Annotated in this window: 108 protein-coding genes, 1 tRNA gene and 3 pseudogenes (1 of these 112 cut by a window edge); 24 read left to right on the forward strand and 88 right to left on the reverse strand. The window is 70.3% G+C overall.

Features of this window, described 5'->3' with window-relative positions; genetic code table 11:
• Together AC0ZLC_RS20360 and AC0ZLC_RS20365 are read left to right on the forward strand one after the other, a co-directional pair.
• Positions 1–1,367 (forward strand): PspC domain-containing protein (locus AC0ZLC_RS20360; RefSeq protein ID WP_476753405.1); only part of this gene is annotated, 1,367 nt, incomplete at its 5' end.
• Entirely contained in the window at positions 1,354–1,593 is a 240-nt protein-coding gene (locus tag AC0ZLC_RS20365; protein ID WP_476753406.1) for a hypothetical protein, read from the forward strand. The genes AC0ZLC_RS20360 and AC0ZLC_RS20365, both read left to right, overlap by 14 nt.
• A gap of 6 nt (positions 1,594–1,599) precedes the next feature.
• Here AC0ZLC_RS20365 and AC0ZLC_RS20370 read toward each other — a convergent pair whose 3' ends face one another.
• The 3 genes from AC0ZLC_RS20370 to AC0ZLC_RS20380 all read right to left on the reverse strand — a co-directional run bounded on the left by AC0ZLC_RS20370 (position 1,600) and on the right by AC0ZLC_RS20380 (position 5,347).
• Positions 1,600–2,121, reverse strand: coding sequence for a DoxX family membrane protein (locus AC0ZLC_RS20370; RefSeq protein WP_476753407.1), 522 nt, complete (start codon positions 2,119–2,121; stop codon positions 1,600–1,602).
• 672 nt (positions 2,122–2,793) lie between these two features.
• Entirely contained in the window at positions 2,794–4,173 is a 1,380-nt protein-coding gene (locus AC0ZLC_RS20375) for a hypothetical protein (protein ID WP_476753408.1), read from the reverse strand.
• Between the two features lie 379 nt (positions 4,174–4,552).
• Positions 4,553–5,347 carry a class II aldolase/adducin family protein gene (locus AC0ZLC_RS20380; RefSeq protein WP_476753409.1) on the reverse strand — a complete coding sequence of 265 codons (795 nt, stop codon included), beginning with the start codon at positions 5,345–5,347 and terminating at the stop codon, positions 4,553–4,555.
• A 183-nt stretch (positions 5,348–5,530) separates the two neighbouring features.
• Between AC0ZLC_RS20380 and AC0ZLC_RS20385 the strand changes: the two genes are divergently transcribed.
• Complete coding sequence (locus AC0ZLC_RS20385) at positions 5,531–6,019, forward strand: pyridoxamine 5'-phosphate oxidase family protein (protein ID WP_476753410.1); 489 nt, start codon at positions 5,531–5,533, stop codon at positions 6,017–6,019.
• 163 nt (positions 6,020–6,182) lie between these two features.
• On the opposite strand, the gene guaA is transcribed toward AC0ZLC_RS20385, so the two are convergent.
• Positions 6,183–7,769, reverse strand: coding sequence for a glutamine-hydrolyzing GMP synthase (gene guaA, locus AC0ZLC_RS20390; protein WP_476753411.1), 1,587 nt, complete (start codon positions 7,767–7,769; stop codon positions 6,183–6,185).
• Between the two features lie 477 nt (positions 7,770–8,246).
• On the opposite strand from guaA, the gene AC0ZLC_RS20395 reads away from it, so the two are divergent.
• A complete protein-coding gene (locus AC0ZLC_RS20395; RefSeq protein ID WP_476753412.1) occupies positions 8,247–8,531 on the forward strand; it encodes a chorismate mutase in 285 nt (94 codons plus the stop codon).
• 438 nt (positions 8,532–8,969) lie between these two features.
• Here AC0ZLC_RS20395 and AC0ZLC_RS20400 read toward each other — a convergent pair whose 3' ends face one another.
• Positions 8,970–9,764, reverse strand: a complete 795-nt coding sequence (locus AC0ZLC_RS20400) for a hypothetical protein (RefSeq protein WP_476753413.1) — start codon at positions 9,762–9,764, stop codon at positions 8,970–8,972.
• 293 nt (positions 9,765–10,057) lie between these two features.
• Here AC0ZLC_RS20400 and AC0ZLC_RS20405 point away from each other — a divergent pair, with 293 nt between their 5' ends.
• Complete coding sequence (locus tag AC0ZLC_RS20405; protein ID WP_476753414.1) at positions 10,058–11,056, forward strand: LAETG motif-containing sortase-dependent surface protein; 999 nt, start codon at positions 10,058–10,060, stop codon at positions 11,054–11,056.
• A 98-nt stretch (positions 11,057–11,154) separates the two neighbouring features.
• Here the strand turns inward: AC0ZLC_RS20405 and AC0ZLC_RS20410 are convergent, their stop codons facing one another.
• From AC0ZLC_RS20410 to AC0ZLC_RS20440, 7 genes are all read right to left on the reverse strand, one after another.
• Positions 11,155–13,020: a GMC oxidoreductase gene (locus tag AC0ZLC_RS20410; RefSeq protein WP_476753415.1), complete on the reverse strand. Its 1,866-nt coding sequence runs from the start codon at positions 13,018–13,020 to the stop codon at positions 11,155–11,157.
• A gap of 52 nt (positions 13,021–13,072) precedes the next feature.
• The gene (locus AC0ZLC_RS20415; RefSeq protein WP_476753416.1) at positions 13,073–14,734 is read right to left on the reverse strand and encodes a succinic semialdehyde dehydrogenase; all 1,662 of its coding nucleotides are present in this window, start codon (positions 14,732–14,734) and stop codon (positions 13,073–13,075) included.
• 152 nt (positions 14,735–14,886) lie between these two features.
• Positions 14,887–16,605, reverse strand: coding sequence for a serine/threonine-protein kinase (locus tag AC0ZLC_RS20420; protein ID WP_476753417.1), 1,719 nt, complete (start codon positions 16,603–16,605; stop codon positions 14,887–14,889).
• Between the two features lie 197 nt (positions 16,606–16,802).
• A complete protein-coding gene (locus tag AC0ZLC_RS20425) occupies positions 16,803–18,479 on the reverse strand; it encodes a serine/threonine-protein kinase (protein ID WP_476753418.1) in 1,677 nt (558 codons plus the stop codon).
• 49 nt (positions 18,480–18,528) lie between these two features.
• Complete coding sequence (locus tag AC0ZLC_RS20430) at positions 18,529–20,235, reverse strand: serine/threonine-protein kinase (RefSeq protein ID WP_476753597.1); 1,707 nt, start codon at positions 20,233–20,235, stop codon at positions 18,529–18,531.
• Positions 20,236–20,478: 243 nt separating this feature from the next.
• Positions 20,479–23,751, reverse strand: a complete 3,273-nt coding sequence (locus tag AC0ZLC_RS20435) for a protein kinase (RefSeq protein ID WP_476753419.1) — start codon at positions 23,749–23,751, stop codon at positions 20,479–20,481.
• A gap of 206 nt (positions 23,752–23,957) precedes the next feature.
• On the reverse strand, positions 23,958–26,210 hold the full coding sequence (locus tag AC0ZLC_RS20440) for a serine/threonine-protein kinase (RefSeq protein ID WP_476753420.1): 2,253 nt from the start codon (positions 26,208–26,210) through the stop codon (positions 23,958–23,960).
• Between the two features lie 343 nt (positions 26,211–26,553).
• Here AC0ZLC_RS20440 and AC0ZLC_RS20445 point away from each other — a divergent pair.
• Positions 26,554–27,600, forward strand: a pseudogene (locus AC0ZLC_RS20445) (serine hydrolase domain-containing protein).
• 112 nt (positions 27,601–27,712) lie between these two features.
• Here AC0ZLC_RS20445 and AC0ZLC_RS20450 read toward each other — a convergent pair.
• On the reverse strand, positions 27,713–29,419 hold the full coding sequence (locus AC0ZLC_RS20450) for a glycerol-3-phosphate dehydrogenase/oxidase (RefSeq protein WP_476753421.1): 1,707 nt from the start codon (positions 29,417–29,419) through the stop codon (positions 27,713–27,715).
• A gap of 270 nt (positions 29,420–29,689) precedes the next feature.
• On the opposite strand from AC0ZLC_RS20450, the gene AC0ZLC_RS20455 reads away from it, so the two are divergent.
• Both AC0ZLC_RS20455 and AC0ZLC_RS20460 read left to right on the forward strand, forming a co-directional pair.
• The gene (locus AC0ZLC_RS20455; protein WP_358852838.1) at positions 29,690–30,898 is read left to right on the forward strand and encodes a nucleotide sugar dehydrogenase; all 1,209 of its coding nucleotides are present in this window, start codon (positions 29,690–29,692) and stop codon (positions 30,896–30,898) included.
• Between the two features lie 120 nt (positions 30,899–31,018).
• Positions 31,019–31,654 (forward strand): hypothetical protein, encoded by a 636-nt coding sequence (locus tag AC0ZLC_RS20460; RefSeq protein WP_476753422.1) that lies wholly within the window; start codon positions 31,019–31,021, stop codon positions 31,652–31,654.
• A gap of 62 nt (positions 31,655–31,716) precedes the next feature.
• On the opposite strand, the gene AC0ZLC_RS20465 is transcribed toward AC0ZLC_RS20460, so the two are convergent.
• The 4 genes from AC0ZLC_RS20465 to AC0ZLC_RS20480 all read right to left on the reverse strand — a co-directional run bounded on the left by AC0ZLC_RS20465 (position 31,717) and on the right by AC0ZLC_RS20480 (position 36,150).
• Positions 31,717–32,841: a GuaB3 family IMP dehydrogenase-related protein gene (locus tag AC0ZLC_RS20465; protein ID WP_358855243.1), complete on the reverse strand. Its 1,125-nt coding sequence runs from the start codon at positions 32,839–32,841 to the stop codon at positions 31,717–31,719.
• Positions 32,842–32,968: 127 nt separating this feature from the next.
• On the reverse strand, positions 32,969–34,471 hold the full coding sequence (guaB, locus tag AC0ZLC_RS20470; RefSeq protein WP_476753423.1) for an IMP dehydrogenase: 1,503 nt from the start codon (positions 34,469–34,471) through the stop codon (positions 32,969–32,971).
• Positions 34,472–34,682: 211 nt separating this feature from the next.
• Positions 34,683–35,258 carry a sigma-70 family RNA polymerase sigma factor gene (locus tag AC0ZLC_RS20475; RefSeq protein ID WP_355314556.1) on the reverse strand — a complete coding sequence of 192 codons (576 nt, stop codon included), beginning with the start codon at positions 35,256–35,258 and terminating at the stop codon, positions 34,683–34,685.
• A 280-nt stretch (positions 35,259–35,538) separates the two neighbouring features.
• Positions 35,539–36,150, reverse strand: coding sequence for a response regulator transcription factor (locus AC0ZLC_RS20480; RefSeq protein ID WP_003948568.1), 612 nt, complete (start codon positions 36,148–36,150; stop codon positions 35,539–35,541).
• 389 nt (positions 36,151–36,539) lie between these two features.
• Here AC0ZLC_RS20480 and AC0ZLC_RS20485 point away from each other — a divergent pair, with 389 nt between their 5' ends.
• Complete coding sequence (locus AC0ZLC_RS20485; protein ID WP_476753424.1) at positions 36,540–36,872, forward strand: WhiB family transcriptional regulator; 333 nt, start codon at positions 36,540–36,542, stop codon at positions 36,870–36,872.
• 127 nt (positions 36,873–36,999) lie between these two features.
• Here AC0ZLC_RS20485 and AC0ZLC_RS20490 read toward each other — a convergent pair whose 3' ends face one another.
• Complete coding sequence (locus AC0ZLC_RS20490) at positions 37,000–37,956, reverse strand: LysR family transcriptional regulator (protein WP_476753425.1); 957 nt, start codon at positions 37,954–37,956, stop codon at positions 37,000–37,002.
• 80 nt (positions 37,957–38,036) lie between these two features.
• Between AC0ZLC_RS20490 and AC0ZLC_RS20495 the strand changes: the two are divergent.
• The 3 genes and pseudogenes from AC0ZLC_RS20495 to AC0ZLC_RS20505 form a co-directional block, all read left to right on the forward strand.
• Positions 38,037–38,706 (forward strand): annotated as a pseudogene (locus AC0ZLC_RS20495) (MOSC domain-containing protein).
• A 215-nt stretch (positions 38,707–38,921) separates the two neighbouring features.
• Entirely contained in the window at positions 38,922–39,695 is a 774-nt protein-coding gene (locus tag AC0ZLC_RS20500) for an SDR family NAD(P)-dependent oxidoreductase (RefSeq protein ID WP_476753426.1), read from the forward strand.
• Positions 39,696–39,816: 121 nt separating this feature from the next.
• Positions 39,817–40,110, forward strand: a pseudogene (locus tag AC0ZLC_RS20505) (ester cyclase); the annotation flags it as partial.
• A gap of 134 nt (positions 40,111–40,244) precedes the next feature.
• Here AC0ZLC_RS20505 and groL read toward each other — a convergent pair.
• The 4 genes from groL to AC0ZLC_RS20525 all read right to left on the reverse strand — a co-directional run bounded on the left by groL (position 40,245) and on the right by AC0ZLC_RS20525 (position 44,372).
• On the reverse strand, positions 40,245–41,873 hold the full coding sequence (groL, locus tag AC0ZLC_RS20510; protein WP_476753427.1) for a chaperonin GroEL: 1,629 nt from the start codon (positions 41,871–41,873) through the stop codon (positions 40,245–40,247).
• Positions 41,874–41,985: 112 nt separating this feature from the next.
• Positions 41,986–42,294, reverse strand: a complete 309-nt coding sequence (groES, locus tag AC0ZLC_RS20515; protein WP_019066754.1) for a co-chaperone GroES — start codon at positions 42,292–42,294, stop codon at positions 41,986–41,988.
• A 223-nt stretch (positions 42,295–42,517) separates the two neighbouring features.
• Positions 42,518–43,381 (reverse strand): polysaccharide deacetylase family protein, encoded by an 864-nt coding sequence (locus tag AC0ZLC_RS20520; RefSeq protein ID WP_476753428.1) that lies wholly within the window; start codon positions 43,379–43,381, stop codon positions 42,518–42,520.
• Positions 43,382–43,403: 22 nt separating this feature from the next.
• Positions 43,404–44,372, reverse strand: a complete 969-nt coding sequence (locus tag AC0ZLC_RS20525; protein WP_476753429.1) for a polysaccharide deacetylase family protein — start codon at positions 44,370–44,372, stop codon at positions 43,404–43,406.
• Positions 44,373–44,462: 90 nt separating this feature from the next.
• Here AC0ZLC_RS20525 and AC0ZLC_RS20530 point away from each other — a divergent pair, with 90 nt between their 5' ends.
• The gene (locus AC0ZLC_RS20530) at positions 44,463–45,641 is read left to right on the forward strand and encodes a class I SAM-dependent methyltransferase (RefSeq protein WP_476753430.1); all 1,179 of its coding nucleotides are present in this window, start codon (positions 44,463–44,465) and stop codon (positions 45,639–45,641) included.
• Here AC0ZLC_RS20530 and AC0ZLC_RS20535 read toward each other — a convergent pair.
• The 7 genes from AC0ZLC_RS20535 to tsaB all read right to left on the reverse strand — a co-directional run bounded on the left by AC0ZLC_RS20535 (position 45,592) and on the right by tsaB (position 51,412).
• Entirely contained in the window at positions 45,592–46,902 is a 1,311-nt protein-coding gene (locus AC0ZLC_RS20535; RefSeq protein ID WP_476753598.1) for an RNA polymerase sigma factor, read from the reverse strand. The two genes, AC0ZLC_RS20530 and AC0ZLC_RS20535, sit on opposite strands and share 50 nt — an antisense overlap.
• A gap of 195 nt (positions 46,903–47,097) precedes the next feature.
• A complete protein-coding gene (locus AC0ZLC_RS20540) occupies positions 47,098–47,454 on the reverse strand; it encodes a YciI family protein (protein WP_476753431.1) in 357 nt (118 codons plus the stop codon).
• A gap of 169 nt (positions 47,455–47,623) precedes the next feature.
• Positions 47,624–48,721 (reverse strand): LacI family DNA-binding transcriptional regulator, encoded by a 1,098-nt coding sequence (locus tag AC0ZLC_RS20545; RefSeq protein ID WP_476753432.1) that lies wholly within the window; start codon positions 48,719–48,721, stop codon positions 47,624–47,626.
• Positions 48,722–48,881: 160 nt separating this feature from the next.
• Positions 48,882–49,133 carry a hypothetical protein gene (locus AC0ZLC_RS20550; RefSeq protein WP_476753433.1) on the reverse strand — a complete coding sequence of 84 codons (252 nt, stop codon included), beginning with the start codon at positions 49,131–49,133 and terminating at the stop codon, positions 48,882–48,884.
• Positions 49,130–50,242: a tRNA (adenosine(37)-N6)-threonylcarbamoyltransferase complex transferase subunit TsaD gene (gene tsaD / locus AC0ZLC_RS20555; protein WP_476753434.1), complete on the reverse strand. Its 1,113-nt coding sequence runs from the start codon at positions 50,240–50,242 to the stop codon at positions 49,130–49,132. The genes AC0ZLC_RS20550 and tsaD overlap by 4 nt, the downstream gene beginning before the upstream one ends.
• A complete protein-coding gene (gene rimI / locus AC0ZLC_RS20560; protein WP_476753599.1) occupies positions 50,235–50,741 on the reverse strand; it encodes a ribosomal protein S18-alanine N-acetyltransferase in 507 nt (168 codons plus the stop codon). Before rimI ends, tsaD begins: the two co-directional genes overlap by 8 nt.
• A 17-nt stretch (positions 50,742–50,758) precedes the next feature.
• The gene (gene tsaB / locus AC0ZLC_RS20565; protein ID WP_476753435.1) at positions 50,759–51,412 is read right to left on the reverse strand and encodes a tRNA (adenosine(37)-N6)-threonylcarbamoyltransferase complex dimerization subunit type 1 TsaB; all 654 of its coding nucleotides are present in this window, start codon (positions 51,410–51,412) and stop codon (positions 50,759–50,761) included.
• A 122-nt stretch (positions 51,413–51,534) separates the two neighbouring features.
• On the opposite strand from tsaB, the gene AC0ZLC_RS20570 reads away from it, so the two are divergent.
• Positions 51,535–52,089, forward strand: coding sequence for a hypothetical protein (locus AC0ZLC_RS20570; RefSeq protein ID WP_476753436.1), 555 nt, complete (start codon positions 51,535–51,537; stop codon positions 52,087–52,089).
• 89 nt (positions 52,090–52,178) lie between these two features.
• Here the strand turns inward: AC0ZLC_RS20570 and AC0ZLC_RS20575 are convergent, their stop codons facing one another.
• The 8 genes from AC0ZLC_RS20575 to AC0ZLC_RS20610 form a co-directional block, all read right to left on the reverse strand.
• Positions 52,179–52,346: a hypothetical protein gene (locus tag AC0ZLC_RS20575; protein WP_476753437.1), complete on the reverse strand. Its 168-nt coding sequence runs from the start codon at positions 52,344–52,346 to the stop codon at positions 52,179–52,181.
• A gap of 159 nt (positions 52,347–52,505) precedes the next feature.
• Positions 52,506–53,039 carry a tRNA (adenosine(37)-N6)-threonylcarbamoyltransferase complex ATPase subunit type 1 TsaE gene (gene tsaE, locus AC0ZLC_RS20580; protein ID WP_476753438.1) on the reverse strand — a complete coding sequence of 178 codons (534 nt, stop codon included), beginning with the start codon at positions 53,037–53,039 and terminating at the stop codon, positions 52,506–52,508.
• Positions 53,005–54,249 carry an alpha/beta fold hydrolase gene (locus AC0ZLC_RS20585; protein WP_476753439.1) on the reverse strand — a complete coding sequence of 415 codons (1,245 nt, stop codon included), beginning with the start codon at positions 54,247–54,249 and terminating at the stop codon, positions 53,005–53,007. The genes tsaE and AC0ZLC_RS20585 overlap by 35 nt, the downstream gene beginning before the upstream one ends.
• A 222-nt stretch (positions 54,250–54,471) precedes the next feature.
• On the reverse strand, positions 54,472–55,623 hold the full coding sequence (gene alr / locus AC0ZLC_RS20590; RefSeq protein ID WP_476753440.1) for an alanine racemase: 1,152 nt from the start codon (positions 55,621–55,623) through the stop codon (positions 54,472–54,474).
• 337 nt (positions 55,624–55,960) lie between these two features.
• Positions 55,961–57,391: an NAD(P)H-hydrate dehydratase gene (locus AC0ZLC_RS20595; RefSeq protein WP_476753441.1), complete on the reverse strand. Its 1,431-nt coding sequence runs from the start codon at positions 57,389–57,391 to the stop codon at positions 55,961–55,963.
• 213 nt (positions 57,392–57,604) lie between these two features.
• Complete coding sequence (locus tag AC0ZLC_RS20600; protein WP_476753442.1) at positions 57,605–57,976, reverse strand: holo-ACP synthase; 372 nt, start codon at positions 57,974–57,976, stop codon at positions 57,605–57,607.
• 38 nt (positions 57,977–58,014) lie between these two features.
• On the reverse strand, positions 58,015–59,862 hold the full coding sequence (gene glmS, locus AC0ZLC_RS20605; protein WP_476753443.1) for a glutamine--fructose-6-phosphate transaminase (isomerizing): 1,848 nt from the start codon (positions 59,860–59,862) through the stop codon (positions 58,015–58,017).
• A 77-nt stretch (positions 59,863–59,939) separates the two neighbouring features.
• On the reverse strand, positions 59,940–60,176 hold the full coding sequence (locus AC0ZLC_RS20610) for a hypothetical protein (RefSeq protein ID WP_476753444.1): 237 nt from the start codon (positions 60,174–60,176) through the stop codon (positions 59,940–59,942).
• 171 nt (positions 60,177–60,347) lie between these two features.
• Between AC0ZLC_RS20610 and coaA the strand changes: the two genes are divergently transcribed.
• Both coaA and AC0ZLC_RS20620 read left to right on the forward strand, forming a co-directional pair.
• Entirely contained in the window at positions 60,348–61,337 is a 990-nt protein-coding gene (coaA, locus tag AC0ZLC_RS20615) for a type I pantothenate kinase (protein ID WP_476753445.1), read from the forward strand.
• A gap of 21 nt (positions 61,338–61,358) precedes the next feature.
• Complete coding sequence (locus AC0ZLC_RS20620) at positions 61,359–62,303, forward strand: DUF389 domain-containing protein (RefSeq protein WP_476753446.1); 945 nt, start codon at positions 61,359–61,361, stop codon at positions 62,301–62,303.
• Between the two features lie 75 nt (positions 62,304–62,378).
• Here the strand turns inward: AC0ZLC_RS20620 and glmM are convergent, their stop codons facing one another.
• The 4 genes from glmM to AC0ZLC_RS20640 all read right to left on the reverse strand — a co-directional run bounded on the left by glmM (position 62,379) and on the right by AC0ZLC_RS20640 (position 66,416).
• A complete protein-coding gene (glmM, locus tag AC0ZLC_RS20625) occupies positions 62,379–63,737 on the reverse strand; it encodes a phosphoglucosamine mutase (RefSeq protein ID WP_476753447.1) in 1,359 nt (452 codons plus the stop codon).
• Positions 63,738–63,963: 226 nt separating this feature from the next.
• Positions 63,964–64,485, reverse strand: coding sequence for a 30S ribosomal protein S9 (gene rpsI / locus AC0ZLC_RS20630; RefSeq protein WP_476753448.1), 522 nt, complete (start codon positions 64,483–64,485; stop codon positions 63,964–63,966).
• Positions 64,486–64,527: 42 nt separating this feature from the next.
• A complete protein-coding gene (gene rplM, locus AC0ZLC_RS20635) occupies positions 64,528–64,971 on the reverse strand; it encodes a 50S ribosomal protein L13 (protein WP_010986363.1) in 444 nt (147 codons plus the stop codon).
• A gap of 269 nt (positions 64,972–65,240) precedes the next feature.
• Complete coding sequence (locus tag AC0ZLC_RS20640; RefSeq protein ID WP_476753600.1) at positions 65,241–66,416, reverse strand: glycosyltransferase family 87 protein; 1,176 nt, start codon at positions 66,414–66,416, stop codon at positions 65,241–65,243.
• A gap of 110 nt (positions 66,417–66,526) precedes the next feature.
• Between AC0ZLC_RS20640 and AC0ZLC_RS20645 the strand changes: the two genes are divergently transcribed.
• Positions 66,527–67,393 (forward strand): hypothetical protein, encoded by an 867-nt coding sequence (locus AC0ZLC_RS20645; RefSeq protein WP_388787909.1) that lies wholly within the window; start codon positions 66,527–66,529, stop codon positions 67,391–67,393.
• 15 nt (positions 67,394–67,408) lie between these two features.
• Here AC0ZLC_RS20645 and truA read toward each other — a convergent pair whose 3' ends face one another.
• From truA to rpsJ, 31 genes are all read right to left on the reverse strand, one after another.
• Entirely contained in the window at positions 67,409–68,272 is an 864-nt protein-coding gene (truA, locus tag AC0ZLC_RS20650; protein ID WP_476753449.1) for a tRNA pseudouridine(38-40) synthase TruA, read from the reverse strand.
• Positions 68,273–68,363: 91 nt separating this feature from the next.
• On the reverse strand, positions 68,364–68,897 hold the full coding sequence (gene rplQ / locus AC0ZLC_RS20655) for a 50S ribosomal protein L17 (protein WP_476753450.1): 534 nt from the start codon (positions 68,895–68,897) through the stop codon (positions 68,364–68,366).
• A 173-nt stretch (positions 68,898–69,070) separates the two neighbouring features.
• Positions 69,071–70,093 carry a DNA-directed RNA polymerase subunit alpha gene (locus tag AC0ZLC_RS20660; RefSeq protein WP_003966937.1) on the reverse strand — a complete coding sequence of 341 codons (1,023 nt, stop codon included), beginning with the start codon at positions 70,091–70,093 and terminating at the stop codon, positions 69,071–69,073.
• A gap of 140 nt (positions 70,094–70,233) precedes the next feature.
• Positions 70,234–70,638, reverse strand: coding sequence for a 30S ribosomal protein S11 (gene rpsK, locus AC0ZLC_RS20665; RefSeq protein WP_003948617.1), 405 nt, complete (start codon positions 70,636–70,638; stop codon positions 70,234–70,236).
• A gap of 99 nt (positions 70,639–70,737) precedes the next feature.
• Positions 70,738–71,118, reverse strand: a complete 381-nt coding sequence (rpsM, locus tag AC0ZLC_RS20670; protein ID WP_476753451.1) for a 30S ribosomal protein S13 — start codon at positions 71,116–71,118, stop codon at positions 70,738–70,740.
• Positions 71,119–71,328: 210 nt separating this feature from the next.
• Positions 71,329–71,442 (reverse strand): 50S ribosomal protein L36, encoded by a 114-nt coding sequence (gene rpmJ / locus AC0ZLC_RS20675; RefSeq protein ID WP_003998809.1) that lies wholly within the window; start codon positions 71,440–71,442, stop codon positions 71,329–71,331.
• 57 nt (positions 71,443–71,499) lie between these two features.
• Positions 71,500–71,721: a translation initiation factor IF-1 gene (infA, locus tag AC0ZLC_RS20680; RefSeq protein WP_003948620.1), complete on the reverse strand. Its 222-nt coding sequence runs from the start codon at positions 71,719–71,721 to the stop codon at positions 71,500–71,502.
• Positions 71,722–71,862: 141 nt separating this feature from the next.
• Positions 71,863–72,699 carry a type I methionyl aminopeptidase gene (gene map / locus AC0ZLC_RS20685; protein ID WP_476753452.1) on the reverse strand — a complete coding sequence of 279 codons (837 nt, stop codon included), beginning with the start codon at positions 72,697–72,699 and terminating at the stop codon, positions 71,863–71,865.
• Positions 72,700–72,801: 102 nt separating this feature from the next.
• Positions 72,802–73,452, reverse strand: coding sequence for an adenylate kinase (locus AC0ZLC_RS20690; protein WP_476753453.1), 651 nt, complete (start codon positions 73,450–73,452; stop codon positions 72,802–72,804).
• Positions 73,452–74,771, reverse strand: coding sequence for a preprotein translocase subunit SecY (secY, locus tag AC0ZLC_RS20695; RefSeq protein ID WP_476753454.1), 1,320 nt, complete (start codon positions 74,769–74,771; stop codon positions 73,452–73,454). Before secY ends, AC0ZLC_RS20690 begins: the two co-directional genes overlap by 1 nt.
• A gap of 252 nt (positions 74,772–75,023) precedes the next feature.
• Positions 75,024–75,479, reverse strand: coding sequence for a 50S ribosomal protein L15 (gene rplO, locus AC0ZLC_RS20700; RefSeq protein WP_356167236.1), 456 nt, complete (start codon positions 75,477–75,479; stop codon positions 75,024–75,026).
• A gap of 2 nt (positions 75,480–75,481) precedes the next feature.
• Positions 75,482–75,664 carry a 50S ribosomal protein L30 gene (gene rpmD / locus AC0ZLC_RS20705; protein WP_033319647.1) on the reverse strand — a complete coding sequence of 61 codons (183 nt, stop codon included), beginning with the start codon at positions 75,662–75,664 and terminating at the stop codon, positions 75,482–75,484.
• Between the two features lie 2 nt (positions 75,665–75,666).
• Positions 75,667–76,272 carry a 30S ribosomal protein S5 gene (gene rpsE, locus AC0ZLC_RS20710; RefSeq protein WP_006376045.1) on the reverse strand — a complete coding sequence of 202 codons (606 nt, stop codon included), beginning with the start codon at positions 76,270–76,272 and terminating at the stop codon, positions 75,667–75,669.
• 68 nt (positions 76,273–76,340) lie between these two features.
• Positions 76,341–76,721 (reverse strand): 50S ribosomal protein L18, encoded by a 381-nt coding sequence (gene rplR / locus AC0ZLC_RS20715; RefSeq protein WP_121405505.1) that lies wholly within the window; start codon positions 76,719–76,721, stop codon positions 76,341–76,343.
• Between the two features lie 3 nt (positions 76,722–76,724).
• Positions 76,725–77,264, reverse strand: coding sequence for a 50S ribosomal protein L6 (rplF, locus tag AC0ZLC_RS20720; RefSeq protein ID WP_121405504.1), 540 nt, complete (start codon positions 77,262–77,264; stop codon positions 76,725–76,727).
• A gap of 24 nt (positions 77,265–77,288) precedes the next feature.
• Entirely contained in the window at positions 77,289–77,687 is a 399-nt protein-coding gene (rpsH, locus tag AC0ZLC_RS20725; RefSeq protein ID WP_010986352.1) for a 30S ribosomal protein S8, read from the reverse strand.
• A gap of 209 nt (positions 77,688–77,896) precedes the next feature.
• On the reverse strand, positions 77,897–78,082 hold the full coding sequence (locus AC0ZLC_RS20730; protein ID WP_003948630.1) for a type Z 30S ribosomal protein S14: 186 nt from the start codon (positions 78,080–78,082) through the stop codon (positions 77,897–77,899).
• Between the two features lie 5 nt (positions 78,083–78,087).
• Positions 78,088–78,645: a 50S ribosomal protein L5 gene (gene rplE / locus AC0ZLC_RS20735; RefSeq protein WP_358852952.1), complete on the reverse strand. Its 558-nt coding sequence runs from the start codon at positions 78,643–78,645 to the stop codon at positions 78,088–78,090.
• On the reverse strand, positions 78,645–78,968 hold the full coding sequence (gene rplX / locus AC0ZLC_RS20740; RefSeq protein ID WP_107904101.1) for a 50S ribosomal protein L24: 324 nt from the start codon (positions 78,966–78,968) through the stop codon (positions 78,645–78,647). Before rplX ends, rplE begins: the two co-directional genes overlap by 1 nt.
• A gap of 2 nt (positions 78,969–78,970) precedes the next feature.
• The gene (gene rplN / locus AC0ZLC_RS20745; RefSeq protein ID WP_003998823.1) at positions 78,971–79,339 is read right to left on the reverse strand and encodes a 50S ribosomal protein L14; all 369 of its coding nucleotides are present in this window, start codon (positions 79,337–79,339) and stop codon (positions 78,971–78,973) included.
• A gap of 149 nt (positions 79,340–79,488) precedes the next feature.
• Positions 79,489–79,773, reverse strand: coding sequence for a 30S ribosomal protein S17 (gene rpsQ, locus AC0ZLC_RS20750; RefSeq protein ID WP_358852953.1), 285 nt, complete (start codon positions 79,771–79,773; stop codon positions 79,489–79,491).
• Positions 79,773–79,997, reverse strand: coding sequence for a 50S ribosomal protein L29 (gene rpmC, locus AC0ZLC_RS20755; RefSeq protein ID WP_003998824.1), 225 nt, complete (start codon positions 79,995–79,997; stop codon positions 79,773–79,775). Before rpmC ends, rpsQ begins: the two co-directional genes overlap by 1 nt.
• Positions 79,997–80,416 carry a 50S ribosomal protein L16 gene (gene rplP, locus AC0ZLC_RS20760; protein WP_099500627.1) on the reverse strand — a complete coding sequence of 140 codons (420 nt, stop codon included), beginning with the start codon at positions 80,414–80,416 and terminating at the stop codon, positions 79,997–79,999. Before rplP ends, rpmC begins: the two co-directional genes overlap by 1 nt.
• A 5-nt stretch (positions 80,417–80,421) precedes the next feature.
• On the reverse strand, positions 80,422–81,264 hold the full coding sequence (rpsC, locus tag AC0ZLC_RS20765; protein WP_476753455.1) for a 30S ribosomal protein S3: 843 nt from the start codon (positions 81,262–81,264) through the stop codon (positions 80,422–80,424).
• Entirely contained in the window at positions 81,264–81,611 is a 348-nt protein-coding gene (rplV, locus tag AC0ZLC_RS20770) for a 50S ribosomal protein L22 (RefSeq protein WP_003974262.1), read from the reverse strand. The genes rpsC and rplV overlap by 1 nt, the downstream gene beginning before the upstream one ends.
• 41 nt (positions 81,612–81,652) lie before the next feature.
• The gene (gene rpsS / locus AC0ZLC_RS20775) at positions 81,653–81,934 is read right to left on the reverse strand and encodes a 30S ribosomal protein S19 (RefSeq protein WP_015035577.1); all 282 of its coding nucleotides are present in this window, start codon (positions 81,932–81,934) and stop codon (positions 81,653–81,655) included.
• A gap of 12 nt (positions 81,935–81,946) precedes the next feature.
• Positions 81,947–82,783 (reverse strand): 50S ribosomal protein L2, encoded by an 837-nt coding sequence (rplB, locus tag AC0ZLC_RS20780; protein ID WP_059192905.1) that lies wholly within the window; start codon positions 82,781–82,783, stop codon positions 81,947–81,949.
• A 39-nt stretch (positions 82,784–82,822) separates the two neighbouring features.
• Positions 82,823–83,239: a 50S ribosomal protein L23 gene (rplW, locus tag AC0ZLC_RS20785; RefSeq protein ID WP_388787922.1), complete on the reverse strand. Its 417-nt coding sequence runs from the start codon at positions 83,237–83,239 to the stop codon at positions 82,823–82,825.
• Complete coding sequence (gene rplD / locus AC0ZLC_RS20790; RefSeq protein ID WP_358852955.1) at positions 83,239–83,904, reverse strand: 50S ribosomal protein L4; 666 nt, start codon at positions 83,902–83,904, stop codon at positions 83,239–83,241. Before rplD ends, rplW begins: the two co-directional genes overlap by 1 nt.
• 5 nt (positions 83,905–83,909) lie before the next feature.
• Entirely contained in the window at positions 83,910–84,554 is a 645-nt protein-coding gene (rplC, locus tag AC0ZLC_RS20795) for a 50S ribosomal protein L3 (RefSeq protein ID WP_355782961.1), read from the reverse strand.
• 17 nt (positions 84,555–84,571) lie between these two features.
• A complete protein-coding gene (rpsJ, locus tag AC0ZLC_RS20800; RefSeq protein WP_003948644.1) occupies positions 84,572–84,880 on the reverse strand; it encodes a 30S ribosomal protein S10 in 309 nt (102 codons plus the stop codon).
• Between the two features lie 903 nt (positions 84,881–85,783).
• Here rpsJ and AC0ZLC_RS20805 point away from each other — a divergent pair.
• From AC0ZLC_RS20805 to AC0ZLC_RS20825, 5 genes are read left to right on the forward strand one after another with little or no spacing between them, the layout of a single operon-like run.
• Positions 85,784–86,143: an SseB family protein gene (locus tag AC0ZLC_RS20805; RefSeq protein ID WP_476753456.1), complete on the forward strand. Its 360-nt coding sequence runs from the start codon at positions 85,784–85,786 to the stop codon at positions 86,141–86,143.
• On the forward strand, positions 86,140–86,799 hold the full coding sequence (locus tag AC0ZLC_RS20810; RefSeq protein ID WP_476753457.1) for a hypothetical protein: 660 nt from the start codon (positions 86,140–86,142) through the stop codon (positions 86,797–86,799). The genes AC0ZLC_RS20805 and AC0ZLC_RS20810 overlap by 4 nt, the downstream gene beginning before the upstream one ends.
• A complete protein-coding gene (locus AC0ZLC_RS20815; protein ID WP_476753458.1) occupies positions 86,799–88,541 on the forward strand; it encodes a putative T7SS-secreted protein in 1,743 nt (580 codons plus the stop codon). The genes AC0ZLC_RS20810 and AC0ZLC_RS20815 overlap by 1 nt, the downstream gene beginning before the upstream one ends.
• Positions 88,542–88,847: a YrhB domain-containing protein gene (locus AC0ZLC_RS20820; protein WP_476753459.1), complete on the forward strand. Its 306-nt coding sequence runs from the start codon at positions 88,542–88,544 to the stop codon at positions 88,845–88,847.
• Position 88,848: 1 nt separating this feature from the next.
• Positions 88,849–90,150, forward strand: a complete 1,302-nt coding sequence (locus tag AC0ZLC_RS20825) for a YrhB domain-containing protein (RefSeq protein WP_476753460.1) — start codon at positions 88,849–88,851, stop codon at positions 90,148–90,150.
• Positions 90,151–90,587: 437 nt separating this feature from the next.
• Here the strand turns inward: AC0ZLC_RS20825 and AC0ZLC_RS20830 are convergent, their stop codons facing one another.
• The 16 genes from AC0ZLC_RS20830 to AC0ZLC_RS20905 form a co-directional block, all read right to left on the reverse strand.
• On the reverse strand, positions 90,588–90,971 hold the full coding sequence (locus AC0ZLC_RS20830) for a DUF4333 domain-containing protein (RefSeq protein WP_476753461.1): 384 nt from the start codon (positions 90,969–90,971) through the stop codon (positions 90,588–90,590).
• Positions 90,972–91,793: 822 nt separating this feature from the next.
• Entirely contained in the window at positions 91,794–92,987 is a 1,194-nt protein-coding gene (gene tuf / locus AC0ZLC_RS20835) for an elongation factor Tu (protein ID WP_358852968.1), read from the reverse strand.
• 144 nt (positions 92,988–93,131) lie between these two features.
• A complete protein-coding gene (gene fusA / locus AC0ZLC_RS20840; RefSeq protein ID WP_358852969.1) occupies positions 93,132–95,258 on the reverse strand; it encodes an elongation factor G in 2,127 nt (708 codons plus the stop codon).
• 39 nt (positions 95,259–95,297) lie between these two features.
• A complete protein-coding gene (gene rpsG, locus AC0ZLC_RS20845) occupies positions 95,298–95,768 on the reverse strand; it encodes a 30S ribosomal protein S7 (RefSeq protein WP_476753462.1) in 471 nt (156 codons plus the stop codon).
• A gap of 2 nt (positions 95,769–95,770) precedes the next feature.
• Entirely contained in the window at positions 95,771–96,142 is a 372-nt protein-coding gene (gene rpsL, locus AC0ZLC_RS20850) for a 30S ribosomal protein S12 (RefSeq protein WP_003948652.1), read from the reverse strand.
• Between the two features lie 552 nt (positions 96,143–96,694).
• Positions 96,695–100,594: a DNA-directed RNA polymerase subunit beta' gene (locus AC0ZLC_RS20855; protein ID WP_476753463.1), complete on the reverse strand. Its 3,900-nt coding sequence runs from the start codon at positions 100,592–100,594 to the stop codon at positions 96,695–96,697.
• A 99-nt stretch (positions 100,595–100,693) separates the two neighbouring features.
• A complete protein-coding gene (gene rpoB / locus AC0ZLC_RS20860) occupies positions 100,694–104,179 on the reverse strand; it encodes a DNA-directed RNA polymerase subunit beta (protein WP_476753464.1) in 3,486 nt (1,161 codons plus the stop codon).
• A gap of 612 nt (positions 104,180–104,791) precedes the next feature.
• Positions 104,792–105,175: a 50S ribosomal protein L7/L12 gene (rplL, locus tag AC0ZLC_RS20865; RefSeq protein ID WP_358852972.1), complete on the reverse strand. Its 384-nt coding sequence runs from the start codon at positions 105,173–105,175 to the stop codon at positions 104,792–104,794.
• A 110-nt stretch (positions 105,176–105,285) separates the two neighbouring features.
• Complete coding sequence (gene rplJ / locus AC0ZLC_RS20870) at positions 105,286–105,816, reverse strand: 50S ribosomal protein L10 (protein WP_358852973.1); 531 nt, start codon at positions 105,814–105,816, stop codon at positions 105,286–105,288.
• A 356-nt stretch (positions 105,817–106,172) separates the two neighbouring features.
• Entirely contained in the window at positions 106,173–107,042 is an 870-nt protein-coding gene (locus AC0ZLC_RS20875) for an SCO4651 family lipoprotein (protein ID WP_476753465.1), read from the reverse strand.
• An 80-nt stretch (positions 107,043–107,122) separates the two neighbouring features.
• On the reverse strand, positions 107,123–107,983 hold the full coding sequence (locus tag AC0ZLC_RS20880; RefSeq protein WP_476753466.1) for an SCO4651 family lipoprotein: 861 nt from the start codon (positions 107,981–107,983) through the stop codon (positions 107,123–107,125).
• 185 nt (positions 107,984–108,168) lie between these two features.
• The gene (gene rplA / locus AC0ZLC_RS20885; RefSeq protein ID WP_476753467.1) at positions 108,169–108,894 is read right to left on the reverse strand and encodes a 50S ribosomal protein L1; all 726 of its coding nucleotides are present in this window, start codon (positions 108,892–108,894) and stop codon (positions 108,169–108,171) included.
• A 79-nt stretch (positions 108,895–108,973) separates the two neighbouring features.
• Positions 108,974–109,408, reverse strand: a complete 435-nt coding sequence (gene rplK / locus AC0ZLC_RS20890; RefSeq protein WP_030359033.1) for a 50S ribosomal protein L11 — start codon at positions 109,406–109,408, stop codon at positions 108,974–108,976.
• Positions 109,409–109,599: 191 nt separating this feature from the next.
• Positions 109,600–110,529: a transcription termination/antitermination protein NusG gene (gene nusG / locus AC0ZLC_RS20895; protein WP_476753468.1), complete on the reverse strand. Its 930-nt coding sequence runs from the start codon at positions 110,527–110,529 to the stop codon at positions 109,600–109,602.
• 77 nt (positions 110,530–110,606) lie between these two features.
• Positions 110,607–110,894, reverse strand: coding sequence for a preprotein translocase subunit SecE (secE, locus tag AC0ZLC_RS20900; protein ID WP_358852978.1), 288 nt, complete (start codon positions 110,892–110,894; stop codon positions 110,607–110,609).
• Between the two features lie 107 nt (positions 110,895–111,001).
• Positions 111,002–111,074: transfer RNA gene (locus AC0ZLC_RS20905), tRNA-Trp, on the reverse strand.
• A 213-nt stretch (positions 111,075–111,287) separates the two neighbouring features.
• Between AC0ZLC_RS20905 and AC0ZLC_RS20910 the strand changes: the two genes are divergently transcribed.
• Positions 111,288–112,514, forward strand: coding sequence for a pyridoxal phosphate-dependent aminotransferase (locus tag AC0ZLC_RS20910; protein WP_476753469.1), 1,227 nt, complete (start codon positions 111,288–111,290; stop codon positions 112,512–112,514).
• A 160-nt stretch (positions 112,515–112,674) separates the two neighbouring features.
• Positions 112,675–112,825, forward strand: partial view of an adenosine deaminase gene (locus AC0ZLC_RS20915; protein ID WP_476753470.1) — the start only. The gene runs 869 nt beyond the window's last position; only the first 151 of its 1,020 coding nucleotides appear in the window; its start codon is at positions 112,675–112,677; the stop codon falls past the right edge of the window.

Consider the following 112,825-nt stretch of genomic DNA (forward strand, 5'->3'; position numbering starts at 1 on the left):
CCCGGCCGGCCGGTTCCGGTCCGCGGGCCGCCGCGGCGGGCCCGCCGGCCGGCGGCGAGCCGCGCGCGCACGGAGCCGGCGAGGGCGCCGCCGAGCCCGCCGCCTCCGGCTCTCCGCACAAGTTCCGGCGCGACCCGCGGCACAAGATGCTGGGCGGGGTCTGCGCCGGGCTGGGCCGGCAGTGCGAGATGGACCCGGTGATCTTCCGGATCGTGCTCGCGGTGCTCGCCGCGACCGGCGGCCTCGGCCTCATCTTCTACGGCTTCGTCTGGCTGTTCGTCCCACCCGACGACGACGAGGAGAACGAGGTACACAAGCTGCTGACGGGCCGCGTCGACGGCCAGGCGCTGGCGGCGGTCCTCTTCGCCCTGGTCGGCTGCGGGGTCTTCCTCTCCATGCTGAACAACGGCGGAGTGCTCGCCTTCGCCGTCATACTCGCCATCCTCCTGGCGGGCGCCGGGTACTGGTCGCAGCAGCGCGGCGCCCCCGACCCCGACCCGCTCGCCGCGCAGGCCGCGGCCGACGCCCCTCCCGAGGCCAAGGCGCCGCCCGTGCCCTACTCCTCCCCGTCCTGGTGGCGCGACCCGATAGTCAAGGACGGCACCCACGTCGGCGGCACGGGCTACCTCTGGGGTCCCCCGACCTCCCGGGACCGGGATGTCGCGGCAGCGGTGAACATCGCCCGCGGCACGGCACGCAGCCACCCGCGCGCCACCAGCGAGCCCCAGCCCCGCGGTCCTCGCTGGATCGGCGGCTGGGTCCTCCTGGCCGCCCTGCTCGCGGGCGCCCTGGGCACGGGCCTGACCTGGGACGACCATGCGCTCGGCACCAGCGTGCAGACCGGACTCGCCTGCGCGCTCGTCGTCTTCGGCACCGGCATCGCGATCAGCTCCTTCCTCGGGCGTACGGGCGCCGGCACGGTCCTGCTGGCGGTCCTCACCGCCGGGCTGCTCGCCTGCGCCGCGGCCCTGCCCGGCGACATCAGCACCCACTGGGTCCGCACCGAATGGACCCCCGCGGCCGTCTCCGACGTGGAGCGGACCTACGACCTCGGTACAGGTGTCGGCACCCTGGACCTGAGCCGCCTGGACCTCGCGAAGGGGCAGACGGTGAGCACGCACGCGGAGGTCGGTGCGGGCCGGCTCAGGGTGGTGGTCCCCAAGGACGTGACCGTGCGCCTGGACGTCGAAGTGGGCGTCGGGGACATCCAGTTGCCGGGCGACGACAGCAAGGACGTGGACGTGCAGCCAGGAAGGACCAAGCATCTGACTCTTCCGCCGACAACCGGCGGCAGGAGCGGGGGCACGCTCGACCTCCAGCTGGAAGTCGGCGTCGGACAGGCGGAGGTGGCTCGTGCCACGTCATGAGTTCCAGCCGGGGAAGCTGGTCGCGGGCTGTTTCCTCATCCTCGCGGGCATCGTGTACGCGGGTGACGCGGGCGGCCTCTGGGAGACCCCGTGGTTCGCGGTGATCCCGATCGTCGCGGGTGGCCTGTGCCTGGCGGGGGCGGTGGCGTCCATCTCCCATGCGATACGCCGGCGCCGGTCGGCCCGGGCGGACCGGACGTCCGGGGACGTGAGGGTGTCCAGCTAGCGAAGGTCAGCGACGGCTGCCCGCGCGTCGGATGCGCCGCGCGCGCAGGGCGGCGTCCACGGACAGGACCGAGGCACCGGCGAGGACGAGAGGCAGCCAGGCGATCAGGTACGGGAGATCGTTTCCGTAGTAGTAGGGATCGGAGGCCCAGCTCACCGTCAGCCACAGGCTGAGGGAGATCAGTGCGCCGCCGAGGGCGGCCAGGCGGGCCAGCAGCCCGAGGAGGGTGCCGATACCGACGGCCAGCTCGCCGAGGGCGATGGCGTAACCGAAGCCGACGGGGTTCCTGAGGGCCAGGTCGACGAGGGCCGGGATCGCCGAGGAGCCGCGAGCGGAGTTCATCAGGTCGCCGATGGAGCCCGCTCCGGCGTCCTTCATGAAGGCGCTGTCGGTGAGTTTGTCCAGGCCGGCGTAGATGAAGGTGACGCCCAGGAAGAGGCGCAGGGGGAGCAGGGCGTACCGGGTGGCGGTGTCCCGCCAGCCCCGGTCTTCTCCGGAGTACGTGTCCGGACGTGTGCCGTGAGTCATCGTGCCGCCGCCTCTCGCCCCGCTGAGCCGTTGCCCCCACCAGACCATACGTACGTCGTCCCCCCGGCGCTCACGCTTCCCGCGCACGCTCAACCCGACCCGCGCGACGCTGCGAACGGGGGTGGGTCCCCGCCCCCTTCCTACCGGCACCCGGCGCCAACGGGGGCGGCTCGGGGGCGGCTCACTCCCCCTGCGGACCCGGCACCCGGTGTCGCAGCTGAGGCCGGGCGCGACGGCGAACCCGGCGCCGACAGCGTGCCGCCGGCGCCGGGCCTCCCCCACTCTCGACTCCGCTCGAGCGGGGGGACCCCTGGAACGGCACGCCGGCCCGCAGCTGCTGGCAACAGGCCGCACCCGCGCTCCGACCGAAGGGGCCGTGCCGGTACATCAGATGACCGTTGCAGGTCGGGCAGGAAGCGCCGGTCCACCCCTGTCACCAAGGTGCACGCCCGACATGCAACGGGCGGATGTACCGGCGCGGCCCCGACCCACCCACCGGCCCGTGGGCGACCCAACACCCACCGGCGCGTGGGCGACCCACCCATCGGACCTTGGGCGGCCCACCCAACGGACCTCGGCCGGCCCAACCGCCGGACCGAAGACACCCCGCGCGCCCAGGCGGCCCGAGCCCAGGCACGCACCCGGGCACAAGCCGGCCAGCCGTTCAACCCCTCAGTCCGTCACGTCGATCGCGCACCGGTTCGTCTCCACGCCCGCCGCGGTGACCACCTGCACCTCCACGCGCCCCGGCTCCACATCCACCGGAACCGGCACGGTCAGCACCGCATCCGTGGGGTTGCTGAACCCCCCGGGCACCGGCACCAGCGGCACGTGCACGTGGACCGGTCCGATCCGGACGACCATCCGGGACAGCCGGTCCGCCGTCCCCGCCCCCGGCGGCACGAACCCGGCCCCCCGGATCTCGATGTCGTCCCCCGTACGGATCGGCGCGTCGAGGTCACCCGCCTCCCGCGCCCGGACGACGGACAGAATCACCGGACGCCCGCCCTCCGCGTACTTCCCGGCGACATAGGTCGCCGCGGAGACGAGCACCAGCACCGCAAGCCCCCACGGCAGGTCGGGCAGTTGCTCAGGCCGCCGGGCCAGCCGCACCAGCGCGAAGAGCAGCGCGACGGCGCCGACCACCACGTACTGGATGTCGGCGAAGCTGCCCCGGCCCGAGTCGTCGGTCAGCAGATCGGCGGCCCGGGGCCGATCCGCCCGCACCTTCTGCAGGCGCTGCCCGAGCACCCGCAGCCCCACCACCCGCCGCACCAGCACCGCGATCCCGCACACCACGGCGACGACGGTGACCGTGCCCGCGCCGCGGGCGAGTTCGAGTCCGGCGATGAGCCGGTCCCGTTCACCGTGTCCGGACGCCACGGCCAGCTGTCCCACGAGCACGAGCACGGCGTACACCACGAGGACAACCCAACTCGCGGCCACCGCACGGGAGGTCGAGAGCCGGTTGTCCTCGCCGACTACGGGGGCGAGTACCCCGCCGCGCGCCCGGTGGACGTACCCCGCACCCGTGAGCAGCCCGCCCACGAGCAGCGCGGCCACCAGCCCCGCCGTCCGCGCGTCCGTCCACCCCGCCCCGATCGCGGTGAGGGCCTGTACCAGGAGCAGTACTCCCACGACCGCCCAGACCGCGACCGCGGTGCGGCGCCACAGCCGTTCCAGCCAGGCCTCGCCCTCGACGCGTCCGCGCTCGGCGACGAGGTCCGCGGCCTGGGTGAGCTCGTCCGAGACCCACTGCCGGGAGGCGGAGACGGAGTGCGCGACCGCGGCGGGCAGCCCCTGCCCGGAGGCGAACTCGTCTCGTCTGGCGAGGAATGCGGCGACCGCGCGCCGGTGCCCCTCGCGGGCCCCGTGCGGACAGTCCCCGCACGTACACCCACCCCCGTGCGGCCCCTGCCCGGACCCGTACCCGGTCCCAGCCCGATACCCGTACCCAGCCCGATACCCGGACCCATACCCGGCATCCGCACCACCGCCACCAGCACCGCCACCGGCACCGGCACCGGCACCGGCACCGGCATCGCGCCCCATGCCGGCCCCCGCTGCCCCCGCTGCCCCCGCTGCCCCGGCTCCAGTTCCCGCGCCGGACGCCCCCGCACGGGTCTCGGAGCCACCCCCGGAGCCACCCCCCGCACCGCGCTCCCCGCCGTGTCTCCCCTCCTGCACCGCCACGCCCGCTGCCGCCTTCCCCACAACGAAGATTCCCGCAGGTTCCTGCGAGCTAGGGGATCCCGGGGATCCCGCGTCACATGCTCCCGTGCCGCCGGGCCTCCCGTACGCCTGACCGCCTCACAACTGCGTGACGACCGCCCCGCGACGACAGCGCATTGTGCCGTATGGAACACACTCCGCGTTCGCCGGGTGTGGTCAGCGAGGGGGGAAGGACCGGACGTCGTGTTGACCGGCCTCGCTAGCTCAGCAGATCGGGCTCGCTGCGGCTGATGTCCTGCCACAGGGGCTGGTAGTTGATCCACGCCACGAGGTCGCCGCCGAGCTGCTCGCGGGTCGCGACCGCCTGTCTGTGGTCGATGACGACCGGGCGCCCGGCCGCCCGCGCGGTGAGCTGGACCTGGCACGAGCGTTCCATCGACAGGAACCACCAGGCCGCCGCGTCCACCGAGTCGCCGACGGTAAGCAGCCCGTGGTTGCGCAGTACGAGCGCCTTGCGGCTGGCCAGCGCTGAGGCGATCCGGCGGCCCTCTTCGGCGTCGACGGCGACTCCGCTGTAGCTGTCGTACAGAGCGTGGTCCTCGTAGAACGCGCAGGACTCCTGGGTGATCGGGTCGAGCAGCTCGCCGAGCGCGGCGAGGGCGCGCCCGTGCACGGAATGGCAGTGCGCGACGGCCACCACGTCCGGGCGGGCTGCGTGCACCTGGGCGTGCACGGTGAAGGCGGCCTGGTTCACGTGGTAGCGGCCCTCGATCACCTGCCCGTCCTGGTTGGCGAGGACCAGGTCGCCCACGGTGACGTGCTTGAACGGCATGCCGAAAGGATTGACCCAGAAGCAGTCGCTGTACTCCGGGTCGCGCGCGGTGATGTGGCCGGAGACCCCGTCCTCGAAGCCGAGCCGCCCGAAGATCCGCAGCGCGCCGGCCAGCCGCTCCTTGCGGTGGCGCCGCTCGTCGTCCAGCGACTCGTGCATCGGCGGCATGGCGAACCGCAGCCGGTCGGTGGGTACGGGCAGGGGCGGCTTGGGCCCGTGCATATGTCCTCCAGCACTGGCGTGTCGGTACGGAGCGGAAGTTACCCGGGGTCAGCGCAGGAGAACAGGGCCGCTCCGGGAAGTGAGTGCACAACCGTTACGCGAGGTTCCTGGTCGTCGGGTACCCGCGTGAGGTCACCCGGATACCCGACAGAAGATGTCCGGTATCCGGGCGAGACTCCTCGTATGACCGGTACGACGACGAACTGGGCGGCCTTCGCCGCCGCCGAACCCGATCTGGCCCGGACGGCGGAGAACCGCTTCGGAGCCTTCACCCATCACGTCCTGGCGACCCTGCGCAGGGACGGTGCTCCCCGCACGACCGGGATCGAGGTGCGCTTCCTGCACGGCGAGCTGTGGCTCGGCATGATGCCGGGCTCGCTGAAGGCGCTGGACCTGCGCCGGGACTCCCGCTTCGCGCTCCAGGCGAATCCGGGGCCGGGGACGGACCTGGGCGGAGGTGACGTGCGCGTCGCCGGGCGGGCCGTCGAGGTGCGCGACCCGGAGGTCGTACGGCGCTACGCGGACGCCGTGAATCCGCCCGACCCGGCCGCCTTCCACCTCTTCCGCACGGAGCTGACCGAGGTCGTGCGGACGTGTGTGGAGGACGACACGTATCTGGTGGTGCAGGTCTGGCAGCCGGGAGCGCCGGTGCGAACCGTCAAACGCACCTGAGCACACGGGCGCCCCCGGGACGGACGGAGCGCCTGAGCACAGGGGCACCCCTGACGGAGCGCCTGAGCACACGTGAAGGGGCGCCGCCCGGTACGGACGGCGCCCCTGTCAACGGTCCTCGTCATCCTTCACGTGCCGCGGTGCGCGAGGGGAAGGGGAGGGCCTACTCCCACTCGATGGTGCCCGGGGGCTTGGAGGTCACGTCGAGCACGACGCGGTTGACGTCCGCGACCTCGTTCGTGATCCGGGTCGAGATCTTCGCCAGGACGTCGTACGGCAGGCGCGACCAGTCCGCCGTCATGGCGTCCTCGGAGGAGACGGGGCGCAGCACGATCGGGTGGCCGTACGTGCGGCCGTCGCCCTGGACGCCGACCGAGCGCACGTCCGCGAGCAGGACCACCGGGCACTGCCAGATGTCGCGGTCGAGGCCGGCCCTCGTCAGCTCCTCGCGGGCGATGGCGTCGGCGTGCCGGAGCAGGTCGAGCCGCTCCTTGTTCACCTCGCCGACGATACGGATGCCGAGGCCCGGGCCCGGGAAGGGCTGGCGCTGGACGATCTCCTCCGGCAGGCCGAGTTCCTGGCCGACCATCCGGACCTCGTCCTTGAACAGCTTGCGCAGCGGCTCGACGAGCTGGAACTCGATGTCCTCGGGGAGTCCGCCCACGTTGTGGTGGGACTTGATGTTCGCCGTGCCGGTGCCGCCGCCGGACTCGACGACGTCCGGGTAGAGCGTGCCCTGCACCAGGAAGGCGACGTCCTCGCCCTCCGCGGCCTCGGCGATGATCTCGGCCTGGGCCTGCTCGAAGACCCGGATGAACTCGCGGCCGATGATCTTCCGCTTCTCCTCGGGGTCCGAGACTCCCTTGAGGGCGGTGAGGAAGCGGTCCTCGGCGTCGACGACCTTCAGCTGGACGCCGGTGGCCGCGACGAAGTCCTTCTCGACCTGCTCGGTCTCGCCCTGGCGCATCAGACCGTGGTCGACGTACACACAGGTCAGCTGGGAGCCGATGGCCTTCTGCACGAGGGCGGCGGCGACCGCGGAGTCCACGCCGCCGGACAGGCCGCAGATGGCGCGCTTGGTGCCGACCTGCTCGCGGATGAGGGCGACCTGCTCGTCGATGACGTTGCCGGTGGTCCAGTCCGGCCTGAGGCCCGCGCCGCGGTACAGGAAGTGCTCGAGCACCTGCTGGCCGTGCGTGGAGTGCATCACCTCGGGGTGGTACTGGACCCCGTACAGCTTCTTCTCGTCGTTCTCGAAGGCCGCGACCGGGACGACGTCCGTGGAGCCCGTGACCGTGAAGCCCTCGGGGGCGGCGGAGCAGGCGTCGCCGTGCGACATCCAGACCGACTGCTCGTCCGGCGTGCCCTCGAAGAGGGTGGAGCCGGGCTTCGAGACGTGCAGCGGCGTCCGGCCGTACTCGCGGGCGCCGGTGTTGTCGACCGTGCCGCCGAGGGCCGTGGCCATGAGCTGGAAGCCGTAGCACATGCCGAAGACGGGGACGCCGGCCTCGAAGATCGCGCGGTCGAGGCGGGGGGCGCCCTGCGCGTACACCGACGAGGGGCCGCCGGAGAGGATGATCGCCGCCGGGTTCTTGGCGAGGATCTCCTCGACCGGCATGGTGCTCGGCACGATCTCGCTGTAGACCCGGGCCTCGCGGACGCGGCGGGCGATGAGCTGGGCGTACTGCGCGCCGAAGTCGACGACCAGGACGGTGTCGGGGGTGGCGGCAGCGGAGGGTGCTGATGGCACGGTTTGCCTTCCGGCGGGCTGCAGAGTCTGTACGTCCGATTCTAACGGGGTACGCGGAGAACCCGATTCCGTCCCCGTGGGCTCCGCTCCCCGGGCTCCCTTGCCGCGCCTGCGCCCCGTCCCGGACCCCTTGCCGCGACGGCGCCCCCGTCCCGGAACCCTCTGGCCCCGCCTGCGCCCCGCCCCCACCCTTCCCTCGCCTGCGCCCCCGTCCTAGGACTCCGGACGGGGGCGCGTCTCCGCCGGTGCCGGGCGGAAGGGTTTCCGCCGGACGGTCGCGCCGTGCATACTGCTCGCATGCTCTCGCACCAGACGTTCGTCTTTACCTATGGCAACCGGCCCACCGGCTGCCATGGTCGTGCTGCTTGAGCCACTGACAAGCGACTTCCCAGGCGCCCCGGGCCGACAAGGCCCGGGGCGCCTGGCGTTTCCCGGGTCCTGCCGCTCCGGGGCACCCTTCCGCAGAGGAGCCCCACCATGGCCGACGTACTCGACAGGACCGGCGCGCGCACCGACGAGGCCGCCGACGTGATCACCGGCGCCCGTGAGCGCATCGATGCCCTGGACGACCGGATCATCGGTCTCGTCCAGGAACGGATGGCCGTCTCCGCGGTGATCCAGGAGGCGCGGATCACCTCGGGCGGGCGCCGGGTGAACCTCTCGCGCGAGATGGAGATCCTCGGCCACTACCGGGACGCGCTGGGCAGGCCCGGCACCTCCCTGGCGATGACGCTCCTCGAGCTGTGCCGGGGCCGCGTCTGAGGCCGTCCGGGTCACGGCCGTCACGGGCGCCCGGTGCACCCGCGTCCGTGTGTCCTCTCACCCGTACGGCGCGTGACCGGACGGCGCGGGCTTCGTTGTCCGTGGTGTCCGTGCCAGCCAGGGGCGGGCCCGAAAGAACCACGCGTGGCTCCGCTGGGGCGATGAGACGTACGGATCGTGCCGTGCGTCGTGGGACCTCGCCCCAGGATCGTGACCGGACGGCAGGGGACAGCGGCCCGGTCATTCAAGAGAACGGCCGGCTCCGGGGACGCCCGGGGCCGGCCGTTCAACGTCGTCCCAAGGATGGTCGTCACGGTTGCGGAGGCCGTGGGCCGCCCAGCACGATGCAGGACGACCCCACGTCCCCCGGCAGACAACAGCAACCGTGTCGTCCGGGCGGCGCGACCCCCGGCGCCGCGCCCCGGAACAGCCTCGGCCTCAGCCGGTGGCCTTCTCCACCTTGGCCAGCTGCTTCTCGATGATCTCGGACGGCACCTTCACCTTGTCCGGGTCCAGCATGTTCATCGAGGTGAAGGCCACGACGACGGTCCCGACCCGGACGACGGTGAAGGCCGAGGGCACCTCCGCGCCCTCGATGGAACCCCGGAGCCGGTAGGCGACGGACTCGTCACCGAGGCCCGGGTCCTTGAGCGCCTTCACGTCGCTGTAGCGGTAGCCGGTGTGCTTGTACGCCGTGCACTCGCCCGCCGCCGTGCGGAGTCCCGCGAGGACCTTGTCGGCCTCGCCCGATCTGTACGAGAGGAGCGCGAGGGAGGTGACCGAGGCGTCGAGGTCGTCCTTGGCGGTGAAGCCGCGGCCGACGCCGGCCCGCGCCGTGGGGTCGGTGGTGAAAAGGAACATGTCGGCGATCGGCTGGCACGTGTCCGGGGTGGCAGGTACGGAGTCGAGCGAGATGTCCGAGGCGGCCGTCTTCTCCACCCCGTAGCCCTTGACCTCGCCGTCCGCGAGGGCGGCCTTGTCCAGCTGGGCCCGGGTCAGCGCGGCGGACGCGTCGGCGGTCGCGCTCTCCTTCGCCTTTCCGGCGTCCTTCGGCCCGTCGGTGCTCTCCGGCTCGTCGGCGTTCTTCGCCGCGCCGGAGGCACCGGCGGTCGCCGTGGCGGTCTTCACCGGCTTCGAGCCCTGGCCGTCCTCGCCCCCGCCGCACGCCGCACTGCAACCCAGCGCCGCCACGACCGCGAGCGCCGCCGTGGCTCGCGACACCTTTGACTTCACGTTCCCCACTTTCACGTTCTTCCTCACGGGGGCCGCGTCGAGAGCGACGGGCCCGGCGCGCCACGATGACACAGGCTCGGCGCGCGGGGCACCGGGCTCCGCGGCTCCACCGCACGGTGTGATCATCGTGTGACCCAGCACACATAAAGATTCTGTGAGCGAGAGGGCAACCATTCCCCGCCGGCACAGGTCACACCTGCTGAACCAACGGCCACACCCGCGCCCCACCGCGGAGGCCTCCCGAACTTTTCGCGTGCCGCGTCACCGCGGCACGCCGGACTTACGAGGTCTTCATGAAGCTTCGCCGTGCCATGGCCGTCACGGCCGCGGTGGCCGCAATAGCCCCGCTGGCACTGCTGTCGGCGCCGACCGCTTTCGCGGAGGAGCCGGGTCCGACCCAGACGCCGAGCGCCACCGTCACGGAGACGGTGCCCGCGCCCAGCAGCACCCCCGAGGCCACACCTCCGTCCAGCACGCCCGCCGGTACGCCCAGCACCGCGGCGCCGTCGACGTCGGCCCCCGCGGCCTCCACCACTCCCTCGGGCACGCCGTCGGCGACGCCGAGCGACGAGCCGACCGACCCCGAGGTCCCGTACTGCGAGGACGTCGACGAGGAGTACGGCGACGCCAAGGTGTCCGCGGACATCAAGGGCCTCCCGGGCAAGATCGTCGCGGGCAGCGGTTACCACGCGTTCGAGCTGACCGTCAGGAACGACTCGAAGATCGACATCGAGGGTGTCGCCTTCTACGCCGAGATCGAGAACTACGAGCTCGACGAGTCGAAGTACCTGAGCAAGTACGTGGACCTGGAGTTCAAGAACCCCGAGTCCGGCAAGTGGACCCGCATCGGCGACGACTCGTGGGCCGGTGACTACTTCTTCTACGCCGAGACGCTGAAGCCGAAGCAGACCGAGTCGGTCGACCTGCGCGTCAGCATCGACAAGAACGCCCCCGCGGGCGACGCCTACTCCTTCGGCTCCGGCGCCTACCTCGACAACGTCGACGGCCAGGACTGCGTCGCCGAGGGCTGGGCCCAGTACGACTTCGTGGTCCTGAAGCCCGGCTCCGAGAACCCGAACCCGGGCGAGGCCGGGCCGAGCGACGACGACGAGAAGGACCCGGTCAAGAAGCCGCAGGGCGACGTCTCCGAGCTGCCGACCGGCAACCTCGCCGAGACCGGCTCCAGCTCCGCACTGCCGGTGATCGGTCTCGTCGGCGGTGTCGCCGTCGTCGCCGGTGCCGGAGCGGTGTTCGTGGTGCGTCGCCGCAAGTCCGGTGACGCCGCCGCGTAGGGCGGACCACCCGGGGCTGACGCCTCACACCTGAAGAAGGACCTGTGCTCGGAGGGGGGCACAGGTCCTTCTTCAGGTGTGCGGGGGGCCCGCGGAGGTCAGCTCCTGGGCGGCACCGCCGGCATCCCGAGGAACGGCAGCCGCAGCGCGCCGAACGCGTCCGCGGGGACGGCGGGCGACCGCGGCTCGACCGCCTTGAGCCGCTCGTACGCCGCTCCCTGGGCCGGACGCGGGTCCGCCTCGCACTTGTTGGGCCAGTACGACATCGCACGCTCGGCCTGGGCGGTGATGGTGAGGGACGGGTTGACACCGAGGTTCGCGGAGACGGCGGCACCGTCGACGACGGAGATGCCCGGGTGTCCGTAGAGCCGGTGGTACGGGTCGATCACGCCCGTCTCCCGGGAGTCGCCGATCGGGCAGCCGCCGAGGAAGTGGGCGGTGAGCGGCGTCCCCATCAGCTCACCGACGTTGCTGCCGGCGAACCCGTTGATCTCGGCGGCGAGCGCGGTGGCCGCCTCCGAAGCCGCCCTGATCTGCTTGGGGTTGGGCGCGCCGTGCCCCTGGCGTGTCGTCAGCAGCCCCTTGCCGGCGCCCGTCGGCTTCAGGTACGTCGTCAGCGAGTTGTCCAGGGACTGCATCACCAGGCCGATGATGGTGCGCTCGGACCAGCGCCGGTTGGAGAACGAACGGACCATCTGCACCGGGTGCCTGGCCACGTTGAGCAGCCAGCCGAGAGCGCGCGAGGAGTTCTCCGCGTACGGGACCTGGAGGATGGACAGGCTGCCCATCGCGTTCGAACCCCTGCCGTAGCGGACCGGCTCGATGTGGGTGCTGTCGTCCGGGTGGATCGACGAGGTGATCGCGACCCCGCGGGTGAAGTCGGCCTTCGGCTCGCCGTGCGCCTTGCGGTAGCGGCGGTTGTCGGTCTGGGCGCCCACCAGCGCCTCGGAGTTGGTGCGGGTCAGCTCACCCAGCCGGCTGGAAAGGTACGGCAGCCGGCCGCTCGACTTCATCCGGTGCAGCAGGGTCTGCGTGCCGTAGGTGCCAGCGGCCATGACGACGCGGCGCGCGGTGAACGTACGGCCCTGTCCCTTGCGGCGGTCGTCGGTGGGCAGGGTCCGGACGGCGTATCCGCCCCGCGAGTCGTCGGTGACGGACACGACGGTCGTCATGGGGTGGATGACGGCGCCCGCCTGCTCGGCGAGGTGGAGGTAGTTCTCGTTGAGGGTGTTCTTCGCGCCGTGGCGGCAGCCGGTCATGCACTCGCCGCACTCCAGGCACGCCTTGCGGTCCGGTCCCGCGCCGCCGAAGTAGGGGTCCGCGACCTGCTCCCCCGGCTCGGCCCGCGCGTCGCCCTCGGCGTCCTGCCCGTCCCCGAAGAAGACGGCCACCGGCGCCATGTGGAAGGTGTCGCCCACCCCCATGCGTTCGGCGGCCGCCTTGAGGTGGACGTCGGACGGGGTCATCGTCGGGTTGAGCCGCACGCCCAGCATGCGCCGGGCCTGGTCGTAGTACGGCTTCAGCTCCTCCTCCCAGTCCGTGATGTCCTTCCACTGCGGGTCCTCGAAGAAGGGCTTCGGCGGTACGTAGAGGGTGTTGGCGTAGTTGAGGGAGCCGCCGCCGACGCCGGCGCCAGCCAGCACCATGACGTTGCCCAGCAGATGGATGCGCTGGATGCCGTACATGCCGAGCTTCGGGGCCCACAGATAGTTCTTGACGTCCCAGGAGCTCTTGGGCAGCGACGCGCGGGTGAAGCGGCGGCCCGCCTCCAGCACGCCGACCCGGTATCCCTTCTCGGTCAGGCGCAGGGCGGTGACGGACCCGCCGAAGCCGGAGCCGACGACGACGACGTCGTAGTCGTACGCCTCGTCGGGGCTCTTCTCAGGGGGGCCGGCCGCGGTCTCGGTGAGGGCGTCCGCGGGGGCGTCCGCATCCGGCTTCCGGACAGAGTTCTCCTGTGACACGTGCTCTCCTCGTTGAAAGCGGGGCTGTCTGGGCTGCCGGAACTCCCTGGTGCTAGCGGAGGCGCAGAGCCTTCATGGCCCGCAGGCTCCGGCTCATGAACGCGGCGTACTTCTCGTCGTCCATGCCGAGCGACGGCGCCATCGGCAGCAGCCGCTGGTGGGCGACGGTCTGCGCCTCGGTGTACTTGAGGATGCCCTCGGAGCCGTGGCGGCGCCCGAGGCCGGAGTCCTTCATGCCGCCCATCGGCGACTGGACGCTGCCGTACGCGGACGCGTAGCCCTCGTTGACGTTGACGGTGCCGCTGCGGAGCCGGGCCGCGACGGCGCGTCCGCGCCGCCCGTCCTTCGTCCAGACCGAGGCGTTCAGGCCGTACGGCGTGTCGTTGGCCCGTTCCACCGCCTCGTCCTCGGTCCGGAAGCGGTAGACGGACACGACGGGACCGAAGGTCTCCTCGGCGCAGACGGCCATGGGCGACTCGACACCGTCGAGGATGGTCGGCTCGAAGAAGTACGGGCCGATGTCCGGGCGGGCCACACCGCCGGCCACGACCCTGGCCCCCTTGGCGACCGCCTCGGCCACATGCCGGGTGACGGTCTCCAGCTGCCGCTCGCCGACCAGCGAACCCATGTCGGCGCCGTACGCGAGCGACGTGCCGAGGCGCATCGCCCTGGTGCGGGCGGCGAACCGCTCGAGGAACGCGTCCGCGACGGACTCGTGGACGTACAGCCGTTCGATGGAGATGCAGAGCTGGCCTGCGGAGGAGAAGCAGGCGCGGACGGCACCCGCGGCGGCCTTGTCGAGGTCGGCGTCGGCGAGCACCAGCATGGCGTTCTTGCCGCCGAGTTCGAGGGAGACGCCGACCAGGCGGGCGGCGGCGCCCTGCGCGACCTCGCGGCCGGTGCGCGTGGAACCGGTGAAGGAGACGTAGTCGGCGTGCCGGACGACCTCGGGGCCGACGACCGGACCGTCGCCGATCACCACCTGGAAGACCTCGGCGGGCAGCCCGGCCTCGATGAGGAGGTCACGCGCCCACAGCGCCGTCAGGCAGGTCTCCGTGTCGGGCTTCATCACGACGGCGTTGCCCGCGACGAAGGCGGGGAGCGCGTCGCCGACGGACAGCTCCAGGGGGTAGTTCCAGGGTGCGATCTGGCCGACGACACCGCGCGGGTGACGCAGTTCGGTGACCTTGGTGAGCGTCGGGACGGCGCCGGTGTGCCGCTTGGGCCTGAGGTACGAGGGGGCCTTGCGGCCGTAGTGCCGGGCGGCGACGGCGACCGCCTGCACCTCCTCGTGGGCGTGCAGCCTGGCCTTGCCGGTCTCCAGCTGGATCAGGTCGAGGACCTCGGCCTGCCGGGCGAGCACCAGGTCGTGGAAGCGGAGCAGCACGGCGGCGCGCTCGCGGACCGGGACCGCGGCCCAGACGGCCTGCGCCTCGCGGGCCCGCTCGAAGGCCGTACGCACGTCGTCGGGCGTGGACTCGGGCAGATCCGCCAGCTTCGCGCCGGTGAGCGGCGTGTGGTTGGCGGTACGGCCGGAGCCGGCCACGCCCTTGGTGAGCTGGGCGACCAGCTCGGGCGTGACGACGTCGGCGGCGGTGCGGGCGCCCTTGGGGGAGGGCGCGAGGGGGTTGGTGCCGTGGGCACCGGTGCCGGTGGTGCCCGTCCCGGCCGTGTCGTCGGTGCCGGTCTTCTCCGGGGCCTGCGAGTCCGTCATGAGCCGCAGCGTATGCCCGCCCGTACGCTTTGGGTACCCGTCGGTAACGGGGTTTCACCGAGTACACACACGGCGCCAGTGATCGCTGGCAACGAATGCGCTGATCAGCGCGTTGTGGCTCCGGCGATCACGGAATGGTCAATCCTGCGGGTTCAGAGCCTGTCGATGTCCAGGTTCGCGATCGCCGTCTCCGCGACCTCCCGGCCGCGCTCCGTGAAGTCGCCCTTGCCGGGGTAACCGACCGTGAGCTTGTACATGTCCCCGGTCTTCTTCGACTTGTAGTAGAAGATCTTCAGCTGCCGGGGGCGCGGGTTCTCGGTGTCGGAGGTGCTGTACTTCACCGTGTTCACGGCGGACTTCCCGCCCTGGTGCGTGGACTCCTGCGGGTCCGTCCGCGGCCCCGCGGGCATGTCCAGCCGGTACTCCCCGCTCTGCTTGAACTCCGCGTCGTCGGCCCACATCTGGTCCCGCGCGGAGGCCTTGATCTCGTTGCCCTCGTCCTCGGTCCTGCGCGCCAGGTTCAGGCTGATCCAGACGCTGCCGCTCCAGTCGCTGTAGGTCACCCAGTTCTTGTCCGAGTCGTCCTTGTCCGGCCTGCCCACCTGGTAGTCCGCGGGGACGGCCAGCGTCGCGCCGAACGCCTTCTCCTCCTTCTTCGTCCAGCCGTCCGGCAGCGGGCCCGCGAACGGGTCCGCGATCACCAGGTACGCCGCGAGCGCGAGAGCGACGAGGGCCGCCCCCACGCCCAGCCACGTCTTGCGGCCGAGCCTGACGCCCCTGCCGCCGGGGACGGAGATCTGCACAACCTGGGTCTCCTGCGGAGGCTTCGCGGCCTCCTCCAGGAGCCGGCGGACCTGGGCGGCGCCGGGACGCCGGGCCGGGTCCTTGTCCAGCAGGCCGTTGATCACCTCGGCGAGCGGCCCCTTCGCGGCGGACGGCGCCGCGGGCGTCGCGTTGAGGACGGACTGGAGGGTCGCGGGGGTGTTGCTGCGGCGGAAGGGGGAGACGCCCTCCGTGGCCGCGTACAGCACCACGCCCAGGGACCAGAGGTCGGAGGCGGGGCCGGGGCGCTGGCCCAGCACCCGTTCCGGGGCGATGTACTCGGGCGAGCCGACGAAGCCGCCGGTGTCCGTCAGGTTCGTCTCGCCCTCGATCCGGGCGATGCCGAAGTCGGTGAGGACGACGCGGTCGTGGCGGCCGAGCAGGACGTTGTCGGGCTTGACGTCGCGGTGCAGGATGCCGGCCGCGTGCGCGGCCTCCAGGGCACCGAGGACCTCCAGGCCGACCGTGGCCGCCTCGCGGACGCCGAGGGTGCCCTCCTGGAGCGCGGCGCCCAGCGAGCGGCCCCGCACCAGCTCCATCACGATCCACGGCTGCCCGTCGACGACCGCCACGTCGTGGACGTTCACGACCGCCGGATGGTCGAGCCGGGCCGCGGCACGTGCCTCGCGGTGCATCCGCTCGAAGGCGTTGGCGCGTTCCCGCTCGGGAAGATGGTCGGGTACGCGGGGCTCCTTGACGGCGACCTCGCGGTCCACCGTCTCGTCCTTGGCCCGCCACACGGTGCCCATGCCGCCGTGTCCGAGCTTGGACAGGAGCCGGTAGCGGCCGGCGATCAGCCGGCCCGTGCCCGGCTCCTGCGGGGCCTGCCGCGGCTGCGCCCGCTGGTCCGGGACGAGCTGCGTCGGCTGCGCCTGCCCGTCCGGGACCGCCGGCGCCGGCGTCGCGTACGGATTGCCCGGGTAGGGCACCGCGGGCTGCGGCTGTCCGGGGGCCGGCACCTGGTGGCCGGGCGCGGCCGGCCGCGGCGGTTGCAGACCGAAACTGGTCGGCTCGTCGGACCCGTGAGGTGCTCCCCCGTCGCTGCTCATGAACCCATGCATATCGCGGCGGAAGCCGCGGGAGCCACCCCGGCCGCCCGCCGGTCACAGACCCGTGACGCACCCCATCCCTTATCTCCCCTTTGGAGCGGTACGTGGGGTCCGGGCACCGCCGCGAACGGCCGCCCGGGCCCGGGCAGGGGTAGGGGCACCGCTGCGAACGGCTGCACGAGGGGAAGCGGCTTGTCTCAGGACGGTACGAAGGTGTCCACCGCGACGTCGAAGTACTCCTTCGCCTCGGCGACCCTGCCGACCGGCGCCGACACCCACACGTCGTACATCCGTCCGTCCTGCTCCCAGCACAGGTCGTACGTGTGCCGCGCCCCCTCCGCCCGGGTGAAGCCGTCCCAGCTGAACTCCCAGAGCGCGGCGGGATGCGCGTCGTGCCGGGTCGCGGTGACCCGGCCGTCGCGGTAGCCCGGGTTCGTGGCGGGCCCCCGGTCGGCGGCGCGGCGCATCACGCCGAGGGGCCCGCCCGTCCCGGGTCCGGCGACCTTGATGCCGAGCCGGAAGGCCGTCCCCCGCGACAGATAGAAGACCCGTTCGCCCTGCGGCTCGCGCGTGAAGCCCTCCGGCACCGCGAGCGTGAACCCGCCGGGGTCGCGCGCGAGGCGGTACCCCTCGGGCGCCTTGCGCGAGGCGGGCGAGGCGGCCGAGGCGGCCGCCGAACGCGTCACGGTCACCGTGGGCCCGGGCGCCACCGGTGCGGACGTCGTCGGCGTGGCGCTGTTCTTCGTCGTACGGGCCGAGCCGTGCGTCGCCGCACTCGTGGGCACGTCGGCGCCGTCACCGCCGCCGCGCATCAGCAGCGCGGCGGCGGAGAGCCCGGCACCCGCCATCGCGGCGACCAGCGCGGCGGCGACCAGCACGCTCCGCGCCGACGGTCTCGCCGGGGGGCCGGCCGCGGGGTCCGGCCGCACGTACGGACCGGGGGCGGCGGGAGGCGGCGCGGGCGAGAGGAGGGGCGGCGCCTGTCCGCTCAGCGGCACGTCCCGCCGGGTCGGCGTGTACCCGGTCGCCACCCGCGGCGTACGCCCCGTCTCCCGGAACGCCCGCAGCATCCCCTCCGCCCGCGCCGCGTCGAGCCGCCGGTCCGGATCACGCTCCAGCAGCCCTCGCACGACGGGAAGCAGTGGCTCGGCCTGGGCGGGCGGACGCACCTCGTCGAAGACCACCGCGTGCAGGATGCCGCCCAACGAGTCGCGCCGGAACGGGGATTCACCGCTCAGCGCGGTGCACAGCAGGGCGCCGAGCGACCACAGGTCGGACTCGGAGCCCGTCCTGGCGCCGGACATCCGCTCGGGCGCGGTGTACTCGGGCGAGCCGACGAACGCACCGTTCTCGGTGAGCGTCGTAGCGCCCGCGACCTGGGCGATCCCGAAGTCGGTGAGGACGACGCGGCCGGTGCCCGCTTCCATCAGCACGTTGGCGGGCTTGAGGTCGCGGTGCAGGACACCGGCGTCGTGCGCGCACCGCAGCGCGCCGAGGAGGTCGATACCGATCCGCGCGGCCTCGGCCGGGTCCACGGGCCCGGACCGGGAGATACGGTCCGCGAGCGACCCCCCAACGATCAACTCCATGACGATGTACGGACGTTCGTCGTCCTCGACCACGTCGTGCACGACGATGATGTGCGGGTGTCTCAGCTGGGCGACGGCGCGGGCCTCGCGCAGGGAGCGCTCGCGCTGCATCCTCGCCTCGTCCGCCGAGAGCGCGTCGTCGAGGCGCAGCTCCTTGACCGCGACCTGCCGGCCGAGCAGCTGGTCGGTCGCGCGCCAGACGACACCCATCCCGCCCCGGCCGATCCTGGCATCGAGCCGGTAACGGCCGGCGATGACACGGGCGTTGGCCCCCTCGGTCCCCATGGGCCCATCATGCCGCACCGGGCCGGTGCCCTCCGGGGCCGCGTCCCCGTCACCCCTGCCCGTTCGGCCGCCAGGCCCGCAGGACCGCGTCGAACTGTTCCCGCGTGGTGTCCCAGTCCGCCGTGGGCGACGACATGTAGATCGCGTACTCCACGCCGTCACGGCCGAGATACGTCTGCTCGATGGCCCGGCGCGGTCCGGGGAACGAGGTGTTACTGGCGAGCGCGGTCCAGGTGAAGTCCCAGAGGGCGCCGTGGCAGTCGCGGTAGGTGTTCGACTGCAGACTCACCCGCCGGTAGTCCCGCAACTTGCTCACCTGCTGTTCCAGGTCCAGTTGGTGGGCGTACGGGTTGTCGAAGTCCGGCGAGTCGTCGACGGCGATCCGCACGAAGTGCTTGCCGCCGTCGGGCGTGTAGTCGATCTGGTTGCCGTTGACCTGGCGCTTCCAGCCTTTGGGCAGGGCGAGGCTGAAGCCCTCGACGTCGTGGACGGGTTCCCAGCCCTCGCGGACGGCGCCGTTCTTCTGCTGCCCCGTCCCGCCGGAACCGGCCTGATCGTCCGTACCGCCGGCGTAGTGCAGGGCCAGGGCGCCGCCGCCTCCGACGAGCACGGCCAGCAGGGACAGGAGGACCAGCGTGCGGCCCAGCCGGTGCCTCTTGCGAGCGCCCGGAGCGCCGTCGCCGGCCGGGTACGCGGACGGGGGTCCGTACAGGGTCGCGCCCGGGCCGCCCGGTACCTGGTGGCCCGGCACATGGGTCGTCGCGCCATGGTCTCCCGCGCCGTGTGCGCCGTGCGCGTGGGAGACATGGGTGCCGGAGACATGGGTGCCCGAGACATGGCGGCCGGCCCCGTACCGGTCCGCGCCGACCGATCCGTGGGCCGCGGCCGCCCGGCCCGGCTCCAGGCGCCGCGTCGGCACATGGGCCTGCGCCGCGCGCGGCCGCCGTCCCTCCGCGGCCTCGGCCAGCATCTGCTCCGCGTCCTGCGAACCGGGGCGGGCGGCGGGATCCTTCCGCAGCAACGCCACGATCACCGGCCCCAGCGGACCCGCGCGGTGCGGTGCGGCGGGCTCCTCGTCGACCACGGCCTGCATCGTCGTGAGCGGGGAGGTGCGCCGGAACGGCGACGTTCCCTCCACGGCCGTGTACAGCGTCGCCCCGAGCGCCCACAGGTCGGAGGCAGGCCCGGGGTCGTGCCCGCGCACCCGCTCGGGTGCCAGGTAGTCGACCGAGCCGACGATCTCGCCGGTGCGGGTGATGGTCGAGTCGCCCTCGACCTGCGCGATGCCGAAGTCCGTGAGCAGCACTCGCCGGTCGGCGGCGAGCAGGACGTTGCCCGGCTTCACGTCGCGGTGCAGCACCCCGGCGGTGTGCGCGGCCCGGAGCCCGCGCAGCACCCACAGACCGATGCGTGCCGCCTCGGCCGGCTCGACGCGTCCCCGCTCCTTGACCTCGTCGGCCAGGGAGTTGCCCTCGACCAGCTCCATGACGATCCACGGCCGGCTGTCGTGCTCGAGGACGTCGTGCACCGTGACGACGGCCGAGTGGTTGATCCGGGCGGCGGCCCGGGCCTCGGCATGGGTCCGGGCGAGGAGGACCGCGCGGTCGCTCTCCGCGACGTAGAGCGCCGCCGTCAGTTCCTTGACCGCGACGGCGCGGTGCAGCACCTCGTCGTGCGCGCGCCACACGCGGCCCATGCCGCCGCTGCCGATGGATTCGACGAGGCGGTAGCGGCCCGCGAGGAGCAGGCCCTGCATCTGATTCACGTTTCCCCGCAATGGTCTTGACGGGGTCACACTAAGGACCCTGCCGTCCCGCAGGGAACCGGCGCGGTCGTACGGAGACAGCACTGTGACGGTTCTCGCTTCCGCGCGGGCGAGGCAACCTGCCGACGGGACGGGCAACACGGGACCCGCACAGGTCCCGGGCGGGCGGGACGCGGGTGCCGTGGACGGTGACGGCAGGGGCCCTGTCCGGGCGGCCGACGGGGCGGGGCCGGCTCAGCCGGTGACCCGGTACGTCGACGACGCCTGCTCGTACAGCCGCGTCACCTCGTCCCGTTCGGCCTCCGGGCCGCGCACCTGCACCACGTGGTAGCGCCCCCCGACGATCATCGCGAGATTGCGCACGAACAGCTCACGCCCCTCGCCGTCGGTCCACGTGAACTGCCCCTCGGCCATGGTCCGTCCGCCCACGTCGATCGTCCGCATCCCGCTGGACGTCGCCCAGGTCGAGTCGCGGAACGGCTGCAGTTCGCGCTCCTTCTCCCGCTGATACGTCATCGGGTCGCCGCCGTAGGCGTCCGTACCGTCCCGTCCCGGTACGACGATGAGCTGGAAGTCCCCGTGCGCGTAAACGACTTGGCCGCGCCCGTTCTTGGCGGACCGGTCCCAGCCGCGGGCCACGGCGACCCGGAAGCCCTCCGCGTCCTTGCGCACGGTGAAGCCCTGGGCGACGTCCGGGTCGGAGGACGTCTGCTCGCGTGTCCGGCCGGGCGACTTGGGGGGCTGTTTGCCGCTCCCGGGCGAGGTCTGGTCGGGGCGCGGCTCGCTGCTCGCCCTGCCGTCGGTGCCGGGGTCCGGCGTGCTTCCGGCGCTCTCGGCGGCCCCGGTCCGCTCGTCGTCCGTGCCGGCGGTCGTGTCCGCCCCCGGCATGAAGTACACGGCGTACGCGACCGCCGCGGCCAGCAGGAGCAGCACCAGCACGACCAGGTTCCGCCCCAGCTTCCGGGGTTGAACCGACCGCTCCTGCTTCGCGCGTTTGTGGCGGGCGTGCGGGCTGGTCGCGGGCAGCCCCGCGCGACGCCTGCGGACGAGCTCGCCCCGGCGCCGTACGATCGGCAGCCGCCGCGGGTCGACGGGGGGAGCGGCGATGACGTGGGCGCCCGCCTCCGGCTCCGGAGCCGACCGGACCAGGGAGCGCAGCCAGCCGCGCAGGTCCTCGAAGTCCAGCCGCTCCGTGGGGTCCTGACGCAGCAGCGACTCCACGACCGGCCGCAGCGGTCCGCACTCCTCCGCGTACGCCGGGGGCTCCGCGCACACCAGCTGGACCAGCTCGGCCGTGTTCTCCTCCGGGTAGGGCGCGTGTCCCTGCACGGCGCGGAAGAGCAGCGCGCCGAGCGCCCACAGGTCGGTGGCGGGACCGATCGGCGCGGCGAGCTGCCAGTTCTCGTGCACGGGGCCGGCCTGCTCGGGGGCCCAGCGCTCGGTCACCGGCCCGACCACGGTCATCCGCGCCTGCCGTGCCCGCTCGGCGGCGAGCGCGGTGGCGGGCCCGCGACGGGGCGCGGTGGCGGCGGCCAGGTGGTCCCAACGGGTGGCATCACGGGCGTCTTGGGCGTTTTGGGCGGACCGCGGGTCCTGCGGGGTCTGACGACGGGACTGCTGCGGAACGCCCTGTGGAACGCCCCTGGCGGGGACCGGAGTCGCGGCGCCCGCGCCGTGGGCGCCGAACTCGTGGACGGTCCCCTGCGCCGGGCCCGGCGCAGGAGCGCCGTCGCCGGTGTCGTGGAACGCCGTCCGCGCCGGGTCGCCTCCCGCGGGGAGAGCGGCCCGCCCCTGCCCCGGGGCCCCGTTCCGCGGAGCGGCCCCGTGCCAGGGGTTGCCCCGCCCGACTCCGTAGGGGTCCGCTATCTGGCCCGGGGGTGGCGTACCCGGGACCCGCTCGACCCCCTGCCCGGAACTCCGACGCGCTTCCCCACCCCGCCCGGACACCTCCGGCGAACCGTCCCCGTACCCCGGAACATGTCCGCCCTCAGCACCGTGACCGGCGGCCTGACCGGCGTCGACGCCGTACCCGGCACCCCGCCCGGGGGTCCCATAACCCGAATCCCGCCCGGCCTCGCTCCCGTAACCGGAATCCCACCCGGAGTCGGCCCCGTACCCGGACCCCCGCGCGGACCCGGCACCGTAACCCGAATCCCGCCCAGCCTCGGTCCCGTAACCCGAACCCCGCCCAGCCTCGCTCCCGTAACCGGAATCCCACCCGGAGTCGGCCCCGTACCCGGACCCCCGCGCGGACCCGGCACCGTAACCCGAATCCCGCCCAGCCTCGGTCCCGTAACCCGAACCCCGCCCAGCCTCGCTCCCGTAACCGGAATCCCACCCGGAGTCGGCCCCGTACCCGGACCCCCGCGCGGACCCGGCACCGTACCCCGGGGCCTGACCCGGGTCGGTGCCATAGCCCGGCGTCGGCCGGGACTCCGTGCCGTGGCCGGGCGGGCGGGCGGCCTCGGCCCCCGGTGTGGGCCGGGGGGCGGGCAGAGCCGCACGGCTGTCGCGTTCCTCGTCCTGGACGCGGGCAGCGGCCCGCGCACCGGCCCGGTACGCGGCGATCGCCCCGGCCCGTGCCGCCCGGACGTCGTCGTCCTCGGCCGCCGGGCCGCCCAGCGCGGGCCCACCACCGCGTGTGCCGCCCGGTGCGGGGACGCGACCCGCGGCCCGCGCCTCCGCACCGGCCGCCCGCGCCTCCATGCCCTTCTCACGTGCCTCGATCGCGGCCCGCCGAGCGGCCTCGGGATCCCCGCTGACCGGACCACCGGCACCGGTTCCCGCTCCGAGGGAGTGGCCCGCCACTCCTCCGGCCGACGGATCGCCGGGCCCCGGCCCCGCGGCGTGCGGGCCCCCGCCCGGCTCCGCTTCCCCGGGCGGCACGGGGTCGTACCCGCACAGCGCCTCCTCGGCGGCCCCGACCGCCAGACCGCTGAGCATCACCCGGCCGTCGTCGCAGACGAGCACGGTGCGTGCGGTGATGTTCCGGTGCACCCAGCCGTGCGCGTGCAGCACCCGCAGGGCCATGAGGACGTCCGAGGCGACCTCGGCGGCCCGGTACGGCGTCAACGGCTTCTCGGCGAGCAGCGCCGACAGCGGCCGGGCGGCCACGAGTTCGCTGACGACCCAGAGCGAACCGCCCTCGGCGAACACGTCGAAGACCTGGTCGAGCCGGGGATGGTCGGGTATCTGAGCGGCGGCCTGCGCCGCCTCGATGGCGCGGCGCACGGCCGGTTCGGCGGGGCGCCGGGTCGTCCGCGCGGCAGCGCCGGCGGCCCGGCCGGACCGCCCCTGGACGCCGTCCCGCGCCACGAACCCCTCCGGCAGCCCGTCCGCGTCGAGCACCTCCGCCTCGACGACCTCGGGCAACGGCACCTGCCTGACCAGGACTTCCTGGCCGCTGTAGGTGTCGAAGGCACGGGTCTCGGCGAGTTCGTACTCGTCGGACGGGGGCAGGGGCAGGCGGTAGCGGTCGGCGAGTACCCGTCCCGCGTAGTCGTCCACGACGCCTCCCCCGGCCGCCCGGTGGTCAGTTCCGTTCGGGTTGCGCTCCGTTGTCGTTCCGTACGGTTCGCAACCACTCACGATACGTGCCGGAGGCAACCCGCAATGAGCTGATGCGAGATCTCAGGCCCGCGAACTCGTCCCCGGCCGCGCGCGGGTGAACAACCGGCACCGGTCTGTCCACCCGCGGCGCCCCCGCCGCGGCGTCACGACTTCGGCTTGAACGTCGTCGTAAGCGTCCGCCAGGTGCTCTTGCGCAGGGCGCTGTCCCACTTGGCGTCCTTCGCGGTGTACATGAGTCCGTATCCCTGATGCGAGTTGACGACGAATCCGCGGTCTGTGGACCGGTACTTCGTCCCGCCCTCCACGTAGGTGAACTCCCAGTCGGCCGTGTTCCAGCCGCGGTAGTCCACCTTCTCTATACGGATGCGCTTGTACTGCGAGCGGACCATGTACCGCTCCTGGTTCTTCCAGTCCGCGACCGGGTCGTTCTTGGGCGTGGACGTCCAGCCGACCAGGAGCTTCTGCCCGTCCGGGCCGCTGAAGCGGGACCCCGCCGCGCCCGTGGACTGGTACTTCCATCCCTTCGGCAGGCCTATGGAGAACCCTTGCCCCGCCTTGTACGTCTGTACGGCGGTGCTGTCGTCCGACTTCGTGTCGTCCTTGCCGCCCTTGTCGTCCGACGCGTCCCCGCTCGGCGTGCTGTCGGGGCTCCCGCCCGCGCCCGGCTTCTGAGAGGCCGTGGCCGACGGGGACTTGTCGTCGCCGTCCGCGCCGGCGCCGGACCCCTTGTCCTTGTCGGCGCTGCCCGCGTCCGTCCCGCCGGACGAGGTCTTGGTGCCGCCGCTCTTGCTGTCACCGGCATCGCCGTCACCGCCCCCGAGGGTCAGGGCCAGCACGGTACCGATGATGGCGAGGACCACGACCACCGCCGTGAGCACCAGCGTCCGCCGCGGCACCACGTCGGTCAGCGGAGCCGCCTTGGGCGCGGGCCGCGCAGGCGCGGGGGGCACCTCGGGCCAGCCCGACGTCCGTCCCGCGCTCTCCTTGTCCGGCCCCTCCGCGGCATCCCGCGTACGGGACTTGCCGCTCTCGGACGCGAAGGCCGACGCCGTCACGCCGCCCGCGGATTCGCCCGCACCGGCGTCACCGGACCGGCCCGCGACGGAGCCCGCCGCGCCCGCGCCCGCCGCAAGCGCCGTACCCGAACCGGACGCCGTACCCGAACCGGACGCCGTACCCGAACCGGACGCCGTACCCGAACCGGCCTTGCCGGAGTCGGCCGCACCGGGACCGGACTCACCGGACGCCGGCGTGTCCGCCCCGGCCGACGCCGCACCTCCCGCACCCGCGGCCCCGTCGGCCCCCTTGGCCCCGGGAACCGCCGCGGAACCGGACGTGCCCGTGGATCCGGACTTGGCGCGTGCGGTGACCGCGGCCGCTCCCGCCACCTTCCCCAGGGAACGCAATGCCCCGCGCAGCCGTTCGCCCGCGTCCTCGCCGCGCCTGCCGCCCGAACCGCCCCGGTCCGAGTCCTCCGGGACCGGGGGCAGCGCCACGACCTTCGTCGCGTCCACCGGCTCGGACCCGGCCTCCCGGGACGTCGGCTTTTGCCGCAGCACCTCGGTGAGCATCGCCCGCGCGCCCGCGTCGTCGAGCCGCTGCTCGGGATCCTTGGCCAGCAGACCGTAGATCACCTTCTCCAGCGGTCCCGCGTGCTTGGGCTGCTCCACCGGCTCGGTCATCACCGCGGTGAGCGTCGCGATCGCGGAACCCCTGTCGTACGGCGGCACGCCTTCCACCGCCGCGTACAGCAGTCCGCCGAGCGACCAGAGGTCGGCCGCGGGGCCGGGCTTGTGGCCGCGCGCCCGCTCGGGCGAGATGTACGAGGGCGCGCCGACGAGCATGCCGGTCGAGGTGATGGACGGGTCGCCCTCCACCTGCGCGATACCGAAGTCGGTCAGTACGACCCGGCCGTCCTCGGACATCAGCACGTTCGACGGCTTCACGTCCCGGTGCAGAATGCCCTCACGGTGCGCCGCCCGCAGCACGTCGAGGATCGCCAGACCGACCTCCGCCGCCCGCCTCGGCGTCAGCAGCCCGTCCTCGCGGATGACCTCGGCGAGGGACTTGCCCTCGATGAGCTCCATCACGATCCAGGGCCGGTCGTCCTCGTCGACCACGTCGTACACGGTGACCGCGCCGTGGTTCCGGATCCGGGCGATCGCCTTGGCCTCGCGCAGCGTCCGTGTGATCAGCCGCCGCTTCTCGTCCTCGTCGATGCTCGACGGGAACCGCAGCTCCTTGACGGCCACCGTGCGGCTCAGGGTTTCGTCCTGGGCGCGCCACACCGTGCCCATGCCGCCGCGGCCGAGTACGTCTCCCAGCCGGTACCGCCCGGCGAGGAGACGTCCGCTCTTGTCCTGACGGGATGCTCCCGCCCGCTCCGCCTCCGACATGCGTCCCCTCATGCAACCCGCCCCGACAGAGCCTTCATTGTCCCTCACGCATGGACCACCCGACGCCCAGGGTGCCCCGGGACCGGGGCAGGACCCGGCTTCGGTGCGGCCGACCCGGGAGACCGCCTGCCGCACGGCTCCGTTCGTCCCGCATCATGGGCCCCCGACAAGGGAGGACCGCGATGCCGCTGCTCCGGACACGCCGGACACTCGTGACCATTCCGGTGACCGCCGTTCTGCTCGGCCTCACCCCGGCCGGTTCCCCGCCGACGCGAGCGCCGCCGCGGACACCGCCCTGACTTTGCTCGTCTCCCGGGGAAGGGCCCCGGCCGCGGCCCTCCTCATCCGCGAGGAGACGGGTACCCGCTACGCCCACGCCGAAGCCGTCACCGACACCACCCCTTCCTTCCCCTGGACCGCACCCGGATCGGACACCACCTCAGTCCGGGGCGCCCCTCCGGAACCTGACGCCACGTCCGCACCGCGGAGCCCGGCCGCGTCCGGTGCCGTGTCCCCGGCCGCCGGCTCCCGGGCCGGTGCCGCCATCAGCAGCCGCGACCACTTCCGCGCGGGCAGCATCACCAAGACGTTCCTCGCGACCGTCGTGCTGCAACTGGCCGCCGAGCACCGGCTGTCCCTTTCTGACTCCGTGGCGGAACACCTGCCGGGACTGGTGCACGGAGCGGGCAACGACGGTCGCGCGCTCACCCTGCGCGCCCTGCTCACCCACACCAGCGGTCTGTACGACTTCACGGCGGAGACCAGGGGTGCCGCCCCCGTCACCCCGCTTCAAGCTCTGCGCATCGCCTTCACCCACCCCCCCGGCCCACCGCGGCCGCTTCGCCTACTCCAACACCAATTACGTCCTGCTCGGACTGGTCGTCCGTCAGGTCACCGGCCACACGTACGCCATCGAGGTCCGGCGGCGCGTCCTCACCCCCTCCGTCTGACGGGCACTTCCTTCCCCGGCGCCCGCGTCTCCCTCCCCTCCCCGCACGGCCGCGCCCACGCCGCCGACGGGAGCGACGTCACCGAGCTCGACCCGCGCGTGGCCGGCGCGTCGGGCGAGCTGGTCAGCACGCTTGCCGACCTGAACCGCTTCTACGCGGCCCTGCTGGGCGGTGAGCTGCTCCCGCCGGCCCTGCTGCGCGAGATGCTCGACACCCGTACCGCACAGGGCAGGTACGGCATGGGGCTCTATCCGGTGACGCTGCCGTGCGGCACCACGGTATGGGGACACAACGGCCGAATATCCGGCAGCTACGTGCGCACCGCAGCGACCGCCGACGGCCGTCGTGTCCTCACCTTCCGGGTGAACACGGACGGGATCGCAGACCCGGACCTCGAACCGGCCCTGCTCGCCGCCGAGTTCTGCCCCCGCACCTCGTAGAACGGTTGGTCCCCGAGCAGATATCCCAGCTCACGACACCCGTTCGAGTGAATCCACGCCGGGCACGGCCGAGGCCGCCGGGGCGCCGGAACACGCCCCACCGCCACACCCCCTACCGAGCCGCGATGTCCGGCGCTCCCAGCCGTGCCGCGTCCGCCGTCAGGTCGTCGGGCTGGCGCTGCGACTCCCGTTCCGCCTCGACCCGCTTCTCGTAGTGCTCGATCTCGCGCTCGATCTGGTCCTTGTCCCAGCCGAGGACCGGCGCCATCAGCTCGGCCGCCTCACGGGCGCAGCGCGTGCCCCGGTCGAAGGTCTCGATCGAGATGCGTGTCCGCCGGGTCAGCACGTCGTCGAGGTGGCGCGCACCCTCGTGCGAGGCGGCGTAGACGACCTCCGCGCGCAGATAGTCGTCGGCGCCCTGGAGGGGCGCGCCGAGTGAGGAGTCGGCGGCGATGAGGTCGAGCAGTTCGTCGGCGAGCGACCCGTACCGGTTCAGCAGGTGCTCCACGCGCACGACGTGGATCCCGGTGTCGGCGGCGATCCGCGCTCGGGCGTTCCACCTGGCCCGGTAGCCCTCGGCGCCGACGAGGGGGATGTCCTCGGTGACGCACTCGGCGACACGCTGGTCGAGGCCGTGCACCGCCTCGTCCACGGCGTCCTTGGCCATGACGCGGTACGTCGTGTACTTGCCGCCCGCGACGACCACGAGACCCGGCACCGGATGCGCCACGGTGTGCTCGCGCGAGAGTTTGCTGGTGGCGTCCGACTCACCGGCGAGCAGCGGGCGCAGTCCCGCGTAGACACCCTCGACGTCGTCGCGGGTGAGGGGCAGGGCCAGGACCGAGTTGACGTGCTCCAGGAGGTAGTCGATGTCGGCGCTGGAGGCCGCCGGGTGCGCCTTGTCGAGGTCCCAGTCGGTGTCGGTGGTCCCGACGATCCAGTGCCGCCCCCACGGGATGACGAAGAGCACGGACTTCTCGGTGCGCAGGATCAGACCGGTCGTCGAGTTGATGCGGTCCTTCGGTACGACCAGATGGATGCCCTTGGACGCCCGTACGTGGAACTGCCCGCGCTCCCCGACCATCGCCTGGGTGTCGTCCGTCCACACACCCGTCGCGTTCACCACCTGCTTGGCGTGGATTGCGTACTCCCCGCCGGTTTCGAGGTCGTGCACCCGGGCGCCGACGACGCGTTCGCCTTCGCGCAGGAAGCCGGTCACCTTCGCGCGGTTGGCGACCTTCGCGCCGTAGGCGGCCGCCGTGCGCACCAGCGTGGCGACATAGCGGGCGTCGTCCATCTGCGCGTCGTAGTACTGCAGGGCGCCCACCAGCGCGTCCTTCTTCAGGGCGGGGGCGACGCGCAGTGCGTGGCGACGGGTCAGGTGGCGGTGGCCGGGAAGGCCGCGGCCGTGTCCGCGGGCCATCGACATCGCGTCGTACAGGGCGACGCCCGAGCCGGCGTACAACCGCTCCCAGCCCTTGTGCTGCAACGGGTAGAGGAACGGCACCGGCTTCACGAGGTGCGGCGCGAGCCGTTCCAGAAGCAGTCCGCGCTCCTTGAGGGCCTCGCGCACCAGTGTGAAGTCGAGCATCTCCAGATATCGCAGGCCGCCATGGATCAGCTTGCTGGACCTGCTGGAGGTGCCGGACGCCCAGTCGCGCGCCTCGACCAACCCCGTCGACAGGCCGCGTGTCACGGCGTCGAGCGCGGTGCCCGCACCGACCACGCCCGCGCCTACGACCAGGATGTCCAGTTCACGCTCGGCCAATCCCGCAAGTGACTCGGCGCGCTCCGCCGGCCCCAGTGTCGCTGTCCTCACCGCTGCCTCCCGCTATCCGTTGCGCTGGCCGCACCCGTCCGGCGAAGCCCGGCTCTCACCCCATGCCCAAATTCTGACCTTGTTGCCCACCTTCGGCCACCGCCGGCCCGGCCGCCTGTGGACATCGATCGGGGACTCACGAGAAAACACAGCCAAAGAATCCCGCATATCGGTCATATTTACTCCTAGTCTGACATTGCGCTCGCCCGTTCTGTCCACAGGGCTTGCACACCTGTCCCACTACGGCTACTGGGAAGGACGGCCCACGCCATGCCCGCAGATCTCGCCGTCATCGGACTCGGTCATCTCGGCCTGCCCCTGGCCCAGGCCGCCGTCGCCGCCGGCATCCCCACCCTCGGCTACAAGACCGGACCCGAGGGCGGCTCGCTCACCGCCGCCGAACTGCGCCGGATGCACTCGGGAGGCTTCCGGCCGACCACCAACCCGGCCGAGCTCGGCCGGGTGCGCACGGCGGTCATCTGCGCGCCCACGCCCCGGGGCGCGGACGGAGCGCCGGACCTGGGCCAGGTGGCCGCCGCCGCCCGCACCCTGGCCGCCCGGCTGCGCCCGCACACCACGGTGATTCTGGAGTCCGCCGTGCACCCCGGGACCACGGAGGACTTCCTGCGCCCCCTGCTGGAGGAGGGCTCCGGGCTGCGCGCCGGCCGCGACTTCCACCTCGCGTACTCCCCCAGCCGGGTCGACCCCGGCAACCGCGACTTCCACCCGTCCAGCACCCCGAAGGTCATCGGCGGCCTCACCCCCGCCTGCACCGAGTCGGCCGCCGCCTTCTACGGACGCCTCACCGACAAGGTCGTACGCGCGCGTGGACCACGCGAGGCGGAGACCGTACAACTGCTCGAGACCAACTTCCGGCACGTCAACATCGCCCTGGTGAACGAGATGGCCGTGCTCTGCCACGACCTGGGCGTCGACCTGTGGGACGTCATCCGCTGCGCGGAGACCAAGCCGTTCGGCTTCCAGGCCTTCCGGCCCGGACCGGGCGTCGGCGGCCACGGCGTCGCCCAGGACCTGCGGGGCCGCTCCGGCCGCACCCTGCGCATGGTCGAACTGGCCCAGCAGGTCAACGACCACATGCCGCAGTACGTCATCCAGCGGGCCGCGACCCTCCTCAACGAGCACGGGAAGTCGGCCCGCGGCGCGCGCGTGCTGCTCCTCGGCGTCACGTACAAGCAGGACCTCGCCGACCAGCAGGGCTCCCCCGCCCACGAGATCGCCCTGCGTCTCATGGAACTCGGCGCGTCCGTCAGCTATCACGACCCGTTGATCCCCGCCTGGAGCGTTCTGGACCGCCCCATCCCCCGCGCCGACTCGCTGTACGAGGCCGCGGCCGACGCCGATCTGACGATCCTGCTCCAGCAGCACCGCACGTACGACCTCCAGGGCCTGTCCGTGAAGGCCCAGCTCCTCCTGGACACCCGGGGAGCCACGCCGACCGGGGCGGCGCACCGGCTCTGACCACCGGGAAATCCCCGTACGGAGTACGCCCCGGGCCTGCTAGTGTGCGGCAGCTCGCACGCACGTGCGCTCGCGTTTCCGGCGCACCCGCTGTGCGCTGCTGTCCCTGGGGGGATCCACATGAGCACGCCGTCCACGCCGCCGCCCGTTCCACCGGCCGAGCAGTCCGGGAACCCGTACGCGGGTGCCCCCGGGACCGGGAACCCGTATGCCGGCGCCCCCGGAACCGGGAACCCGTTCGCGGCCGGGCCGGGCCCCGCGGACGCCCCGCAAGGAGCGCCCGTCCCCGGCTTCCCGCAGCAGCAGGGCGCACCGGGCTTCCCGATGGCCCCGATGGCCCCGTCCGCTCCGGCCCGGGCCAACCTCGGCCTCGGACTCGCCGCCGCCGTCGGCACCGCGCTGGTCGCGGCCGTCGCGTACGGCGTGGTCATCGGCCTCACGAAGCACGAGATCGGCTGGGCGGCGGTCGGCGTCGGCTTCCTCACCGGCCTCGCCGCGGGCCGCGTCGGCGGACGCAACCCGGTCCTGCCGGTGGTCAGCGTCGTGCTGTCCGCGGGCGCGGTCTACCTCGGCCAGCTGATCGGCGAGGCCATGATCGGCGCGAAGGACCTGGGCGTGGACTTCAGCGAGCTCTTCTTCGACCACTTCGACGCGGTGCAGGAGGCGTGGAAGGCCGACTCCGATCCGCTGACGTTCGTCTTCTTCGCCATCGCCGCGTACGTGGCCTTCTCCAGCGCCAAGAAGGCCGGTCAGTAACCGGTTCGGCATGCGAAAGGGCCCGGTCACCGCACGGTGACCGGGCCCTTTCGCATGCGGGACTAGCGCTTGTGCTGCGCGTCCGCGACCGTGACCTCCACGCGCTGGAACTCCTTGAGCTCGCTGTAGCCGGTGGTGGCCATGGCACGGCGGAGGGCACCGAAGATGTTCATGGAGCCGTCCGGGATGTGCGAGGGACCGGCGAGGATCTCCTCGATCGTGCCGACGGTGCCGAGGTCGACCTTCTTGCCGCGCGGCAGCTCCTCGTTCACCGCCTCCATGCCCCAGTGGTGGCCCCGGCCGGGCGCGTCCGTGGCGCGCGCCAGCGGGGAGCCCATCATCACCGCGTCGGCCCCGCAGGCGATGGCCTTGGGCAGGTCGCCGGACCAGCCGACGCCGCCGTCCGCGATGACGTGCACGTAGCGGCCGCCGGACTCGTCCATGTAGTCCCGGCGGGCCGCGGCGACGTCCGCCACCGCGGTCGCCATCGGGACCTGGATGCCGAGGACGTTGCGCGTGGTGTGCGCGGCGCCGCCGCCGAAGCCGACCAGCACGCCGGCCGCGCCCGTGCGCATCAGGTGCAGGGCGGCGGTGTACGTGGCGCAGCCGCCGACGATCACCGGGACGTCCAGCTCGTAGATGAACTGCTTCAGGTTCAGCGGTTCGGCGGCACCGGAGACGTGCTCGGCCGACACCGTCGTACCGCGGATGACGAAGATGTCCACGCCCGCGTCCACGACTGCCTTGGAGAACTGGGCCGTGCGCTGCGGGGACAGCGCGGCGGCGGTGACCACGCCCGAGTCGCGCACCTCCTTGATGCGCTGCCCGATCAGCTCCTCCTTGATGGGAGCCGCGTAGATCTCCTGGAGGCGGCGGGTCGCGGTGTCCGCGTCCAGCTCGCCGATCTCGTCCAGCAGCGGCTGCGGGTCCTCGTACCTCGTCCACAGGCCCTCGAGGTTGAGGACGCCCAGGCCGCCCAGCTCACCGATGCGGATCGCGGTGGCCGGGGAGACGATGGAGTCCATGGGGGCGGCCAGGAACGGCAGCTCGAAGCGGTAGGCGTCGATCTGCCAGGCGATCGAGACCTCCTTCGGGTCCCGGGTCCGGCGGCTCGGGACGACGGCGATGTCGTCGAAGGCGTACGCCCGGCGGCCGCGCTTGCCGCGCCCGATCTCGATCTCAGTCACGTGTGTGGCCTTTCCTCTGCGTTTCAGCGCCTTCCAGTATCCCCGACGCCCACGCCGAGAGCGGCCCCGGAACCTCCGGGACCGCTCTCGATCGCACATCGACGCGTGCTTCAGGCGCGCGTGGGGCTCACTTACGGCTGTAGTTCGGCGCCTCGACCGTCATCTGGATGTCGTGCGGGTGGCTCTCCTTGAGACCGGCCGAGGTGATCCGCACGAAGCGGCCCTTGGACTCCATCTCCCCGATGCTGGCCGCGCCCACGTAGCCCATGGTCTGGCGCAGACCGCCGACGAGCTGGTGCAGCACGTTGGCGAGGGGGCCGCGGTAGGGCACCTGGCCCTCGATGCCCTCGGGCACGAGCTTGTCGTCGGCGGCCACCTCGGCCTGGAAGTAGCGGTCCTTCGAGTACGACCGGCCCTGGCCGCGGGACTGCATGGCGCCGAGCGAGCCCATGCCGCGGTACGACTTGAACTGCTTGCCGTTGATGAACTGCAGCTCGCCGGGCGATTCCTCGCAGCCGGCCAGGAGGCTGCCCAGCATCACCGTGTCGGCGCCGGCGGCCAGTGCCTTGCCGATGTCGCCGGAGTACTGCAGGCCGCCGTCGCCGATGACCGGGATGCCCGCGGGACGCGCCGCGAGGGCGGCCTCGTAGATGGCGGTGACCTGCGGGACGCCGATGCCGGCGACCACGCGGGTGGTACAGATCGAGCCGGGGCCCACGCCGACCTTGATGCCGTCGACGCCGGCGTCGATCAGCGCCTGCGCGCCGTCACGCGTGGCGACGTTGCCGCCGATCACGTCGACGTTCACGCTGGACTTGATCTTCGCCATCCAGTTGAGGGCGTTGCTGTTGTGGCCGTGCGAGGTGTCGACGACGAGGAAGTCCACACCGGCCTCGGCGAGCGCCTGGGCCCGCTCCAGCGCCTCGGGGCTGGCGCCCACGGCGGCACCGACGAGCAGCCGGCCCTCGGCGTCCTTCGCGGCGTGCGGGTACTGCTCGGCCTTGACGAAGTCCTTGACCGTGATGAGGCCCTTGAGAACACCCGCCTCGTCGACCAGGGGCAGCTTCTCGATCTTGTGGCGGCGCAGCAGCTCCATGGCGTCGGCACCGGAGATGCCGACCTTGCCGGTGACCAGCGGCATCGGGGTCATGACCTCGCGCACCTGGCGGGAGCGATCGTTCTCGAAGGCCATGTCGCGGTTGGTGACGATGCCGAGCAGCTTCTTGTTGCCGTCGGTGACCGGGACTCCGCTGATGCGGAACTTGGCGCACAGGGCGTCGGCCTCGGCCAGCGTGGCGTCCGGGTGCACGGTGATGGGGTCGGTGACCATGCCGGACTCGGAGCGCTTCACGAGGTCGACCTGGTTGACCTGGTCCTCGACCGACAGGTTGCGGTGCAGCACGCCGACGCCGCCCTGGCGGGCCATCGAGATCGCCATGCGGGACTCGGTCACCTTGTCCATCGCCGCGGACAGCAGCGGGATGTTCACCCGTACGTTGCGGGAGATGCGGGACGAGGTGTCGACCGCGTTGGGGAGCACCTCGGATGCACCCGGCAGCAGCAGCACGTCGTCGTAGGTCAGCCCGAGTGTCGCGAATTTTCCGGGCACTCCGTCGACGTTCGCAGTCATGACACCTTCCCCAAATGGCCTTGATCGGTGCGGATGTCCATGCTAACGGGAAGCATGGCTCTCTCATTCCACGGTTCCGGACGCCCGTCGGCTTCGTAGCTTCGTACGGAACCGGCGGGGCAGCCGTTCACCCGCCGGCCGGAACCCGGCACCGGCCCGCCGAAGGCGGAGGCGTCCGGCGGGACGAGCCGCCGGCACCACCGGGGAGCCGCTACTGCTCCGCCAGCGCCCGCAGGCGGCTCAGGGCCCGGTGCTGGGCCACGCGGACCGCACCGGGTGACATTCCCAACATCTGTCCGGTCTCCTCGGCCGTGAGACCCACCGCGATCCTCAGCAGGAGCAGTTCCCGCTGGTTCTCGGGGAGGTTGGCCAGGAGTTTCTTGGCCCACTCGGCATCGCTGCTGAGCAGGGCACGCTCCTCGGGGCCGAGCGAGTCGTCGGGGCGCTCGGGCATCTCGTCCGAGGGCACGGCCGTCGAACCGGGGTGCCGCATCGCGGCGCGCTGCAGGTCGGCGACCTTGTGCGCGGCGATGGCGAAGACGAAGGCCTCGAAGGGGCGCCCGGTGTCCTTGTAGCGCGGCAGGGCCAGCAGCACCGCGACGCAGACCTCCTGCGCCAGGTCCTCCACGAAGTGCCGCGCGTCGCCCGGTAGCCGGGAAAGACGGGCGCGGCAGTACCGCAGAGCGAGAGGGTGTACGTGAGCGAGCAGGTCGTGTGTCGCCTGCTCGTCGCCGTCGACCGCGCGATGGACGAGCGCACCGATCACCGTCGTCTCGTCGTCGCGCATCAATCCATGGTGCCTCGGCGTCGTCCGATCCGTGGCACCGCGTCCATAGTTGTGCACCGAAGCGTTATGAGTAGGTGCGCCGGAACTCATCTCCTGCGCCCTCCCCTTCCGCTCGACCGACTCGTCCCCGAGGAACTCCACACCTCAAGGATGCGGCATCCGCCGGGAAACGGGGGCCGGGCACCGGAGGGACCCTGTCGGACGGCCCGGCCCCGCCCGCCGCGCGGCGGGCGGGAGGCGCCGAACGGCAGGTGGGGAGCGCCGTCCCGCAGCAGCTCACCTAGCGGACCAGGCCCCACCGGAAACCGAGCGCCACGGCGTGCGCGCGGTCCGAGGCGCCCAGCTTCTTGAAGAGCCGGCGGGCGTGCGTCTTGACGGTGTCCTCGGAGAGGAACAGCTCCCGGCCGATCTCCGCGTTGGAGCGGCCGTGGCTCATGCCCTCCAGGACCTGGATCTCACGCGCCGTGAGCGTCGGCGCGGCACCCATCTCGGCCGACCGCAGCCGACGCGGGGCGAGCCGCCAGGTCGGGTCGGCGAGTGCCTGCGTCACCGTGGCCCGCAGTTCGGCGCGCGAGGCGTCCTTGTGCAGATAGCCGCGGGCACCGGCGGCGACGGCGAGCGCCACACCGTCCAGGTCCTCGGCGACGGTGAGCATGATGATGCGGGCACCCGGATCGGCGGAGAGCAGCCGCCGGACCGTCTCGACGCCGCCCAGACCGGGCATGCGTACGTCCATCAGAATCAGGTCCGAGCGGTCGGCGCCCCAGCGGCGGAGGACTTCCTCGCCGTTGGCCGCAGTCGTCACGCGCTCGACGCCGGGCACGGTAGCCACCGCGCGGCGGAGCGCCTCTCGGGCGAGCGGGGAGTCGTCGCAGACGAGGACGGATGTCATGACCGCCCTCCGCAGCTGATGCGCGTCACCTTGAGCCTCCAGGCTGGTACGAATCGTCACCTGTGCGGTCGACACTCGTGGACGGATTCTGCCGTCTGCCCGAGCGCTTGTTCCTTCAACCGCCTCGCACTCTCAACGATGGTCACTCGAAAGAGTTACGGGGCCGTCCACCATCTTCGGCACTCTACGTGAGGGGGCGGACACGGTGCAGACATGCGCCACGGACCCTCAACGTTTCATCACAACCCATGCCCCATTTAGCCGGTTTTCTTCCCTTTTGCTGGTGTCTACGGCTAGATTCGCAATGAGTCATATTTTCATCTCCTTAGATCGTAGATGTACGGTCGATGGGCACATACCAGCCCAGAACGGCAACAAGGGGACACGCAATGGCAGATTTCTCCCGCCTTCCCGGTCCGAACGCGGACCTCTGGGACTGGCAGCTCCTCGCGGCCTGCCGCGGGGTCGACAGCTCGCTCTTCTTCCATCCGGAGGGCGAGCGGGGTGCGGCACGGAGCGCTCGCGAGAACTCGGCCAAAGAGGTCTGCATGAGGTGCCCCGTGCGCGCCCAGTGCGCGGCCCACGCCTTGGCGGTGCGCGAACCGTACGGCGTATGGGGCGGACTGACCGAGGACGAGCGCGAAGAGCTGATGGGACGCGCCCGCAACCGGCTGGTCACGGCAACGAGCAGCGGCGGCCCCGCCGCACCGTCGCACAACTGAAGGAACGTTTCTCCAAAGACGGGCACGCGCGGGCGTGCCCCTGCTTTTGGTGCGCCGCCGCCTGCCTCGGCGGTCCTCTTTTGCGCCGCCGCTGCCTCGGCGGTCCTTTTTTGCGCCGCCGCCCGCCTCAGCGGTTCTTTGCCGCGCCGCCGTCTCGGCGGGCCCCGGCGTGAGCTGCCGCCCGGCCCTGGCGGGCCGCGGCCCGGGCGAGCCGGTCGAGGGTCGCCGCCACCGCGGGCACCTGCGCGAGGTCCGGCAGCGTGAGCGCCACGATCTCCCGCCGCACCGGGGGTTCCACCGTCACTGTGCGTACTCCCTTGGCGCGTACCGACTCCACGGCCAGTTCGGGAAGGACCGCGACCCCGAGGCCCGCGCCGACCAGGCCGACCACCGCCGGGTAGTCGTCGGTGGCGAAGTCGATGCGGGGCACGAAGCCGGCGCTCTCGCAGGCCTCGATCAGCTGGCCGCGGCAGCGCGGGCAGCCCGCGATCCACGGCTCGCCGGCGAGATCTCCCATGGCGACCGACTCCGCCGTCCCCAGTCGGTGCCCTTCGGGGACGAGCCCGACGAGCCGGTCCACCAGCAGCGGCCGCACGACCAGGTCGTGCCACTCCTCGGTGGCCGCCGCTCCCTCGTAGCGGAAGGCGAGCGCGATGTCGCAGTCACCCTCGCGCAGCATCTCCACCGAGCGCGGCGGTTCTGCCTCCTCCAGGGAGACGCGGGTGCCGGGGTGGTCGGCGCGCAGCGCTGCGAGCGCGGTCGGTACCAGGGTGGAGCTGCCGCTCGGGAAGGAGACGAGCCGGACGCGGCCCGCGCGCAGTCCGGCGATGGCGGCCACCTCCTCCTCCGCGGCGGTCAGCCCGGCGAGGATGCCCGCCGCATGGCGCACGAGGGCCTCGCCGGCCTGGGTGAGGCGCATCTCCCGGCCGGTGCGGATCAGCAGCGGCGTACCGACGGAGGACTCCAGGGCCTTCATCTGCTGGCTGACGGCGGGCTGGGTGCAGCCCAGTGCGCGCCCCGCCGCCGAGAACGAGCCGGTGGCGGCCACGGCGCGCAGGACACGGAGATGACGGGCCTCGATCACCCTCCGAGCATAAGCGACGCTTGGGTAGGGCGCCGAATACTGCGTCGACGCTTTGGCTCCCGGTCGCCTAACGTGCCGCCATGAAGCTTCTGTCACTGAACATCGGCCGGGCGCGGGCGGTCACCTACACGGATCAGCCGGAGGGCCTGACCGGCATCGACAAGCGGCCGGTGGACGGGCCCGTGCGGGTCGCGGCCCCGGGGCCCAAGGGGGTCGGCGCCGGCGGACTGGCCGGGGACGCCGTGTGCGAGAAGCGCCATCACGGCGGGGACGACCAGGCGGTGTACGCGTTCGCGCGCGAGGACCTCGACGAGTGGGAGCGGGAGCTGGACCGCCCGCTGGCCAACGGCGCGTTCGGAGAGAACCTGACCACGTCGGGACTCGACGTGTCCGGCGCCCGCGTGGGCGAGCGGTGGGGCGTGGGTCCCGACGTCGTCCTTGAGGTGACCTGCGGGCGCATCCCCTGCCGTACCTTCCAGGGCCACCTCGGCGAGCAGGGCTGGGTGAAGCGCTTCACCCGGCGGGGTGCGCCAGGGCGCGTATCTGCGGGTGGTACGGCCGGGTGAGATCAGCGCGGGCGACCCGATCCGGATCCTGCACCGCCCAAACCACGACGTGACGGTGGCGCTCCAGTTCCGCGCCGTCACCCTGGAGCGGACCCTGCTGCCGCGGCTGCTGGCGGCGGCGGACGCGCTGCATCCGGAGGTGCGGGAGGACGCGCGCAAGTACGTGGAGAAGTACGGGCGTTAGCGCCGGGGCGCCGGTGCGGCAGACCGGCGGGTACGGGCCCGGCCGGGTGGGCGGAGCCGCAGCGCGCCAGTGGGGCCACCGGCCGGGCGGCGGTGCGGCGGCGAGAAGGCAGGTGGGGCGGCGGCCGGGGCGTGGCCGCGGGGCCGCCGGGCACGGTGCGGTAACGGGCGGCGGCGGGCGGGGGCTCCTGCCGCGGTGGTCACTAACCTTGGTCCATGACAACGGCTTTGATTACGGGATCGACCGCGGGCATCGGCGCCGCCTTCGCGCGGCGGCTGGCGGCCGGCGGGCACAACCTCGTCCTGGTGGCGCGGGACACCAAGCGGCTGCGCGAGCAGGCCACCGAGCTGCACGACCGGCACGGCATCGAGGCGGAGGTGCTGACGGCGGACCTGGCGACGGACGAGGGCATCGAGGCGGTGGCAGCGCGCCTCGCCGACCGCCGGAACCCCGTGGACCTGCTGGTCAACAACGCCGGCTTCGGCAACAAGGGCCGCTTCCTCGACGTGTCGACGGCGGACGAGCTGAAGATGCTCAAGGTGCACTGCGAGGCGGTGCTGCGGCTGACGTCGGCGGCCACGGAGGTCATGCGCGAGCGGGGCCGGGGCGGTGTCGTCAACGTCGCCTCGGTCGCCGCCTTCGTGCCGCGCGGTACGTACGGGGCGTCCAAGGCGTGGGTCGTGCAGTTCACGCAGGGCGTGGCGAAGGACCTGGCCGGCAGCGGCGTACGGCTGATGGCGCTCTGCCCCGGGTTCGTGCGCACGGAGTTCCACGAGCGGGCCGGGATGGGGACGGACAACATCCCGAAGTGGATGTGGCTCGACGCGGACAAGCTGGTCGCGTCGGCGCTGTCGGACCTGGCGCGGGGCAGGACCCTGTCCGTCCCGGACCCCCGATACAAGGCCCTGATGGGCCTGGTGAAGGTGACTCCGCGGGCGCTGCTGGGCGGCGTCACGTCGAGGACCGGACGCAAGTACGGCCCGCAGTAGGGGCGCGTCCGCGCGGGTCGTGCCGCCGGGGAGCCCGGCCCGGGCGTGGAGTGGATGGTGTCGTCGCTCCGGTGGGACGATGGGAGTGTTCCACCGGACCCAGGGGGCCGGAGGCGGCGCCATGACATTCGTACAGCTCATCGACTGCAGGACCAGCCGGTTCGACGAGATGAACCGGCTGATGGACACGTGGGTCGAACAGACCAGGGGGAAGCGGACCGCGACGCACAGCGTCATCGGCCGGGACCGGTCCGACGGGGACCACTTCGTGGAGATCGTGGAGTTCCCGTCGTACGAGGAGGCGATGCGGAACTCCGGCATGCCGGAGACGGAGCGGATCTTCCAGGACATGGTGGCACTCTGCGACGAGATGCCGACGTTCACCGATCTGGACGTGGTCCGGGACGATCAGCTCTGAGCGGGCGGCATCCGCGGGCGGCCGGCCGGGAAAAGGGGAAGCCCCCCTCACCCGGTGGGGGGAGGGGGACTTCTTCGAGGCGTCCTCCCTCTTCCCGCGGGGAGGGTGGGCTTCCTCGGGTGCTGCCGACCTCAGTGGGAGTGGCCGTGACCGTGGCCGTGGCCCGCGTCGCCCTCGTCCTCGGCCGGCTTCTCGACGACCAGGGTCTCGGTCGTGAGGAGCAGGGAGGCGATGGACGCGGCGTTCTCCAGGGCGGAGCGGGTGACCTTGACCGGGTCGATGACGCCGGCCTTGACCAGGTCGCCGTACTCGCCGGTCGCGGCGTTGAAGCCCTGGCCCTTGTCGAGCTCGGCGACCTTGGAGGTGATGACGTAACCCTCGAGGCCGGCGTTCTCGGCGATCCAGCGCAGCGGCTCGACGGCGGCCCTGCGGACGACCGCGACACCCGTGGCCTCGTCGCCGGTCTTGCCGAGGTTGCCCTCGAGGATCTTCACGGCGTGGACGAGCGCGGAGCCACCACCGGAGACGATGCCCTCCTCGACCGCGGCGCGGGTCGCGGAGATGGCGTCCTCGAGACGGTGCTTCTTCTCCTTCAGCTCCACCTCGGTGGCGGCGCCGACCTTGATCACGCACACGCCGCCGGCGAGCTTCGCGAGGCGCTCCTGGAGCTTCTCGCGGTCCCAGTCGGAGTCCGTGGACTCGATCTCGGCCTTGATCTGGTTGACCCGGCCGACGACGTCCTCGGACTTGCCGCCACCGTCGACGATGGTGGTGTCGTCCTTGGTGACGGTCACGCGGCGGGCGGTGCCGAGCACGTCCAGGCCGACCTGGTCGAGCTTGAGGCCGACCTCCTCGGCGATGACGGTGGCACCGGTGAGGGTGGCCATGTCGCCGAGCATCGCCTTGCGGCGGTCGCCGAAGCCGGGGGCCTTCACCGCGACGGCGTTGAACGTGCCGCGGATCTTGTTCACGACCAGGGTCGACAGGGCCTCGCCCTCGACGTCCTCGGCGATGATCAGGAGCGGCTTGGAGGCGTTGGTCTGGATGACCTTCTCCAGCAGCGGCAGCAGGTCCTGGATCGAGGAGATCTTGCCCTGGTGGATGAGGATGTACGGGTCGTCGAGGACGGCCTCCATACGCTCCTGGTCGGACACCATGTACGGCGACAGGTAGCCCTTGTCGAAGGCCATGCCCTCGGTGAAGTCCAGCTCCAGACCGAAGGTGTTGGACTCCTCGACGGTGATGACACCGTCCTTGCCGACCTTGTCCATCGCCTCGGCGATGAGCTCGCCGACCTGGCTGTCCTGGGCGGACAGACCGGCGACGGCGGCGATGTCGGACTTCTCGTCGATCGGCCGGGCGGTCGCGAGGAGCTCCTCGGACACGGCCTTGACGGCGGCGTCGATGCCCTTCTTGAGGAGGGCGGGCGACGCGCCGGCGGCGACGTTCTTCAGGCCCTCGCGCACCAGCGCCTGGGCCAGCACGGTGGCGGTGGTCGTACCGTCACCCGCGATGTCGTTGGTCTTGGTCGCCACCTCCTTCACCAGCTGGGCGCCGAGGTTCTCGTACGGGTCGTCGAGCTCGACCTCGCGGGCGATGGTCACGCCGTCGTTGGTGATGGTGGGGGCGCCGAACTTCTTGTCGATGACGACGTTGCGGCCCTTGGGGCCGATCGTCACCTTCACCGTGTCGGCAAGCTTGTTGACGCCGCGCTCAAGGGCGCGACGGGCGTCCTCGTCGAACTTCAGGATCTTCGCCATGGAGCGATTCAGCCCTCTCGGAAAACTTGGGAGAAACGAACTGCGCCCCCAGCGCCCGGCTTATTAAGGTCGCGGGGGCCAGGGGCGCAGCTCACTGCAAAACTTGGATGAACTACTTCTCGATGATCGCGAGCACGTCGCGAGCCGAGAGGACGAGGTACTCCTCGCCGCTGTACTTCACCTCGGTGCCGCCGTACTTGCTGTACAGCACGATGTCGCCGGTCTTCACGTCGAGCGGCAGGCGCTCGCCGTTCTCGAACCGGCCCGGGCCCACGGCCAGGACGACGCCCTCCTGGGGCTTCTCCTTGGCAGTGTCCGGAATGACCAGGCCAGAGGCGGTGGTCTGCTCGGCGTCGAGCGGCTGGACCACAATGCGGTCCTCGAGCGGCTTGATGGCAACCTTGGAGCTGGTGGTCGTCACGATCCGACCTCCCCCTTCGGAGATCTCGGGGTCAACTGTCTGAGGTGGCGACCAGGTGGATCCGTCGTCGCGGGTGCCGGACCTGCCCGTCGCTATTGGCACTCTCCAGGGGTGAGTGCCAGACCAGAGACTATGACCGCGATTAGCACTCGGTCAAGCGGAGTGCCAAACGAGGAGCGCGCGCCGCGTGCTTTCCGCTCCCCCCGGGCACCCCCGTGCGCCGCTACAGGTAGTCCTCCAGGCGGGCCGGCGTGAGGCCCTGGGCCTGGATGCGCCGCAGCAGGCGCGTGGTCGTCGCGGTGAGGTCGGGTTCGTCGGTGCCGAGGAGGATGTCGCCGGGGCGCAGGCGGTCCCGGCCGGGCTCGCGGCCCAGCACCACGGCCGAGACCCCGCAGTCGGCGGCGGCGCGCAGGGTGGTGGCGTCGTAGGTGCCGTACGGCGGACGGAGCAGCCGGGGCAGGACGCCGAAGCGTTCCCTGAGTTTGTCCCGCTGGCCGCAGATCTCGGCGCGCTGGCCCACGTACGGCAGTCCGCGCAGGGAGGAGTGGTCGAGCGTGTGGTTCTGCACGCTCGCGCCGACCGCGCGGAGGCGCGCGACGTGCCCGTACCCCGGCCCGACGACACGGTCGGTGAGGAACAGGCTGACCGGCAGCCGCAGTTCGCGGACCATGGCGGCGAAGCGCGGATCGCGTTCGGCGCTGTCGTCGTAGGTCAGGAAGACCACCTTGTCGCGGGTGGGGACGCGGTCGAGGACCGGCGGCAGGCCCGGGCCCGCCGCGCGTACGGGGGGCCGCCGGCCGGGCGGCCGGGGGGCGGCGGCGAGCGGAGCGGTCAGCCCCCAGCGGCGGTACGTCCCGGCGGGCGGACCCGGCCGCGGAGCGGTCGGTTCCCAGCGGTGGTTCGTCCCGGCGGGCGGACCCGGCCGGCCGTGCGGGCGCACCTGCTGCGCCGCCTTCCTTCCCAGCCGCTCGATGGGGTCGACGGACTGGGCGCAGCCGGTGGCTCCGGCGAACAGCCCGGCGACGAGCAGCCCGGCGAGCAGAGCGCGCCCACCGCTCGCGGCAGGCCGGCGGGGCGCACCGCTCACAGGTAGTCCTCCGGCCGCCCGCTCACAGGTAGTCCTCCAGCCGCGCCACGGCGTACCCCTCGTCCGTGACCTTCTTCAGGAAGCGGCGGACCATGTCGGGCATGGTGCCCTTCCAGTCCTCGCGGCCCCGGAAGTGGGTGAGGACGATGTCGCCGCGGTGCAGGGACCGGTCCCACTCGCGGTAGTCCCAGTGGTCGACGAAGACCTCCTCGTTCCACAGCGGGGCCGCCTTGATCCCGCAGGAAGCGGCGGCGCGCAGGGTGTCCTCGTTGTAGTTGCCGTAGGGCGGCCGGAAGAGCGTGGGGCGCTTGCCGAACTGCTTCTTCATCACGGTCTGCATCCCGCAGATCTCCCGTTTCTGCTCCGTGTACGAGAGGTTCGGCAGATACGGGTGGTGGAGGGTGTGGTTGTTCAGGGCGACGCCCGAGTCCCGCATCCTCCGGAAGTAGCCGTAGTCCTCCTTGGCCAGGTAGTCGCTGAGGAAGGCGGTGTACGGGATCCTCAGTTCGCTCATCATCCTGAGGAACGCCTGGTCCTTCTCGGCGCCGTCGTCGATGGTGAGGAAGACGACCTTGTCCTTGGTGGGGACGGTCGTGAAGACGGGCGGCAGTTCGTCCTGGCCGTCCACCTCGAAGCCCGCGCGGGTCGTGATCTCCGGCTTCCTCGCCGGCGGGGCCGGCGGGGCGAGCGGGACCTTGGCCAGCCCCCAGCGTCTGGCCGCGGCGACTCGCGCGACGTGCGCGGCGCGCAGCTTCGAGGCGTACGCGTCCAGGGCGCGGGCGGGCGGCGCGTTCAGCGGCTGCTGCCCGGAGGCCGGCCGCGCACCGGAGCCGGGGTCGGCGCAGCCGGCGGCGAGTGCGGCGGCGGCGAGCACGACGATGCCGCCCCGGACCCGCCGCACCGTCCTTCCGCCCGCCGTCCCACGAGGCACCGCACCACAAAACAGCGTCCGCTCCGGGCGATTTCCGTCATATTGTCGTACTGGTCGCATGGTGCCGGATCCTCGCAGGCCACCGTCCGCGGGCCGGGCCGACACCGCCGCCGGACGCGCACCGTCCACCGACTGGCCCACAATGGGCCGGTGACCGATCTGGACCCGCTGGCCTCCTTCGCCTCCCTCCACACGCCCGAGGGCCGCGCCCTCCTCGACGAGGTGCGGGGCACCGAGCCAACCCGGGAGCTGGCCGTCGCGACCCGGCTGCGCCGCGCGTACCCGGCGCCCCTGGTCACGGCGGCGCTCGCCCAGGCACACCTGCGCCGGCGGGCGGCGGCCAAGTTCGGGGCCATGGACGCGGAGCGGATGTTCTTCACCCCCGACGGCGTCGAGCAGTCCACGCGGACGAGCGTCGCGGCGTACCGCGCGGAGCGGTTCCGGGCGCTCGGGGTGCGCTCCGTCGCCGACCTCTGCTGCGGCATCGGGGGCGACGCGATCGCCCTGGCCCGCGCCGGGATCCGGGTGCTCGCCGTGGACCGGGACCCGCTGACGGCGGCGGCGGCCCGCGCGAACGCCGAGGCGCTGGGCCTGGCGGAGCTGATCGAGGTGCGTGAGGCGGACGTCACCGAGGTGGCCACGGCGGACTACGACGCCGTCTTCGTGGACCCCGCCAGGCGCGGCGGCCGGGGCCGGATCTTCGATCCCGAGGCCTACTCGCCGCCGCTGTCCTGGGCGACCGCGACGGCCCTCAAGGCCCCGCGGGCCGCGCTGAAGATCGCGCCGGGCGTCCCCCACGAGGCGATCCCGGCCGAGGCGGAGGCGGAGTGGATCTCGGACGGCGGGGACGTGAAGGAGGCCGTGCTGTGGTTCGGCACCGAGCCGGGGCTCGTGCGGGCCACGCTGCTGCCCGGTCCGCGCGGGCTGCGCGGGCGGGGGCTCCCCGACCCGCCGGTGCGCCCGCCGGGCCGGTACCTGTACGAACCCGACGGCGCCGCCATCCGCGCCCACCTCGTCGCCGAGGTGGCCGAGGAGCTCGACGGCGGCCTGCTCGACGAGACGATCGCGTACATCACCTCCGACCAGCTGCGCCCGACCCCGTACGCCACCGCGTACGAGATCACCGACCGGCTGCCCTTCAACGTGAAGAAGCTGAAGGCGCTGCTGCGGACGCGGGAGGTCGGCATCCTCACCGTCAAGAAGCGCGGCTCGGCCGTCGAGCCCGAGGAGCTGCGCCGGAAGGTGAAGCCGCAGGGGCGCAACGCGGCGACGGTGTTCCTCACGCGGGTGGCGGGGGCGCCGACGATGCTGGTCGGGCATCCGGCGTAGGTCCTGTCCCCCGGCGTCGGCCGCGGTCCGCCGCGCGGGCCAGCAGCAGTGCGCGTTCCCGTTCGTTGCGGGCCAGGGACGCGGCCCGTTCGAACTCCGCGCGGGCCTCGGCCGTACGTCCGAGGCGTGCGAGCAGGTCCCCGCGCACGCTCGGCAGCAAGTGGTAGGCGCGCAGGGCGGGTTCGTCCGCGAGCGCGTCCACCAGGGCGAGGGCGGGCCCGGGGCCTTCGGCCATGGAGACGGCGACCGCGCGGTTCAACTCGACCACGGGGGACGGGGAACGGGCGGCGAGAACCCCGTACAGGGCGGCGATCCGCCCCCAGTCGGTGTCCTCGTAGGCGTACGCCTGGGCGTGGCATGCGGCGATCGCGGCCTGGAGGACGTACGGTCCCGGGCCGCCGGCGGAGACGGCGTCGGCGCGGGCGAGAGCCGCGAAGCCGCGGCGGATCAGCATCCGGTTCCAGCGGCCGCGGTTCTGGTCCCTGAGCAGCACCGGTTCCCCGGACGGGCCGGTGCGGGCGGCCGATCTGGACGCCTGGAGCTCCAACAGCGCGGCCAGCCCGTGCACCTCGGGCTCCTTGGGCATCAGCCCGGCCAGCACGCGGGCCAGCCGCAGGGCGTCCTCGCACAGGCCGGGACGCAGCCAGTCGTCGCCCGCGGTCGCTGCGTACCCCTCGTTGAAGATCAGGTAGATGACCTCTAGGACCGACCCGAGGCGGCCGTCGCGCTCCGGACCGCAGGGCACCTCGAAGGCGACGTTCCTGCTGGCCAGCGTCCGTTTCGCGCGGACGATGCGCTGCGCGACGGTCGCCTCCGGGACGAGGAAGGCGCGCGCGATCTCGGGCGTGGTCAGGCCGCCGACGAGCCGCAGCGTGAGCGCGATGCGGGCCTCGGCGGACAGGACCGGGTGGCAGGCGGTGAAGACGAGCCGCAGCAGGTCGTCGTCGATGTCGTCGGGATCGGCGGGGGTGTCGAGGTGGTGCGGGGCGGCTTCGAGGTCCCGGCCCACCTCCGCGAGCTTGCGCGCGTACCGCTCCCGGCGGCGTACGAGGTCGACCGCGCGGTGCCTGGCCGTGGTCATGAGCCAGGCGCCCGGGTTGTCCGGGACGCCGTCGCGCGGCCACTGCTCCAGCGCGGCGACCAGCGCGTCCTGCGCGAGTTCCTCGGCGATCCCGACGTCCCGCACGATCCGGGCGACACCCGCGATGATGCGGGCGGACTCGATCCGGAAGATCGCCTCGACCGCCTCGACCGCCCGCACGGCGGCGGAGGCGTCGGCGCCCGCCGCACGGGCCGGGCCGGCTGCCGCGCCGGCAGGGGGCTCGGCGGCACCGGCTGCCGTGGGGGCGGAGGGGCCGGCGGCACCGGCTGCCGTGGGGGCGGAGGGGCCGGCGAGGGGCTGCTCGGTCACAGCTCACACCTTGGCACATCCGCGCCGCACGGGCCGGGCACCGGCTCAGCCCTCCATGATCTCCCGCACCTCGGAGGTGACCGTCCAGTACGTCTCGTGGACCTTCAGGAAGCGCTTGGTCCACTCGATCGCCTCGGCCTTGTCCTTGGCCTGGATGAGCGCGTAACCGCCGATGACCTCCTTGGACTCGGTGAAGGGGCCGTCGGTGACGGAGATCTGCCCGTTCTCCCAGTGGACGCGGGTGCCCTGAGCGGTCGGGGTGAGCCCGGCGGTGTCCAGCAGGACCCCGGCCTTGGTCATCTCCTCCAGCAGCTCTCCCATCCGCTGCATCAGCTCGGGGCTCGGGCCCTCGGCGGGCGCGTTGTTCTCGTCGATGCGGACCATCGTGAGGTAGCGGGGCATGGTGGCTCCTTCGGTACGACGGCCGGCCGTACCGGTCGTCCCGGGCGGGGTCTCTCCCCGCTCTCACCCCTGCGTCGAACGGAAGACGTCCGGATCGACACGTCCTCCGGGATTTCTTCGGACTTTTTTCGCGGCGCGCTCGCGGGGGCGGTCATGGCCCCGGATTCCTTCAGGCCGGACCGGGCTCCCCGTCGGGAACCGCGAAGGCCGCGGGGCCCCCGGTGGCCGCAGGGCCCACCCCGCCGGGCGGCGGCGCCGTGCTGCTGCGCACCACCAGGCTCGTGGCCAGCTCGACCCGCGTCGCCGCCGACGACTCCTCCTCCCGGCCCAGTTCCAGGACCAGCTTCGCCGCCGCCTCCGCCATCTCCATCAGCGGCTGCCGCACCGTGGTCAGCGGCGGGCCCACCCAGCGCGCCACCGGCAGGTCGTCGAAGCCGACGACGCTCAGATCCTCCGGAACGCGCAGGCCGAGCTCGCGCGCCGCCTCGTAGAGACCGAGGGCCTGGAGGTCGTTGCCCGCGAAGACGGCCGTCGGACGCTCCGGCGAACGCAGCAGCTCCAGGCCCGCGCGGTACCCCGTCTCGTGGTGGAAGTCCCCGGCCCGGATCAGCGCCTGGTCGACGGGCAGCCCCGCCGTCTCCAGCGCCGCGCGGTAGCCGTCGACGCGGGCGCGGCTGCACATCATCCGTGAGGGCCCGCTGATCGCGCCGATCCGTGTGTGCCCCAGCTCGACGAGATGGCGGGTCGCGGCGAGGCCGCCCTGCCAGTTGGTGGCACCGATGGACGGCACGTCGGCGCCAGGATCGCCCGCCGGGTCCATCACCACGAACGGGATGGAGCGGCTCGTGAGCAGCGCCCGCTGGGACTCGTCGAGCCCGGACAGGACGAGGATCACGCCGTGCGGCCTGCGGGCGGCGACCTGGTCGGCCCAGCTGCGGCCGGGAGTCAGCCGGCCCGCGCTCTCCGAGAGGACCACGCTGAGGCCCGCCTGCCGTGCCACGTTCTCGACGCCCCGGATGACCTCCATGGCCCACGCGCTCTCCAGCTCGTGGAAGACCAGGTCGATGAGGGGCGAGCGGCCGGCCTCGGCCCGGCGGCGCCGGTAGCCGTAGGCGCGGAGCAGTTCCTCGACGCGGGTGCGGGTCCCCGGGGCGACGTCGGCCCGCCCGTTGAGCACCTTCGAAACAGTCGGAGCCGACACGCCGGCCTCGCGGGCGATCTCGGCGAGCGTCGCGGTCTGCGACACAGGGCTCTTCACGGGATTCATGGCCGCGATCGTATCCCCGCACCTGCCGCCGACGGACCCCCTGTACCGCCCCACCTTCCCGTAACTTTCGGCAACCCACCCGAAACATTCGGCGCGGCGGCGTCACGGGAGGCCCTGCCGGGAGCCTTCGGGGCGTCGCCGCCACAGCCCCTCCGAGCCCCTACGTCACCGACTCGAACCGCCACCGGTGCACCGCCCGGGTCACCAACTCCTCGTCCGGCTCCGGGAGTTCGGGAAGCTCGGCATCGTACGCCGCGTCCCACCACGTGATCACCAGCACCCGGTCCTGCGGCGCGCGCAGGATCTCCCGGCGCAGGGGCCGCCCCACCGGGTCCTGCGCCCGCACCCAGGCCAGCAGGTCGTCGCCGCGCCCGGTGACGGCGCGGGCCTCCCACATCAGGGCCACGGTCACGAGTACAGGTTCTCCCTGCCGGTCTCGTGCATGTGGTCGTGGTCGTGCGCGTGGGAGGTGCCGGGCACGTGCGGGTCCGTCACGGGCAGCGAGGAGTCCGCCGACAGGTCCCAGTCGGAGGGGGCCCGGTTGCGGGCCACCATCTCCGCGCCGAGCGCCGCCACCATCGCGCCGTTGTCCGTGCACAGCTTGGGCCGCGGCACCCGCAGCCGGATCCCGGCGGCCTCGCAGCGCTCCTGCGCCAGCACCCGCAGCCGCGAGTTGGCGGCCACCCCGCCGCCGATCATCAGGTGGTCGACGCCCTCGTCCTTGCACGCGCGGACGGCCTTGCGGGTGAGCACGTCCACGACCGCCTCCTGGAAGGACGCGGCCACGTCACGCACCGGCACCTCCTCCCCCGCCGCCCGCCTCGCCTCGATCCAGCGGGCCACGGCCGTCTTGAGACCGGAGAAGGAGAAGTCGTACGCCGAGTCGCGCGGGCCGGTGAGGCCGCGCGGGAACGCGATCGCACCCGGGTCGCCCTCCTTGGCGTACCGGTCGATGACGGGGCCGCCGGGGAAGCCGAGGTTCAGCACGCGCGCGATCTTGTCGAAGGCCTCGCCCGCCGCGTCGTCGATGGTCGCGCCCATCGGCCGCACGTCGGAGGTGATGTCCGTGGACAGCAGCAGCGACGAGTGGCCGCCGGAGACCAGCAGCGCCATGGTCGGCTCGGGCAGCGCGCCGTGCTCCAGCTGGTCCACGCAGATGTGGGACGCGAGGTGGTTGACGCCGTACAGCGGCTTGCCGAGCGCGTACGCGTACGCCTTCGCCGCGGAGACCCCGACGAGCAGCGCGCCGGCGAGGCCGGGCCCCGCGGTCACGGCGATGCCGTCCAGGTCCTTCGCGGTCACGCCCGCGTCCTTCAGCGCCCGCCGGATGGTCGGCACCATCGCTTCGAGGTGGGCACGGGAGGCGACCTCCGGCACGACCCCGCCGAAGCGGGCGTGCTCGTCGACGCTGGAGGCGATCGCGTCCGCGAGCAGCGTCGTGCCGCGGACGATGCCGACGCCGGTCTCGTCGCAGGAGGTCTCGATGCCGAGGACGAGGGGTTCGTCGCGCGAGTCAGCCATTGGTCTCGGTTCCTTGTGTTCCTTGTACGGGGGCCGGGTCCGCGGCGGGCCCGCCGTCGGAGGCCATGGTCAGCCGCATCACGAGGGCGTCGACGTTCCCCGGCTGGTAGTAGCCGCGCCGGAAGCCGATGGCCTCGAAGCCGAAGCGCTCGTACAGCTTCTGCGCCCGGACGTTGTCGACGCGGCACTCGAGCATGACCTCGGCGCACTCGAAGGCGGTCGCGGCCCGCAGCAGGTCGGTCAGCAGCCGCGCGCCGAGCCCGGTGCCCCAGTGGTCGCGGCCGACGGCGATGGTCTGTACGTCGCCGACGTCCCCGGCGGCGGCGAGTCCCGCGTACCCGACGAGCCGGTCCCCCTCGACCGCGACGACGAAGCGCCGGGTGGCCTCGGGGCCGCGGGCGTGGGCCAGCTCGGACCAGAACATCCCCCGCGACCAGGCGTCCTCGGGGAAGAGGTCCCTCTCCAGGGTCAGCACGGGTTCGATGTCCCACCAGCGCATCTCGCGCAGCTCAGCGGTCACTTGGGGGTGACCACCTTGTAGTTCCGGGGCACCTGGGCGTCCGGGCGGCGCAGGTACAGCGGCCGGGGCGGGGACAGCTCCTCGCCCGCGGCGAGCCTCTCCGCGGCCAGTGCGGCGAGGGCCGCCGCCGCGACGTGCTCGGGTTCACGGGCCACCGGGAAGGTGTCGGGGTACAGCAGCGCGCCGGCGCCCACGGCGGGCAGTCCGGCGACCGTCCCGGCGATCTCGGCGGGCCGGTCGACGGCGGGCCCGGTCACGCGTGTACGGGCGTCGTCGTACCGCGCCCAGTAGACCTCTTTCCTGCGCGCGTCCGTGGCCACGACGAAGGGCTCGTCGAGACCGGAGGCGTACGCGAGCCCGTCGAGGGTGCACAGGCCGTGCACGGGGACCCCGAGCGCGAGTCCGAGGGTGTCGGCGGTCATCAGGCCCACCCGCAGCCCCGTGTAGGGGCCGGGGCCGACGCCGACGACGATGCCGGTGACGGCGTCGAGCGGCGTACCCGCCTCGGCGAGCATCCGGTCGACGGCGGGCAGCAGCAGTTCCCCGTGCCGCCGTGCGTCCACCTGACTCGACGAGGCGACGACGGACGCGCCGTCGTGCAGGGCGACGGTGACGGCGGGGGTGGCGGTATCCAGAGCGAGCAAGAGCACGCAAACAGCGTACGGCGCCCGGGACCGGGGCACGGCCGCCCCGGTCTGCCGCGCCCCGGCTGCTACCGTCACCACAAAGGACGTACAGGGCAGGTACGTGGTACGAGAGGTGGGCACACAAGGTGGCTAGGAGCAGCTCGGGATTCGTGGCCGGGCTCACCGTGGCGGCCGTCGCCGCAGTCGGATTCCTCGCCTACCAGGCGTCGGCCAACGTGCCGGACACGCTGGGGAAACCGCACGCGGCCAAGTCGCCCACGGCCACCACGTCGAAGGCGCCGCGGGACAAGAAGAACCCGGCGGCGCTGCCGGTCAGGTCCGGCACCGGCGAGCGGGTCGTCTACTCGGTCGACGACGACCGCGTCTGGCTGGTCGGCGCGGGCGGCAAGGTGCAGCACACGTTCAAGGTCACCCCCAGCGCGGTCGACCCGCTCCCCGGCGCCTACACGGTCACGTCCCGGTCGAACGCCGTGACGGGCTCCGACGGCACGCCGATCGAGCACGTCGTGCGCTTCGCCACCAACCAGGGCGTCGCGATCGGGTTCAGCGCGGCGGTCAGCGGTTCCACCGCGCGGCCGGAGTCGGCCGCGAGGACGGGCGGCATCCGCGAGTCCCGCGAGGACGGCGACGCGATGTGGGCGTTCGCGACGATCGGCCAGAAGGTCGTCGTCATCAAGTAGCCGCGTCCCCGGGCCGGACAGGGCACCGGGCGACCGCTTTCGGCGGGCCGGACGGGGTTCCGGCTCAGGGACCGGACTCTGCCGGGAGCTCAGGCCGCCTCGTCGTGCCGTACGTCCGCGGGCTCGGTGTGCGGCGGCGCGGGCGCGCGGGGCGGGGTGGAGACCGCGTCGGCGGCCGCGCACGAGGCAAGGAGGTCCCGCATGGACACGGCGGCCACCACGCGCGGCAGCGGCTCGTCTCGTTCTGTAGCCGGCATGGACGCCTCCTGGGGCCGCGGGGGCAAGCGTGGTTAGGTAGACCTAACCACGAGCTGGTGTCCATGTGACCACGGCCGGGACGCGATGTGCAACACGTTGCCGACGCGTTGTCGGAACGTGCGTGGATTCCCTGCCCGCGGCGCCCGCACCGCCGCCCGTCAGGCCGTGAGCACGCCCAGGCCGGCCCGCGCCCAGCGTCCGCCGAGACCCGTCAGTGTGACGTGCCGTACCTCGTCCGCGGTGTCCCCGACCGCGCGGTGGATCACCACGTGCAGCCGGTCGTCGGTCAGCTCCTCGACCTTGCCCTCGCCCCACTCCACGACGACGACCGAGTCGGACAGCGAGACGTCGAGGTCGAGGTCCTCCATCTCGTCCAGTCCGCCGCCGAGCCGGTACGCGTCCACGTGCACCAGCGGCGGACCCCCGCAGAGGGACGGGTGGACGCGCGCGATGACGAAGGTCGGGGAGGTGACCGCGCCCCGGACGCCGAGGCCCTCGCCGAGCCCCCGGGTCAGCGTGGTCTTGCCCGCACCGAGCTCCCCGTTCAGCATGACGAGGTCGCCGGCGCGCAGCAGCTCGGCCAGACGGCGGCCCAGCTCCTGCATCTGTTCGGGGGAGGTGACGGTGATCCGGACGCTGACGCCCCCCGCGGCGGGCTCAGCCGGGTCGTGCGGTGCTGCTGGTGCTTCCATAGCCACCCACGGTAGCCCCTGCCGGTACGGCGCCCGCGCGCACGAGCAGGTCCGCGAGGCGGTCTATGACCACCTCCGGGTGCTCCAGCATCACCAGGTGCCCGGCGTCCGGCACGAGCACCAGCTCGGCGTCCGGCAGCAGGTCCGCGATGGCCTCGCTGTGCTCGCTCGGGGTCACCAGGTCGCCGACGCCTGCCAGCACGAGCACGGGCAGCCCGGTGAAGTGCGCGAGTGCCTCGGCCTTGTCGTGCTCGGTGAACGCCGGGTAGAACTCGGCGACCACGTCGATCGGGGTGCCCTCGATCATCCGCTCGGCGAACCGCTCGACCGCCGGGTCGACCTCGCGGGAGGCGAACGAGTACCGCTGGATGATCCCCGCGAACAGGTCGGCCGTGGCCCGCCGCCCCTTCTCCACCAGCTCCGCCTGCTGTCCCAGTGCCTTCAGCACGCCGGGCAGGATCCGCCGCACGGCGTTGACGCCCGCGACGGGCAGCCCGAAGTTGACCTCGCCGAGCCGCCCGGACGAGGTGCCGACGAGGGCGACGGCGACGACCCGTTCCTCGATCAGGTCGGGGTACCGGTCGGCGAGGGCCATCACGGTCATGCCGCCCATGGAGTGGCCCACCAGCACGATCGGGCCCTCGGGCGCGGCGGCGTCGATGACGGCCTTCAGGTCCTGGCCGAGCCGGTCGATGGTGACCGGCTGCTGGTTCTCCACCTGGGCGACGCCCCGCCCGGACCGTCCGTGGCTGCGCTGGTCCCAGTGCACCGTGCGCACCACTCCGCGCAGCGCGGCCCGCTGGAAGTGCCAGGAGTCCTGGTTGAGGCAGTAGCCGTGGCTGAAGACGACGGTGACGGGGGCGGGGGCCTTGCGTCCGAAGAGCCGGCGGCGGCGCGGGGAGAGCGCGGCGTCCGTGTCGACCTCGTCCACCTCGAAGTACAGCTCGGTGCCGTCGTCCGCGTACGCCTTGCCCGGGGTGCCGCGCAGCGCGCCGTAGGGTCCCGTCGAGTCGAGCGCGAGCCGGGCCTTCCTGCGCATGCCGCGGCCGACCGTGAGCCGCTCGATCGCGACACCGGCGGCGGCGCCCGCGGCGATCACGCCTATCGCGGCACCGGCGAACCCGGCCCGGCGCCAGCTCCCGGCGGTACCGGCGGAGGCGGCGACCGACACGGCGGCGTCCGTGACGGCCTCCGCGCTGCTCTCGCTCACGTACCGCTCCTCTTCGCCGGGTTGCCGGCTGTCGTCCGGGGCCGGGTCCTGGGCCGGGTCCGGAGGGGTGGGTGCTGCCGTCGACGACGGTACCCGGGGCGCGCGGGCCGTCGGACGGGTCATGTCCCGTTGTCCTGTGCAGGTCACCGTTGGCGGTTACCCGCGCTGTTGCTTCTTCACCTTGTTGTTTTCTCCGTACCGCACATCCGCGGTTCCCCGGCGTCAGACGCCCGCGTCCTCCCGCACGTAGACGCGCGGGACGCGGGTTCCGATCCGCGTGACGATCTCGTACGCGATCGTGCCGGCCGCCTGCGCCCAGTCCTCGGCGGTCGGCTCACCGCGGTCGCCGGGTCCGAACAGCACCGCCTCGGCACCGGCCGGCGGCTCGTCCCCGCCGAGGTCGACGACGAACTGGTCCATCGCGATCCGGCCCGCGACCGTCCGCCACTTGCCGCCGACCAGCACCGGACCGGTGCCGGAGGCGTGGCGCGGGATGCCGTCCGCGTAGCCGACGGGCACCAGACCGAGGGTCGTCCCGCCCGCAGTGACGTAGTGGTGCCCGTAACTGACGCCGTGACCGCCCGGCGCGTGCTTCACCAGCGCGAGCGACGCGCTCAGCGTCATCACCGGACGCAGACCGAAGTCCTCCGGCGTGCCGACCTCCGGGCTCGGCGAGATGCCGTACAGCGCGATCCCCGTGCGTACGAGGTCGAAGTGGCTCTCGGGCAGGGTCAGCGTGGCGGGCGAGTTGGCGATGTGCCGCACCTCGGGGCGCGCGCCCTGCTCCTCCGCGTACGCCACCATCTCGCCAAACCGGCCGAGCTGGTCCGCGATCGAGGGGTGGCCGGGCTCGTCGGCGCAGGCGAAGTGGGACCAGAGGCCGGTGATCCGGACGTGGCCCGCCCGCTCGGCCAGCAGCGCCTGCGCGACCAGCTCGGGCCAGTCGGCGGGCTGGCAGCCGTTGCGCCCGAGGCCCGTGTCTGCCTTCAGCTGCACCCGCGCGGCGACACCCGCGTCCCGGGCGGCACCGACGACCTCCCGCAGCGCCCACATCCCGCTCACCGACACGTCCAGGTCCGCCTCGACGGCCTGCCGCCAGGGCCCGCCGGGAGTCCAGAGCCAGCACATGACGCGCCCGGTCAGCCCCGCCGCCCGCAGCGCCAGCGCCTCCTCCGGAGTCGCGGTCCCCAGCCAGGTGGCCCCCGCCTCCAGGGCGGCCCGGGCACACGGGACCGCCCCGTGGCCGTACGCGTCCGACTTCACGACGGCCATCAGGGCCGCGCCGGGCGCGTGGGCGCGCAGGCTCCGCACGTTGGCCCGCAGTGCGGCCAGATCGATCTCGGCGCGAGCGCGCAGGTGTGCTGTCTCAGTCATGGCGCCCTCAGTGTCTCAGAAGCACGGAGACAGCCCGTGCGGAGACGATTCAGCCCGTCCGCAGACCATTCGGCCCGCCCGGCGTTCGAGGACGAGCGCGATGCGCGAAAGGGGGTCAGGGGGCGCAGCCCCCGGGAACGGGACGGGAAGGGGCGGAGGGGGCGAAAGCGCTCAGACCCCGAGCCGACCCACCCACGCGCACGCGCACGCGCGCAGGGAACCGTCCGGGTGTACCCGGGCGGGGCGGGCCCGGGAACAACGGACGGGCCCACGCGACCCGGGGTCACCCTGGGGACAACGGACGGGGCTCACGCGTCCCGGGACAACGGCGGCCCGCTCAGCCCCGCACGTCCCGCCACGCGTCGGGGACGGCCGCGGCCACGTCATGCGCCCCCGCCGGCGCCCCACCGGACGCGAACCGCCCCGCCAGCCCGTGCAGATACGCGGCGACGCTCCCCGCGTCGAGCGCGGACAGCCCGGCCGCGAGCAACGACCCCGCCAGCCCGGACAGCACGTCCCCGCTCCCCGCGGTGGCCAGCCACGACGTCCCCGTCGGGTTCACCCGCACCGCCCCGCCCCCGGCATCGGCGACGAGCGTCGTCGACCCCTTCAGCAGCACCGTGGCCCCGTACAGCGCCGCAAGCTCCCGTACGGACGTCAGCCGGGCCCGCTCGACCTCCTCGCGCGCGACACCGAGCAGCGCGGCGGCCTCTCCGGCGTGCGGGGTGAGCAGCGTGGGCGCCGTGCGCCCCCGTACGGCAGCACGGTCGGCGAGGCGCAGTCCGTCCGCGTCCACGAGGACGGGCACGTCCGCCGCGACCACCTCGGCCACCGCGGACGCGTCGTCCCCGGCGCCGGGCCCCACGACCCACGCCTGGACCCGCCCGGCGTGCCGGGGTCCCCGGTCCGACACGAGCGTCTCGGGGAACCGGGCGATCACCGCGTCCCCGGCCGACCCGACGTAGCGCACCGCCCCCGCGCCGCCCCGCAGCGCGCCGGCCACGGCGAGCACGGCGGCGCCCGGATAGCGGGCCGACCCGGCGGCGACGCCGACGACACCGCGCCGGTACTTGTCGCTCTCCGCTCCCGGCGCGGGCAGCAGCGCGGCCACGTCCGCGTGCTGCAACGCCTCCAGTTCGGGCTCGACGGGCAGATCGAGCCCGATGTCGACGAGGCGCACGGAGCCGGCGTGCCCGCGCGCCGGATCGACGAGCAGGCCGGGCTTGTGGGTCCCGAACGTCACCGTCAGATCGGCGCGCACGGCGCTCCCGGAGACCTCGCCCGTGTCGGCCTCGACCCCGCTCGGCAGGTCCACGGCGACGACCGCCGCGCGGGACCTGGCGGCGTGCTCGGCCAGCGTGACCGCGTCACCCCGCAGGCCGCCCCTGCCGCCGATCCCGACGATGCCGTCGATCACGAGGTCGGCCCGCCGGATCAGCGGCTCGGCGGCGTCGGGTGCGACCGTCGTGCCGCCCGCGCGCCGCAGCGCCGTGAGACCGTCCGCGTGAGCGCGTCCGGGGGCCGTCAGCACCGCGGTGACGCCCGCCCCGCGCCGGGCCAGACGTGCCCCGGCGAAGAGGGCGTCGCCGCCGTTGTCCCCGCTCCCCACCAGCAGCACCACCCGGCTGCCGTACACCCGTCCCAGCAACTGGGCGCAGGCGGCGGCGAGTCCGGCCGCCGCGCGCTGCATCAGCGCCCCTTCCGGGAGCCGCGCCATCAGCTCCCGCTCGGCAGTCCGCACGGTCTCCACTCTGTACGCAGTACGCATGAAGCCGAGTGTCCCGTACAGCCGCCCGCACCGCCCCCGTGCCCCGCACACACCGCTCCGCACGCCCGCCCGCACCGCGCCGGTGCCCCGCACGCACCGCTCCGCACGCCCGCCCGCACCGCCCCCCATGCCCCGCACGCACCCAGTCCGTGCCCGCCCCGCCGCACGGGCCGACCTGCCCCGCCGCACGGCCGCACGGCCGGCCCCGTCGCGCTACCCCTCCGCCACCACCACCGCCGACGCCACCCCCGCGTCATGGCTCAGCGAGACGTGCCAGGAACGGACACCCAGGTCGGCGGCCCGCGCCGCCACCGTCCCCGTCACCCGCAGCCGCGGCCGGCCGCTGTCCTCCACGTAGACCTCGGCGTCCGTCCAGTGCAGGCCCGCCGGCGCGCCCAGCGCCTTGGCGAGCGCCTCCTTCGCCGCGAAGCGCGCGGCCAGGGACGCGATGCCCCGGCGCTCACCGCTCGGCAGGTGCAGTTCCTGGTCCAGGAACAGCCGTTCGGCCAGTCCGGGCGTACGCTCCAGCGACACCCGGAACCGGTCGATCTCGGCCACGTCGATACCGACCCCGATGATGCTCATGCCCGCACCCTATGGCGGCCGCGGCCCCCGGTCCGGCGTCACTCCACCGTCACGGACTTGGCGAGGTTGCGCGGCTGGTCCACCTCGTTGCCGCGGGCCGTGGCCAGCTCGCACGCGAACACCTGGAGCGGGACGGTGGTCACCAGGGGCTGGAGCAGGGTCGGCGTCGCCGGTACGCGGATCAGATGGTCCGCGTACGGCACCACCGCCTCGTCCCCCTCCTCCGCGATCACGATGGTGCGCGCACCCCGCGCCCGGATCTCCTGGATGTTGGAGACGATCTTGTCGTGGAGGACCGAGCGGCCGCGCGGCGAGGGGACGACCACGACGACCGGCAGGTCCTCCTCGATCAGCGCGATCGGTCCGTGCTTCAGCTCGCCCGCCGCGAAGCCCTCGGCGTGCATGTACGCCAGTTCCTTCAGCTTCAGAGCGCCTTCGAGGGCCACCGGATAGCCCACGTGCCGGCCGAGGAACAGCACCGTGTTCTTGCCGGCGAGGGAACGCGCCAGCTCCCGCACCGGTTCCATGGTCTCCAGCACCCGCTCGACCGAACGGGAGATCTCCGCCAGGTCCCGGATCACCGCCCGGATCTCGTCGCCCCACTTGGTGCCCCGCACCTGGCCGAGGTACAGCGCGACCAGGTAGCAGGCGACGAGCTGGGTGAGGAACGCCTTCGTGGACGCGACGGCGACCTCGGGGCCGGCGTGCGTGTAGAGCACCGCGTCGGACTCGCGGGGGATCGTCGACCCGTTGGTGTTGCAGATGGCCAGCACCCGGGAGCCCTGCTCGCGGGCGTGCCGCAACGCCATCAGCGTGTCCATGGTCTCGCCGGACTGCGAGATGGCGATCACGAGCGAGCGCGGGTCGAGGATCGGGTCGCGGTAGCGGAACTCGCTGGCCAGCTCCACCTCACAGGGCACCCGGGTCCAGTGCTCGATGGCGTACTTGGCGATCAGCCCCGCGTGGAAGGCCGTACCGCAGGCCACGATGACGACCTTGTCGATCTCGCGCAGCACCGAGACGGGGATCCGCACCTCGTCCAGCGACAGCGAGCCCGCCGCGTCGATGCGCCCCAGCAGGGTGTCGGCGACCGCCTTGGGCTGCTCGGCGATCTCCTTGAGCATGAAGTAGTCGTAGCCGCCCTTCTCGGCCGCCGAGGCGTCCCAGTCGACGTGGTAGGACCGGACGTCGGCGGGCCGGCCGTCGAAGCCGGTGACCGTCACCCCGTCCCGGCGCAGCTCCACCACCTGGTCCTGGCCCAGCTCGATCGCCGACCGCGTGTGGGCGATGAAGGCGGCGACGTCCGAGGCGAGGAAGGCCTCGCCCTCCCCCACGCCCACCACGAGGGGTGAGTTCCGCCGTGCCCCGACCACCACGTCCGGCTCGTCCGCGTGCACGGCGACCAGCGTGAACGCGCCGTCCAGCCGGCGGCACACCAGCCGCATCGCCTCCGCGAGGTCGGCGCACGAGGAGAACTCCTCGGCGAGGAGGTGCGCCACCACCTCGGTGTCCGTCTCCGACGTCAGGTCGTGCCCGCGCTCGGCCAGTTCGGCGCGCAGGGCGGCGAAGTTCTCGATGATGCCGTTGTGCACGACGGCGACGCGGCCGGCGTTGTCCAGATGAGGATGGGCGTTCGCGTCGGTCGGGCCGCCGTGCGTGGCCCAGCGGGTGTGGCCGATGCCGGTCGAACCGCTCGGCAGCGGCCGGTCGGCCAGCTCCTTCTCCAGGTTGACGAGCTTCCCGGCCCGTTTCGCGGCGGCCAGCCCGCCGTCCGCGAGCACCGCGACGCCCGCCGAGTCGTACCCCCGGTACTCCAGCCGCTTCAGTCCGGCGACCACCACATCGAGTGCCGACTGCGACCCCACGTATCCCACGATTCCGCACATGGCTGGCAGCCTAAGGGCGCGTACTCGCCCCGGCCCGGCACCGCGTGCCCGATATCGGAAATCGAGCCCCGCCCGGCTCAGTCCCCGCGTTCGATGCGCTCGATCGCGTCCCGGACCATCCCGAGGTACTCGGCCTCCTCGCAGCGCGGCTTGCTGCCCAGCTCGTACAGGGCGAGACAGTCGTCCAGGTCCTCGCCCAGATCCTCGTCGGGCAGGTCGACGGCCAGCTCGCTGCACACGCGGCCGGCCAGGTCCCCGGGCGCGGCCACCGGGGCCGGCGCGGACCTGCGGCGTAGGACATCACGGATGCGCATGGCGTTCGCCACTCCCAACCCCCCGCGCTTCCGGGGTGCGGCGCTGCCTCCCGGATGGCGGGAACCTATCGGCGCCCACGGCCCCGGTCCAGGCCTGGGACACGGTTGTCACCCGGTCGTGCGTGACGGATCCCACCTCTCGTCCCGTTCAAATCCCCGTAACAATGGACTGTGATCTCTCCGGTCTCCTCGTTGCCGCGGAGCGCCCACCGGCCCAGGCCGGAGGCGACTCCCTACGTCGACCTCACCCGTGCCGAGTGGAGCGCGCTGCGCGAAAAGACGCCGCTCCCGCTGAACGCCGAGGAGGTCGAGAAGCTGCGCGGCCTGGGCGACGTCATCGACCTCGACGAAGTGCGGGACATCTACCTCCCGTTGTCCCGGCTGCTCAATCTGTACGTCGGCGCCACCGACGGGCTGCGGGGCGCCCTCAACACGTTCCTCGGCGAGCAGGGCTCCCAGTCCGGCACCCCCTTCGTCATAGGGGTCGCCGGTTCCGTCGCGGTCGGCAAGTCCACGGTGGCCCGGCTCCTCCAGGCCCTGCTGTCCCGCTGGCCGGAGCATCCGCGGGTCGAGCTGGTGACCACGGACGGTTTCCTGCTCCCCACGAAGGACCTTCAGGCGCGCGGGCTGATGTCGCGGAAGGGTTTCCCCGAGTCGTACGACCGGCGCGCCCTCACCCGTTTCGTCGCGGACATCAAGGCCGGAAAGGCCGAGGTGACGGCGCCCGTCTACTCGCACCTGATCTACGACATCGTGCCGGACCGGCGGCTGACCGTCCGCCGTCCCGACATCCTCATCGTCGAGGGCCTGAACGTGCTGCAGCCGGCGCTCCCCGGCAAGGACGGCCGCACCCGCGTCGGTCTCGCCGACTACTTCGACTTCAGCGTGTACGTCGACGCGCGGGCCGAGGACATCGAGCGCTGGTACCTCAACCGCTTCCGCAAGCTGCGCGCGACCGCCTTCCAGGACCCCTCCTCGTACTTCCGCAAGTACACCCAGGTCTCGGAGGAGGAGGCCCTCGACTACGCCCGCACGACCTGGCGGACCATCAACAAGCCCAATTTGCTGGAGAACGTGGCCCCCACGCGCGGCCGTGCGACCCTCGTCGTGCGCAAGGGGCCGGACCACAAGGTGCAGCGCCTGAGTCTGCGCAAGCTGTAACGAGCCCTGTAGAAAGACCTCATGCTGCATCTGCGCCTCATCACCCCGTCCGACAAGACCGACGCGGTGGTGCACCTGATCGACCGGACGGTCGGCGCCACCCATCTCGTGGTCCTGCCCGGCGCCGCGCGCAGTCCGGCCGGCGACGTGGTGATGTGCGATGTCGCGCGCGAGGCCGGGGACGAACTGATCGGCGCGCTGCGGGAGCTGGGCCTCGACAAGAGCGGGTCCATCGCCGTCGACAACATCGACCTGTCGCTGTCCGAGCACGCGGACCGGGCCGAGGAGGACGCGCCGGGCGAGGGGGCGGACGCGGTGCTGTGGGAGCAGTTGCAGGACGCCACGCACGAGGAGTCCACCCTCAACGTCACCTACATCGCGTTCCTGACGGTCGCCACGATGCTCGCGGCCTGCGGTGTGATGCTCGACAACGCGATCCTGATCGTCGGCGCGATGGCCGTCGGACCGGAGTTCGGGCCGCTGGCCGGTATCTCCACGGCCCTGGTGCAGCGCGCCCCGAAGCTGGTCTGGCGCTCGCTGTGGGCGCTGCTCGCCGGGTTCGCCGTGGCGATGGTGCTGACGGCGGGCTTCAGCTGGCTGATGGACGTCTTCGGGCTCTTCGAGAAGTCGATGGTGGAGGCGGACCGGCCCAACACCGCCTTCATCTGGAAGCCGGACATGATGTCCTTCGTGGTGGCGTTCCTGGCCGGCATCGCGGGCACCCTGTCGCTCACCTCGGCCAAGTCGGGGGCCCTGATCGGCGTCGCGATCTCGGTGACCACGGTCCCGGCGGCCGCGAACGCGGCGGTGGCCTTCAGCTACGCGGACTACTCCCAGACGTGGGGCTCCACCTGGCAGCTGCTGGCCAACCTCGGCGGCATCGTGGTCGCGGGCACGCTCACGCTGCTCGCCCAGAAGGCCTTCTGGGCGATACAGCGCACGCGTACTCCCTCGCGGCGGGCCTGAGCGCGAGGAGGCCCGGACCTCATGGGTCCGGGCCTTCCGCGTCTCCTGGCCGTGCGCGTCCCGGCCGTACGCGTCCTAGCCGAGCGAGGACTTCACCGCGTCCGCGAGCCGGCCGGCCACCGACCGCGCGTGATCGATGTCGGCGGCCTCCACCATCACCCGCACCAGCGGCTCGGTGCCCGACGAGCGGAGCAGCACCCGCCCGGTGGCCCCGAGTTCACGCTCCGCCTCGGTGACGGCCGCGGCCAGCTCGGCGGAGGTGCTCACCCGCGACTTGTCGACGTCCGGCACGTTGATGAGCACCTGCGGCAGCCGCTCCATCACGGACGCGAGGTCCTGGAGCGTACGGCCGGTCCGGGCCACCCGGGCCGCCAGCAGCAGGCCGGTCAGCGTGCCGTCGCCGGTGGTCGCGTGGTCGCTGATGATGACGTGGCCGGACTGCTCGCCGCCCAGCGCGTAGTCGTGCTCCTTCATCTCCTCCAGGACGTAACGGTCACCGACCGCCGTCTGCACCACGGAGACGCCCTCGCGCTCCATCGCCAGCTTGAAGCCCAGGTTGGACATGACCGTCGCGACAACGGTGTCGGACCGCAGGACCGAGCGCTCCCGCATCGCCAGCGCGAGCACGGCGAGGATCTGGTCGCCGTCCACCTCGGCGCCCGTGTGGTCCACGGCTAGGCAGCGGTCGGCGTCGCCGTCGTGCGCGATGCCGAGGTGGGCGCCGTGCTCGACGACGGCGGTCTTCAGCAGGTCCAGGTGGGTGGAGCCGCAGCCGTCGTTGATGTTGAGCCCGTCCGGCTCGGCACCGATCGTGACGATCTCCGCGCCGGCCCGCGTGAAGGCCTCGGGCGACACCCGGGACGCCGCTCCGTGCGCCTCGTCGAGGACGACCTTCAGCCCGTCGAGACGGTTCGGCAGGACGCTGAGGAGGTGGGCGACGTACTTGTCGAAGCCCTCCTCGTACGCCGTCACCCGGCCGACCCCGGCACCGGTCGGGCGGTCCCAGGGAGCGCCGGTGCGGTGCTCCTCGTAGATGGCCTCGATCCGGTTCTCGAGCTCGTCGGCGAGTTTGTGACCGCCGCGCGCGAAGAACTTGATGCCGTTGTCGGGCATCGCGTTGTGGCTGGCCGAGAGCATCACACCGAGGTCCGCGCCGAGCGCGCCGGTGAGATACGCCACCGCGGGCGTGGGCAGCACACCGACCCGCAGGACGTCCACGCCCGCGCTGGCCAGTCCGGCGACCACGGCGGCCTCCAGGAACTCCCCGGACGCACGCGGGTCCCGCCCGACGATCGCCACCGGCCGGTGGCCCTCGAACGTACCCGCCTCGGCCAGTACGTGAGCCGCCGCGACGGAGAGACCGAGTGCCATCTCGGCCGTCAGATCCGCGTTGGCGACACCGCGCACGCCGTCCGTGCCGAAGAGTCGTCCCACTTGCTGTCCTCCGAACTATCGGAAATCCCGAAGAAACCGTCCGAGGCCTCGACCCTGACGAGGCCTCAGAAAGTGAAGGAAGCCCCGTATGAGGCTTCTATAAGCATCCGAGCAGCCAAAGCTTTGAACGCCTTATGCCGTTATACGCCCACAGCTGTGATAAACGAACGCCCCGGCGGCACACAGCGTGCCGCCGGGGCGAACGAACGTACGAAGCAGGCAGCGATTAGCGCTTGCTGTACTGCGGGGCCTTGCGGGCCTTCTTGAGACCGGCCTTCTTGCGCTCGACCGCACGGTCGTCGCGCTTGAGGAAGCCGGCCTTCTTCAGCGGGGCGCGGTTGTTGTCCACGTCCGCCTCGTTCAGGGCGCGGGCCACGCCGAGGCGCAGGGCGCCGGCCTGACCGGAGACGCCGCCACCCGAGATGCGGGCGACAACGTCGTAGCGGCCCTCGAGCTCGAGCACCTTGAAGGGCTCGTTGACTTCCTGCTGGTGCACCTTGTTCGGGAAGTAGTCCTCGAGCGTGCGCCCGTTGATCTTCCACTTGCCGCTGCCCGGCACGATGCGCACACGCGCGATGGCGTTCTTGCGACGGCCCAGGCCGGCGGCCGGCTGCGGGTCACCGAAGCGGGACGCCATCGACTCGGAGGTGTACTCACCCTCGACGGGGACCTCGGACTCGGTGGTGTAGTTCTCGACGTCGACGAGCTCAGTCTCTTCGACCGGCTGCTCAACAGTGGTCTCGGCCACGATTCTCCTCAGATTCTCTTCAGTCTTAGGTGGTGGCCGGAACTACTGCGCGACCTGGGTGATCTCGAACGGCACCGGCTGCTGGGCAGCGTGCGGGTGCTGGTCGCCCGAGTAGACCTTCAGCTTCGAGAGCACCTGGCGGCCCAGGGTGTTCTTGGGGATCATGCCCTTGATGGCCTTCTCGACGGCCTTCTCGGGGTTCTTCGCCAGCAGCTCGTCGTAGCGGACGGAGCGCAGACCACCCGGGTAGCCGGAGTGGCGGTACGCCAGCTTCTGGGTCTTCTTGTTGCCGGAGAGGTGCACCTTGTCGGCGTTGATGATGATGACGAAGTCACCAGCGTCGACGTGGGGCGCGTAGATCGGCTTGTGCTTGCCCCGCAGGATGTTCGCGGCAGTGGTCGCCAGACGTCCCAGGACGACATCCTGGGCGTCGATGACGTACCACTGGCGAGTGATGTCGCCGGGCTTGGGGCTGTACGTACGCACGGTCGTAGCCTTCGCTTCTTCAGTGAGTGGGTCCTGACATGGCCACCACGGACGATCACGACAGCCCTGACCGCACAGCGGTGACGCAAACCGCGTGCTGGTCGCTGGTCATCGGCCCGGTGGACCGGTGTAAGGGCCCCTCACGTGAGAATGAGCAAGCCAATACACATAACGAACTGCAAGAGTACCGTCCTGCCCCGGACGGGTCAAAACGCGCGTGCGCCACCCGTCCGGCGGCTGTCGCCGCGACCGTGCCGGCCACTATGACGCTACCGCTGGGGGCAGTCATCCCGCTGCGCGGGGCGGGCCGGAACGGGTCGGGACACCGGGCCCCGGGCAGCGGTCCGCGGGAGGAGTCCGGGCCGCACGGCCGCCGAGGCGGCCAGTACGCACAGCGTGAGACAGTCCTTGAAGGCCCGCCTGGTCCCCGGCTCCAGGTACGGCCAGGTGAACCCGGGCACCTGCGGCACCAGCGCCAGCCAGAACCACGGCGAGCGGGCCACCGACCCCGCGGACAGCGCCCCGGCGAGCAGCAGTGGCACCACGACCAGCAGGTAGTGGTCGTACGACGGGCGCGAGACCAGGAACGCCGACAGCATCAGCAGCACCGCCGTCTCCACGATCCGCTGCGGACCGGGACCGCCGAGCCGCCACCGCCGGTACGCGCACCACGTACCGCACGCCGCCGCCGCCAGCCCGAGCAGCGCGGCGGCCCCGGCCGGCACCCCCAGCCGCGGCAGCACCGCCGCGGGCGACGCCTCGTAGAGCCGGACGAAGCCGTCCCGCCCGCGCAGCAGGAACGGCAGTGTCCGCGTGAAGAACCCCGCGGGATCCGGCATCAGCAGCGCCGCCCCGCCCGAGGCCGCCGCCGGCACCAGCACCGCCGCGGCCAGCGCCCGCCACCGCCCGGCGAAGACGAACAGCAGCGCCACCGGCGCGAGCAACGGCTTCAGCGCGACCGCGGTGCCGATCACGGCACCCGCCGCGACCCAGCGCCCGCGCACCGCACACAGCAGGGCCAGGGGCAGGGCCGCCGCGGCGGTCACGGTCCAGTTGCCGAGCCGCACCAGGTGCCCGAAGGGCGCGAAGCCCATCGCCAGGCCGGTCAGCCCGAGCACGGCGAAGCGGCTGCGCCACGGCACCTCGTGGATCCGCAGGGCGCACGCCCAGCCCGCCACCAGCAGCACCGTCACGGCCAGCGGCACGAGCACCCTGAGCGCGTACGACGGGAGGAGCGTCTGAGGCACCGCCGCGAGCACCGCGCTCGGCAGATAGAGGAAGTGCGGATCGGCGTAAGGGGAGCCGCCGTCCAGCCAGGTCCTGGCGGCCCGGACGACGATGGCGTTGTCCATCCCGCCGTCGGCCCTCCGGCGCGCGACGCCCACGACGCCGGCACAGAGCACCACCGCCGGTACCTGCCACGCGTGCCAGGACGCCCGACGCACCAACCATCCGGAGATGTCACTTTTGCCCGTGTGCACTCAGGTCACGCTAGGGGCTCGACCGCCCTCCGGGGCGGAACGGCACCCCGTGCGGCACGTCTAAGATGCGGCCCATGAGTTATGGGCAGGGGGAGCCCCCGTGGGATCCCTGGAAACCGGGTTCTCAGCAGCCGCAGTGGGACAACTCGACGCCGGACTGGGCAGCGCTCGCCGAGGCGTCCGAGTCCCGCAACCGACGGCGCAGGCTGCTGCTGGTCGGCGGTGCCGCCCTGGCGACCGTCGCGGTGGGCGCGGCGGTCGCGGTGGCCGTCGTCTCCTCGGACGGTGACAACGGGGCCTCCGGCACGCCCAGCGGGCTGCCCGCCACCGCGGACATCCCGAGCGGCACGGCCGAGCCCACCCCCTCCTTCGAGCCGACCTCGGCCCCTCCCCCGCTGGATCCGAAGGACTTCGTGTCCAGCGCGAAGAAGGACACGGCGCCGCTCAGCCCGGACATCCTCTTCCCCGGCTCGCAGCTGACGATGGGCGAGCGCGTCTACCGCAAGGGCCCGACCGCCTCCACGACCGCCTGCGCGTCCGCCGCCAAGAACACGCTCCCCGCGGTGCTCACGAAGAACGGCTGCACACGGGTCATGCGCGTCACCTACGCCAGGGACGGCGTCGCGGTGACCGTCGGTGTCGCCGTCTTCGACACCGAGGCGCAGGCCACCAGGGCCAAGACGGACGCCGACAGGAAGAGCATCGTCGCCTCCCTGCCCGGCCAGGGCGTCCCCGCCTTCTGCCAGACGGCGATCTGCCGCTCGACCACCAACTCCTACGGCCGGTACGCCTACTTCACCCTCGCCGGGTTCACCGACGGCAAGGACGTGACGACGAAGGACGCCAAGGTGTTCACCACCGGTGACGACCTCGCCGAGTTCACCTTCCGGCAGATCCGCCGCCGCGGTGAGGCACAGGCGTCGGCGGCGGCCAACCAGTAGCGCCGCACCGGGAGTTCAGCAGCAGCCCGGCCGGGCTGCCGGCAGTGTGCGCCGGTTGCGCGCCTCCTTGCTGCGCGCGGCGAGCAGTTCGTCGGCCGGGTAGCCGACCTCCTCCAGCGTCAGCCCGTGCGGCCGTACGACATGCACGGCGGAGTCGCGCACCCCGGCGGCCAGCACCTTCCCCGGCCACGCGGGCCCGCGGTGCCCGTCCCCCACGAACAGCAGCGCCCCGATCAGCGAGCGCACCATGTTGTGGCAGAAGGCGTCGGCTCGGACGGTCGCCGTGATGACCCCGTCGTCCCCGCGCACCAGGCTCAGTTCCTGCAGCGTGCGGATGGTGGTCGCCCCCTCCCGCTTCTTGCAGTAGGCGGCGAAGTCGTGCTCCCCGACGAGCCGGGAGGCGGCCTCGTTCATGGCGTCGACGTCCAGCGGCCAGTCGTGCCACAGCACGTGCCCCCGCAGCAGCGGGTCGACGCCGCCGGGGTTGTCGGTGACGCGGTACGCGTAGCGCCGCCAGACCGCCGAGAAGCGGGCGTCGAAGCCGCTCGGGGCCTCGGTCAGGGACCACACCCGCACGTCCTTGGGGAGCCGCCCCGCGAGCCGCTTGAGCAGCTTCTCGCGGTGCTCCGCCCACAGCTCCGCGGGCAGGTCGACGTGGGCCACCTGTCCGCGGGCGTGCACCCCGGCGTCCGTCCGCCCGGCCACGGTCAGCTCGTACGTGGTCTCCCCCGAGCGCGTGACCGTGCGCAGCGCGTCCTCGATCTCGCCCTGCACGGTCCGCCGCCCGCCGGCCTGCTTGGCCCACCCGGAGAATTCGCTGCCGTCGTACGACACATCCATCCGCACCCGCACGAACCCGGGCTGTACTTCGTCACTCACACGCTGATCCTCTCAGGACCGGATTCTGTCCGGACACGGGGAAGCGGGCCCGCCCCCGAAGGGACGGACCCGCTCACAGCCAGGCAGAGCCTCAGGCGTCCTTGGACTCCTCGGCGGCGGCCTCGTCGGCCGGCTTGGCGTCCTCGACGGCCTCGTCGGACTTGGCCGGAGCCTCGTCCTTCTTGGCGGAGTCCTTCTTGGCGGAGTCCTCCTTGACGGCACGCTTGGTGGCCGCCTCGGCCTCACCGGTGGCCTCCTGGGCCACGGTCAGGGCCTCCACCAGCTCGATGACGGCCATGGGCGCGTTGTCGCCACGGCGGTTACCGATCTTGGTGATGCGGGTGTAGCCACCCGGGCGGTTCTCGTAGCGCGGGCCGATCTCGGTGAAGAGCGTGTGCACGATGCTCTTGTCCGTGATCACCGAGAGCACCTGACGGCGGTTGTGAAGGTCGCCCTTCTTCGCCTTGGTGACCAGACGCTCCGCGTAGGGACGCAGGCGACGGGCCTTGGCCTCGGTGGTGGTGATGCGGCCGTGCTCGAAGAGCGACTTCGCGAGGTTCGCGAGGAGCAGCTTCTCGTGCGCGGCGCTGCCGCCCAGACGGGCACCCTTGGTGGGCTTCGGCATGGTGTTTCTCCTAGGTGTCTGCCCCGGCCGTATCAGGTACCGAGGTCAGTGTCCGAGCAGGCGATCGCCTGTCGAAGATCCAGGCCCCCGCAGGGGCCTGGAGGGGGCGCGGGGAACTGCGCGATCAAGCACAGCGCACCCGCACCCGCGAACGGACCGTCCGGCCCGAGCTCTTAGTACTGCTCGGTCTCGACGAACCCGGCGTCCGCGTCGTCGTCGGCGCCGAAGGCGTCCGCCGCCGCGGTCGGGTCGAATCCGGGCGGGCTGTCCTTGAGGGCCAGGCCCATGCCGGCCAGCTTCGCCTTGACCTCGTCGATGGACTTCGCGCCGAAGTTGCGGATGTCCAGGAGGTCGGCCTCGGAGCGGGCGACGAGCTCACCCACGGAGTGGATGCCCTCACGCTTGAGGCAGTTGTACGACCGAACGGTGAGCTCGAGCTCCTCGATCGGCAGGGCGAGATCGGCGGCGAGCGCGGCGTCCGTGGGGGACGGGCCCATGTCGATGCCCTCGGCGTCGATGTTCAGCTCGCGGGCGAGACCGAACAGCTCGACCAGGGTCTTACCGGCGGAGGCCATGGCGTCACGGGGACGCATCGCCTGCTTGGTCTCGACGTCGACGATCAGCTTGTCGAAGTCGGTGCGCTGCTCGACACGGGTCGCCTCGACCTTGTAGGTGACCTTGAGAACCGGCGAGTAGATCGAGTCGACCGGGATGCGCCCGATCTCCTGACCGACCTGCTTGTTCTGGACGGCGGAGACGTAGCCGCGGCCGCGCTCGACGGTCAGCTCCATCTCCAGCTTGCCCTTGCCGTTGAGCGTGGCGAGGACGAGGTCGGGGTTGTGGACCTCGACACCGGCCGGGGGCGCGATGTCGGCGGCGGTGACCAGACCCGGACCCTGCTTGCGCAGGTACATCACGACCGGCTCGTCGTGCTCCGAGGAGACGACCAGCTGCTTGATGTTGAGGATCAGGTCGGTGACGTCCTCCTTGACACCCGGCACGGTGGTGAACTCGTGCAGGACGCCGTCGATGCGGATGGACGTGACCGCCGCACCCGGGATCGAGGAGAGGAGCGTACGGCGCAGGGAGTTGCCGAGGGTGTAGCCGAAGCCCGGCTCCAGCGGCTCGATCACGAACCGGGAGCGGAATTCGTCGACGACCTCTTCGGTCAACGAGGGGCGCTGAGCGATCAGCATGTGTGGATCAGATCCTTCTTTCGTGGACGCCCGCTATTTGACGCCCGACGGACCGCACGTTTCTACGGTGCGGGTACTGCAAGGGTACGGGCGGCACGGCCGAAGAGCCGTACCGCCCGAATCCTCAAGACGACCGAGCCTCAGACGCGGCGGCGCTTGGGCGGACGGCAGCCGTTGTGCGGGGTGGGGGTGACGTCCTGGATCGAGCCGACCTCGAGGCCGGTGGCCTGGAGGGAGCGGATCGCGGTCTCACGGCCGGAGCCGGGACCCTTGACGAAGACGTCGACCTTGCGCATGCCGTGCTCCTGCGCGCGGCGGGCGGCCGACTCGGCGGCCATCTGCGCGGCGAAGGGGGTGGACTTGCGCGAGCCCTTGAAGCCGACGTGGCCGGCGGAGGCCCAGGAGATCACGTTGCCGGTCGGGTCCGTGATGGACACGATCGTGTTGTTGAACGTGCTCTTGATGTGCGCGTGGCCGTGAGCGACGTTCTTCTTTTCCTTGCGGCGCACCTTCTTGGCGGCGCCCTGACGTCCCTTGGGGGGCATGTCTTGTTCTCCTACGGGAGGTGGTCGGTCCTACAGCGAAGACCGCTGGAAAGCGGGCGCCCGGGACGCACCCGGACGCTCCGCAGCGTCCGCTGAGGACTACTTCTTGCCCGGCTTCTTCTTGCCGGCGATGGCGCGACGCGGGCCCTTGCGGGTACGGGCGTTCGTGCTGGTGCGCTGACCGTGGACGGGCAGGCCACGACGGTGACGCAGGCCCTGGTAGCAGCCGATCTCGACCTTGCGGCGGATGTCGGCCTGAACCTCACGACGGAGGTCACCCTCGGTCTTGATGTTGCTGTCCACGAACTCGCGGATCTTGACCAGCTCCTCCTCGGAGAGGTCGCGAACGCGGGTGTTCGGGTTGACGCCGGTCTCGGCCAGCGTCTTCTGCGAGAGGGTCCGGCCGATGCCGAACACGTAGGTGAGGGCGACCTCCACGCGCTTCTCGCGCGGGATGTCAACACCGGAAACGCGTGCCATTCAATGGCTCCAGTTGTCGTTCGGAGGTCTTCCGCAGAACCGGATCCCGCCCGCCGTCGTCCTCCCTCGGGAAGAGTCGGTACGGCCCGGGTCCCCGGCCTCCGACCGGGGGTGTCAGGCCTGAGAGAAATCAGCCCTGGGCCCTGCGTATGAACATGTACTGCTTGCGTCGCGCGAAGTACCTGCGGATGCAGAAGGTGTGGTCGTGCGTCAGCCCTGGCGCTGCTTGTGGCGCGGGTTTTCGCAGATGACCATGACCCGGCCGTGACGGCGGATCACCCTGCACTTGTCGCAGATCTTCTTGACGCTCGGCTTGACCTTCATTGGTGAGGTTCTCCGGGTCAGTGCCACCGCCCCGCGGACACGGGGCACAGGCAAGATCTACTTGTACCGGTAGACGATCCGGCCACGTGTCAGGTCGTACGGAGACAGCTCCACCACGACCCGGTCGTCAGGGAGGATGCGGATGTAGTGCATGCGCATCTTGCCGCTGATGTGTGCCAGGACCTGGTGGCCGTTCTGGAGCTCAACCTTGAACATGGCGTTCGGAAGAGACTCGACGACAGTGCCCTCGATCTCGATGGCACCTTGCTTCTTGGCCACGCTTCGCCCTTCGAATCGACTACCTTGATCGACTCCGTGCGAGCGCATGCAGGCATGCGGGTGCACCAGAGCCGACGCGTCAGTCTACGTCAGCGCACCCGGAAAGACGAATCGAGGAAGCCTGCCCCACGGGGCTGATCCTTAAGCAAGGGGATCGGGAGCGGCCGTGACGCCGTACTCGGCGAGCTTCGCCCGGCCGCCGTCGGGAGCCGTCAGCACCAGCGGCCCCTCCTCCGTCAGCGCCACGGAGTGCTCCCAGTGCGAGGACCACGTGCCGTCCGTCGTGATGACCGTCCAGTCGTCCCCGAGCACCTCGGTCCTCGGGGTGCCGAGGGAGACCATGGGCTCGATGGCGAGGCAGAAGCCGGGCACCAGCTTGGGGCCCTTGCCGCGGCGGCGCTCGACGTAGTTCAGCAGGTGCGGGTCCATGTGCATCTCGGTGCCGATGCCGTGGCCGCCGTAGTCCTCGACGATCCCGTACTTGCCGCCACCCGGCTTGGGCTGGCGGCGGATGTACGTCTCGATGGCGCGGGAGACGTCGACCAGGCGGTTGCCCTGCTTCATGGCCGCGACGCCCGCCCACATCGACTCCTCGGTCACCCGGGAGAGCTCGACCAGCTCCGGAGCGTGTCCGGTGCCCACGAACGCGGTGTACGCGGCGTCCCCGTGCCAGCCGTCGACGATGGCGCCGGCGTCGATGGAGATGATGTCGCCGTCCTTGAGGACGGTCTTCTCGTCCGGGATGCCGTGCACGACGACCTCGTTCACCGAGGTGCAGATCGTCGCGGGGAAGCCGCCGTAACCGAGGAAGTTCGACTTGGCGCCGTGCTCGTCGAGCACCTTGCGCGCGACGTCGTCGAGGTCCTTCGTGGTGGCGCCGGGCACCGCCGCCGCACGCGTGGCGGCATGGATGGCGGCGACGACCAGGCCCGCCTCACGCATCTTGGCGATCTGCTCGGGGGTCTTGATCTGCACCATGGCGGCCTGCGCTCTCCGTCTTCTGCGACACATCCGGTTACGTACACAACACTACGGCCGCGACGCCCGTCGAGGGCACCGCGGCCGGAGCAGCGTTCACTACTACTTGCGCTTGAGCGCATCCATGGCGCGCGCGGTGACGTCCTCGACCTTGCCGAGCGCGGTGATCGTGACGACCAGGCTCTGCGCCCGGTAGTAGTCGATGATCGGCTCGGTCTGCGTGTGGTAGACCTCGAGTCGCTTGCGGACGGTCTCCTCGGAGTCGTCGTCGCGCTGGTACAGCTCGCCGTCGCAGACGTCGCAGACGCCTTCCTTGACCGGCTTCTTGTACTCCACGTGGAACACGTGGCTCGAGTCCTTGCGGCACACCCGGCGGCCGGCGATGCGCTTGACCACCTCGTCCTCGGGGACCTCCAGGTCCAGGACCGCGTCCAGCTTCATGCCCTCGGCCTGGAGCATCGTGTCCAGGGCCTCGGCCTGGCGCACGTTGCGCGGGAACCCGTCCAGCAGGAAGCCGTTCTCGGCGTCCGGCTGCTCCATGCGGTCCTTCGCCATCGCGATCGTGACCTCGTCCGGCACCAGGTTGCCCGCGTCCATGTAGGACTTCGCGAGCTTGCCCAGTTCCGTCTGCCGGCTGATGTTGGCGCGGAACAGGTCGCCCGTGGAGATGTGCGGGATCGACAGGTTCTGGGCGAGGAACGCGGCCTGCGTTCCCTTGCCGGCACCGGGCGGCCCGACGAGGACGATTCGCATCAGCGGAGGAACCCTTCGTAATTGCGCTGCTGAAGCTGGCTCTCGATCTGCTTCACCGTCTCGAGACCGACACCCACGATGATCAGGATGCTGGTGCCGCCGAACGGGAAGTTCTGGCTTGCCCCGAAGCCAACCAACGCCATCGTCGGTACGAGAGCGATCAGGCCCAGATACAGCGAACCCGGCCAGGTGATCCGGTTGAGTACGTAGCTGAGGTACTCAGCGGTCGGCCTGCCAGCCCGGATGCCCGGGATGAAGCCACCATACTTCTTCATGTTGTCCGCGACTTCCTCGGGGTTGAACGAGATCGCCACGTAGAAGAACGCGAAGAAAACGATCAGAAGGAAGTACATAGTGATGTAAATCGGGTGGTCGCCCTTGGTCAGATTCTGCTCGATCCACGTCTTCCAGCCCGAGGTGCCGTTCGAGAACTGGGCGACCAGGGCGGGAATGTAGAGCAGCGACGACGCGAAGATGACAGGAATCACACCTGCCTGATTCACCTTCAACGGGATGTACGTGGACGTACCGCCGTAGGACCGGCGACCGATCATGCGCTTCGCGTACTGGACCGGGATGCGGCGCTGGGCCTGCTCGACGAAGACCACCAGACCGACCATGACCAGACCGACCAGGATCACGGTGCCGAACTCGATCCAGCCGTCGGCCAGCGAGCCCTGCTGCTTGATCGCCCACAGGGCGGCCGGGAAGCTGGCGGCGATCGAGATGAACATCAGGATCGACATGCCGTTGCCGATGCCGCGGTCGGTGATGAGCTCACCGAGCCACATGACGACGGCCGTACCGGCGGTCATCGTGATGACCATGGTGATGGTCACGAAGATGGACTGGTCGGGCACGATCTGGTTGGCGACGGGGCAGGTGCTGAACAGCGCACCGCTGCGGGCGGTGGCCACCAGGCCGGTGCCCTGCAGGATGGCCAGCGCCACCGTCAGGTATCGGGTGTACTGCGTGATCTTCGAGGTGCCGGCCTGACCCTCCTTCTTGAGGGCCTCGAGACGCGGGATCACCACAGTCAGCAGTTGGAGGATGATGCTCGCGGTGATGTACGGCATGATGCCGAGCGCGAAGATCGTGATCTGCAGCAGCGCGCCACCGCTGAACATGTTGACCAGACCGAACAGACCCTGGCTGCCGCCTTGCGACGCCGCATCGATACAGGTCTGGACGTTCTTGTAGTCGACTCCCGGGATCGGGATGTGGGTACCGACCCGGTAGACCACGATGATGGCGAGCGTGAACAGCAGCTTCTTGCGCAGGTCGGGCGTCCTGAACGCCCGGGCGAACGCGGTGAGCACGGTGCCTCCTGCGACCCCCGCGTATCGTCGCGTGAGGTGATGGTCAAAAGGGATGATGGCCTGTCAAACGAGATTACGGCACCGCAGCAACGCATTGGGTACCAGCGGCACAGCCTACCGATACCGACGGCATCTCGGAACGACGATCTCCGCCGAAACACTCGGCCACTGCTGCGGACCGCGCATACGCCGACCGGGGATGCCTCGTGGAGGCATCCCCGGTCGGGTCGTTCAGGTCAGCGAGACGTCGGGTCAGACGAGCTCGGTGACGCTACCGCCGGCGGCGGTGATCTTCTCCTTGGCGGAGCCGGAGACGGCGTCGACCGTCACCTGCAGCGCCACGGAGATCTCGCCCTGGCCGAGGACCTTGACGAGGCTGTTCTTGCGAACGGCACCCTTGGCGACGAGACCCTCGACGGTGACCTCGCCACCCTCCGGGTACAGCGACGCCAGCTTGTCGAGGTTCACGACCTGGAACTCGGTCTTGAACGGGTTGCGGAAGCCCTTCAGCTTCGGAAGACGCATGTGGAGGGGCATCTGGCCACCCTCGAAGCGCTCCGGAACCTGGTAGCGGGCCTTCGTGCCCTTGGTACCACGACCAGCCGTCTTACCCTTCGACGCCTCACCACGACCCACACGGGTCTTGGCGGTCTTGGCGCCCGGGGCGGGACGGAGGTTGTGGATCTTGAGCGGGTTGTTCTCCGCCATGATCAGTCGACCTCCTCAACCGTCACGAGGTGGCGGACGGTGTGCACCATTCCGCGGAACTCGGGGCGGTCCTCCTTGACGACCACGTCGTTGATCCGCTTGAGGCCAAGCGAACGAAGGGTGTCTCGGTGGTTCTGCTTGCTGCCGATGTAGGACTTCGTCTGCGTGATCTTGAGCTGAGCCATGATTACGCACCCGCTCCCGCACGCGCACGCAGCAGAGCCGCGGGGGCGACGTCCTCGAGGGGCAGACCGCGGCGGGCCGCGATCTCCTCGGGACGCTGCAGGCCCTTGAGGGCCGCCACGGTCGCGTGCACGATGTTGATCGCGTTGGACGAGCCGAGCGACTTCGACAGGATGTCGTGAACGCCGGCGCACTCGAGCACCGCACGCACCGGGCCACCGGCGATAACGCCGGTACCGGGGGAAGCAGGCTTGAGCAGGACGACGCCCGCGGCCTTCTCGCCCGTGATCGGGTGCGGGATGGTGCCCTGGATACGGGGGACCTTGAAGAAGTGCTTCTTGGCCTCCTCAACACCCTTGGCGATGGCGGCCGGCACCTCCTTGGCCTTGCCGTAACCGACGCCGACGGTGCCGTCACCATCGCCCACCACGACCAGCGCGGTGAAGCTGAAGCGACGACCACCCTTCACAACCTTGGCGACGCGGTTGATCGCGACTACGCGCTCAACGTACGCGGTCTTCTCGGCGGCAGCAGCGCCGCCGTCACGGCCCTTCCGGTCCCGCCGCTCGCCGCCACCGGCACCGCTTCCGCGGCGCTGGGGTCCAGCCATTGGAATTACCTCTCTCTGTTTCCGCTAGCTACGCGCCAACGATTTTTGTCGCTGACGCGACGGGCGACTCAGAACTTGAGTCCGGCTTCGCGGGCGGCGTCCGCCAGAGCGGCAATGCGCCCGGCGTACTGGTTACCACCACGGTCGAATACGACAGCCTCGACGCCGGCGGCCTTGGCGCGCTCGGCGACCAGGGCGCCGACCTTGCCGGCCTGCGCCGACTTCTCGCCCTCGCCGCGGATCGACGCGTCCAGGGTCGACGCCGACGCCAGGGTGTGACCCTTGATGTCGTCGATGACCTGGGCCACGATGTGGCGGTTGGAGCGCGTCACGACCAGGCGCGGACGCTCGGCCGTACCCGAGATGTGCTTACGGATCCGGATGTGACGACGCTTGATGGCAGCACGCTTGTAAGCGTCGCCCTTAGCAATCTTGACACCGTATGCCATGGCTTACTTACCCGCCTTTCCGACCTTGCGGCGGATGACTTCGCCTTCGTACTTGACGCCCTTGGCCTTGTACGGGTCGGGCTTGCGCAGCTTGCGGATGTTGGCCGCAACCTCGCCGACCTTCTGCTTGTCGATGCCCTCGACCGAGAAACGGGTCGGAGCCTCCACCTTGAAGGTGATGCCCTCGGGCGCCTCGACAGTGATCGAGTGGCTGTAGCCGAGCGAGAACTCCAGGTTGGAGCCCTTCGCCAGGACGCGGTAACCGACACCGCTGATTTCGAGCTTCTTCACGTAACCCTGGGTCACGCCGGTGATCATGTTCGCCACCAGCGTGCGGGACAGGCCGTGGAGGGCCTTGTTCTGACGCTCGTCGTTCGGGCGGGTGACGTTCAGAACGCCGTCCTCACCCTTAGCGATCTCGATCGGCGCCGCGATGGTGTGGGAGAGGGTCCCCTTCGGGCCCTTCACCTGCACCGTACGGCCGTCGATGGTGACGTCCACGCCGGCGGGAACCGTGATGGGGAGCTTGCCAATACGCGACATAGCTGTTTCCTCCGTTCCCTTCCGCTACCAGACGTAGGCGAGAACTTCTCCGCCTACGCCCTTCTTGCCGGCCTGCTTGTCGGTGAGGAGCCCGTGGGACGTGGAGATGATCGCCACGCCGAGGCCACCCAGCACCTTGGGCAGGTTGGTGGACTTCGCGTACACCCGGAGACCGGGCTTGGAGATCCGCTTGATGCCCGCGATGGAGCGTTCACGGTTCGGGCCGAACTTCAGCTCGAGGACGAGGTTCTTGCCGACCTCGGCGTCCTCGACCTTCCAGCCGGTGATGAAGCCCTCCTGCTGGAGGATCTCCGCGATGTGCGACTTGATCTTGCTGTGCGGCATACCCACGGTGTCGTGGTACGCCGAGTTCGCGTTACGCAGACGCGTAAGCATGTCTGCGATCGGATCAGTCATGGTCATGAATTGGCCTTCGGCCTCTCTCGCCGGGGTTTCCTGTATGCGCCATCCCTCTCCCCACTCAGTGGCGGGACGGGTGCGGTGCGGGGACCTACGGCGTAGTAAGTCGTACGGGCGGTCAGACGCCCAACCCTCCTAGCCTAAGCCATGGAGAGCTGGGCCCTGACCGAACCTCTACTTACCGAGAGCTTCCGGAATCCCGAAGTAGGGGATTACCAGGAGCTCTTGGTCACGCCCGGGAGCTCGCCACGGTGAGCCATCTCACGAAGGCACACGCGGCAGAGGCCGAACTTGCGGTACACGGAGTGCGGACGGCCGCAGCGCTGGCAGCGCGTGTAGCCACGAACGCCGAACTTGGGCTTACGAGCAGCCTTGGCAATCAGAGCCTTCTTCGCCATCTCGCTTACGCCTCCTTGAAGGGGAAGCCGAGGTGACGGAGAAGGGCACGGCCCTCAGCGTCGTTGGTCGCCGTGGTGACCACGGTGATGTCCATACCCCGGACGCGGTCGATCTTGTCCTGGTCGATCTCGTGGAACATGACCTGCTCCGTGAGACCGAAGGTGTAGTTGCCACGGCCGTCGAACTGCTTGGGGGACAGACCGCGGAAGTCGCGGATGCGCGGCAGCGCGAGCGACAGGGTGCGGTCCAGGAACTCCCACATGCGGTCGCCACGGAGCGTGACGTGAGCACCGATCGGCTGACCCTCACGCAGCTTGAACTGCGCGATGGACTTGCGGGCCTTGGTGACGGCCGGCTTCTGACCGGTGATCGTGGTCAGGTCACGGACGGCACCGTCCATGAGCTTCGAGTCACGGGCGGCGTCGCCGACACCCATGTTCACCACGATCTTGACCAGGCCGGGGGTCTGCATGACGTTCTCGTACGAGAACTCCTCCTGCAGCTTGGCCTGGATCTCCTCGCGGTACTTCGTCTTGAGACGCGGAGTGGTGGTGGTAGCCATCAGATGTCCTCACCCGTCCGCTTGGCAACGCGGATCTTGTTGCCCTCGTCGTCGAAGCGGTAACCGACACGCGTGACGACCTTGTTGCCGTCCTTCTCCACGACGAGCTGAACGTTGCTCACGTGGACAGGGGCCTCGGTCGTGACGATGCCACCGGCCTGCGAACCCTTGGCGGTCGGGCCGGCCTTGGTGTGCTTCTTGACCCGGTTGACACCCTCGACCAGGACGCGGTCCTCGCGGGGGTAGGCCGCGATGACCTTGCCCTGCTTGCCCTTGTCCTTACCGGTGATGACCTGAACCAGGTCGCCCTTCTTGATCTTCATGCTTACAGCACCTCCGGCGCGAGCGAGATGATCTTCATGAACTTCTTCTCGCGCAGCTCACGGCCGACCGGGCCGAAGATACGGGTGCCGCGAGGGTCGCCGTCGTTCTTCAGAATGACGGCGGCGTTCTCGTCGAAGCGGATGTACGAGCCGTCCGGACGGCGGCGCTCCTTGACGGTGCGAACGATGACCGCCTTGACGACGTCACCCTTCTTCACGTTGCCACCGGGGATCGCGTCCTTGACGGTGGCGACGATGACGTCACCGATGCCCGCGTAGCGGCGACCGGAGCCACCGAGCACACGGATGCAAAGGATTTCCTTCGCACCAGTGTTGTCGGCGACACGCAGTCGCGACTCCTGCTGGATCACGTCTATCTCCTGATTGTCTGCCGGTTCCCGGCAGGGGCTGCCTCTTCACGAGGCGGAGCCCCTGCCGAGCCTGGCGGAACGAACCCGAGGGGCCCCCAGATTTTCCGGGGCCTCAGGTGTGTCGTTGGAATCCCCTCGCGGGGATTTCCCTACTTGGCCTTCTCGAGAATCTCGACGACGCGCCAGCGCTTCGTCGCGGACAGCGGCCGGGTCTCCATGAGGAGGACACGGTCGCCGACGCCCGCGGCGTTCTGCTCGTCGTGGGCCTTGAGCTTGTTCGTACGGCGGATGACCTTGCCGTACAGCGCGTGCTTGACGCGGTCCTCGACAGCGACGACGACGGTCTTGTCCATCTTGTCGCTGACGACCAGGCCCTCACGGGTCTTGCGGAATCCGCGCGTCTCGTTGGTCTCAGTCACGTTGCTCTCGCTCATCAGGCGCTCTCCACCGTCTCGATGCCCAGCTCGCGCTCACGCATCAGGGTGTAGATCCGCGCGATGTCCTTGCGGACGGCCTTGAGCCGCCCGTGGTTCTCGAGCTGACCGGTCGCCGCCTGGAAGCGGAGGTTGAACAGCTCTTCCTTGGCTTCGCGAAGCTTCGCAAGAAGCTCCTCGTCACCCAGTTCGCGCAGCTCGGACGCCTTGGTACCGGCCGACATCACGCTTCACCTGCCTCGCGCTTGACGATCCGGCACTTCATCGGCAGCTTGTGGGCTGCGCGAGTGAGCGCCTCACGCGCAATCTTCTCGTTGGGGTAGGACAGCTCGAACATGACCCGGCCCGGGTGCACGTTCGCAACCCACCACTCGGGAGAACCCTTACCGGAACCCATGCGGGTCTCGGCGGGCTTCTTCGTCAGCGGGCGGTCCGGGTAGATGTTGATCCAGACCTTGCCGCCACGCTTGATGTGGCGGGTCATCGCGATACGCGCCGCCTCGATCTGGCGGTTGGTGACGTACGCCGGCGTGAGGGCCTGAATGCCGTACTCGCCGAACGAAACCTGCGTACCGCCCTTGGCCTGACCACGGCGCTTCGGGTGGTGCTGCTTGCGGTGCTTGACCCTACGGGGGATCAGCATTTCGGTCAGGCCTCCGTTCCGGTGCTCTCAGCCGGAGCGGCAGCGGCGGCGGGAGCCTCGGCCTTGGGGGCCTCGGCAGCCGGCGCGGACTGCTGCTGCGGCTTGCGGCCGCGACCGCCACGCTCGCCGCCACGGCCACCACGGGCCGGGCGGTCGTTGCCGCCGCCACGGGCCGGGCGGTTACCCGCACGGGCAGCGGCGTTCTCGGCGCGGACCTCGGCGATGTTCTTGACGTCGCCCTTGTAGATCCAGACCTTCACACCGATGCGGCCGAAGGTCGTCTTGGCCTCGAAGAAGCCGTAGTCGACGTTCGCGCGGAGCGTGTGCAGGGGCACACGGCCCTCGCGGTAGAACTCCGAGCGGGACATCTCGGCGCCGCCGAGACGGCCACCACACTGGATCTTGATGCCCTTGGCGCCGGCCTTCATCGTGCCCTGCATGCTCTTACGCATGGCGCGACGGAAGGAGACGCGGGAGGACAGCTGCTCGGCAACGGCCTGGGCAACCAGCTGAGCGTCGGTCTCGGGGCTCTTGACCTCGAGGATGTTCAGCTGGACCTGCTTGCCCGTGAGCTTCTCGAGGTCGCCGCGGATGCGGTCGGCCTCGGCGCCACGGCGGCCGATGACGATGCCGGGACGCGCGGTGTGGATGTCCACCCGCACGCGGTCACGGGTGCGCTCGATCTCAACCTTCGAGATGCCGGCGCGCTCCATGCCGGACGTCATCATCCGACGGATGGCGACGTCTTCCTTGACGTAGTCCTTGTACAGCTTGTCGGCGTACCAACGGGACTTGAAGTCCGTGGTGATGCCGAGCCGGAACCCATGCGGGTTAACCTTCTGGCCCATTACCGGGTTCCTTCCTTGCTGCTGACGACCACGGTGATGTGGCTGGTCCGCTTGCGGATCCGGTAGGCGCGACCCTGGGCGCGCGGCCGGAACCGCTTCAGGGTCGGGCCCTCGTCGACGTACGCCTCGGAGATGAAGAGGCTGTCGGCGTCGGTGTGGTCGTAGTTGTGCGCGGCGTTGGCAATGGCGCTGTCAAGCACCTTGCCGACCGGCACGCTCGCGGCCTGCGGGGCGAAACGCAGGACCGCCTGAGCCTCCGTGGCATCCATGCCACGGATAAGGTCCACCACGCGGCGGGCCTTCATGGGCGTAACGCGGATGTACCGCGCCTGGGCCCTGGCTTCCATGGTTGTCCTTCCAGTGTCTGTCATGGTCATTCCACCCCGCGTTAGCGGCGCTTCGACTTCCGGTCGTCCTTCACGTGACCCCGGAAGGTGCGCGTCGGCGAGAACTCGCCGAGCTTGTGGCCGACCATCGACTCGGTGACAAACACCGGAATGTGGGTCTTGCCGTTGTGCACCGCGATCGTGTGGCCGAGCATGGCCGGGATGATCATCGAGCGACGGGACCAGGTCTTGATGACGTTCTTGGTACCGGCTTCGTTCTGAGCGTCCACCTTCTTTACAAGGTGTCCGTCGACGAAGGGTCCCTTCTTGAGACTGCGCGGCATCTAAACCCGCTCCTAGCGCTTCTTGTTCGTCTTGCGGCGGCGGACGATGTACTTGTTCGAAGCCTTCTTCGGCGAACGAGTACGACCCTCCTTCTGACCCCACGGCGAGACCGGGTGGCGACCACCGGAGGTCTTGCCCTCACCACCACCGTGCGGGTGGTCAACCGGGTTCATCGCCACACCGCGAACGGTCGGGCGGACGCCGAGCCAGCGCTTGCGGCCGGCCTTGCCCCAGTTGATGTTCGACTGCTCGGCATTGCCGACCTCGCCGACGGTGGCGCGGCAGCGCACGTCGACCAGGCGGATCTCTCCGGACGGCATGCGCAGGTGGGCCATCTGGCCCTCCTTCGCGAGCAGCTGCACGGAGGCACCGGCGGAGCGGGCGAACTTGGCACCGCCACCCGGACGGAGCTCGATCGCGTGGATCGTGGTACCGACCGGGATGTTGCGGAGGGCCAGGTTGTTGCCCGGCTTGATGTCGGCCCCGGGACCGTTCTCGACGCGGTCACCCTGCTGCAGGTTGCGCGGGGCGAGGATGTAGCGCTTCTCGCCGTCCGCGTAGTGCAGCAGCGCGATGCGCGCGGTGCGGTTGGGGTCGTACTCGATGTGCGCGACCTTCGCCGGCACGCCGTCCTTGTCGTGACGACGGAAGTCGATCACGCGGTAGGCGCGCTTGTGTCCGCCACCCTGGTGGCGAACGGTCACACGACCGGCGTTGTTACGGCCGCCCTTGCTGTGCAGCGGGCGGACCAGCGACTTCTCCGGCGTGGACCGCGTGACCTCGACGAAGTCGGCGACGGAGGAGCCACGGCGGCCCGGCGTCGTCGGCTTGTACTTGCGGATTCCCATTTCTCAGTCCTCGTCCGATATTCGGACCAGGGCGCTCCGTTAGGAGGCCTGGCCGAAGATGTCGATACGGTCGCCCTCAGCGAGGGTCACGATCGCGCGCTTGCTGTCCGCACGCTTGCCGAAGCCCGTCTTGGTCCGCTTGCGCTTGCCCTGACGGTTGATCGTGTTGACCCCGGTGACCTTGACCGAGAAGACCGCCTGGACGGCCTCCTTGATCTGCGTCTTGTTGGCGCCGGGCGCGACGATGAAGGTGTACTTGCCCTCATCGAGGAGCGCGTAGCTCTTCTCCGAGACGACCGGCTTGAGCAGCACGTCACGGGGGTCCGTGAAGGACTTGCTCAGCGGGGTCTCGACGGTGTTCTTGCCCTCGGTGGCGTGGCGCTTCGCCTTGGCGACGCGCGCTGCCTTGGCGACCTTGGCGGCCTTCGAGGCGATGCTCGGGTGACGCGTAGCCATCAGGCTTCGCTCCCTTCGGTGTCAGCAGCCGACGACTGCGGCGCGCCAGACACGAAGGACTCGAAAGCGGCCTGGGTGAAGACCACGTCGTCCGAGACGAGAACGTCGTACGTGTTCAGCTGGCCCGGCTCCAGGATGTGCACCTGGGGCAGGTTGCGCGCGGAAAGCAGCGCGGCCTCGTCGGAGCGCTCGATGACCAGGAGCACGTTCTTGCGCTCGCTGACCTTGCCGAGGAAGCTCTTCGCGGCCTTGGTGGAGGGGGTCTCGCCCTCGATCACGCCGGTGATGACGTGGATGCGAGCGTTGCGGGCCCGGTCGGTGAGGGCGTGGCGCAGGGCCGCGGCCTTCATCTTCTTCGGGGTCCGCTGCGAGTAGTCACGCGGCGTGGGGCCGTGGACGACACCACCGCCGGCGAACTGCGGCGCACGGGTCGAACCCTGGCGGGCGCGGCCGGTGCCCTTCTGGCGGTAAGGCTTCCTGCCACCACCGCGGACCTCGCCACGACGCTTGACCTTGTGCGTGCCCTGACGGGCGGCGGCCAGCTGCGCGACGACGACCTGGTGAAGCAGCGGGATGCTGATCTTCTCGACGTCGAAGATCTCGGCCGGGAGCTCTACGGTCCCGGCGTTGTCGCCGGAGGGCGACAGAATGTCAATGGTGCTCATAGTCCTCAGGCCCCCTTGGCCGCGGTGCGGACCAGGACGAGGCCGCCGTTCGGACCAGGAACCGCGCCCTTGATAAGGAGCAGGCCCTTCTCCGCGTCAACGGCGTGAACGGTCAGGTTCTGGGTGGTGACCCGCTCGTTGCCCATGCGACCCGCCATGCGGAGGCCCTTGAACACACGGCCCGGGGTGGCACAGCCACCGATGGAGCCGGGAGAGCGGTGCTTGCGCTGGGTGCCGTGACCGGCGCCGAGGCCCTTGAAGTTGTGACGCTTCATGACACCGGCGAAGCCCTTGCCCTTGCTCTTGCCGGTCACGTCCACCTTGACGCCGGCCTCGAAGGTCTCGGCGGTGATCTCCTGGCCGAGGGTGTACTCGCTGGCGTCAGCGGTACGGATCTCGACGAGGTGACGACGGGGGGTGACGTCGGCCTTGGCGAAGTGACCCTTGAGGGGCTTGTTCACCTTGCGCGGGTCGATCTCGCCGAAGGCGATCTGGACCGACTCGTAGCCGTCGGTGTCATTGGTGCGGACCTGGGTGACGACGTTCGGGCCGGCCTTGACGACGGTGACCGGAACAACACGGTTGTTCTCGTCCCACACCTGCGTCATGCCGAGCTTCTCGCCCAGGATGCCCTTGATCTGCTTAGCCATCTTCAGATCACCGGCCTTCAGAGCTTGATCTCGATGTCGACACCGGCCGGGAGGTCGAGTCGCATCAGAGAGTCAACGGTCTTGGGGGTCGGGTCGAGGATGTCGATCAGGCGCTTGTGCGTGCGCATCTCGAAGTGCTCGCGCGAGTCCTTGTACTTGTGCGGCGACTTGATGACGCAGTACACGTTCTTCTCAGTGGGCAGCGGCACCGGGCCCGCGACCGACGCACCAGTACGCGTCACCGTCTCGACGATCTTCTTCGCCGAGCTGTCGATGACCTCGTGGTCGTAGGCCTTGAGCCGGATGCGGATCTTCTGTCCCGCCATGGCTACTCAGTAGTCCTTTGTCTCGAATAAACGCTCTGGTACCCGGGAGGTTCGCGTCCCTGCCTCCGACCCACGCGGTCGGGCGTGTCGCGTCCTCGCTGACAAAGATCTCCACGAATGGAATTCCCTGCCGAGGGACGCGGCCCAAGGACCGCAGGACCGGGGGCTGAACACCCACCGGGCGCCTGGCCGGCACCCCGCTGACACTTCCCGGAAGATTCCCGTACGTCCGCTCCAGCGCTGCCTTACGGCAGTTGGGGCGACGAGTACTGTGGGACTCGCTTCCGGTCCTCCCGGCGGGAGGCGCGCAGCATCGGCACTCGACCGAGCAACCCCGCTAGTCTGCCATACGGGGCATGTCGCTGGCCAATCGAGCCGAGGACTTTACCCCGAAGGTGACGCAGGTCAAACCCTGCCGGGCTCAGGCAACCGCTGAGACCTCGCCGCACACAGCGACTCCTTGCTGCGTGACGAGGTTCACGGGGCGGTGAGCGCGGCTGCGGGTACGGGGCGTCGACAGGTCCTCTCGTCGTACTTCCGCACAGAACCCCTGCAAGATCATCGCCACCTCCTGCCGGTACTCGCACCGGAAGCGCAACTGTCCGTGGAGGACGTTGCGTTGCTCCGCTTGCACTTGTGATGATGTGCCGCATGTCTGAGCACGGGGGCAGGGCGACAGAACCGCCGCAGACCGGCGTCCGCAGGTCGAGTCTCGCCGCATACGCGGAAATGGCCGGAACGCCGAGGGGATTCCCTGACGCGGGCAGCCGACGAGGGGAGAGACCCGAGGCTGCCCCTCCGGAAGCCCCAGTGCTCGTTCCTCCCGCCGCGCCGACGCCGGGCGAGCCGCATCCTCCCGGTGAAGACCCACTGCTCGTCGAGCGGCGTCTCAGGTACGCCACGTTGCTGGACGAATTCCGGCGAACACCGGTCCTGGTGCCCCTGGGTGAGGGCCAGGGGCCCGATGATGAGCGCGGCATGCTGACCGCCGACCTCAATGGCGTCCGCTTCATCCTTGCCTTTTCGGACGAGCAGGCTCTGGCGCGTTACGCCCTGGCCCGTGAAGAGTCCCACCGTGAGTGGGCCTTTCAGACCGTCCTCGGCTCGCGCCTGCTGGATGTGGCCGTACCAGCGGCCGGAACGGCGTGCGGCGTGGCGCTGGACTGTGCGGACGGACCTGACGGCGGTGCGGTCTTCCCGCCGGTGCTGGGGATTGTGCCCGTCGAGGCCGCTGTCGATGGGTCCGGGAGGGAGAACCGATGAGCGACGAGGGCAAGGACCTCAGGGCACAGGGTCTCGGTCTGATCGCCAAGGGTTTGACCGACGCGCTCGGTGAGCTGAAGGAGCTGGGCATGGTCGGTGAGGCCGGCGCCGGTCGCGGCTTCGGGGACGTGTCCCTCTCCGGAATGGAACTGGGCCACGAAGGGCTGGTCGGCGTCTTCACCTCGTTCTGCGAGCGCTGGGAATGGGGCGTCCGCTCCCTCATCAATGAAGGCAACGGGTTCGCGGTGAAGACCGGCCTGTCCGCCGGCACGTACTACGAGACCGAGCAGTACGTCGAGGGCAGTTTCAAGGTTGTCGCCAACGCCGCGATCGGCAACCCCTACGCCTCCGAGGAGGAGGTCACCCGACAGGGCTGGGGCGACATCGCGACATCCGGCGCTTTCGGCGGTGCCGACTACAGCCAGGAGTCGTTCGACCTGGCCGGGGAGAACATCAAACAGGGCTGGAAGGACGCGAGCCGCGATGTGATGACTTCGCGCACCATCGGACCGGTGGGACTCAACCCCGCAAACCTGCACAGCAGCTTCGGCGTATCCGATGCCGAGTACGACCGGACGCTGGATGACACCTTCGGCCCGTCTCCGGAGGAACGCGCCGCGGCGGCTCAGCAGCAACAGGGCAATGGTGAAGGCTGATGGGCGTCTTCGGCGACATAGGCAATGACCTCAAAGGCCTGGGCCGCGACATCAAAGATGGTGTCAACGACGGCTTGGGCGCCATCGAGGACGGCGTCGACGAGGGCAAGCGGCTCGTCGGGGTGGGCGTCGACTGGGGCACCGACAAGGTAGGGGACGGCCTGGACAAGGTCGGCCTGCATGGTGCCGCCGACGCTGTCGAGGACTGGGGCGACGACCTCGCGTCCGATCTCGGTGCGACCCCGGGCGAGCAGCAACTCGGTCAGACTGAGGATCCGGACGAGCTGCTCCACGGCAAACCCGCCAAGATCCGTGCGAGTGCGCAACACCTCAGAGACTTCCACGGAGCCTTCGACAAGGTCGGCCAGGGGATGCGGAAACTCGACTCCTCGCACTGGCGGGGCGAAGGGGGTGACACCTTTCGCCAGAAGTTCGAGCTGCACCCCACGAAGTGGCTCCGGGTGTCGGACGCCTGCGTGACGGCGGCAAGCGCCCTTGACGGTTACGCCGATACCGTCAAGTGGGCTCAGGGGCAGGCCAAGGACGCCATTGACCTGTACAAGAAGGGCAAGAAGGCCTCTGAAGAGGCCGTGCGCGCGTACAACAAGCGCATCGACGCGTACAACGCGAAGGTCAGAGCCGACCAGGATCCGGGGCCGGTGCCCGAACCCTTCAAGGATCCAGGCAGGGCCGACATCCAGGCGGCCCGGGAGAAGCTTGCCGAGGCCCGGCAGCAGCGCAACACGGCAGCCGCGATCGCTCAGGGCAAGATCAAAGCAGCATTGGAACACGCTCCCGCCGAACCACCGCCTCTCGACCGCCTCGGGGGCAACCTCATCGACGGCTACCAGGCCATCGACGTGGAACTCACCCATGTCGTCGGCGGCGCCCTCAAAGGCGGCGCAGGCCTCGTCAACTTCGTCCGCGGACTCAACCCCACCGATCCCTACAACCTGACCCATCCCGCCGAGTACCTCCAGAACGTCAACATGACGCTGACCGGGTTGGTGTCCACAGCCGCACATCCCGAACGGGCCGTCCAGGCGGCGGTGGAGGGATTCAAGAAGGACCCTTCCGAATTTTTCGGCCGTCTCATTCCGGAGGCCATCGGAACGAAGGGGGCAGGCCTCGCCCGCAGTGGCATACGCCTCGGCCTGAAGGAGGGGGTGGAAGCCACTGCGTCGAAGGGCCTCAAATACGGCGACGAGGCGACCGGAGCCGCACCGTCGAGCTGGAGCGACCTGGCTCGCAGCACCCAGCATGTCAAAGAGAAGGCAATTCACTACGACTCGGTGGATCCGAAACAGGCACAGGAGTTCCTGGACGCCGAGTATCCCTGGCTGAAGGACGTGAACAACACCGGGCAGCCCGGATATACGCTGAACTGCAGCCACAACACTGTCACAGTGGACCGCCGACTGGACGGCATCGACGTGAGCGCCGCCCCCAGGCAGGCCGGCGACCACATTCCACCGGAGCAGCTCGGCATGAAGGACAGAGCAAAAGGCCACTATGACATGGTGAACGGATACGACGACATCATCCGTGATCTGCAGGGGCGGGGTCAGGGCTCTCGAAGCGCTGTCTACATCTCCCGCCCGGACGGCACGGCCCATGTCTTCAACGCTGTGAACACTCCCCACGGCGTTGTCTTCCTGGACGGCCAGAGCGGGACACTGGGCATGCTGGAGAAGAACGTCTCTTCCATCGGACACATCCCGTATCGCAATGGAGTTCCCTAGATGCTGACCAAGAATGAAGCAGTGGCCGCGGCCACTGGCTTCTTGAAGAACCTCGCCTTTCCGGACAGGACCAATTCCGTAGTAGTACTCCCGGAAACGGCGATCGAATTTCCATACGGCTGGACCATTCGCTTCGATTTCAAGGAACACATCGAGACGGGGGACCCTGCGCAGGCTCCGTTCACCTCTGTTGTCGTCGTGCCGCATGACGGCACCACTGTCCACTTCGCCCCGACATTCCCTGCGGCAGCGGAATACATGACTCTCCAGGCCGCAGGAAACTGGCCCCCCAAGAAGGGGCACTGACATGCCCAGCCCCGAACGGCAGGCCACGGAATGGCTCCAGCACACTTACCGGGGTCTCGTCGAACTGGCTGATGCCCAGCCGGTGCACGAGTCGGCAACCGCCTGGCTCATGGGGTGCCGGACCGTGCAACAGCCGGGCTACCCGCAGACACCCATGCTTGCTGCATCGGTCGTACTCCCCAAAGACAACAGCTCCCCCTTCCACCCGTCGCCCAGCGACCCTCTCGGCGATCTGGAAGCGGCCTCCTCGCTCGATGCGGCCATCGCCCGCGTAGAGAACCAGGCGCGGCGGATCAATGCGCGCGGTTGTGTCGTCGCCCTGCATTCGGCGATCAACAAGAGTCCGTCGTCCCCTCTGGCCTGGCAGCCGTCGGACGAGGCTCCGGGCTGGTGGAGCAGGCTCGTCCGGAGGTACTTCCCGGAGTTCGAGCGGACACGCGCCGGCAGCTGGGACGAGATCGTCAAGGCGGTCGATGAGACCGGGCCCGACACCCGGGGCCTCGTATGGGTACGTCGTGAGATCAACGGCCAGGAAGCGACGGGCAACCTGGTCTATGCCCACAACAACAAGGGCCAGGTCGTCTTCCTCGATGGCCTGACTTCGTCACTTGCCCGACTCGATACCCAGTACGTGCGCGAGCTCGTGTTCGTCCGGGCCACTCCACAGGGGATCAGCCAGCGGCGTCGGCCCTGGGAACGAGAGGCCTACGACTTCGACTCGGCGCTGGCAAAGGGCCGGCTGTGGCTGGAGAGCACGTACGGAGGCCAGGTCGAGCTAGTAGCGCCCCAGGCGGAGGACGAGACCCGTCGAGGCTGGGTGTTCTCCTGCGACACCCGGCGGCACCTGCGGGAGGGCCATTGGCAGGACACCATGTTGGACGCGACGCTGGTCGTTCCCAAGGACACGGCCCCCCCCTTTGGTCTGCCGAATTCCGATCCATGGAACTGGCTGGCCCTCTGGGATGCCGGCGGAACTCCGGGCACTGGACCGTTCCCGCCGACGCCGGCGCCCGGCCGTGCCCGCTGGTTCGAGCCGACACTCGCCGAACTCGGGCCCGTCCTGTCGACCTCGGACCACGACGACTGGCAGTCGGCAGTCGGTGAACTCTCTGCATTGCCGGTGGGGTCTCGCGCCCTGATCTGGGTCCGCCGCACCGACGGCCGTGGCCGTGAGGCCGTGGGATGGCTGCTGAATGGGCTCACTACAGCGACGGGGGTCATGCTGTTCGACGGCTCCTCCGACCAGCCCGTGTCGTTCGACCCAACCGGCGTCCGCGCGCTGCACGTGATCCGGTACCGCTGAGGCAGACCGGAGCCGAGGCCTGCCGGTCGGAGATCAGTTTCCGCCGTACGTCGGTACTGCGCGCTGCCGCGGTTGGCGCCGTACCTCAGTCATCCGGATGCGGGCCGTCGGAGTTTGCGGGCCGTGACGGCCACCGCGGCCCCGCCAAGACACATCGCGACACCAACGCCGAGGCTGATCCGGAGGACGCCGTTGCTGCCATCGCCCTGGGCGGCGGCAGTAAAGGCATGGCCCTGCCGGGGAGCCTTGGCACCGTCGGCCTCGGACGCATGCGCAGGCGGGGACGTCCATGCCGCTGCGGCAAGATGTGGCAGCGGATGGACGTCCGCCGGGCCCGGGTCGCCGGGCCGCGCGGGCAACCACCACGTCACCCACCGCTCGCTCGCCGGACGGCAGAAGCCCTCCGAAGAGCCGCCGCGGCGGGCCCGGCAGGGAAATCATCGGCGGGACGGCCCGGCCCCTCGGTTCGGAGCCGGGGAAGCCGTCCGGTCGGCCTCGATGTCGAACTTGATCTGCTCGTCATCGACAGACGTGACGGTGACGGTCACACCCAAGGTGCTGCCGTCGCCCGCGGTCAGCTTGCAACGGGTGGTGGTGCCGACCTTCCCGACCAGGTCCTCAGGGCAATCGATGTCAGGCCTCGGCTGCCCGGTCGTGACAGCAAGCTGCTTCGCGACCTCAGCGGACAACTTGTCGGCGGACAGCTCGGGCTCGGACGCACCCACATCGACCGAGGCCGAACACCCGACGAGCAGCAGACCTGCGGCTGCGGCTGCGGCGGAGAGGCTCCGGAGCGCGAGGGGACGAACGGGGCGTGGCATCAGGGATCCCTTCGGGATGGCCGGTGACCGGCTCTGGGTGTAGGGCCGTTTCCGCTGTGGTGCAGTGCCGACCACCCTGCGGCGGGCCGTCGGCGCTTCCGGGCCGTCACCACCGCGGCGGTAACGGCGAGACAGACCCCGGCACCGATAATCAGGCGCTCCTGTAGTTGTCGCACCGACACGGCGGGGCTGGTGAAACGGAGTTCCTCCGAGCCGACGATCTTCCTCATCGACGCCATCCCCTTGGCGCCGAACAGGTCGTCGCAGGTCTTCCACTGGACTGGCGACTCGTCCTCCAACGAAGGCTCGCCGGAGGAGCAGCCCACCAGGAAGACCAGAGCCGCTGTCCCCGCACCCACGGCAAGCCGGTTACGTATCACACCCATGAGTCAGCTCACCGTATCCAGATCGCCGGCCAGCGATCTGCCGTCGTAGTACGAGCTCGGTAGCGCAAACCGGGACTTGCCGTATCGACGTCGATCGCCGAGTCCATCCGCCGGCCCCACCGGGGCCGTTGAGCGTCCGTACCCATGTATCGCCGTCCTGCTCGCCCCCAGCAGCAGGGGCTGGGCAGGCCCGCTGCGACGCCATCCCACTCGGCCACGCGACCGCCGGAATCCCCTCCGGCGGTCCGTCAGCAACTCTAACGGCCGGAGGTGACAGCTGACACTCGCCCCGTCGCAGCGAGCGATTGCGACCCAGGATCCCGCCGAAGCCCGCGAGGAAACGCAAAGAGGCCCGCACGACCGAAGTCGTGCGGGCCCCTTCAAGGAGCTCACGCTGGAGCTACCAGGCGTTCAAGCCCAACAGGTAAGTGAGTGCTTACTTGTTGATCTTGGTGACCTGGCCGGCGCCGACGGTCCGGCCACCCTCACGGATGGCGAACTTGAGGCCCTCCTCCATGGCGACGGGCTGGATGAGTTCGACCTTCATCTCAGTGTTGTCGCCCGGCATGACCATCTCCGTGCCCTCGGGGAGGGTCACAACACCGGTCACGTCAGTCGTACGGAAGTAGAACTGCGGACGGTAGTTGTTGAAGAACGGCGTGTGGCGGCCACCCTCGTCCTTGGACAGGATGTAGGCCTGCGCCTCGAACTCGGTGTGCGGGGTGACCGAGCCCGGCTTGATGATGACCTGGCCGCGCTCGACGTCCTCGCGCTTGATGCCACGGAGGAGCAGACCGACGTTCTCACCGGCCTGGCCCTCGTCGAGCAGCTTGCGGAACATCTCGATGCCCGTGACCGTGGTGGTGGTCTTGTCCTGCTTGATGCCCACGATGTCAACGGTCTCGTTGACCTTGAGGACACCACGCTCGATACGGCCGGTGACGACCGTACCGCGACCGGTGATCGTGAAGACGTCCTCGATCGGCATGAGGAACGGCTTGTCGACGTCACGCTCGGGCTGCGGGATGTTCTCGTCGACGGCCTTCATCAGGTCGAGGACGGACTGGCCCCACTCCTTGTCGCCCTCAAGGGCCTTGAGCGCCGAGACCTTGACGACCGGCAGGTCGTCGCCCGGGAACTCGTACTCGGAGAGGAGCTCACGAACCTCGAGCTCGACGAGCTCCAGGATCTCCTCGTCGTCCACCATGTCGGCCTTGTTCAGGGCGACGACGATGTAGGGAACACCGACCTGGCGGGCCAGGAGCACGTGCTCCTTGGTCTGCGGCATCGGGCCGTCGGTGGCGGCGACCACGAGGATGGCGCCGTCCATCTGCGCCGCACCCGTGATCATGTTCTTGATGTAGTCCGCGTGACCGGGGCAGTCGACGTGGGCGTAGTGACGCGTCTCGGTCTGGTACTCGACGTGCGCGATCGAGATGGTGATACCGCGCTGGCGCTCCTCGGGAGCCTTGTCGATCTGGTCGAAGGCCGAGGCCTCGTTCAGGTCCGGGTACGCGTCGTGCAGCACCTTGGTAATGGCGGCCGTGAGGGTCGTCTTACCGTGGTCAATGTGACCGATGGTGCCGATGTTGACGTGCGGCTTAGTCCGCTCGAACTTTGCCTTCGCCACTGAATCCTCCTGCGGAGTGGTTCTGGTACGCCTTACTCATCGGCGCCAGGTGATCTTTGCTGGGATGCCGCCCGCCGGGGTTCTCCCTTACCGGGGTGATCCCCGACGGTCGGTGTCAAGCCTAAAGCGTGCAAACGGGGTGCGTTACTCGCCCTTGGCCTTCGCGATGATCTCCTCGGCGACGTTCCGGGGAACCTCGGCGTAGGAGTCGAACTGCATCGAGTAGCTTGCGCGACCCGAAGTCTTGCTGCGGAGGTCGCCGACGTAGCCGAACATCTCCGAGAGGGGCACGAGGCCCTTCACGACGCGCGCACCGGCACGCTCCTCCATGGCCTGAATCTGGCCACGGCGGGAGTTGATGTCGCCGATGACCTCACCCATGTAGTCCTCGGGCGTGGTGACCTCGACGGCCATCATCGGCTCGAGCAGCACGGGGCTGGCCTTGCGCGCGGCCTCCTTGAAGGCCTGCGAACCGGCGATCTTGAACGCGAGCTCCGAGGAGTCGACCTCGTGGTAGGCACCGTCGAGAAGCGTGACGCGGACGCCCGTCATCTCGTACCCGGCGAGGATGCCGAACTGCATGGCCTCCTGCGCACCGGCGTCGACCGAAGGGATGTACTCCTTCGGGATACGACCACCGGTCACCTTGTTCACGAACTCGTACGAGGCGTCGCCGCCCTCGATGGGCTCGATCGCGATCTGCACCTTGGCGAACTGACCGGTACCACCGGTCTGCTTCTTGTGGGTGTAGTCCACACGCTCGACGGCCTTGCGGATCGTCTCACGGTAGGCGACCTGCGGCTTACCAACGTTGGCCTCGACCTTGAACTCACGGCGCATACGGTCGACCAGCACCTCGAGGTGCAGCTCGCCCATACCGCCGATGATGGTCTGGCCGGTCTCCTCGTCCGAGTGGACCTGGAAGGAGGGGTCCTCCTCCGCGAGACGCTGGATGGCGACACCCAGCTTCTCCTGGTCACCCTTGGACTTGGGCTCGATGGCGACCTGAATGACCGGCGCCGGGAAGTCCATGGACTCCAGGATGACCGGGTTCTTGTCGTCCGAAAGCGTCTCACCGGTGGTGGTCTGCTTCAGGCCCATGACGGCGACGATGTCGCCGGCGCCCACCGACTCGATCTCCTCACGCTTGTTCGCGTGCATGCGGTAGATCTTGCCGATGCGCTCCTTCTTGCCCTTGACGGAGTTCAGCACCGCGGTGCCGGACTCCAGGCGGCCCGAGTACACCCGGACGAAGGTGAGCTTGCCCAGGTGCGGGTCGCTCATGATCTTGAACGCGAGGGCGGACAGCGGCTCGTCCTCGGACGGCTTGCGCTTGACGACCAGCTCCGGGTCCTTCACGTCGTGGCCCTCGATGGCCTCGACGTCCAGGGGAGTCGGCAGGTAGCGCACGACCGCGTCGAGCAGGGGCTGAACGCCCTTGTTCTTGAACGCGGTGCCACAGAACACGGGCGTGACGGTGACGCCGTCACCCTTGCCGGACGCGATGGTAATGCGACGGATCGCGGCGTACAGCTGCTCCTCGGTGGGCTCCTGGCCCTCCAGGAACAGCTCCATGATCTCGTCGTCGTTCTCCGCGACGGTCTCGACCAGCTTGCCGCGGTACTCCTCGGCAGCCTCGGCGTGCGTGGCGGGGATGTCGACGACGTCGTACATCTCGCCCTTCGCCGCCTCGGCGGACCACACGAGCGCCTTCATGCGGACCAGGTCCACAACGCCCTTGAAGTCCATCTCGGCACCGATCGGCAGCTGCATGATGATCGGAACGGCACCGAGCCGGTCCTTGATCATGTCCACACAGCGGTGGAACTCGGCGCCGGTACGGTCCAGCTTGTTCACGAAGCAGATACGCGGCACGCCGTAACGGTCGGCCTGACGCCACACCGTCTCGGACTGCGGCTCGACACCCGCGACACCGTCGAACACCGTGACGGCACCGTCGAGGACGCGCAGCGAGCGCTCTACCTCGACCGTGAAGTCGACGTGCCCCGGGGTGTCGATGATGTTGATCGTGTAGTCGTTGTCCTCGAGCGGCCAGTGACAGGTGGTCGCAGCAGAGGTGATCGTGATGCCACGCTCCTGCTCCTGCTCCATCCAGTCCATGGTGGCAGCGCCGTCGTGGACCTCACCGATCTTGTAGCTGACGCCGGTGTAGAAGAGGATCCGCTCGGTGGTGGTCGTCTTGCCCGCGTCGATATGGGCCATGATCCCGATGTTGCGGACCTTGGCCAGGTCAAGTGAAGTGGTAGCCATAAGGCTTCAGTCTTCTCTCGGTCTCGATGTGGGTTGCGACTACCAGCGGTAGTGCGCGAAGGCCTTGTTGGACTCGGCCATCTTGTGGGTGTCCTCGCGCTTCTTCACAGCGGCACCAAGGCCGTTGGAGGCGTCGAGAAGCTCGTTGAGCAGACGCTCGGTCATGGTCTTCTCGCGACGGGCGCGGGAGTAACCGACCAGCCAGCGCAGCGCGAGCGTGTTGGCGCGACCGGGCTTGACCTCGATCGGAACCTGGTACGTCGCACCGCCGACACGGCGGGACTTGACCTCGAGGGTCGGCTTGATGTTCTCGAGAGCGCGCTTCAGCGTGATGACCGGGTCGCTGCCGGTCTTCTCGCGCAGACCCTCCATGGCGCCGTACACGATGCGCTCGGCGGTGGAGCGCTTGCCGTTCAGCAGCACCTTGTTGATCAGGGAGGTGACAAGAGGAGAACCGTAGACCGGGTCGATGATGACCGGGCGCTTCGGGGCGGGGCCCTTACGAGGCATTCTTACTTCTCCTTCTTGGCGCCGTAGCGGCTGCGGGCCTGCTTGCGGTTCTTGACACCCTGGGTGTCGAGCGAACCGCGGATGATCTTGTAACGAACACCAGGCAGGTCCTTCACACGGCCGCCGCGCACGAGCACGATGGAGTGCTCCTGCAGGTTGTGTCCCTCACCCGGAATGTAAGCGGTGACCTCGATCCCGCTGGTCAGACGCACACGCGCGACCTTACGCAGGGCCGAGTTCGGCTTCTTCGGGGTGGTCGTGAACACACGCGTGCAGACGCCGCGACGCTGGGGCGAACCCTCGAGTGCGGGCGTCTTGTTCTTCTCGACCTTGTCCTGCCGGCCCTTCCGGACCAGCTGCTGGATCGTAGGCACTACTTCTCCGGTTTCTGTGTGCCGAATGGTGAAGCTAACCTGGAACGCCACCGACCCACGCGGTCGGGTGTGTCGAATACTGCAGACTCCCGCCGCAAGGCGAGAAGGGCGCAGATTGCGGTGGCCGCTGACGGCTCCCCTTGCGGTTTGAAGGCACGCACGGGAGCCAGGGCACACCCCAGGCACAGGTCTGAGCGTACCTATCGCATCCACTCCGGTCAAAACAAATGGTCTCGCGCGGGACACGCCGGGGTCGCCACACGATCGGCACACCGCCGCAACACCTCCGAGCCGCGGCCCGCGTACGGCCCTGAGCAGCCCCAGAAGCCCCCCAGGGGACCGCAGGTCCGCGACGCACGCGGGGGTGCAACCGGACGACCGCACGGCCCCCAGCAGCCTGCCGAGCGCTCGTCACGCGCGGGTCGGCACCCCGGCCCCCGCCCCCCAGCGGGCCCGCTCCACTCCCCCGCACAGCGCGCCGCCCAGGCACCCCGCACACGCCGGCGGGCGGCCACCCCCGCAGGGATGGCCGCCCGCCGACAGACGTACGCCTTACTGGTTGTACGGACCGTAGTCGTAGTCCTCCAGCGGGACGGCCTGGCCGGAGCCCGTGCCGAACGGCGAGTAGTCGATGTCGTCGTAGCCGACGGCCGAGTACATCGCGGCCTTGGCCTCCTCGGTCGGCTCGACCCGGATGTTGCGGTAGCGGGACAGGCCCGTACCGGCCGGGATGAGCTTACCGATGATGACGTTCTCCTTGAGGCCGATCAGGGAGTCGGACTTGGCGTTGATCGCCGCGTCCGTCAGAACCCTGGTCGTCTCTTGGAAGGACGCCGCCGACAGCCACGACTCGGTGGCGAGCGAGGCCTTGGTGATACCCATCAACTGCGGACGGCCGGAGGCCGGGTGGCCGCCTTCCTGGACCACACGACGGTTCTCGGTCTCGAACTTGCCGCGCTCGACCAGCTCGCCCGGCAGCAGCTCCGCGTCGCCGGACTCGATGATCGTCACCCGGCGGAGCATCTGCCGGATGATGATCTCGATGTGCTTGTCGTGGATCGACACACCCTGCGAGTTGTAGACCTTCTGGACTTCGCCGACCAGGTGGACCTGGACCGCGCGCTGACCGAGGATCCGCAGCACGTCGTGCGGGTTGGTGGCACCCACGGTGAGCTTCTGGCCCACTCCGACGTGGTCGCCCTCGCCCACCAGCAGACGGGCACGCTTCGAGATCGGGAACGCCGTCTCGTCGCTGCCGTCGTCGGGAGTGATGACGATCTTCTTGGTCTTCTCCGTCTCCTCGATGCGGACACGGCCGTCCGCCTCGGAGATCGGGGCGACACCCTTCGGCGTACGAGCCTCGAAGAGCTCGACGACACGGGGCAGACCCTGGGTGATGTCGTCACCGGCCACACCACCGGTGTGGAAGGTACGCATCGTCAGCTGGGTACCGGGCTCACCGATGGACTGGGCGGCGATGATGCCGACCGCCTCACCGATGTCGACCAGCTTGCCGGTGGCCAGCGAGCGGCCGTAGCACATGGCGCAGGTACCGACGGCGGACTCGCAGGTCAGGACCGAGCGGGTCTTGACCTCCTCGATGCCGTGCTTGACCAGCTCGTCGATGAGGACGTCGCCCAGGTCGGTGTTGGCCGGGGCCAGCACCACGCCGTCGACGACGATGTCCTCGGCCAGCGCACGTGCGTACACGCTGGTCTCGACGTTGTCCGCCTTGCGCAGGACGCCGTCGGCGCCGCGCTCGGCGATCGCCAGGCGCAGACCGCGGTCGGTGCCGCAGTCCTCCTCGCGGATGATGACGTCCTGCGAGACGTCGACCAGACGACGGGTGAGGTAACCCGAGTCGGCGGTACGCAGAGCCGTGTCGGCCAGACCCTTACGGGCACCGTGCGTGGAGATGAAGTACTCCAGCACGGACAGGCCCTCACGGAAGGACGCCTTGATGGGACGCGGGATCGTCTCGTTCTTGGCGTTCGACACCAGACCACGCATACCGGCGATCTGACGCATCTGCATCATGTTTCCGCGGGCACCCGAGTCGACCATCATGAAGATGGGGTTCGTCTTCGGGAAGTTCGCGTTCATCGCCTCGGCGACCTCGTTGGTCGCCTTGGTCCAGATCGCGATGAGCTCCTGCGTGCGCTCGTCCTTGGTGATCAGACCGCGCTCGTACTGCTTCTGGACCTTCTCGTCCTGCGCCTCGTAGCCCTTGACGATCTCCTTCTTCGCCTCGGGAACGACGATGTCGGAGATGGCGACGGTGACGCCGGAGCGGGTCGCCCAGAAGAAGCCGGCCGCCTTCAGGTTGTCGAGCGTCGCCGCCACGATGACCTTGGGGTAGCGCTCGGCGAGGTCGTTGACGATCTCGGAGAGCTGCTTCTTGCCGACCTCGTAGTCGACGAACGGGTAGTCCTCGGGCAGCAGCTCGTTGAAGAGCGCGCGGCCCAGGGTCGTCCGCAGCCGGAAGGTGTCACCCTGCTGCCACTCGGGCTCGCCCTCCTCGCGGGCCGGCGGGGTCCAGCCGCGCGGCGGGATGGTGCCCACCGGGAAGCGGATGTCCACGCGGGACTGCAGCGAGAGCTCGCCGGCGTCGAACGCCATGATCGCCTCGGCGACGGACGCGAAGGAGCGCTCCTCGCCCTTGACGTCGCGCAGCTCGCCGTCCGTGGTCAGGAAGAACAGACCGAGGACCATGTCCTGGGTCGGCATCGTGACCGGGCGGCCGTCGGCGGGCTTGAGGATGTTGTTCGAGGACAGCATCAGGATGCGGGCCTCGGCCTGCGCCTCCGCGGAGAGCGGCAGGTGCACGGCCATCTGGTCACCGTCGAAGTCCGCGTTGAACGCGGTGCAGACGAGCGGGTGGATCTGGATGGCCTTGCCCTCGACCAGCTGCGGCTCGAAGGCCTGGATGCCGAGGCGGTGCAGCGTCGGCGCACGGTTCAGCAGAACCGGGTGCTCGGCGATGACCTCTTCCAGGACGTCGTACACGACCGTGCGGCCGCGCTCGACCATCCGCTTGGCGCTCTTGATGTTCTGCGCGTGGTTCAGGTCGACCAGGCGCTTCATCACGAACGGCTTGAAGAGCTCCAGCGCCATGGCCTTCGGCAGACCGCACTGGTGCAGCTTCAGCTGCGGACCGACGACGATGACGGAACGCGCGGAGTAGTCCACACGCTTGCCGAGCAGGTTCTGACGGAATCGGCCCTGCTTGCCCTTCAGCATGTCGCTGAGGGACTTCAGCGGGCGGTTACCGGGACCGGTGACCGGGCGACCACGACGACCGTTGTCGAACAGGGCGTCGACGGCCTCCTGGAGCATGCGCTTCTCGTTGTTCACGATGATCTCGGGGGCGCCGAGGTCGAGAAGCCGCTTCAGGCGGTTGTTGCGGTTGATCACGCGGCGGTACAGGTCGTTCAGGTCGGAGGTCGCGAAGCGGCCACCGTCCAGCTGCACCATCGGACGCAGGTCCGGCGGGATGACCGGCACGCAGTCGAGGACCATGCCCTTGGGGCTGTTGGAGGTCTGCAGGAAGGCAGACACCACCTTCAGCCGCTTCAGCGCACGGGTCTTCTTCTGGCCCTTGCCGGTGCGGATGATCTCGCGGAGGCGCTCGGCCTCCTCGTCCAGGTCGAAGGACTCCAGGCGCTTCTGCAGCGCCGCGGCACCCATCGAACCGTCGAAGTACGTGCCGAAGCGGTCACGCAGCTCGCGGTAGAGGAGCTCGTCGCCCTCCAGGTCCTGGACCTTGAGGTTCTTGAACCGGGTCCACACCTCGTCGAGACGGTCGATCTCGCGCTGCGCACGGTCGCGCAGCTGCTTCATCTCGCGCTCGGCGCCCTCGCGCACCTTGCGGCGCACGTCGGCCTTCGCACCCTCGGCCTCGAGCTCGGCCAGGTCGGTCTCGAGCTTCTTGGCGCGGGCCTCGAGGTCGGCGTCGCGACGGTTCTCGACCTGCTGACGCTCGACGGAGACGTGCGCCTCCAGCGAGGGCAGGTCACGCGTGCGGCGCTCCTCGTCCACGTACGTGATCATGTACGCGGCGAAGTAGATGACCTTCTCGAGGTCCTTCGGGGCCAGGTCGAGCAGGTAGCCCAGGCGCGACGGGACGCCCTTGAAGTACCAGATGTGGGTGACGGGAGCGGCAAGCTCGATGTGGCCCATCCGCTCACGACGCACCTTGGCGCGAGTGACCTCGACGCCGCAGCGCTCACAGATGATGCCCTTGAAGCGGACGCGCTTGTACTTGCCGCAGTAGCACTCCCAGTCCCGGGTCGGACCGAAGATCTTCTCGCAGAAGAGTCCGTCCTTCTCGGGCTTGAGCGTGCGGTAGTTGATGGTCTCGGGCTTCTTGACCTCGCCGTGGCTCCACTGACGGATGTCGTCAGCGGTTGCCAGACCGATCCGGAGCTCATCGAAGAAGTTGACGTCGAGCACTATGCGTCAATCCCTCTCAGGGTTGTAAGTCTTAGGGGTCTGAAACGGGGGTCCTGGGGCCGGCCGGGGCTCATCGCTGAGCCCCGGGCCGGACTCCCGTCAGACCTCTTCGACGCTGCTCGGCTCGCGCCGGGACAGGTCGATGCCGAGCTCTTCCGCAGCGCGGAAGACGTCCTCGTCGGTGTCGCGCATCTCGATGGACATGCCGTCCGAGGACAGCACCTCCACGTTGAGGCACAGGGACTGCATCTCCTTGATGAGCACCTTGAAGGACTCGGGGATGCCGGGCTCGGGGATGTTCTCGCCCTTGACGATGGCCTCGTAGACCTTCACGCGGCCGGTCACGTCGTCGGACTTGATGGTCAGCAGTTCCTGGAGGGCGTACGCGGCGCCGTATGCCTCCAGCGCCCACACCTCCATCTCACCGAAGCGCTGGCCACCGAACTGGGCCTTACCACCCAGCGGCTGCTGGGTGATCATCGAGTACGGACCGGTCGACCGGGCGTGCAGCTTGTCGTCGACCAGGTGGTGGAGCTTGAGGATGTACATGTAGCCGACCGAGATCGGCTCCGGGAACGGCTCGCCGGAGCGGCCGTCGAACAGCCTCGCCTTGCCGGACGGGAGCACCATGCGCTCGCCGTCGCGGTTCGGGATGGTGTGCTGCAGCAGACCCGCGAGCTCGTCCTCGCGCGCACCGTCGAAGACGGGGGTCGCGACGTTCGTGCCCGGGTCGACCTGGTCGGCACCGATGGCCTGCAGGCGCTGCGCCCACTCCTCGCCGAGCCCGGAGACGTCCCAGCCGCGGCTGGCGAGCCAGCCGAGGTGGATCTCCAGGACCTGTCCCGGGTTCATTCGGGACGGGACACCCAGCGGGTTGAGGATGATGTCGACCGGGGTGCCGTCCTCCAGGAACGGCATGTCCTCGATCGGCAGGATCTTGGAGATGACGCCCTTGTTGCCGTGACGGCCGGCGAGCTTGTCACCGTCGGTGATCTTGCGCTTCTGCGCCACGTACACGCGCACCAGCTGGTTCACACCGGGGGGAAGCTCGTCGCCCTCCTCGCGGTCGAAGACGCGGACGCCGATGACCTTGCCGATCTCGCCGTGCGGCACCTTCAGCGAGGTGTCGCGCACCTCGCGCGCCTTCTCACCGAAGATCGCGCGGAGCAGGCGCTCCTCGGGGGTCAGCTCGGTCTCGCCCTTGGGCGTGACCTTGCCGACGAGGATGTCGCCGGCGACGACCTCGGCACCGATACGGATGATGCCGCGCTCGTCGAGGTCGGCGAGGACCTCCTCGGAGACGTTCGGGATGTCCCGGGTGATCTCCTCGGGGCCGAGCTTGGTGTCACGGGCGTCGACCTCGTGCTCCTCGATGTGGATCGAGGAGAGGACGTCGTCCTGCACGAGGCGCTGCGACAGGATGATCGCGTCCTCGTAGTTGTGACCCTCCCACGGCATGAACGCCACGAGCAGGTTCTTGCCGAGCGCCATCTCGCCGTTCTCGGTCGCCGGGCCGTCGGCCAGGACCTGTCCGGCGATGATCCGGGCGCCCTCGTCCACGACAACCTTCTGGTTGACCGAGGTGCCCTGGTTCGAGCGCGAGAACTTCGCGAGGCGGTACGTGGTGTACGTGCCGTCGTCGTTGGCGGTGGTGATGTAGTCCGCGGAGACCTCCTGGACCACACCGTCCTTCTCCGACTTCAGGACGTCACCGGCGTCGACCGCGCAGCGGTACTCCATGCCGGTGCCGACCAGCGGCGCCTCGGACTTGATCAGCGGTACGGCCTGACGCATCATGTTCGCGCCCATGAGGGCACGGTTGGCGTCGTCGTGCTCGAGGAACGGGATCATGGCGGTCGCGACCGACACCATCTGGCGCGGCGAGACGTCCATGTAGTCGACGTCGTCGCCCGGGATGTAGTCGATCTCGCCGCCACGGCGGCGGACGAGGACGCGGGACTCCTCGAAGCGCATGTCATCGGAGAGGATCGCGTTCGCCTGGGCGATGACGAAGCGGTCTTCCTCGTCGGCGGTCAGGTAGTCGACGTCGTCGGTGACGACACCCTCGACGACCTTGCGGTACGGGGTCTCGACGAACCCGAACGCGTTGACCCGGCCGTAGGAGGCGAGCGAGCCGATCAGACCGATGTTCGGGCCTTCGGGGGTCTCGATCGGGCACATGCGGCCGTAGTGCGAGGGGTGCACGTCACGGACCTCGAAGCCGGCCCGCTCACGCGACAGACCACCGGGACCCAGAGCCGAGAGACGACGCTTGTGCGTCAGACCCGACAGCGGGTTGTTCTGGTCCATGAACTGCGAGAGCTGGCTGGTGCCGAAGAACTCCTTGATGGAGGCGACGACCGGCCGGATGTTGATCAGGGTCTGGGGCGTGATCGCCTCGACGTCCTGGGTGGTCATCCGCTCGCGGACGACGCGCTCCATACGAGCCAGACCCGTGCGGACCTGGTTCTGGATGAGCTCGCCGACGTTGCGCAGACGACGGTTGCCGAAGTGGTCGATGTCGTCGGTCTCGACGACGATCGAGGTGCCGTTGTCACCGACGGTCTCGGTCTCACCGGCGTGCAGCTTCACCAGGTACTTGATCGTCGAGATGATGTCCTCGACGGTCAGGACGCCGGCGTCCAGCGGGGCTTCGCCGCCGAGCTTCTTGTTCACCTTGTAGCGGCCGACCTTGGCGAGGTCGTAGCGCTTGGGGTTGAAGTAGAGGTTCTCGAGCAGGGTCTGCGCGGCCTCACGGGTCGGCGGCTCGCCCGGACGCAGCTTGCGGTAGATGTCCAGGAGCGCGTCGTCCTGGCCCTGGGTGTGGTCCTTCTCCAGGGTGGCGCGCATGGACTCGTACTCGCCGAACTCCTCGAGGATCTGCTCGGTCGTCCAGCCGAGAGCCTTCAGGAGAACGGTCACGGACTGCTTGCGCTTGCGGTCGATGCGGACACCGACCATGTCGCGCTTGTCGATCTCCATCTCCAGCCAGGCACCCCGGGAGGGGATCACCTTGGCCGAGAAGATGTCCTTGTCGGACGTCTTGTCGATGGAGGAGTCGAAGTAGACACCCGGCGAGCGGACCAGCTGGGACACCACGACACGCTCGGTGCCGTTGATGACGAAGGTGCCCTTGTTGGTCATGAGCGGGAAGTCGCCCATGAAGACCGTCTGGGACTTGATCTCGCCGGTCTCGTTGTTGGTGAACTCGGCGGTGACGAAGAGCGGGGCCGCGAACGTGAAGTCGCGCTCCTTGCACTCGTCGATGGAGTTCTTGGGAGGCTCGAAGCGGTGGTCGCGGAAGGTCAGCGACATCGACCCGGAGAAGTCCTCGATCGGGGAGATCTCCTCGAAGATCTCCTCCAGACCGGACTTGGTGGGGACGTCCTGTCCGTTGTCCAGAGCCGCCTCGACACGAGCCTTCCACGCGTCGTTGCCGAGCAGCCAGTCGAAGCTCTCGGTTTGCAGCGCAAGAAGGTTCGGAACCTCGAGGGGCTCCTTGATCTTTGCAAAGGAGATGCGCAGCGGGGCGGTGCTGGCGCCGTTGTTCGTATTCGCGGTCGAGGCAGTGCGCGAGGCGGCCAAGAGGGGGTCCTTCCGAGGGCTCGGACTCACTACGCGCGTACCGGTCCCCGGCTGGTGCACCGGGACGGACCTTCCTCATTCGGCTGGGAGACCAGCTCAGAGGTGATTCGATCATCGGTGCTCAAGCGAGGGCATGCCCCTGGTGACGGGCAGGGGGCAGCTAACAGGCAGCGCAAAGGGTCAGTGTAGCCACTAGGCTCACTGATGTCCAGTGCGGGTTTTTGAAGACCCTCGTTGCTCTCAACCCCTGCTGCAAGCCATGCCCTCGATGCACATCGATACTGCCCTCTTCGCCGTCGATCCATGCCTCGGATCCGGATCGTTGTGACGACGCGTCCTGAGAATTGCGCGCTCCGTGCGGTTCGTCAAGGCCCCCCAGGCCCGAACAGGGTGCTGCCCACGTCACTCGCCGCCCGCCCCTGGGTCCGCCGGAGGCACGACGAAGATCACCATACTCGTCGCGACCGGCGGCGCAAGGCAGCCGCTCGGGGACCCCCCTGAACGCCGAAGAGCGACCACCCAAGTGGGTGATCGCTCTTCGGTGCGTCGGCGTTACAGCGCTACGTGAGCGGCTGTGTCGGCGCGCGTGACCCCCTCGCGGGACTCGTGGTGTTACTTGACCTCGACGGAGGCGCCGGCGCCCTTGAGGGACTCGGCGGCCTTCTCGGCGGCGTCCTTGGCGACCTTCTCGAGGACCGGCTTCGGAGCACCGTCCACGAGGTCCTTGGCCTCCTTCAGACCCAGGGAGGTCAGCTCACGCACGACCTTGATGACCTGGATCTTCTTCTCGCCGGCACCCGTGAGGATGACGTCGAACTCGTCCTGCTCGGCCTCGGCCTCGGCCGGGGCGCCGGCAACCGGGCCACCGGCGACGGCGACCGGGGCGGCGGCGGTGACGTCGAACTTCTCCTCGAAGGCCTTCACGAACTCGGCGAGCTCGATGAGGGTGAGGTTCTCGAACTGCGCGAGCAGCTCTTCCTGGGACAGCTTCGCCATGATGGCGTCCTTCCACTAATTCGGCAGGTGCCGGATGTACTGGTGAGGCGGGCGTACGTTCGGCCCGCTGCGACCGTCGCCCTCAGGCGGCGGTCAATGCGCGAGCCGAATTACTCGGCACCGCCCTGCTCGGCCTGCTTGGCACGAAGCGCCTCCGCGGTGCGGACGAACTTCGAGGGAAGCGCCTGGAAGAGCGCGGCAGTCTGGGACTGCTTGCCCTTCATGGCACCCGCCAGCTTGGCGAGCAGAACCTCGCGGGACTCGAGGTCCGCAAGCTTCTTGATCTCGTCGGCGGACAGCGCCTTGCCGTCAAGGACACCGCCCTTGATGACGAGGTTGGGGTTGTCCTTGGCGAAGTCACGAAGACCCTTCGCCGACGTCACCGGGTCACCGGTGATGAAGGCAACCGCCGTCGGACCGTTGAACAGGTCGTCGAGCTGGTTGATCCCGGCCTCGTTGGCCGCGATCTTGGTCAGCGTGTTCTTCACCACGGCGTACTGGGCGTCTTCACCGAGCGAACGACGCAGCGTCTTGAGCTGCGCCACGGTGAGACCCCGGTACTCGGTCAGCACGGCGGCATTCGAGCTGCGGAACTGGTCCGCGAGCTCGGCTACCGCGGCAGCCTTGTCGGGCCTTGCCATAAGCGTGGCCTCCTTCCGGGTGATGAGGACCGCTCAGAAGAGGCCGACAAAACAAAACGCCCCGGCGCAGGCGCAGGGGCGTGGCTCTACCTTTTGTCCGCAAGCGAACTCCGGGGAGCACATCCACAGTCACCTACGCGGGTCGTCCGCAGTTTCAGCGGATCCTTCGGCCACCGCACTCCCTCACGAGCGCACGGCAACGACCAGCGGTCTTTGGCTTCTCCGGAAGAGTACGCGAACGGATCGCCGTCGAGCAAATCCGCCCGGAAGGCCCCCGTCCGGGCTCCGGTGTCCCCGCTTCCGCGAGGGTTCCGGTTCGCCCGGCACGGGTGCTCCGCAGGCGCGTGACCTGGCGCTCAGCCCTCCTGGGCGTCCCGCAGGGTCTCGGCCAGGTCGACCGTGTCCCCGGCGGCCGGTGCGCGCACCGTCACCGGCTTGTCGAAGTCGAGGAAGGTGATCGTCATGTCGAGCGGGCCCTTGTCGGCGGCGCCCCGCATCCGGAACTGCTTGGTGTGCTCGTCCGGGTCGACCCACATGTCCATCGTGAGCTTGTCGATGCCCATGGCCTCGTACTGCTCAAGGCTCTTCTCCCGCGACTTGCGGGTGGCCTTGTCCTCGCCCTTGAGGGAGTCACGGAACTCGTCGAGGGTGACCGTGCCCTTGTAGTGGGTGGTCTCGACGCCGTCCACCTTCTCGGTGCCGACCTTCTTCACGTCCTTCGAGCCGGTCAGGAAGGTCGACTCCTGGGCCGGGTTCTTCTTGACCTGGTCCTCCATGCCGGAGGCGTTGACACCGGAGGAGCCGCCGTTCTTGTCCAGGCCGCCGAACTTGATCCAGTGCTTGCCGTCCATCTCCTTGGCGGCAGCGGCACCCCCGCCCATGTACAGCGCGCCGTCGACGAACCGGAGCTCCACCTTCCCGGTGTCGGTCCCCGCGTCGAGCGCCGACATCTTCATGCTCATGGCCATCGGCTTCATGCTCATCGACGCCTCGGCCTCGACCCGGCCCTGCTCCGGGACCTTGCCGGTCATCCGGTACCGCAGGGACGTGATGTCCTCGGTGTTCTTCGCGGCCTCGGCCACGGCGGCCGCGGGCGCCATCGACGGCGACTGCCCGGCCTGGCTGTCGCTCTTGGAACAGGCGACGGCGCTCGTGCCGAACGCGAGGACGGCGAGCGCCACGCCCAGCGTCCGACGTCGTGCGGCTGTGCGTACAGCGGTCTTCATAATTCCCCCAGGAAACGTCGAGCAGGTTCACAGCAAGGTCGTGAGCCTATCCCGGCCACTCACGGCGGTCCCGCGAGTTCTCAGGGGGTCTCGGGGTCGACCAGGTCCGCGAAGTCGACGGTGTCGTCGGCGGGCGGCGGCTCGGGAGTGGCGACGCGGGTGCCGTAGTCCGCGTAGTACGCCGTGGTCACCAGGGCGCCCGAGGAGGTCTCCCCGCGCTCGGACCGCTTCACCAGCAGGCCTCCGGCGTCGACCCAGATGTCGACCCTCTCCTCGCGGACGCCGGCCTCGGTGAACCACTTCTCGAGGCCGGCGACCTCGGCACGGGTGAGCCCCGGGCGGGGGGCGCCCAGTGCGGCGACGGTCACCGTGCCCGAGTAGTGCGTGGTGCGGGTGCCGCGGACCTGCTCCGTGCCGACCTCGCGGGTGTCGGGAGCCGCCAGCAGCAGCTCGACCGACTGCGCCGGGGTGAAGTTCGCGGAGGCGTCGTAGCCGTACTTGATCCAGTGCCTGCCGCGGCCGGAGACGGTGGCGAACCTGTCGCTCATCTTCGCGTAGTAGGTGTCGGAGACGAAGCGGGCCGGGGTGGACACGTTGCCCATCTCCCGCATGGTCGTGGCCCAGCTGCCCCCGGTGTACGTGATGGTCAGGGTGCCGGAGAGGCCGTCGGACCAGCCGAGGACGCCCTTGGACCGCGTGGCGACCATGTCTCCCCGGGTCGCCGAGCAGTCGACGCGCGCCGAACCCGCCTCGCGGGTGCGGCTGCGGACCTCGCTCAGCGTCCTGGTGACGGCGGTGCGGGCCGCGGCCTCCCGGGGGTCGTCCGTGCGCGGGGGCTTCCTCCCCGCGGGGTCCGCCGGACCGCACCCGCTCAGCGCGCCGCTCAGCACACCGATCACGGCCAACGGCAGGCCCGCGCGCCGCAGTACGGTGCTGATCATGTCCCCCACCCCTGAGCGATGACTGTGATCCGCACGCTAGCGCAGCCCACCGGCACAGATGCCCTGATCGCGTGTCCCGGGGGGCGGCCGCGGGGACGGAAGACGGACGGGCCCCGCACCTCGAAAGGTGCGGGGCCCGTCCTTGGTTCGCGTGCGCGACGCGGCTACCGGAGTGAGCGGGAGGCTCAGACGGAGGCCGGGTCCTCCTCGACGAGGAGGTTGCGGGTGCGGTTCGGGTCGATGGGAACGCCGGGGCCGATCGTGGTGCTGATCGCGGCCTTCTTGATGTAGCGACCCTTGGCGGCCGACGGCTTCAGACGAAGGATCTCGTCCAGCGCGGCGCCGTAGTTCTCCACCAGCTGGGTGTCGTCGAAGGACGCCTTGCCGATGATGAAGTGCAGGTTCGAGTGCTTGTCGACGCGGAACTCGATCTTGCCGCCCTTGATCTCGGTCACGGCCTTGGCCACGTCCGGGGTCACGGTGCCGGTCTTCGGGTTCGGCATCAGACCACGCGGGCCGAGGACACGGCCCAGGCGGCCGACCTTGCCCATGAGGTCGGGGGTGGCGACGACGGCGTCGAAGTCCAGACGGCCCTTCGCCACCTCGTCGATGAGCTCGTCGGAGCCGACGATGTCGGCGCCCGCGGCAGTCGCGGCCTCGGCACGGTCACCGGTCGCGAAGACCAGGACCCGGGCGGTCTTACCGGTGCCGTGCGGGAGGTTCACGGTGCCACGGACCATCTGGTCGGCCTTGCGCGGGTCGACACCCAGGCGGAAGGCGACCTCGACGGTGCCGTCGAACTTGCTCGTGGAGGTCTCCTTGGCGAGACGGACGGCCTCGAGCGGGGCGTAGAGCTTGTCCCGGTCGATCTTGGCGTCCGCAGCGCGGAGAGACTTGCTGCGCTTGCTCACTACTGCTCCTGTGTTCTCTGAGGAGTCGTGGTCCGGGCCGAGCAGGCCCTTCCACGGTTCAAGACTTACGAGGTGGGGTTCAGCCCTCGACCGTGATGCCCATGGAACGGGCGGTGCCGGCGATGATCTTCGACGCGGCGTCCAGGTCGTTGGCGTTCAGGTCGGGCATCTTCGTGGTGGCGATCTCGCGGACCTGCGCCTGGGTGATCTTGGCGACCTTGGTCTTGTGCGGCTCGCCGGAGCCCTTCTCCACGCCCGCGGCCTTGAGGATCATCTTCGCGGCCGGCGGCGTCTTGGTGATGAAGGTGAAGGAGCGGTCTTCGTAGACCGTGATCTCCACCGGGATCACCCAGCCACGCTGCGACTCGGTCGCGGCGTTGTAGGCCTTGCAGAACTCCATGATGTTGACGCCGTGCTGGCCCAGCGCGGGGCCGACAGGCGGAGCCGGGTTGGCGGCGCCGGCCTGGATCTGGAGCTTGATGAGCCCCGTGACCTTCTTCTTCTTGGGAGGCATTCCGGGTCCTCTTTCGTTTTCGCCTTCCTACGTCCGAGTCGCCCCAGACGGCTGCCTCGACCGGACCAATGATCCGTATGGAGGCATACCGCACAACGATAACGGGTATCTGTGCGCGGCCAAAAACCGAGCAGGTCAGACCGGCTGCGAGCGCCTGTCTGACCTGGTCGGAGGCATCTGTTCCAGAAGGGCTAGTTCTTCTGGATCTGGTCGAAGGAGAGCTCGACCGGGGTCTCGCGACCGAAGATCTCGACGAGGCCCTTGACCTTCTTCGAGTCGGCGTTGATCTCGTTGATCGTCGCCTGCAGCGTCGCGAACGGGCCGTCGGTGACCGTGACCGAGTCGCCGACCTCGAAGTCCAGCACCTGGACTTCGAGCTTGCGGGCCGGAGCCGGCTTGCCCTCGGCCTCGGCGGCCTCGCGGGCGGCCTTCTCCTCCGCCTCCGGGGCGAGCATCTTGACGATCTCGTCCAGGGTCAGCGGGTACGGGTCGTAGGCGTTGCCCACGAAGCCGGTGACGCCGGGGGTGTTGCGGACGACGCCCCAGGACTCGTTCGTCAGGTCCATGCGCACCAGCACGTAGCCGGGGAGCTTGTTCTGACGGATGGTCTTGCGCTCGCCGTTCTTGATCTGCGCGACCTCTTCCTGCGGCACCTCGGCCTGGAAGATGAAGTCCTCGACGTTCAGCGAGACGGCGCGCTGCTCGAGGTTGGTCTTCACGCGGTTCTCGTAACCGGCGTACGTGTGGATGACGTACCACTCGCCGGGCAGGGCGCGGAGTTCCTCACGCAGAGCGGTGACGGGGTCGACCGGCTCGGCCTCTTCCTCGGCGTCCTCGGTGACGGCCTCGTCGGAGGCGGCGTCGTCCTCGTTGGACTCGTCGTCCGCGGCGGGCTCGTCGTCCGCGGCGGGCTCGTCGTCCGCGGCGGGCTCGTCGTCCGCGGTGGACTCGTCGGAATCGTCCTCGACGCTCAGAGCCGCTTCCTCGGCGGGCTCGCCCGCCTCGGCGTCGGCAGCCTCGGCCTGGTCCGGGTCCTCGGCGTCCGCCGCCTCAACGATGTCGAGCTCGTCCTCAGCGGACTCGACCGACTCGGTGGCGTCGTTCAGGTTCGGGTCAGACACGGTGGCTGCTTCTTCCTGGATACATGGGGGTGGAACACGCGAAAGGGGCGCCGGTGACGGCGCCCTTCGCTCTTGGCTCAGCCGAAGACGTACTTGGCGGCGTGATCGAGTCCATAGTCAATCACGGTGACCAGACCGATCATGATGATGACGAAGACGATCACTACGGTCGTGTACGTCGTCAGCTGATGGCGGGACGGCCAGACGACCTTGCGGAGCTCCGCGACGATCTGGCGGTAGAAGAGGGCAAGGCGCTTCAGCGGGCCCTTCTTGGCACGCTTTCCGCCCTTGCGGGTCTTCTTCTTGGACTCCGGCGCCTCGTCCTGGGCATCAGGCATGTCGATGGAGCCCACGGCGTCCGTCACTCGTCCTCACCTGATTCCGGGTCGTGGCCGCGCCGCGCCCGGTTGAGCCGCACGGCGGTGCAAAGCAGTACGTACATGCGCACACATCCTGGCGAAGGAGTGTGTAGCAGGGCCGGAGGGACTTGAACCCCCAACCGCTGGTTTTGGAGACCAGTGCTCTACCAATTGAGCTACGACCCTTTGGTTCCCCCAACGTACCGCATCCGCCCGGGTGCTCGGTGTGCACCTGGAGGGCGCGGCCGGTGAAGGCCAACGAGGTGAGAGTGTACGTGCTCGGCGGCCGGTCGTCGAACAGAAGGTGTCCGTACGGGCTTTGTCCGTGGTCGATCCGCGGGTGTTCAGTCTGTGAAACCCGCGTACCCGGGACGTTTCCGGTCTGAAACTATGGGCGCCATGAGCGCTGCAACCCCTCCCACCGAGCGCCGGGTCTCCGCCCGGATCGGTGCGATCTCCGAGTCCGCCACCCTCGCCGTGGACGCCAAGGCGAAGGCCCTCAAGGCCGCCGGGCGTCCGGTGATCGGCTTCGGCGCCGGTGAGCCCGACTTCCCGACCCCGGACTACATCGTCGAAGCCGCCGTCGAGGCGTGCAAGAACCCGAAGTACCACCGCTACACGCCGGCGGGCGGTCTGCCCGAGCTGAAGGCCGCGATCGCCGCGAAGACGCTGCGCGACTCCGGCTACGAGCCGGACGTCTCCGAGGTCCTCGTGACCAACGGCGGCAAGCAGGCCATCTACGAGGCCTTCGCCGCGATCCTCGACCCGGGCGACGAGGTCATCGTCCCGGCGCCGTACTGGACGACCTACCCGGAGTCGATCCGGCTCGCAGGTGGCGTGCCGGTCGAGGTGGTCGCCGACGAGACCACCGGCTACCGCGTCTCGGTCGAGCAGCTGGAGGCCGCCCGCACGGAGAAGACCAAGGTCGTCCTCTTCGTCTCGCCCTCGAACCCCACCGGCGCGGTCTACACCGAGGCCGAGACCGAGGCCATCGGCCGCTGGGCCGTCGAGCACGGCCTGTGGGTGCTCACCGACGAGATCTACGAGCACCTGGTCTACGGGGACGCGGTCTCCGTGTCGCTGCCGGCCCTGCTGCCGGAGCTGCGCGACAAGTGCATCGTCGTCAACGGCGTCGCCAAGACCTACGCGATGACCGGCTGGCGCGTGGGCTGGATCATCGGCCCCAAGGACGTCGTCAAGGCCGCGACCAACCTGCAGTCGCACGCCACGTCGAATGTCTCCAACGTGGCCCAGGTCGCCGCGCTGGCCGCCGTGTCGGGCGACCTGGAGGCGGTCGCGAAGATGCGTGAGGCCTTCGACCGGCGCCGCAAGACCATCGTGCGCATGCTGAACGAGATCCACGGCGTGCTCTGCCCGGTGCCGGAGGGTGCTTTCTACGCGTACCCGTCGGTGAAGGCGCTGCTCGGCAAGGAGATCCGCGGCAGGCGCCCCCGGAACACGGTCGAGCTGGCCGCGCTCATCCTGGAGGAGGCGGAGGTCGCGGTCGTCCCGGGCGAGGCCTTCGGCACCCCGGGTTACCTGCGTCTGTCGTACGCGCTGGGTGACGACGACCTGGCCGAGGGTGTCTCGCGGATCCAGAAGCTGCTGGCGGAGGCTCGCGACTGACACGGTCGTACGCCGTCAGGGGCGTCGTTCTCCTTTTCGCGCTCCACGCGCGTGTGCGGGCCGTCCTCCTCCGGGAGGGCGGTCCGCTTCTTCGTTCGGGCAAGACCACGATCAGGGAAAACGCTACCGGCGGGGCATTCCCGTGCGGCAGGATCCTGGGATGGAGCGTGTACGTGATCTCTCTGAACTGCCCAAGGCCCATCTGCACCTGCACTTCACGGGGTCCATGCGCCCCAGCACGTTGCTCGAGCTGGCCGACAGGCACGGTGTCCGGCTGCCGGACGCGCTGACCGGCGCGGAGCCGCCGCAGC

The sequence above is a fragment of the Streptomyces sp. GLSS-08 genome, assembly GCF_056387915.1.

Bases quoted from the DNA above. Each gene is read 5' to 3' on its own strand.
- AC0ZLC_RS20370 (WP_476753407.1), bottom strand. From the start codon at position 2,121: ATGACTCACGGCACACGTCCGGACACGTACTCCGGAGAAGACCGGGGC.
- AC0ZLC_RS20375 (WP_476753408.1), bottom strand. From the start codon at position 4,173: ATGGGGCGCGATGCCGGTGCCGGTGCCGGTGCCGGTGCCGGTGGCGGT.
- AC0ZLC_RS20380 (WP_476753409.1), bottom strand. From the start codon at position 5,347: ATGCACGGGCCCAAGCCGCCCCTGCCCGTACCCACCGACCGGCTGCGG.
- AC0ZLC_RS20385 (WP_476753410.1), top strand. From the start codon at position 5,531: ATGACCGGTACGACGACGAACTGGGCGGCCTTCGCCGCCGCCGAACCC.
- AC0ZLC_RS20395 (WP_476753412.1), top strand. From the start codon at position 8,247: ATGGCCGACGTACTCGACAGGACCGGCGCGCGCACCGACGAGGCCGCC.
- AC0ZLC_RS20405 (WP_476753414.1), top strand. From the start codon at position 10,058: ATGAAGCTTCGCCGTGCCATGGCCGTCACGGCCGCGGTGGCCGCAATA.
- AC0ZLC_RS20415 (WP_476753416.1), bottom strand. From the start codon at position 14,734: ATGACGGACTCGCAGGCCCCGGAGAAGACCGGCACCGACGACACGGCC.
- AC0ZLC_RS20420 (WP_476753417.1), bottom strand. From the start codon at position 16,605: ATGAGCAGCGACGGGGGAGCACCTCACGGGTCCGACGAGCCGACCAGT.
- AC0ZLC_RS20425 (WP_476753418.1), bottom strand. From the start codon at position 18,479: ATGGGGACCGAGGGGGCCAACGCCCGTGTCATCGCCGGCCGTTACCGG.
- AC0ZLC_RS20430 (WP_476753597.1), bottom strand. From the start codon at position 20,235: ATGCAGGGCCTGCTCCTCGCGGGCCGCTACCGCCTCGTCGAATCCATC.
- AC0ZLC_RS20440 (WP_476753420.1), bottom strand. From the start codon at position 26,210: ATGTCGGAGGCGGAGCGGGCGGGAGCATCCCGTCAGGACAAGAGCGGA.
- AC0ZLC_RS20455 (WP_358852838.1), top strand. From the start codon at position 29,690: ATGCCCGCAGATCTCGCCGTCATCGGACTCGGTCATCTCGGCCTGCCC.
- AC0ZLC_RS20460 (WP_476753422.1), top strand. From the start codon at position 31,019: ATGAGCACGCCGTCCACGCCGCCGCCCGTTCCACCGGCCGAGCAGTCC.
- guaB (WP_476753423.1), bottom strand. From the start codon at position 34,471: ATGACTGCGAACGTCGACGGAGTGCCCGGAAAATTCGCGACACTCGGG.
- AC0ZLC_RS20475 (WP_355314556.1), bottom strand. From the start codon at position 35,258: ATGCGCGACGACGAGACGACGGTGATCGGTGCGCTCGTCCATCGCGCG.
- AC0ZLC_RS20480 (WP_003948568.1), bottom strand. From the start codon at position 36,150: ATGACATCCGTCCTCGTCTGCGACGACTCCCCGCTCGCCCGAGAGGCG.
- AC0ZLC_RS20485 (WP_476753424.1), top strand. From the start codon at position 36,540: ATGGCAGATTTCTCCCGCCTTCCCGGTCCGAACGCGGACCTCTGGGAC.
- AC0ZLC_RS20500 (WP_476753426.1), top strand. From the start codon at position 38,922: ATGACAACGGCTTTGATTACGGGATCGACCGCGGGCATCGGCGCCGCC.
- groL (WP_476753427.1), bottom strand. From the start codon at position 41,873: ATGGCGAAGATCCTGAAGTTCGACGAGGACGCCCGTCGCGCCCTTGAG.
- AC0ZLC_RS20525 (WP_476753429.1), bottom strand. From the start codon at position 44,372: ATGCGACCAGTACGACAATATGACGGAAATCGCCCGGAGCGGACGCTG.
- AC0ZLC_RS20540 (WP_476753431.1), bottom strand. From the start codon at position 47,454: ATGCCCCGCTACCTCACGATGGTCCGCATCGACGAGAACAACGCGCCC.
- AC0ZLC_RS20545 (WP_476753432.1), bottom strand. From the start codon at position 48,721: ATGAATCCCGTGAAGAGCCCTGTGTCGCAGACCGCGACGCTCGCCGAG.
- tsaD (WP_476753434.1), bottom strand. From the start codon at position 50,242: ATGGCTGACTCGCGCGACGAACCCCTCGTCCTCGGCATCGAGACCTCC.
- rimI (WP_476753599.1), bottom strand. From the start codon at position 50,741: ATGCGCTGGTGGGACATCGAACCCGTGCTGACCCTGGAGAGGGACCTC.
- AC0ZLC_RS20575 (WP_476753437.1), bottom strand. From the start codon at position 52,346: ATGCCGGCTACAGAACGAGACGAGCCGCTGCCGCGCGTGGTGGCCGCC.
- tsaE (WP_476753438.1), bottom strand. From the start codon at position 53,039: ATGGAAGCACCAGCAGCACCGCACGACCCGGCTGAGCCCGCCGCGGGG.
- alr (WP_476753440.1), bottom strand. From the start codon at position 55,623: ATGACTGAGACAGCACACCTGCGCGCTCGCGCCGAGATCGATCTGGCC.
- AC0ZLC_RS20595 (WP_476753441.1), bottom strand. From the start codon at position 57,391: ATGCGTACTGCGTACAGAGTGGAGACCGTGCGGACTGCCGAGCGGGAG.
- AC0ZLC_RS20600 (WP_476753442.1), bottom strand. From the start codon at position 57,976: ATGAGCATCATCGGGGTCGGTATCGACGTGGCCGAGATCGACCGGTTC.
- glmS (WP_476753443.1), bottom strand. From the start codon at position 59,862: ATGTGCGGAATCGTGGGATACGTGGGGTCGCAGTCGGCACTCGATGTG.
- AC0ZLC_RS20610 (WP_476753444.1), bottom strand. From the start codon at position 60,176: ATGCGCATCCGTGATGTCCTACGCCGCAGGTCCGCGCCGGCCCCGGTG.
- AC0ZLC_RS20620 (WP_476753446.1), top strand. From the start codon at position 61,359: ATGCTGCATCTGCGCCTCATCACCCCGTCCGACAAGACCGACGCGGTG.
- AC0ZLC_RS20645 (WP_388787909.1), top strand. From the start codon at position 66,527: ATGAGTTATGGGCAGGGGGAGCCCCCGTGGGATCCCTGGAAACCGGGT.
- rplQ (WP_476753450.1), bottom strand. From the start codon at position 68,897: ATGCCGAAGCCCACCAAGGGTGCCCGTCTGGGCGGCAGCGCCGCGCAC.
- AC0ZLC_RS20660 (WP_003966937.1), bottom strand. From the start codon at position 70,093: ATGCTGATCGCTCAGCGCCCCTCGTTGACCGAAGAGGTCGTCGACGAA.
- rpsK (WP_003948617.1), bottom strand. From the start codon at position 70,638: ATGCCCCCCAAGGGACGTCAGGGCGCCGCCAAGAAGGTGCGCCGCAAG.
- rpsM (WP_476753451.1), bottom strand. From the start codon at position 71,118: ATGGCACGCGTTTCCGGTGTTGACATCCCGCGCGAGAAGCGCGTGGAG.
- rpmJ (WP_003998809.1), bottom strand. From the start codon at position 71,442: ATGAAGGTCAAGCCGAGCGTCAAGAAGATCTGCGACAAGTGCAGGGTG.
- map (WP_476753452.1), bottom strand. From the start codon at position 72,699: ATGGTGCAGATCAAGACCCCCGAGCAGATCGCCAAGATGCGTGAGGCG.
- AC0ZLC_RS20690 (WP_476753453.1), bottom strand. From the start codon at position 73,452: ATGCGAATCGTCCTCGTCGGGCCGCCCGGTGCCGGCAAGGGAACGCAG.
- rplO (WP_356167236.1), bottom strand. From the start codon at position 75,479: ATGGCGGAGAACAACCCGCTCAAGATCCACAACCTCCGTCCCGCCCCG.
- rpmD (WP_033319647.1), bottom strand. From the start codon at position 75,664: ATGGCTCAGCTCAAGATCACGCAGACGAAGTCCTACATCGGCAGCAAG.
- rpsE (WP_006376045.1), bottom strand. From the start codon at position 76,272: ATGGCTGGACCCCAGCGCCGCGGAAGCGGTGCCGGTGGCGGCGAGCGG.
- rplR (WP_121405505.1), bottom strand. From the start codon at position 76,721: ATGGCATACGGTGTCAAGATTGCTAAGGGCGACGCTTACAAGCGTGCT.
- rplF (WP_121405504.1), bottom strand. From the start codon at position 77,264: ATGTCGCGTATTGGCAAGCTCCCCATCACGGTTCCCGCCGGCGTGGAC.
- rpsH (WP_010986352.1), bottom strand. From the start codon at position 77,687: ATGACCATGACTGATCCGATCGCAGACATGCTTACGCGTCTGCGTAAC.
- AC0ZLC_RS20730 (WP_003948630.1), bottom strand. From the start codon at position 78,082: ATGGCGAAGAAGGCTCTGATTGCCAAGGCTGCTCGTAAGCCCAAGTTC.
- rplE (WP_358852952.1), bottom strand. From the start codon at position 78,645: ATGGCTACCACCACCACTCCGCGTCTCAAGACGAAGTACCGCGAGGAG.
- rplX (WP_107904101.1), bottom strand. From the start codon at position 78,968: ATGAAGATCAAGAAGGGCGACCTGGTTCAGGTCATCACCGGTAAGGAC.
- rpsQ (WP_358852953.1), bottom strand. From the start codon at position 79,773: ATGAGCGAGAGCAACGTGACTGAGACCAACGAGACGCGCGGATTCCGC.
- rpmC (WP_003998824.1), bottom strand. From the start codon at position 79,997: ATGTCGGCCGGTACCAAGGCGTCCGAGCTGCGCGAACTGGGTGACGAG.
- rplP (WP_099500627.1), bottom strand. From the start codon at position 80,416: ATGCTGATCCCCCGTAGGGTCAAGCACCGCAAGCAGCACCACCCGAAG.
- rpsC (WP_476753455.1), bottom strand. From the start codon at position 81,264: ATGGGCCAGAAGGTTAACCCGCATGGGTTCCGGCTCGGCATCACCACG.
- rplV (WP_003974262.1), bottom strand. From the start codon at position 81,611: ATGGAAGCCAGGGCCCAGGCGCGGTACATCCGCGTTACGCCCATGAAG.
- rpsS (WP_015035577.1), bottom strand. From the start codon at position 81,934: ATGCCGCGCAGTCTCAAGAAGGGACCCTTCGTCGACGGACACCTTGTA.
- rplB (WP_059192905.1), bottom strand. From the start codon at position 82,783: ATGGGAATCCGCAAGTACAAGCCGACGACGCCGGGCCGCCGTGGCTCC.
- rplW (WP_388787922.1), bottom strand. From the start codon at position 83,239: ATGGCTACGCGTCACCCGAGCATCGCCTCGAAGGCCGCCAAGGTCGCC.
- rplD (WP_358852955.1), bottom strand. From the start codon at position 83,904: ATGAGCACCATTGACATTCTGTCGCCCTCCGGCGACAACGCCGGGACC.
- rplC (WP_355782961.1), bottom strand. From the start codon at position 84,554: ATGGCTAAGCAGATCAAGGGCATCCTGGGCGAGAAGCTCGGCATGACG.
- rpsJ (WP_003948644.1), bottom strand. From the start codon at position 84,880: ATGGCGGGACAGAAGATCCGCATCCGGCTCAAGGCCTACGACCACGAG.
- AC0ZLC_RS20810 (WP_476753457.1), top strand. From the start codon at position 86,140: ATGAGCGACGAGGGCAAGGACCTCAGGGCACAGGGTCTCGGTCTGATC.
- AC0ZLC_RS20815 (WP_476753458.1), top strand. From the start codon at position 86,799: ATGGGCGTCTTCGGCGACATAGGCAATGACCTCAAAGGCCTGGGCCGC.
- AC0ZLC_RS20820 (WP_476753459.1), top strand. From the start codon at position 88,542: ATGCTGACCAAGAATGAAGCAGTGGCCGCGGCCACTGGCTTCTTGAAG.
- AC0ZLC_RS20825 (WP_476753460.1), top strand. From the start codon at position 88,849: ATGCCCAGCCCCGAACGGCAGGCCACGGAATGGCTCCAGCACACTTAC.
- AC0ZLC_RS20830 (WP_476753461.1), bottom strand. From the start codon at position 90,971: ATGCCACGCCCCGTTCGTCCCCTCGCGCTCCGGAGCCTCTCCGCCGCA.
- fusA (WP_358852969.1), bottom strand. From the start codon at position 95,258: ATGGCTACCACTTCACTTGACCTGGCCAAGGTCCGCAACATCGGGATC.
- rpsG (WP_476753462.1), bottom strand. From the start codon at position 95,768: ATGCCTCGTAAGGGCCCCGCCCCGAAGCGCCCGGTCATCATCGACCCG.
- rplL (WP_358852972.1), bottom strand. From the start codon at position 105,175: ATGGCGAAGCTGTCCCAGGAAGAGCTGCTCGCGCAGTTCGAGAACCTC.
- rplJ (WP_358852973.1), bottom strand. From the start codon at position 105,816: ATGGCAAGGCCCGACAAGGCTGCCGCGGTAGCCGAGCTCGCGGACCAG.
- AC0ZLC_RS20875 (WP_476753465.1), bottom strand. From the start codon at position 107,042: ATGAAGACCGCTGTACGCACAGCCGCACGACGTCGGACGCTGGGCGTG.
- AC0ZLC_RS20880 (WP_476753466.1), bottom strand. From the start codon at position 107,983: ATGATCAGCACCGTACTGCGGCGCGCGGGCCTGCCGTTGGCCGTGATC.
- rplK (WP_030359033.1), bottom strand. From the start codon at position 109,408: ATGCCTCCCAAGAAGAAGAAGGTCACGGGGCTCATCAAGCTCCAGATC.
- AC0ZLC_RS20910 (WP_476753469.1), top strand. From the start codon at position 111,288: ATGAGCGCTGCAACCCCTCCCACCGAGCGCCGGGTCTCCGCCCGGATC.